Origin of the sequence: Pseudothioclava arenosa, from assembly GCF_002358085.1 — a bacterium.
In the GTDB taxonomy this organism is placed as follows: domain Bacteria; phylum Pseudomonadota; class Alphaproteobacteria; order Rhodobacterales; family Rhodobacteraceae; genus Pseudothioclava; species Pseudothioclava arenosa.
On the sequence record NZ_NTJD01000005.1, the window covers coordinates 1 to 110,251 of the forward strand.

Below are 110,251 nucleotides of genomic sequence, written 5' to 3' on the forward strand. Positions count from 1 at the left end.
CACCTCGCGGGGATGAAGGACTCGAAAATCATCGTCGCGATCAACAAGGACGAAGAGGCCCCGATCTTCCAGGTCGCCGACTTCGGCCTCGTCGCAGACCTCTTCGACGCCGTCCCCGAATTGACCGCGAAAGTGTGACGGCGGAGCGGGGGCCAGCCCCCGCACCCCCGGAGTATTTTCGGCTCAATGAAAGCCGGGCGCGAATGAAAGCAACGAAAAGCCCCGCAAACGCGGGGCTTTTTGCTGTCTTCAGATCAGCGCCCGCAGATGCGGCAGCAGGGCTTCCGCGACCTCCTCATGCACGAGGGGGCCCGGCATCTGCACCGCCGTCGGCTCTTCGAGCGGGCCGAAACACATGCCCACTGTCCCCGTCGAGCGTGCCATGATCGTCGGCTGCACCTGCACCACCTCATCGACAAGGGGACGCAACTGATCAACCATGCGGCTCGAAATATAGAGCGGATCTGGGCCGAGCGGATCGCGTGCGACCGGGGAATGGTAGTCCCCGATCCAGAGCAAGGCCTTGCGCCCCGGAAGCTTCGCGAGAAGGGCTTTCATGCGCACCAGCCAGGTCTGGCGCAGATCCTGCACGACGCCGTCATATTTCACCAGGGACCGCGCCTTGAGCGCCCCCAACATGTGCCGCGTAAAGTTAAACTGAGCGAAATCGACATCGGGGAACATCTCGCGCATGCGGCTCGAGGCCCGCACGAAACGATCATTGCGGCGCGGATGCACGGCGTAGAACCCGTTGGTCATGTTTTGTGCGCCCATCAGCTGAATCACCGTGACCCGCGCGCGCTGAGCGGCCTCGATCACCTCTGATTCGGCGGCGAAAACATCGACGCCCGCGTTCATATGGCCGAAATTCGCCACGGGCAGGCCAAGCCGCTCTTGCACGAGGTCGGGCCAGGGCCGCGCCACGAATTTACCATAGGTTTCCGTTCCGCCGATGGCGGCAACGAAATCCCCGTTCAGCGATTTGGCCGGGCCACGAAACAGCAGTTTCGACTGCCCATACCGGCATGGATAGTAATTGAGGGCGTCCCCGCCCTGATATTCGAAAGCCATTTTCCCACCTCAGTCCTTCGACTCACCCGAAATCAAGGCTGCGCCAGAACCCTTTCAAAACAGCTAACGTCATCCCGGGCACGCCACCGTGCATTCGCAGCGAAACTTCTTGCACTTGCAGCATTGACGGGTCATGGTCGCCTCGGAACATGAAAGGGCCATATCATGACGATCCAGAAAGTGGGCATCGTGGGCGCCGGACAGATGGGCAACGGGATTGCCCATGTCTTTGCACTCTCCGGCTACGACGTCCTCATCAATGACATCTCCGCTGACAGCCTCGCGCGCGCGGTGGCGACGATCACCAAAAATCTCGACCGGCAGGTTTCGAAGAACCTGATCAGCGCCGAACAGAAGGCCGAGGCGCTGGGGCGCATTTCGACCACGATGGAGCTGACCGAGTTGGGGCCGTGCGACCTCGTGATCGAGGCCGCGACCGAGAAAGAAGCGGTGAAGCAGGCGATTTTCGACACGCTGATCCCGCATCTGGGCAAGGACACGATCCTCGCCACCAACACCTCGTCGATCTCGATCACGCGGCTTGCCTCGCGCACCGACCGCCCCGAGCGGTTCATCGGCGTGCACTTCATGAACCCGGTGCCGGTGATGCAGCTGGTCGAGATCATTCGTGGCATCGCCACCGATGACGCGACCTATCAGGCGACGATGGCGGTGGTGAAATCGCTGGGCAAGACGGCGGCTTCGGCCGAGGATTTCCCGGCTTTCATCGTGAACCGCATCCTCGTGCCGATGATCAACGAAGCGGTCTACACGCTTTACGAAGGCGTTGGTTCGGTCGATTCCATCGACCTGTCGATGAAGCTGGGCGCGAACCACCCGATGGGGCCGCTGGAACTGGCCGATTTCATCGGTCTCGATACCTGCCTCGCGATCATGAACGTGCTGCACGACGGCCTGGCGGATACGAAATACCGTCCCTGTCCGCTCCTGACGAAATATGTCGAGGCTGGCTGGCTGGGCCGCAAGACCGGCCGCGGGTTCTATGATTACCGGGGCGAAACGCCGGTTCCGACCCGCTAAGTCACCGATTAACGAAAAAGCCCCGCTTCTGCGGGGCTTTTTGTTACGCGGCGCGAAAGGTCAATTGCCTTCGCCAAATTTGTCCGCGATCAGCGCCCCCAGCGCATCGGCCAGCGCATCGGCCTCGGCGCCGCTGGTGGTCACCTTGATCGAGGTCCCGCAGGACGCCGCGAGCATCAGCAGCCCCATGATCGAATCGCCCGAAACCCGCATCCCGTCCTTTTCGACCTCGGCGCGGGCGTTGAAATCCTCAACCACCTCCACGAATTTCGCCGAGGCCCGGGCATGCAGCCCTTTCACGTTCACGATCTCGAATTCTCGCGTCACCATTGCGTCTCCTGCGAAGGCTTTACCGTCCGGCCGTATCGCACATTGAATAGGAATTTATGTATTTCCGGCCGGCATCGAGCGCCGCCTCGACCGCCGCATGGACATTCAACGCACGCGACTTCGCCAGCTTGATCAACAAAGGCAGGTTGGCGCCATAAATGATCTCGCGCTCGCAATTCTCGCAGGCCATCAGGCTCAGGTTCGAGGGCGATCCGCCGAAAATATCGGTCACCACGACAACGCCGTCACCCACATCCACCGAATCCGCAGCCGATCTGATCTCGGCCTGCTTCTGCGCCCGGTCATGATTATCCTCGATGGTGATCGCGCGGATGCCCTCCTGCGGGCCGACGACATGCTCTACCGCCGCGAGATATTCTCGCGCGAGCCCCCCATGTGCCACGATCACGATACCGATCACGTGCCCTGCCCCACTTCACCATCCGGCGCCTCGGCGCGCCGTTCCAATTCCCTATGACGTTTAGACACCTGCCACCCTGCCTCCGCAAGAGCTTTGGTAACCTTTTCCGTCATCGCGACCGAGCGGTGTTTGCCGCCGGTGCAGCCGAACCCCACCGAGACATGACTGCGCCCCTCCTCGACATGGGCGGGCAACTCGAACTGCAGCAGGCCGAGCACCCGCTCGAAATACTCTCCAAACCGCGGGTCCGCGGCGATATAGGCGGCGACACGCGGATCGCGGCCATCATGCGGGCGCAGCGCAGGCTCCCAATGCGGATTGGCCAGAAACCGGCAATCGAACATCAGGTCGAGCCCGCGCGGAACGCCGCGCTTGTAACTGAAAGAATGGATCGAGACGCTGAGCCTTTCCAACACGCCCGGATCAAAAAGCCGTGCGATCTCGGCGCGCAGGTCATGCGGGCTGAGCGCCGAGGTCTCGACCAGCACATCAGCGCGGGCGCGGATCGGGGCGAGAAGGTCGATCTCGGCCACGATCCCTTCGCGCGGCGCATCCGAGGGCGCCAGCGGGTGGCGGCGCCGGGTCTCGGAATAGCGCCGCTCCAGCACATCGGGGCGCGCATCAAGGTAAAGCAGTTCGAGCGAAACCGTCGGGCTCAGCGTCAGCTGGTCGATCAACTCGATCAGCGCGGCGGCCGAAAACTCGCGATTGCGCACATCGACACCCAAAGCGATCGGATGCCCGCGCGGCGCCCCGGCCAAGAGCCGCGGGATCAGCGACAAGGGCATGTTGTCGATGGTCTCGTAGCCGAAGTCCTCAAGCGCGGCGATGGCGGTCGTCCGCCCCGCCCCCGACGGCCCCGTCACCAGCACGACGCGCTGGGTGCCCTGATTTTCGCTTGCGGCCCTCTCGCTCAAGCGACCCTCCCGGCCTTCAGATACTGTAAAATCCCTGCCGCAGCATGGCCGCTTCGCAGGCGCAGCACAAGAGGGATGACCACCCCGCCGATCTCGATCTGGCGCGCGGGCGGCAATCGTTCGGTCTCTTCCTGAGAAAGGTCGACCGCGAGGACGATCTGCGCCGAAGGCAGCGCCTCGGCCGCCAGAATACCGATGCCCCGCGCCTCGATCTGCCCCGCAATCGCGGTGGGCCCCGAGGCCATCAGCCCCCCCTCCAGAACGTGCAAATCGACCCGGTCGTCGGCCACAAGACGCGCGCCAAACGCCATCAACTCAAGCGCCAGCGCCGACTTCCCCGCGCCTGAGGGGCCAAGGATCAACACCCCGCAATCGGGGTTCAGCGCAACCGCGCTTGCATGGATGTTCAGGGGGGCGGTGGCCTCAGCCCCGCTCAAACCGGCAGGCCCACCACGAAGCGCGCGCCCAGCGGCTCCGAGGTCACGTCGGCATCGGTCGGACGGATATTTTCGGCCCAGATCACCCCGCCATGCGCCTCGACGATCTGTTTCGAGATCGCGAGCCCCAAGCCCGAATGATCGCCGAACTGCCCCACAGGACGCTCGGAATAGAAGCGTTTGAACACCTTGGTCAGCGCCTCTTCGGGAATGCCGGGCCCGGTATCCTCGACCACGACCAGCACGCGATTATCGCGCTTGCGCGCCCAGACCCGCACCGCGTCACCCTCTTCACAGAAGGAAATCGCGTTGGTGATCAGGTTCACGAAGACCTGCGCCAGCCGCCCCTCGAGACCGGTGATCATGATCGGCACCTTCGGCAGGTCCGAGATGAACTCGACCCCTTTTTCCTGCGCCTGCTGGCCCAGAAACTCCGAAAGATTGCCCACCATCTTGACCAGATCGAAGCGCTCTTCCTCTTCGCGCACCAGCTCGGAATCGAGCCGCGAGGCGTTGGAAATATCGCTCACCAGTCGGTCGAGGCGGCGCACATCATGGTCGATCACATCGAGCAGCTTGGTGCGATGCTCCTCTTTCTTGACCATGTGCAACGAGGCCACCGCCGAACGCAGACTGGCCAGCGGGTTCTTGATTTCATGGGCGACATCGGCCGCGAATTGCTCGTTCGCGTCGATCCGGTCGTAAAGCGCCGCGACCATGCCGCGCAGCGCGCCCGACAGCCGCCCGATCTCGTCGGGGCGCGCGGTCAGATCGGGGATGCGCACCCGCGTCGGGTTCATCTTGCGCGCGTTCTTGTCACGCCCAAGCTCGGCCGCCTCGGCCAGATCGGAAAGTGGGTTCGCGATGGTCGAGGCGAGCACGAGGCTCAACCCGATCGACACGGCGACGGCCACGACGAACATCTGCAGCACCTGCTCGCGCTCGGCGCGCACGAGGCGCTCGATCTCGCCGGCGGCGGACGAAAGCACAAGCTGACCGACCTCGCGGCCATCCTGATAAACGCCTGTCGCGACAGAGAAAACCGGGTCTCCGGCAAGCGTTTTTTCGCTGGAGATCAGGGTCTTGCCCGCCGCAAGGCGGTCGATCAGCCGCTGCGCGATAGCCTGACGATCCTCGGCCACATCCACCATTGGCGGGCGATCCACGAGGCCCGAAACCGCCGCCCAGGCGCGGTCGAGCATGTTGGTGATGACCGTCGAACGATCATCGGCCCCAAGCCCCTCGACCGGCTGGCGCGCGGCCATTTGCACGTCTTTCGAGGACAGGATGAACCCTCCCGTCGCATCGAAGATGAACAGTTCGGCCCCCTCGGGCAGCTCAATGCCGCTCAGGGTATCGCGCAGGTCGATCCCGTCACCCGAGGCGAAATTGACCCATCCCTCTTTCGGCAGGCGGGCCTCGATCACATCGGCGACCAGCTCGGCCTCGGAGACGATGGCGGCTTCGCGCTGCAGCACGAGGCTCTGCCGGAACGGATTAAGAAACAGGACCCCCGCGACGAGGATCAGCATCGCCAGAAGGTTGAAGGTGATGATCTTGCGCGCCAGCGGCGAACGGTTGAGCGTGAGCAAGCCGCGCCGGCGGCGGCCACGCATCAGCGCGTCGTCGACCAACCCCTCGGGCGCGACCCAATCCTCGCCAAGCACCACATCAATGTCGGTGCCGCGCGTGTTCTGCGCCTTCCGCTTGGAGCCGCCCATACCTATCCGTCCGGCAAGCGTCATTCTTCGTTATAGCGATAGCCGATGCCGTAAAGCGTCTCGATCGCCGAGAAATCATCGTCCGCGGTGCGCATTTTCTTGCGCAAGCGCTTGATATGGCTGTCGATTGTGCGGTCGTCGACATAGACCTGATCGTCATAGGCCACGTCCATCAGCTGGTCGCGCGACTTCACGAAACCCGGGCGTTGCGCCAGCGCCTGAAGCAGCAGGAATTCGGTGACGGTCAGCGTCACTTCCTTGCCCTTCCAGGTCACCGAATGGCGCAGCGGGTCCATCGTCAGCGAGCCGCGCTCCATCACCTTGTTCTCGTCGGTGACGGGGATCTCGACGCCCGAAATCGCCTCCTGACGACGCAGGAGCGCGCGGATCCGCTCGACCAGAAGCCGCTGCGAAAACGGCTTTTTCACATAGTCATCGGCGCCCATGCGCAGACCCAGAACCTCGTCGATCTCGTCATCCTTCGAGGTCAGGAAAATCACCGGCATCGCGGTTTTCTGGCGCAGGCGCTGCAGCAGCTCCATCCCGTCCATCCGCGGCATCTTGATATCGAGAACCGCCATGTCGGGCAGGCGCTTGTTGAACGCGTCGAGCGCCGCCTGACCGTCATTATAGGTTTCAACCTCGTAGCCTTCCGCCTCCAACGTCATCGAGACGGAGGTCAGAATATTCCGGTCATCGTCGACCAGCGCGATCCTCGACATGCCAATACCTCGTAAACTGCCCAGATTTTTGTTTTCAGACATACTCCGCTTTCCGACTCGGCAAATCAACTGCGTTGTGCGAATCACCTTGGCATTCCGATTCATTCACGGTGAAAAAAACGAAGGTTTGACTAATTTGCCTCACCCATCGGGTCTGGTGGCGCTAAACAGTGAAATGGTTGCGCTAACTGCGTCAAAGCGTTCTGTTCCATCCCTGAAACGACATGCTATAGGGCGCCTATTCGACGGGGCCCCGGTGGGGTTGCTGCCGGATCGGTATCCCTTTTGGCCCGGGATGCCGGGAGGAACCGACGAACCGCCGCGCGACGGCATCGGGAGCTAGCAGATGAGCATTGGACGTGTGAACCCGGCGAACCGCCTGGAAGATCAAGGCATCACTGGCCTGGGCAATGTCTATTATAACCTTCTCGAACCGGCGCTGATCGAGACGGCGCTGAAACGCGGCGAAGGCACGCTGGGCAAAGGCGGCGCCTTCTATTGCTCGACGGGCGCCCATACCGGCCGCTCGCCGAAGGACAAATTCGTGGTCCGTACCCCTTCGGTCGAAGATTCGATCTGGTGGGAAAACAACAAGCCGATGGACCCGGCGAAATTCGACGTGCTCTACGCCGACATGCTCGAGCACATGAAGGGCAAGGACTACTTCGTCCAGGACCTGTTCGGCGGCGCCGACCCCGAGCATCGCCTCGACGTGCGCGTCGTGACCGAGCTGGCCTGGCACGGCCTGTTCATCCGCACCATGCTGCGCCGCCCCGAGCGTGACGAACTGGACGCTTTCGCCCCCGAATTCACCATCATCAACTGCCCGAGCTTCAAGGCCGACCCCGAGCGTCACGGCTGCCGTTCGGAAACCGTGATCGCGCTGAACTTCGAGAAGAAGCTGATCCTGATCGGCAACACCGCCTATGCCGGTGAAAACAAGAAATCGGTCTTCACGCTGCTCAACTACATCCTGCCCGGCAAGGGCGTGATGGCTATGCACTGCTCGGCCAACCACGCGATCGGCAACCCCGACGACACCGCCGTGTTCTTCGGCCTGTCGGGCACCGGCAAGACGACGCTCTCGGCCGACCCCTCGCGCACGCTGATCGGCGATGACGAACATGGCTGGTCGGAAAAGGGCACCTTCAACTTCGAAGGCGGCTGCTACGCCAAGACCATCAACCTCTCGAAAGAGGCCGAGCCGGAAATCTACGCGACCTGCTCGATGTTCGGCACCGTGGTCGAGAACATGGTCTATGACGAAGAAACCCTCGAACTGGACTTCTTCGATAACTCGATCACCGACAACATGCGCTGCGCTTACCCGCTGCACTACATCTCGAACGCCTCGGACACCGCGCTTGGCGGCCATCCGAAGAACGTGATCATGCTGACCTGCGACGCTTACGGCGTGCTGCCGCCGATCGCGCGTCTGACCCCGGCGCAGGCGATGTATCACTTCCTCTCGGGCTTCACCTCGAAGACCCCGGGCACCGAGGTGGGCGTTGTCGAACCGACCCCGACCTTCTCGACCTGCTTCGGCGCGCCCTTCATGCCGCGTCGTCCCGAGGCCTACGGCAAGCTGCTTCAGGCGAAAATCGCCGAGTACGGCTCGGATTGCTGGCTGGTCAACACCGGCTGGACCGGCGGCGCCTTCGGCACCGGCAAGCGTATGCCGATCAAGGCGACCCGCGCGCTGCTGACCGCCGCGCTCGATGGTTCGCTGAACACGGTCGAGTTCCGCAAGGACCCGAACTTCGGCTTCGAAGTGCCGGTTTCGGTGCCGGGCGTTGACGCGACGCTCCTGAACCCGCGCGACACCTGGGCCGACAAGGATGCTTTCGACGCGCAAGCCAAGAAACTGGTGGGCATGTTCGCCGAGAACTTCGCGCAATACCTGCCCTATATCGACGAAGACGTGAAAGCCGCCGCGATCGGCTGAACACGCGCAGCCCTTCGGGGACAGTGACAAGGCCGGGCCCTGCGCCCGGCCTTTCGCATTGCGGGGGTTCGGATTTTCCCGATCCTGCGGCGCATTCGGCTTGTTCCGCCCCGCGCGTGGACGGCATTATGGGCCATGAACGTCTGGATCGTGCTCCTCATCGCCGTCCTTGCCCTGATGCTTCTGGCGTCGGGGGGCGTGGTGCTGTGGGCGCGGCTGCGTCACCCCTTGCCCAAGGGGCCCTTCGCGCAGTCGGGCACCCTGCCGCCCCGCCCCGAGCTGGCCGCCCGCTTCGCCCCGGACCTTGACGATCACCCGGGCGAGAACGCGCTGAACCTTCTGGAAGACCCGGCACTCTCGCTGGCCGCGCGGCTTGAGTTGATCGAGGCCGCGCAAGACGGGATTGACCTGCAATATTACGACTGGATGCAGGACACCGCCGGCGCCCTGATGCTTTCGGCGCTGCGCCGGGCGGGGGCGCGCGGCGTGCGCATCCGGCTCTTGCTCGATGACAACAGCACCGCCGGGCGCGACCACCTGCTGGCGGCACTGCGGGCGATTCCGGGGCTGGAACTGCGCCTGTTCAACCCGTTTCCTCTGCGTCGTCTTCGGTTCCTGGCCTATCTGGCCGATTTCACCCGTCTCAATCGCCGGATGCATAACAAGGCGATGATCGTCGACGGCGCGATCGCGATTCTCGGCGGGCGCAACGTGGGCGACGACTATTTCAACACGCTCGGGCCGCGCGGGCTTTACATGGATCTCGACTTCGCCATCGCCGGGCCCCTGCTGGAGGATCTGGCGCGCGTTTTCGACAGCTACTGGAACGCGCCGCTCTCGGTCCCCGCCGAGGCCATTCTGCCCCCCGGCACACCTTGGGAGCTGGAGGCCGCGCTGGCCCATGAGGCCACGCTGCTATCGCACCCAGAGGCCGTCAATTACGGCAAGACGCTGGCCGAGCTCCACCGCGAGGGGCACCTGCTCGGCCCCGGTGCGACACCCCGGCAATTCGCCCCGGTCGAGCTGGTCTATGACCCGCCGGAGAAGCCGATCCAGACCCGCCTGCGCCGCAAGGAGATGCTCTGGACCCGGATGCGCCGCGCACTGGGGCAACCAACATCGGAACTGCTGATCCTCAGCCCCTATTTCGTGCCGATGCGCTCGGGCGTGCGACTTCTGGCCCGGATCGCGAAGGCGGGGGTAAAGCTCCGCATCTTGACCAATTCCTTTGCCGCGACCGATGTCGCGCTGGTGCATTCGGGTTATGCGCATCGGCGGCGCGCGCTCTTGCGCAACGGGGCCGAGCTTTACGAATTCGCGCCCGACGCGGTGCCGACACTCGATGTCTCGGCGCTGCTGAAAAGCCGGCTGCACGGGACCGCGCCATTCTCGCGGAACAAGCTCCATGCCAAGGTCTTCATCGTTGACCGCGACCGGCTGTTTCTGGGCTCGTTCAACTTCGACCCGCGCTCGATCCGGTTAAACACCGAGCTGGGCGTGATCGTGCGCTCGCCCGTGATTGCCGGGATGATCGCGGAGCGGCTCGACGCGCTGATCCCCGAACGGTGCTGGCACGTGACGCTGTCGCGCACGCAACGGCTGAGTTGGGAACGTCCGGGAGAAGCGCCCCGCCATGCCGAACCGGGCGCCACATGGCCCGCGCGGATCGCGCTTGGCATCGCGCGGCGCCTGCCGATCGAGTGGATGCTTTAGGGCTTGCGCGTGCGCTTGGTCTTGCGCGCGACTGCCCGAGCCTTGGCCTTCGCCGCACCCATCTTGCGCGGCATCCGCTGCCCGGGCTTGCGGCGCCCCTTCGAGGGGCGCGAGGGCATCGGGCTGCCCTCAAGCTCCAGCAGTTCCAGCATCAGCCCGCCGGTCAACGGCACCGCCTCAGCCAGACGCACCAGAACCCGCTGCCCGATGGTGATCCGCAGGCCGGTATCGGCGCCGATCAGCTCCTGCGCCTCCTTGTCGAAATGGAAGAACTCGCGCCCGATCTCGCGGATCGGGATCAGCCCGTCGGCGCCGGTTTCATCGAGCTTCACGAAGGCCCCGAATTTCTGCACGCCGCTGATCCGGCCCGCAAACTCCGCACCGACCCGCTCGCTCAGATAGGCGGCAAGATAACGGTCGGTCGTGTCGCGCTCGGCCACCATCGAGCGGCGTTCGGTCTCCGAGATATGCTGCGCGGTTTCGTCCAGAATTTCAATGTCCTGCGGGCTCAGGCCGTCCTTACCCCAGCCATGCCCGAGGATCAGCGCGCGATGCACGATCAGGTCGGAATAGCGCCGGATCGGCGAGGTGAAATGCGCGTAGGAGCGCAGCGCCAGCCCGAAATGCCCAAGGTTCTGCGGCGCGTAATAGGCCTGCGTCATCGAGCGCAGCGTCGAGATGTTCAGGAGCTCGTCGAACTCGCTGCCCTCGGCCTGTGCGAGCAGGTTGTTCAGGTGCTGCGTCTTCAGGACCTGCCCCTTGGCCAGCGTGAAGCCCGACGCCTGCGCCACCTCGCGCAGCGCCTCGATCTTTTCGACGCTCGGCTCTTCGTGAACGCGATACAGCAGAGGCCGGCGCAGGCGTTCGAGCTCTTCGGCCGCGGCCACATTGGCCAGCACCATGAACTCTTCGATCAGCTTATGCGCGTCGAGCCGCTCCTTGAATTTGACCGAGGCGACCTTGCCCTCGTCGTCGATCACGATCTGCCGTTCGGGCAGGTCAAGCTCCAGCGGCTGACGGCGCGCGCGCGCGCGTTTCAGCGCCTCGTAGCACGCGAAGATCGGGCCGATCACCTCGTCCAGAAGCGGCTCGGTCTTGGCATCGGGGGCGCCATCGCGCGCCGCCTGCACCTGCCCATATTCGAGCGAGGCGACCGAGTTGATGATGCCGCGGGTAAACCGATGCGAGACCTTGTTGCCGAAGGAATCCACCTTCATCCGCACCGCCAGCACCGCGCGCGGCACATGTTCGTGCAGGCTGCACAGGTCGCCCGAGAGCCGGTCGGGCAGCATCGGCACGACACGGTCGGGGAAATAGGTCGAGTTGCCGCGATTGCGCGCTTCGCGATCCAGCGCCGAGCCGGGCGTGACGTAATGCGCAACATCCGCGATCGCCACCCAGAGCAGGAACCCGCCCTCGTTCTTCGGATCGTCATCGGGGATGACAAGGCAGGCGTCGTCGCGGTCGCGCGCGTCCGCCGGGTCGATGGTGACGAAGGGCAGGCCGGTCAGGTCTTCGCGCCCCTCGAAACTGGCGGGTTTTGCGGCATCGGCCTCGGCGATCACCGCATCGGGAAAATCGTCGGGGATGCCGTGCTGATGGATCGCGATCAGCGAGACCGCACGCGGTGCGCTCGGGTCGCCGAGGCGCTCGATCACGCGGGCGCGCGGCAGGCCCATGCGGCCCTTGGGGCCGGATTGCTCGGCCTCGACCAGCTCGCCGTCCTTCGCCTCCAGCGTGTCGCCCGCCGGGATCGTCCATTCCTTGTCGGCGCCCTTGTCGATCGGCACGATCCGCCCGCCCTCGGCCGCCTTGCGGAAGATGCCGACGATGCGGTGGCTGGCCTGCCCGATCTTGCGGATGAGCCGGCCTTCGTAATCGTAGCCCTGCCCTTCGACCGCGCTGAGCCGCGCGAGAATGCGCTCGCCCGGCGCCAGCGCCGGATCGGTTTTCTTGAGCACGAGGAGGATCACCGGCTCGGGCCCCTCGCCCTCGAACTCGGCCGCCCGCGCCCAGAGATCGCCCGAGCTATCCACGCGCAGCACCTGCAGCACCGCGACCGGCGGCAGCCCGGCCGCATCGTGATAACCGCGCCGACGCTTGGCCAGAAGCCCCTCGGCCTCCATCTCTTTCAAGAGACGTTTCAGCTCGATCTTGGCGGGGCCCTTGAGGCCGAAAGCCTTGGAGAGGTCGCGCTTGGAACTGGCGCCCGGATGGTCCGCGAGCCAGTCGAGAATGTCCTGCCGGGACGGGATCTGGGGCATGGTGCTCATGGGGTTTCCTAACACGGGCGGAGGGGCGTCGTCACCGACGGACCGGGGCGCCGCCCCGGACCCCGGGATATTTTCAGCAAAGCGAAGTCACAGCGGCTTTTCCATATCCCGATGCGGGATGCCGGCATCATCATAGATGGGGCCGTAGGCGGTAAACCCAAGCTTTTCGTAGAAGGGAATGGCATGGCATTGCGCGCCGAGCATCGCACGGGTGCAGCCTTGTTCGGCCAGCAGCGCCTCGCCCGCGCGGATCAGGGCGGCGCCAATGCCGCGGCCGCGCGCGGCGGGCAGGACACAGACACGGCCGATCTTGCCGGTTTCACCCTTGAGCAGGAGCCGCGCGGTGCCGATCGGGGTTTCGCCGTCGCGCGCAAGCAGATGCAGCGCACCGCCGTCGCGCCCATCCCATTCCTCGGCCTCGGGAACGTTCTGTTCCTCGATGAACACCACGCGGCGCAGCGCACGACAGGTGTCGAGATCATGGGTCTGTTCGACGCGGATCATGCGAAATAGGCCTGCAGCACGCGGGTATAGATGGCTTTGAGCGGGCCGATCTGATCGACGGCGACGCGTTCATCGACCGAATGCATGGTCTGGCCGACGAGGCCGAACTCGACCACCGGGCAGTGGTTTTTCACGAAGCGCGCGTCCGAAGTGCCGCCCGAGGTGGACAGTTCGGGGCGCAACCCGGTTTCCGCCTCGACAGCGTCGGCCACCAGATCCACCAGCATCCCCGGCGGCGTCAGGAAGCTTTCGCCCGAGATGTCAGCGCGCAGCGTGAAGGTCACGCCGGTCTCGGTCTCGACCCCGGCGATGAGCCCCTTGGCCCAATCGCTCAGCGAGGCGCCGGAATGCAGGTCGTTGAAGCGAATGTTGACCGTGGCGCGCGCCTTGGCCGGGATCACGTTGGTCGCCGGGTTGCCGCAGTCGATGGTGACGATCTGCAGCGTCGAGGCGTCGAAATGCGCGGTGCCCGCGTCCAGCGGCTGCGCGGTCATCTGCCCGAGCAGAGAGACCAGCGCGTGCAGCGGGTTCTTGGCCCGATGCGGATAGGCGGCATGGCCCTGCACGCCCTGCGCCTCAAGGTAAAGCGTGATCGAGCCGCGCCGGCCGATCTTCATCATCTCGCCCATGCGCTCGGGGCAGGTGGGCTCACCAACGAGGCAATGGCTCATCGCCTCGCCATTGGCCTCCATCCAGTCGAGCAACGCCAGCGTGCCATCGCGCCCGGCCCCCTCTTCATCGCCGGTGATCGTCAGGATCACGGCGCCATCCGGCGGGGTTTCGGTGACGAAGTCGATGGCGGCGGCCGTGAAGGCGGCGACGCCCGATTTCATGTCGGTGGCGCCGCGCCCCCACAGGAAGCCATCCGAAATCTCGGCGCCGAAGGGCGGATGCGTCCAGGCCGCTTCGTCGCCCACCGGCACGACATCGGTGTGACCGTTGAAGCCAAAAGTTTTCGCCGCGCCCCTCGCTCCCCAGCGCGCGAAAAGGTTCGGCACGCCGTTCCGGTCGATGCGGTGGCATTCGAACCCCGCGCCGCGCAGCAGCCCTTCGAGGAGCACCAGCGCGCCGCCCTCTTCGGGGGTCACCGAGGGACAACGGACGAGATCGGCGGTGAGTTGGACGGGGTCGATCGGCATGGGATCCTCGTGCAGCAATTGGCCTAGGCTTAGTCCTCTCGGGGGGCAAACTCAATGGCGGCCCGCTGGGGTTGAGTGTGCTCTGGAGGATTCACTCATCCCGGCGCGCAATGCCGACTGCGAAAAACCTTTATTTTTGGCCCGGATCGCGGCAAAGTTAACGGAAAATAAAGACCCGAGGCAGGGCAACAACGAGCAGGGCACAAGCCCACAACAAGCAGAGGCCGAAATCGGCCCGATCAGGAAAAGGACGGACGGGCCCGTCCTTGCGCGCTGTTGCGCTGCCTTCGAAGGGATTTCGGAGGCGCGGATGCCATCGACGAGCATGCATTACGATACGAACGCCTCGGCCGTTGAAATGGCCGAGACGATTTTCGGTGATGGCGTGACCGTTGTCGGCGCGACCTATACCGGCGATGACCGCTCCTCGGCGATCTATGATGGCGGATCGAGCCTCGGCCTCGATATCCTCGACACGGGCGTGATCCTGTCGACCGGGCTTGTCACCAACTTCACCAACTCGGGCGGCGGCGGCACCAACCAGTATTTCAGCACCTCATCCAATACCAAGGGCATCGACAACAACCCGCTGTTCGATGCGCTGGCCGGCACCGATACCTATGACGCGTCCTGGCTCGATGTCGATTTCATCCCCGAGACCGAGATGATGACGATGAGCTTTGTCTTCACCTCGGAGGATTACATCAACCTGACCACCTCGGATTACCTCGACATGATCGGGATCTGGGTGAATGGCGAGTTGATCGAGACCACGATCGGCGACATCTCGGTGACCGGCGTCAACGGCACCACCAACGAGAACCTGTTCATCGAAAACAGCGGCACAGTCTACCCGACCGAGATGGACGGGCTCACCGTCACCCTCTCGGTCAGCTTCGTGGTCAACCCGAACGAGGTGAACTCGATCCGCATCGGGATCGCGGATGTCGGCAACTCCAGCAACGACTCGACGATCCTGATCATGGCGGATTCGGTGCAGGGCACGCTGATCGCGATGGACGATACCATCGCCATCCCCGCCGGAGACAGCGCGACGCTCGACGTTCTGGGAAACGAGATCAACCTTACCGGCGGCACGCTCTCGGTCACGCATATCAATGGCGTTCCGGTCAGTCCGGGCGATTCCGTCACCCTGCCGTCTGGCGAGGTGGTCACGCTCAATCCCGACTGGACCTTTTCCATCACCACCGATGGGGTCGTCGAGACCGACAGCTTCACCTACACGGTCGCCAGTTCGACCGGCGATACCGATGTCGGCTTTGTCACCGTCAGCACCGTGCCCTGTTTCGTCGCCGGCACCTTGATCGACACGCCGCAGGGCCCCCGTTTGATCGAGAGCCTGCGCGTCGGCGATCTGGTCACGACGCTCGATAACGGGGCGCAACCGATCCGCTGGATCGGCACCCGCCATGTCGCCGCCGAGGGCCGCTTTGCCCCGATCCGCATCCGCAAGGGTCGCTTTGGCGCGACGCGCGACCTGCTGGTCTCGCCGCAGCACCGCGTTCTGGTGCGCGACCCGCTGGCGGCGCTGTTCTTCGGCGAGGCCGAGGTGTTGGTCGCCGCCAAGGATCTGGTCGATGGACACCAGATCACGATCGAGGAAGGCGGGCAGGTCACCTATCTGCACATCCTCTTCGACAGCCATCAGGTGATCTATTCCGAAGGCCTCGCGACCGAAAGCTTCCTGCCCGGGCCGCAGGTTCTGAGCGGAATGGAGGCCGAGGTACAGGCCGAGATCTGCGCGCTTTTTCCCGAACTCGATCCGCAGACCGGCGCGGGCTACGGCCCGGCGGCGCGACACATGCTGCGCTCCTACGAAGCGCGGCTTTTGGTCACCGAAGCAGCCTAGGAGGACAGAATGAACAGCAACCCCACCTCCGATCCGGGCTGGTTCGCGGCCCACATCCCCGGCCGCACGCCGCTGGCGCTGCGCGACCACGCCCTGCCGGCGACGCTGACGCGCGGCACGTTGATGCTGGAATTCACCTTGCTGCGCGGCGAGACCGAGATCCTGCCGCTCCTGCATCTGGCGCGGCGCAGTACGGCGGCGCAGTTCTTCTCGCTCGGCTTTACCAAGGACGGCCATCTTTGCCTCTCGCAGCGCGAAGATGCGGAGTTCCACGCCGTCTCCATCGACGCCAGCGCCGAGATCGCCGAGGGCGGCCGGATGCGCCTGACCTGGCACTGGGACACGAAGGCCTGTGAAAGCCTGCTGACGCTTGAGGCGCTCGATCAGGGCACATTGCGCCAGCGCCACGGCCACGCGCCCCTGCCGATGCGCCGCGAGGACCTCGACGCGCTTGCCCTTGGCGCCGAGCCCGCGCGGATCGGCCCGCGCGTCGACTGGCTGGCCTTGGGCGATCACCGCCATCCGGTCGGGCCGGGCGCCTGTTTCGCCCCCTCGACCCCGATCGAGACCCCGCAGGGCCCGCGCCCCGCCGCCAACCTGCGCGCGGGCGATCTGGTGGAAACCGTCGATGCCGGGCCGCAACCCGTTCTGTGGTCGGGGCGGATCGCCCTGCCCGCGCTCGGCAGCCTGCGCCCGCTGCGGCTTTGTGCGCCAAGCTTTGGCGCCACGCGCGACCTCTGGCTGATGCCGAGCCACCGCATCCTTGTCGGCGGCCCGATGATCGACGACCTCTTTGGCACGCCCGAGGCGCTGGTCGAGGCGCGCTACCTGATCGACGGCTGCACGGTGCTGCAACCCGACCGGCCGAGCGTGCTGAACTGGCACGGGATCTTGCTGGAGCGTCACCACCTGCTGATCGCGGATGGCTGCCAGATCGAGAGCCTCTCGATCGGATGCCTCGCGCGGCAAACGGGGCTGGTCGCCTCGACCGCGCTGGCGGGGCTTGCGCGCCAAGGCGACTTGCCGCTGCACTACCGCAAGGCGCGCCACGTGCTGCGGCCCTACGAGGCGCTCTCGCTCAGCGCGCTCTTGCAGCAGCGCCGCGCGCCGCTCTCGGCCTAGAGCCCGATCCCGCGCCGCACGAGGTTCAAACCGGTCAGCAGCAACAACACCAGCGTCCAGCGCCGGAACCGCTGCGCATCGAGCCGGTCATGGGCGCGAAAGCCCAGCCACATCCCGATCGCGGCCGGAATAACCAGCACCGCCGAAGCCGGCGCCGTCTGCGCATTCAGCACACCCGAGCCCAGATGCGACACCGTCAGGATCACCGCGCCCAGCAAAAACACCACGCCCTGCACGCGCACGGCCTCGGTCTTGGGCGCGTGGATCGAGAGCAGGTAGATCAAGAGCGGCGGCCCCCAGATCCCGGAAATCCCGCCATAACAGCCGCCGATAATGCCAAGGATCACCTCGGCGCGGCGGCGATGATGGATCGGCAGGGCAAGACTGATCCCCATCAGCTGCACGCCCGCGAAGGCGACGATCGGCAGGCCGAGCAATACGAACATCAAGGATTGCGGGATCACCCGCACGAACCCCGCCGTGATCGGGATGAAGATCACCACCATCGCGATGAACCAGCGGTATTCGACGATCGAGCCCCAGGCCGCCGCCACGCCCTGCCGGAAGGCCTGCGCGAAATTGGTCAGGAGCGTCGGCAGGATCAATAGCGCCAGCGCCAACTCTGCGGGCAGGAACGAGCCGAAGGCCGACAGCATCAGCATCGGCATGGCAAACCCGATCGCCCCTTTCACGAACCCCGCGAACAGGGTGACGGCAAAGGCGACAGCCATCTGAACGGGCGTGAGTGAGGCGAGAAACAGCTCCATCTGTCCTCCCTAGCCCGATCTTGCCGCGCCCGCATCCCCGAACTGACAAAGGCGTCGCGCGGCGCGAATTTTCGGCAGAAGCCCCGGGCACGGCCCGAGAAAACCCCGCCGGGCGCGACAGATTAAAACAACCAAAGCGCCCTGCGCGAATTTTTATTGCGCTGCATCTGCAAAATGCCTATGCACGGGGTCACTCGAACAAGAGCAACTCCGACTCATGGCGCTGATGGGGGCGATATGCCGCAAAACACCGTTCTTTCCGATCTTCTCTCGCTGACCGAAGCCTCGCTTCCCGAAGTGGCGGCGCTGGTCGATCAGGCCACCGAAGCCCTGCGCGCCAAGACCTCGAAAGATGGCCGTATCTCGGGCGCGCTGCTGGAAGAGAACCAGTATCAGGCGCATGGCCTGTCGTGGCTGGCGACCTACAACCAGTCGCTGATGCAGCTGCATGGCTGGGCCACGCGCATCGCCGAAGAAGGCAAATTAGGCACCATGGAACAGCTGATCGTGCAGATCGGCTTTGGCGAATACCTCGCGCAGATCCAGGGCGGCATTCAGATGAACCAGGGCGAGATGGTGCGCCTGGCCGATCTGGGCGTCAGCTGGACGCCCTCGGACGCCGCCGCGACGCTGATTGCGGGCGGAAACTCGAACGCCGCGCGCATGGCGCTGGTCGCGATGATGCGCGACGTGCAGGGTCGCTCGATCTTTGGCACCTCGGGCCTCGACGAAGACCTCGAGATGATCCGCGAGCAATTCTATCGCTACGCCGAAGACCGCGTGAAACCGAACGCGCATGAATGGCACCTGAAAGACGAGCTGATCCCGATGGAAATCATCGAGGAGCTCGCCGAGCTGGGCGTCTTCGGCCTGACGATCCCGGAAGAATTCGGCGGCCTCGGCCTGTCGAAAGCCTCGATGGTCGTCGTGACCGAAGAGCTTTCGCGCGGCTATATCGGCGTGGGCTCGCTGGGCACGCGCTCGGAAATCGCGGCGGAACTGATCCTCTGCGGCGGCACCGAAGATCAGAAGGCGAAATGGCTCCCGGGCCTCGCCTCGGGCGAGATCCTCTCGACCGCCGTCTTCACCGAACCGAACACCGGCTCGGATCTCGGCTCGCTGCGCACCCGCGCCGTCAAGGATGGCGACGACTGGGTGGTGACCGGCAACAAGACCTGGATCACCCACGCCCAGCGCACCCATGTGATGACGCTGCTCGCGCGGACCAACCCCGACACCACCGATTACAAGGGCCTGTCGATGTTCCTGGCGGAAAAGACGCCCGGCACCGATGACAACCCCTTCCCGACGCCGGGCATGACCGGCGGCGAGATCGAGGTTCTGGGCTATCGCGGCATGAAGGAATACGAGCTCGGCTTCGACGGCTTCCGCGTCAAGGGCGAGAACCTGCTGGGCGGCGAAGAGGGCAAGGGCTTCAAGCAGCTGATGGAAACCTTCGAGTCCGCCCGCATCCAGACCGCTGCGCGCGCCGTGGGCGTCGCGCAATCGGCCTGCGAGATCGGCATGCAATACGCCATCGACCGCAAGCAATTCGGCAAATCTCTGATCGAGTTCCCGCGTGTGGCCTCGAAGCTCGCGCTGATGGCGGTGGAAATCATGATTGCCCGCCAGCTGACCTATTTCTCGGCCTGGGAAAAAGATCACGGCCATCGCTGCGACCTCGAGGCGGGCATGGCGAAACTGCTGGGCGCCCGCGTGGCCTGGTCGGCGGCGGATAACGCGCTGCAGATCCACGGCGGCAACGGTTTCGCGCTGGAATACCAGATCTCGCGCATCCTGTGCGACGCACGCATCCTCAACATCTTTGAAGGTGCCGCCGAGATTCAGGCGCAGGTCATCGCGCGCCGCCTGCTGGGGTGAGGGCCGTCTCGGAGCGGCGCCGGTGGAGCCTCTCAGGCCCGAACGCGCAGCTCGTAGCTGCGCCGCACCGGAAAATCGCATCGGAACGGGGCCTTCGGGCCCCGTTTTGCATTGCGCGGGGCGCGGCTTCGGGCAATCTCGGGGCAAAGGAGAGCGCCATGATCCGACCCGCCACGCCCGCCGACGCCCCCGCCATCGCCGCGATCTACAATGACGCGGTGCGCAACACGACCGCGATCTGGAACGGCACGGAGATTGATGCCGCCAATCGCATCGACTGGATGGCGGCGCGCGCGGAGGCCGGGCAGCCGGTGCTGGTGCTGGAGGAGGCCGGCGCCGTTCTGGGCTATGCCGCCTATGGCCCGTTCCGTCCGCAGGAAGGGTTCGCCGCGACGGTCGAGCATTCCGCCTACCTCGCCCCTGAGGCGCGCGGCGCGGGTCGGGGCCGGGCACTGATGGCCGCACTGATCGCCGAGGCCCGTGCGCGTGGCGTGCATGTGATGGTCGGCGCGATCGACGCCTCGAACTCGGCCTCGATCGCGCTGCATGAAAAGCTCGGGTTTCGGCAGGTCGGGCTGATGCCCGAGGTCGGGCAGAAATTCGGCCGCTGGCTTGATCTGGCGCTTTTGCAATTGCGACTGGACGACCGCGACGCGCCTTAACGCGAGAGCATGTCGATCAGCCGCGCGCGCGCGGCGGGCAAGGGGCGCTGACCCAGCTCGGGCGCGATCCGATTTTCAAGAAAATAGCCTGTCAACGCAAGGCCTTGCACCAGTTCCATGGCCGTGATCGGCCCCTGCCCCAAGAGTGCGGGCGGGAGGGGCAGAAGCCGCGGCGCCCAGTCGCCCGCGCCCTCGCGGCTAACCGCGCGGCCTGTCTTCGGGCTGACGAAGGCAAGGTCTTCGCGCGATCCGGTGACCGCGCAGCGGCTCAGATCGAGGCCAAAACCAAGCTCGTCCAGAAGCATCATTTCCCAGTGCAGATAGTCGACCTCCCAGCCCGGATGGGCGGCGCCGATCACGTCAAAGAGGGGCTCGGTCGCGGCGTAAAGCGCGGCATGGGGCTCACGCTCGGCCAGAGTAAACGAGGCCAGCGCGCAGACCGAGTTCAGCCCCAAGAGCGCGCGGCGGTCCGACAACACGCCCGCGCGGGATTTCAGCGGCTCAAGGGTGATCGCGCCGAGATGGTCTTCGAGCCGCGCGCGCCAGCTCAGCGCGACATGGCTGCCCGGCTGCAACACCGCCGCCAGCTTGCGCGAGGCACCGCCCCGCACCACGCCCAGATGCCGCCCGTGCCATGCGGTAAAAACCTCGACAATCGCCGAGGTTTCGCCATGCGGGCGGGAGGAAAGGATCGTGCCGTGGTCTTGCCAGTCCATGCGCTGCCGGATGCGGAGAGGACGGGGGGCTGTCTGCCCCCCGCGCCCCCCGAGCGTATTTGAGCCAAGAAGAAAGGGAAAGTCAGTCCTTGAAGCCTTCTTCCTCAAGGAGCGTTCGCCCCTCGCGGCTTTCCAGCTCAATCACCCAGAGATCGGGGTCGAACGAGGCTTGCTTGCGGATCGAGGCATCGACCTCGGGCTCGGGGCCCTCGGTCAGCACCATCCATTGCCGCGCGCCGGTCATCAGGTCGAAGCTGCGCTGATAGGCGCGCGCGGTGCCGTCGAGCAGCGCGCATTTCACCAGAACCGCGCCGGCATGGGCATTGCCGCGGCGCGTGACATAGGCTGGGATATGCGCCAGTTCGAGCCGCTTGAGATAGGCGCGCACCCAGAGATCGGTGACCAGCCGGGCCTCGGCCATCTCAGTCGCCGTCGCGGAAATCGAGGCCCATTTCGGTGTAACGCTCGGCTTCGTCGAGCCAGCCGGGGCGCAGTTTCACCTGCAGGAACAGGTGCACCGGGCGGCCGAGGAACTCGGTCATCTCTTCGCGCGCGGCTTTCGAGATCGCCTTGATCGTCTCGCCGCCCTTGCCGAGCACGATGCCTTTGTGGCCGTCGCGAGTGACATAGATCACCTGGTCGATCCGGGCCGAGCCGTCTTCGCGCTCTTCCCATTTCTCGGTCTCGACAGTGAGCTGATAGGGCAGTTCCTCATGAAGGCGCAGCGTCAGCTTTTCGCGGGTGATTTCCGCCGCGATTTGGCGCATCGGCAGATCGGCGATCTGGTCTTCGGGGTAGAACCACGGGCTTTCGGGCAGCTCGGAGGCGAGCCATTCGCGCAGGTCGTCGACGCCATAGCCGCGCTCGGCCGAGATCATGAAGGTGCGCACGAAAGGATAGGCTTCGTTCAGCTGTTTCGACAGTTCCAGCAGCTTCTCGGCTTTCACCTTGTCGATCTTGTTGATCGCAAGCGCCACGGGCTGCGCGCCCTCGCGCGCCTTCAGAGCCTCGATGATCGCCTGCGCGCCCTCGGTCAGGCCGCGATGCGCTTCGATCAGCAGGACGACGATATCGGCATCGGCCGCGCCCCCCCAGGCGGCGGTGACCATCGCACGATCCAGACGGCGGCGCGGGCGAAAGATGCCGGGTGTGTCGACAAAGACGATCTGGGCGTTGCCCTCCATGCAGACGCCGCGAATGCGCGCGCGCGTTGTCTGCACCTTGTGGGTGACGATCGAGACCTTTGCGCCCACCATCCGGTTCAGCAGCGTCGATTTACCGGCATTGGGTTCGCCGATGAGGGCGACGAAGCCTGCCTTGGTGCCTTCGGTCATTCCTTGCTCTCCATACGCGCCAGCAGCGCCTTGGCCGCGGCCTGTTCGGCCAGTCGTTTCGAGCCGGCGCGGGCTTCGGCGCTTTCGCCCGATTCCAGCCGCGCGGCGATGGTGAAGACGGGGGCGTGGTCGGGCCCCTCGCGTGAGATCGTATCATATCGCGGCGGCTGTTGTCCGCGCGCCTGCGCCCATTCCTGCAACGCGGTCTTGGCGTCGCGCGCGTCTTCCTCGACGCTGTCGATCCGCTTGCCCCAGAGCCGCAGCACCAGGTCACGCGCGGCCTCAAACCCGGCATCGAGATAGACCGCGGCAATCACCGCCTCCATCGCGTCGCCCAAGAGCGCCTCTTTCCGGCGCCCGCCGGTCAACATCTCCGAGCGACCCAGTTTCAGCACCGCGCCAAGGTCGATCTGGCGGGCGACATCGGCGCAGGCCTCCTTGCGCACCAGCGCGTTGAAGCGCGGGGCCAGCTGACCTTCCGAGGCCGCCTTGTCAGCGCGAAACAGCGCCTCGGCCATCGTCAGGCCCAGCACGCGGTCGCCCAGAAACTCCAGCCGCTGGTTGTCGGGCCGCGTCGGCGTCGAGATCGAGCTATGGGTAAGCGCGCGCAACAGAAGCTCGGGGCGCGCGAACTCATGCCCGAGGCGCCCCATGAACGCCTTGATATCGCTGGAAACCTTCACTCGATCGCCTTGAAGAAGCGGTCGCCGCGCCAGGTCCAGAAAAAGAACAGCGAGCGCCCGGCCGAGGAGAACATGATCCGGTCGGCGCGACCGATCAGATATTCCGCCGGCACAAAGCCCAGCCCGCCCGTCGCCGCCGAGAAGCGGCTGTCTTCGGAGTTGTCGCGGTTGTCGCCCATGAAGAAATACATCCCCTCGGGCACGGTATAGACGGGCGTGTTATCGGCCACACCCGAGTCGGTGATGTTCAGGATCGAGTGCTCGACGCCATTGGGCAGTGTCTCGACGAAACGCTCCTTGATGCAGGTGCCGCCCGCGCCAACCGGCGCATTCGCGCAACGCGGCGAGCCTCCCTGCGAGCCTTGCGGCGCGAAAGTCTCGACGAAATCCTCGACCCGGCGCAGGCCGACCGGCTCGCCATTGATCTGCAGCACGCCGTCGATAACCTGGATGCGGTCGCCCGGCAGGCCGACGAGGCGCTTGATGTAATCGACGCCGCGCGTCGGGTGGCGCATCACCACCACGTCGCCGCGCTCGGGCTCAGAACCGAACAGCCGCCCTTCGATCGGGCAGGCCGAGAACGGGCAGGAGTGGCGCGAATAGCCATAGGCCATCTTGTTCACGAACAGAAAATCGCCGATCAGCAGCGTGTCCTTCATCGAGCCCGACGGGATCCAGAACGGCTGAAAGAACAGCGTGCGGAACACGCCCGCGATGATCAGCGCCCAGATGATCGTCTTGATCGTCTCGACGAACCCGCCCTCAGTCTTGCCTGCCATGTCTGCCTGTATCCCTTGGAAATCTTCCGCCTTCCTTGGCCGAGCAGGGCGCGCGAGTCAAGGAAGTGGATCGCGAACAGGGCGCGCCTCGATCACCACGAAGGCCTGCGCCCAGGGGTGGTCGTCGGTCAGCGTGACATGGACGATCGCCTCATGGCCCGCCGGCGTCATCTGCGCCAGTCTTTCCGCCGCCCAACCGGTCAGATGCATCACCGGCTGGCCGGTGTGCAGGTTGCTCACCGCCATGTCGCGCCACGAGATCCCCATGCGCAACCCGGTGCCCAGCGCCTTGGAGCACGCCTCTTTCGCCGCCCAGCGCTTGGCATAGGTGCCCGCGACATCGGCGCGCCGCTCGGCCTTGGCTTGCTCGACCTCAGTGAAGACGCGGGTCTTGAACCGCGCGCCAAAGCGCTCGATCGTGCCTGCGATGCGCTCGATATTGGCCAGGTCCGAGCCGATGCCAAGGATCATCCGCGCGCCGCCTCCATCAGGTGGCGCATCTGTTCGATCGCCGGCCCGAGCCCCGAGAACAGCGCCTCGCCGATCAGGAAATGCCCGATGTTCAGCTCGCGGATCTGCGCAATCTCGGCGATGGGCGTGACGGTTTCATAGGTCAGCCCGTGGCCCGCATGCACCTCGAGATCAAGCGAGGCCGCATAGGCCGCACCCGCGCGCAGAGCATCCAGTTCAAGGTCGCGCTGTTCGAACAACCCTTCGTAATGCAGGTCGCAATAGCGCCCGGTGTGCAGCTCGATCACCGCAGCACCAACCCGCGCCGAGGCCTCGATCTGGCGCGGATCATGGCCGATGAACATCGAGACCCGGATCCCCGCCTCGGAAAGCCGCCCGACATAATCGGTCAGCCGCGCCTCGTCGCCCGCCACATCAAGGCCGCCCTCGGTCGTCACCTCCTCGCGCCGCTCGGGCACAAGGCAGACCGCATGCGGCGCGGTGGCCAAGGCGATCCGCGCCATCTCATCGGTCGCGGCCATCTCGAAATTCAGCGGAATCGCGATCGCGGCCTTGATCGCGGCCATATCGGCATCGCGGATATGGCGGCGGTCTTCGCGCAAATGCGCGGTGATGCCGTCAGCCCCCGCCTCCTGCGCCATCAGCGCGGCCCGCACCGGGTCCGGATAGGTCGTGCCGCGCGCATTTCGCAACGTGGCGACATGGTCGATATTGACCCCGAGTCTGAGTGGCTTGGACATGATCCCCCCGGCCTGATTTCGCGCCCGAGTATGCGCGACTTGCCCGCCGGTTTGAAGCCCCGAAGCAGCAGCAAGGGGGCGCGGCCCCCTCTGGCCTGCGGCCATTCACCCCCGGGATATTTCGGGCAAAATGAAAGCCCTTTCATCGAGCTGTAAATACTCTGGGGGAGTCCGAAGGACGGGGGCAAAGCCCCCTCAGCCGAGATCGCTATCGTCGCTGGCCGGTTTGTCCTTGTGGCGCTGCGGCAGTTTCGCGCGCAGTTTCTCGAGCCGCGCCTTGAGCTTCATGCGGCGGCGGTTCTGATAGGCGGTGATGAGCGGCAAGGAGATATAGTAGCATACGATGCCCGAGATGATGCCCGGGATCAGGCCGCCGACCAGATAGGGCAGCCAGACCTCGGCGAAGAAGCCGCGCAGCCCGTCCCAATGCGCGACCTCGTCCGTGAAGATCGCGTAGAAATTATGGCTCAGGTCATGGCCCGCGGCGGCAAAGGTCTCGGCCAGGCTGTCGGGATGATCCGGGTCGATCCGGTTGCCGAGGATCAGGTGCCCCAGCGTGGTCGAGCCGACGGCGATGATCGGGAAGGTGATCGGGTTTCCGAAGAAGGTCGCGAGGAGCGCTGCGAGGATATTGCCGCGCATCAGCCAGGCGATCAGCGCGGCCGAGGCGAAATGCAGCCCGAAGAACGGGGTGAACGACACCAGCACCCCGGCAAAGACGCCGCGTGCGATGCGGTGCGGCTGGTCGGGCAGGCGGTTGACGCGGTGCTTGACGTAGTGAAAGGCGCGGGTCCAGCCCATCTTCGGCCACACAGCTTCGCGGACATTCGCCCAGAAGCCCCGTCTGTCGCGCCGCTTGAACACGTCCTGCCCCTTCGCCCGGTCCCCCGGGCGCCCTTCAAGGTTTGCGCGAGATCTCGCGCCAGCGTTCCACCTGCGCCACGTCCGACTCGGCCTCAAGCGCGGTCAGCAACATGTGCAGATGCTCGGTATCGCGAAGCTCGACCTCTACCACCAGCGAGTAGAAGTCGGGTTTGCGGTCGGTGAAATGCAGGTCCGAGATATTGGCCTTCTGCTGACCGATCAAGGTGCAGATATGCCCGAGCACCCCGGCATCATTCGCGATCGTGATCTTGAGCGTCACCGAATAGGCGGCCGGGTGCTGGCCCGTGGACCAGTGCAGGTCGACCCAGCGGTCGGGTTGTTCCTCGAACTCCTCGAGCGCGGGGCAGTCGATCGCATGGATCACCACGCCCTGGCCGCGATAGGTGATGCCCACGATCCGCTCGCCGGGCAGCGGCTGGCAGCAATTCGCGCGGCGGAAGCTCTGGTCGGCGCCCAGCCCGATCACCGCGCGTGTGGGTTCGACCGTTTCCGGGCCCTTGATCGCCAGCTCGGGGTAAAGCGCGCCCAGCACTTCGGAGGCGGCGAGTTCCGCCGAGCCCAGCTGCGCGAGCAATTCGCTTTCATCCGGCAGGCCCAGCGTCTTAGCGGCGGTGCGCAGCGCCTTGTCGGTCACCTTGCGCCCGACATGCTCAAAGGCCACGCGCGCCAGTTCCGCGCCGAGTTTGACGAAACGCGAGCGATCCTCTTCGCGCAGCGACTTGCGGATCGAGGCGCGGGCGCGGCCGGTTTTCGCGATATCGAGCCAGGTCGCCTGCGGACGCTGCCCGGCGGCAGTGATGATCTCGACCGACTGGCCATTCTTCAGCCGCGTCCAGAGCGGCACGCGAATGCCATCGACCTTGGCGCCGACACAACTGTTCCCGATACGGGTGTGAATGGCATAGGCGTAGTCGATCGGGGTCGCTCCTTTCGGCAGCTTCACCACATCGCCCTTGGGCGAGAAGCAGAACACCTGATCGGAATACATCTCGAGTTTGACGTTTTCGAGAAACTCGTCGTGATCCCCCTCGCCGAAACGCTCGGTCAGGGTGGCGATCCATTGCGCGGGATCGACCGCGAAGGGGTTCGAGGCCCGCTCGCCATCTCGGTAAGACCAATGCGCGGCCACGCCCGCCTCGGCGACCTCATGCATCTGGCGGGTGCGGATCTGAACCTCGACGCGCTTGCCGTCGCGGCCCGACACCGTGGTGTGGATCGAGCGATAGCCGTTGGTTTTCGGCTGGCTGATGTAATCCTTGAACCGCCCCGGCACCGCGCGCCAGCGGCGATGGATCAGCCCCAGCACCCGGTAGCAATCGGTTTCCGAGCGCGTGATGACGCGGAAGCCGTAGATGTCCGAGAGCCGCGAGAAGGTCAGCTGCTTCTCTTCCATCTTGCGCCAGATCGAATAGGGGCGCTTGGCGCGGCCGAAGACATCGGCCTCGATCCCCTCTTCTTCCAGCAGATGGCGGATGTCGGCGGTGATCTTGGGGATCACATCGCCCGATTCCTTCTGCAGCGAGACGAAGCGGCGGATGATCGAGGTGCGCGCCTCGGGGTTGAGCACCTTGAAGGCAAGGTCCTCAAGCTCTTCGCGCATCCACTGCATCCCCATGCGACCGGCCAGCGGCGCATAGATCTCCATCGTCTCGCGCGCCTTCTGCGCCTGCTTCTCGGGCCGCATCGAGCGGATCGTGCGCATGTTGTGCAGCCGGTCCGCCAGCTTGACCAGGATCACCCGCAGGTCCTTGGACATCGCCATGAACAGCTTGCGGAAGTTCTCGGCCTGCTTGGTCGCGTTCGAGGACAGCTGCAGGTTGGTCAGCTTGGTCACGCCATCGACCAGCTCGGCAATGTCATGACCAAAAAGCCGCTCGACCTCGGTATAGGTCGAACGGGTATCCTCGATCGTGTCATGCAAAAGCGCGGTGACGATGGTGGCATCGTCCAGCCGCTGCTCCGTCAGGATTGCGGCAACTGCGACGGGATGAGAGAAATAGGGCTCGCCCGAATGACGAAACTGACCCTGATGCATATCCAGCCCGTAGGCATAGGCCCGACGGATCAGATCATCATTGCACTTCGGATTATAAAGGCGAACCAGCGCGATCAGGTCTTCGACGTCGATCATTCGCGCTCGTTCCGCCCCCTCGTCTTATTCGCGACCCTGAGCGTCCATCAGAGCGCGCAGCATGCGCTCTTCCGACATGTCGTCGGCGGAGGGGCGATCGGCGGTCTCGCCGCCCATCAGCAGGGCCATCGAGTCCTCTTCCATCTCGTCAACTTCGATCTGGGTCTGGTTCGACTCGATCAGACGCTCGCGGAGATCCTCGGCGGATTGGGTTTCTTCGGCGATCTCACGCAGCGCAACGACCGGGTTCTTGTCATTGTCGCGGTCAATGGTCAGCGCCGCACCAGCAGCGACTTCGCGCGCACGATGAGCGGCGAGCATCACCAGCTCGAAGCGGTTCGGAACCTTGTCCACGCAATCTTCAACCGTCACACGGGCCATGAGCTACTCCAATCGACTTGGGAGAGTTGAACCGCCTATCTAGGGCGCTCCTTCGGGAAAGACAAGCGCTCATTCCGCCGAATTGGCAGCAAACACAGGCCTGATCTGGGCTTTTTCGGCCTCCGGCAGCGCCGCCGCCATCTCGGCCACGGTTCGCCCGGTGGCCGGGTGGCGCCAGCCGGGGGCGATATCGGCAAGGGGAATCAGCACGAAGCTCCGGTCCTGCAGGCGCGGATGCGGCAAGATCAGGACCTCGGGCGCCTCGACCGCCTGACGCTCCGGCGCAAGCCCCCGCCAGCGGGACTGAACCTCCGCATCGGGCAGGATCAGATCGCCCGCCGCGAGCAGATCAAGATCGACCTTGCGCGCCTCCCAGCGATGCGTGCGCGTGCGCCCAAGCTCCGCCTCGATGCGATGCAGGAGCTCCAGCAATTCCTGCGGCGCAAGCGCCGTTTCGAGCGTTGCGCAGGCATTGACGAAATCCGGCCCGGACCCGGGCGGATAGGCTGGTGTGCGGTAAAATCGACTGACCGCCCTAATCTTCACCCCCGCCTCCGCCAACCCTGCCAGCGCCCGGACCAGGGTCTCGGCGGGCTTCCGCCCGCGGTCTGACAGGTTCGCTCCAAGGCCGATCTGGTAAACCAAACTGTCCATTTGGACAGATACCCCCATGTAGGTGACAACCCTATAGTGAGCCTGCTGCGCCAGCAGCAATTCTGAGATTGGTTCTGTCAAGTCCGTTCAGGTGACGCAACTAAGAAGAAAAACAAGAAAAGACGAAGAGGCTACCATGTTTTACAAAGACGAACGTCTGGCCCTGTTCATTGACGGTTCCAACCTTTACGCCGCCGCGAAAGCTCTTGGTTTCGACATCGACTACAAGCTGCTCCGCCAGGAATTCGAACGCCGCGGCAAGCTGGTCCGCGCCTTCTACTACACCGCGCTTCTGGAAAACGAAGAATATTCCCCGATCCGCCCGCTGGTCGACTGGCTGAACTACAACGGCTTCGCGATGCGCACGAAGCCCGCCAAGGAATATACCGACTCGATGGGCCGCCGGAAGGTCAAGGGCAACATGGACATCGAGCTGACCGTCGATGCGATGGAACTGGCCGAGCGCCTTGACCACATCGTGCTGTTCTCGGGCGATGGCGATTTCCGTCCGCTGGTCGAAGCGCTGCAACGCCGCGGCTGCCGCGTCTCGGTGGTCTCGACAATCCGCTCGCAGCCGCCGATGATCGCCGACGAACTGCGCCGCCAGGCCGACAACTTCATCGAGCTCGACGCGCTGCGTGACGTCATCGGCCGTCCCCCGCGCGAACCGCGCGACGGCGACGAAAGCTGATCCCCTTTTCGGCCGGGCACTCCGTCTTCCGGCCCGCTTCGAGCGCGCGGAATGTCCGCGCGCTCTTTTTTTGTTCGACGCCCCGGCGTATCAGGGGCCATGTTCGAAACCCTCTCGCTCTTCGGCCTGTTTGTCTCGGCGATGCTGGCCGCGACCCCGATCCCGTTCCAGTCGGAGGTCGTCTTCGTCGCGCTGCAAACTGCGGGCGAGGTGCCGATCTGGCAGATGCTTGTGGTTGCGGGCACCGGCAACACGCTGGGCGCCTTGATCACCTATGTGATCGGGCGCGGCGCCAACCATTGGCGCGACCGGCGCTGGTTTCCCGCCTCGCCCGAACAGATGGCCCGCGCCGAAAGCTGGTTTCACCGCTGGGGGGCTTGGGTGCTCCTGCTCAGCTGGGCGCCGGGCGGCGACCTTGCCTGCCTCGTCGCAGGCGTGCTGCGGATGAACCCGCTCCTGTTCACGCTCCTGGTCGCGATCGCGAAAACCGCGCGCTACGCCGTCGTGGCCTTCCTCACCGCCCAGACCCTGAGCGCGCTGGCCTGAGTTTCATCGAGCCCCAAATACTCCGGGGGAGGCCGCAGGCCGGGGGCGGAGCCCCTTCCCGTCTGGACGCGGGCGCGCCACCGCATTAGGTCTGGTCGAAACAAGGAGCGCGCGATGAAACCTGCCCTCACCCTTTATCTCGCAGCCCCGCGCGGCTTTTGCGCGGGCGTCGACCGGGCGATCAAGATCGTCGAGATGGCGATCGAGAAATGGGGCGCGCCGGTCTTTGTCCGCCACGAGATCGTGCACAACAAATTCGTCGTCGACAGCCTGCGCGAAAAAGGCGCGGTCTTCGTCGAGGAACTCAGCGACTGCCCCGACGACCGGCCGGTGATCTTCTCGGCGCATGGCGTGCCGAAATCCGTCCCCGCCGAGGCGCAGCGGCGCAACATGGTTTATGTCGACGCGACCTGCCCGCTGGTCTCCAAGGTCCATATCGAGGCCGAACGTCATCACGCGGACGGGTTGCAGATGGTGATGATCGGCCATGCCGGCCACCCCGAGGTGCTGGGCACGATGGGCCAGCTGCCCGAGGGCGAGGTGCTTTTGGTCGAGACCGCCGAGGATGTTGCGCATCTTGCCCCGCGCGACCCCGAGCGGCTCGCCTTCATCACCCAGACGACGCTCTCGGTCGATGACACGGCGGGCATCGTCGCGGCACTCAAGGCGCGGTTTCCCGGCATCGTCGGCCCCGCCAAGGAAGACATCTGCTACGCCACCACCAACCGTCAGGCCGCGGTCAAGACAATCGCGCCGCGGATCGAGGCGCTCCTGGTCATCGGCGCGCCGAACTCGTCGAACTCGCGCCGCCTCGTGGAGGTCGGCAGCGCCAATGGCTGCGCCTACAGCCAGCTCGTGCAGCGCGCGACCGATATCGACTGGCGCGCGCTCGATGGCGTACGCGCGGTCGGCGTGACGGCGGGCGCCTCGGCCCCCGAAGTGTTGATCAACGAGGTCATCGACGCTTTCCGCGCGCGCTTCGACCTGACCGTCGAACTGGTCGAGACCGCCCGCGAAGACATCGAATTCAAAGTCCCCCGCGTCTTGCGCATGTCCTGAAAGGTGCCTGATATGTTGCTCTATAACATGCCATCTTCCGGCAATAGCTACAAAGTCCGCCTGCTGATGGCGCTTTTGGGCAAGACCTACGACACCGTGGATGTCGAATATCTGACCGATGCGCTGGATCAGGCCAAGGCCACGGGCGCGATGCCCTTTGGCAAGGCGCCTGTGCTGCATCTGGATGACGGGCGGATGCTGCCCGAATCGAATGCGATCCTGTGCTATCTGGCCGAAGGCACCGATCTGATCCCCGCTGACGCCTATACCCGTGCACAGATGCTGTCATGGATGTTCTGGGAACAGAACCAACATGAAGGCGTGATCGCCGTGCGCGCCGCCTTGCGCAACTATCCCCATCGCGCCGCCCAAGCCACGCCCGAACGGATGGCGGACCTTCTGGCGTCCGGCAACGGGCTTTTGAAGATCATGGACGATCATCTGGCGGGGCGCGACTGGCTGGTGGGCGATGCGCTGTCTTTGGCCGATATCTGCCTTTACGCCTATACCCACACCGCCGAAACGAAGGGCGGCTATGATCTGGCTCCCTTCCCCGCACTGCGTGCTTGGCTTGCCCGTATCGCCGCGCTGCCCGCCTATAAGGGGCTTGATGACTGATGAGCCTTGCCTTTCTTGCCACTACATTCGTGATCTGCCTCGCCCCCGGTATCGGGGTTGTCTACACGCTCTCGGTCGCGCTGGCGCAGGGGCTGCGCGGCGGGCTTTGGGCGGCGCTGGGGTGCACGCTGGCCACGCTGGTGCATCTGGGCGTCGCGATGGCGGGGCTGGCGGCAGTGCTGCACAGCTCGGCCGTGCTGTTCCAGAGCGTGAAATTCGCGGGCGTCGCCTATCTGCTCTGGATGGCCTGGGGCACCCTGCGTTCAACCGGAGGGCTGCAGGTGCAGGCCGCCACCGAGGCGCAGCCGGTCGCGCGGCTGGTCTGGCGCGGCATCATGCTGAACCTGCTCAACCCCAAGATCCCGATGTTCTTCATGGCCTTCCTGCCGCAATTCATGGCGCCCACCGATGGCGCGCTGATGATGGCCGAACTGGGCGCGGTTTTCGCCGCGATGACCTTCGCCGTCTTCGCGGGCTATGCCGCGCTTGCGGCCTCGGGGCGTGAGGCGGTGCTGTCGCGCCCGGCCGTCACCGCCTGGATGCGGCGCCTCTTTGCGGCGTCCTTCGCCGCGCTTGGGTTGCGCCTCGCGCTGGAGCGCGCGTGATGGAGTTTCACGCCTGGACCGACGGTGCCTGCTCGGGCAACCCGGGCCCCGGCGGCTGGGGCGTTCTGATGCGCGCGATGGAGGGCGAGACCGTCCTGAAAGCGCGCGAGCTGTCGGGCGGCGAGGCGGACACCACCAACAACCGGATGGAGCTGATGGCGGCGATCAGCGCGCTTGAGGCCCTGACCCGCCCCGTCGAGATCACCATCACCACCGACTCGGCCTATGTGAAAAACGGCGTGACCACCTGGATCCACGGCTGGAAGCGCAACGGCTGGCGCACCGCCGACAAGAAGCCGGTGAAGAATGTCGACCTCTGGCAGCGGCTTGAAGAGGCGCAGGCGCGCCACAAGGTGCGCTGGGAATGGATCAAGGGCCACGCCGGCCACCCGGAAAACGAGCGCGCCGACGAACTCGCCCGCGCCGGCATGGCGCCGTTCAAGCCATGAGCGGCTGGGCGCCCCTTGCCGCCGAGCTGTCGCTGGGCACGCTCCTCGGAGATCGCCCGATTGCCACCGCGCTCGATTACGCCTCGGTGCTGGTCTTCGCGCTGACCGGCGCGCTGGTCGCCTCGCGCCAGCAACTCGATATCGTCGGTTTCATCTTTATCGCGATCCTGACCGCGCTTGGCGGCGGCACGCTGCGCGACCTGCTGCTGGGGCGCGACCCGGTGTTCTGGGTCGGCCGGCCCGAATTCATCGTGCTGGCCTCGCTTGCGGCGATCATCGTGTTCTTTACCGCGCATCTTTTGGAAAGCCGCTATCGCGCGCTGCTGTGGCTCGACGCCTGCGCATTGGCCGTCGCGGTGCCTGCGGGCGTCTCGATCACGCTGGCGCTTGGCCACGGGCCGGTGATCGTGCTGCTGATGGGGGTTGTCACCGGCACCTTCGGCGGGCTGATGCGCGACGTGGTCTGCAACGAGGTGCCGCTGGTGCTGAAACAGGGCGAGCTCTACCTCAGCTGCGCCTTTGCCGGGGCGGCGACGGCGCTGATCCTTGGCGCAGTTGGACTGCCGGGCCTGCCCGCGCTGATCGGCTGCGGGTTGGTCACGCTGTTCCTGCGCGCGGGATCGCTGCGGCTGGGCTGGAAACTGCCGGTCTACAAGGCCCGCCCGCCGCGCCAGCGCTAAAGGAACAGCCGCAGCACAAGCGGCGCCAGAAACGCCGTCAGCACCGCATTCAGCCCCATCCCGATCGAGGCAAAGGCCCCCGCCGTGTCATGCACCTGAAAGGCGCGCGCCGTTCCGATGCCATGCGCGGCCACGCCGGTCGCAAAGCCCCGCGCCCGCCAGTCGCGCAGCCGCAACAGGTTCAGCATCGGCGTCACGAAGATCGCCCCGATCATCCCGGTCAGCAGCACCAGCACGGCCGTCAGCGTCGGCTGCCCGCCCAGCGCCTCGGATATCCCGATCGCGACCGGCGCCGTGGCCGATTTCGGCGCCAGCGAGGCCAGAAGCTCGGGCCCCGCGCCCAGCGCCTTGGCAATCGCCAACGCCGAGGCCACCGCCGTGAACGACCCCGCCAGAAGCGCCGCGAGGATCGGCAAGAGTGCCCGGCGGATCGCGCGCAGGTTGGCCTGCAGCGGCACCGCGAGGCAAACCGTCGCCGGACCCAGCATGAAATGCACGAATTGCGCGCCCTCGAAATACTCCGCATAGGGCGTGGCCGTCGCCCAGAGCACCAGCGCCAGCACGATCACCGCGATCATCACCGGGTTGGCAAAGGGCGTGCGCCCGGCCTTCTGGAACAGCGTGTCGCCGATCCAGTAGGCGACCAGCGTGGCCGAGAGCCACAAGAGCGGCTCGGAGGCGAGATAGGACCAGATCAGCGCGGCATCAGTCATCGGCGCGACTCCCGACCAGACGCGCAACCAGCGTGAAGGTCACCGCCCCCACGACAATCGCCACCAGCGTCGAGCCAACCAGCGCCAGCGCCAGCGCCGTTCCATATTCCGCCAGCACCGGCATATGCGCGACAACCCCCACGCCCGCCGGCACGAACAGGAGCGACAGATGCTGCAACAGCCCCTGCGCGGTCGGGCGCACCAGCGCGTTCAGCCGCGGCGAGAGGCTCAGCGCCACCACCATCGCGACCATCCCCAGAACCGGCCCCGGCAAGGGCAGATGCGCCGCGCGCGACACCACTTCGCCCGCCAGCTGGAACAGCAAAATCACCGATAGCGCCGCGACCATCCCGGCCTCCCGTCCTTGTGTGGATATGCCCCAAGGCTACGCAGTTTCGCCCCGTCACGAAAGCAAATATCACGCATATCTTGTGGATAACCGGCGCTTCGCCGCCAGATCATGGGGGCAGGCGTTGACTCATCGCCCCCCTGCCCCAACACTCGGGGCTTGATCCGAACAGAATCACCAAGGGCATTTTCTTGCGTTTCACCCGGCTCCGACTGACTGGCTTCAAAAGCTTCGTGGACCCCACCGACCTGGTGATCCACGACGGACTGACCGGCGTCGTCGGGCCGAATGGCTGCGGCAAGTCGAACCTGCTCGAGGCGCTGCGCTGGGTGATGGGCGAGAACCGCCCGACCGCAATGCGCGGCGAGGGCATGGAAGACGTGATCTTTGCGGGTGCCGCCTCGCGGCCCGCGCGCAACTTCGCCGAGGTCTCGCTGCAAATCGACAATACCGAACGGCTCGCGCCTTCTGGCTTCAACGATTCCGACGGGCTCGAGATCGTGCGGCGGATCACCCGCGACGCGGGCTCGGCCTACAAGGTCAACACCAAGGACGTGCGCGCGCGCGACGTGCAGATGCTGTTTGCCGATGCCTCGACCGGCGCGCATAGCCCGGCGCTGGTGCGGCAAGGCCAGATTGCCGAACTCATCAACGCCAAGCCCAAGGCGCGCCGCCGCATTCTGGAAGAGGCTGCGGGGATCTCGGGGCTTTACCAGCGCCGCCACGAGGCCGAGCTGAAGCTGAAAGGCGCCGAGCAGAACCTCTTGCGCGTCGATGACGTGATCGAGCAGCTCGCGCAACAACTGGCGACGCTGGCGCGGCAGGCCCGGCAGGCGGCGCGCTATCGCACCATCGGCGAAGAGCTGCGTCGCGCCGAGGGGATGCTGCTCTATCGGCGCTGGCGCGAGGCCGAGATCGCGAAATCCGAAGCCGAGGCCGCGCATCAGACCACGATCCGCGCCGCCGGTCAGGCCGAGCTTTCCGCGCGCGAGGCCGCCAAGGCCCGCACCGCGCGCGAAGAGGCGCTGCCGCCGCTGCGCGAGGAAGAGGCCGTGGCCGCCGCGATTCTGCAGCGGCTCCTGGTGCAGCGCGATGCGCTCGGCACGCAAGAGGCCGAGGCCGCCGCCCGCATCGAGACCCTGCAAAACCGCATCGGCCAACTGTTGCGCGACATGGAGCGCGAGGCCGGGCTGAACCGCGACGCGGGCGAGACGATCCAGCGCCTCGAATGGGAGCAGGCGCAGATCACCAAGGCCGCCGAGGGCCACGAAGACCGCCTCGCCGCCGCGGCCAGCGACGCGCAGGAGGCGGGCGATGTGCTGTCCGCCCGCGAGGCGCAACTGTCGCAGCTGACCGAGGATGTCGCGCGCCTCGCCGCGCGCCACCAATCGGCGCAGCGGCTCTTGTCCGACAGCCGCTCGACCGCCGAGAAATCGACCGCCGCCGCCTCTGCCGCCAAGCTCGCGGCCGAAACCGCGACCGCCGCGCTCGACAAGGCCAAGGGCGATTTCACCCGCGCCGAAGCCGCGCAGGCCGAGGCGCAGGCCGCCTCGGAAGCCGCCGAAACGGCGCTGGCCAAGGCCGACGACCTGCGCGCCGAAACCCAGGCCCGCGAAACCGCCGCCCGCGCCGCGCGCTCGGAGGCCGAGGGCGAATCGGGCGCGCTGCGCGCCGAAGTCTCGGCTCTGGCACGGCTGGTCGAACGCGAGGCCGCGACCGGCAAGCAACTGCTGGACCGCGTGCGCGTCGACAAGGGTTTTGAGGCCGCGCTCGGGGCCGCGCTGGCCGACGATCTGCGCGCGCCCGAGGTGTCGGGCGAGGCCGCGACCGGCTGGGCAGCGCTGCCCGATTACGACCGCGCGCAATCCCTGCCCGATGGCGTCGCACCGCTCTCTGATCAGGTCGATGTGCCCGATGTGCTGCGCCGCCGGATCTCGCAGATCGGGCTGGTCGCGGATTACGACGAGGGTCTGCGCCTGCAATCCCTGCTGAAACCCGGCCAACGGCTGGTCTCGATGGAGGGCGACCTGTGGCGCTGGGACGGGTTCCGCGCTGGTGCCGAAGACGCCCCCACCGCCGCCGCACTGCGCCTGCAGCAGTTGAACCGGCTGGTCGAGCTGAAGCGCGACCTCGAAGAGGCCGAGGCCAAGGCGGCGGGCGCGAAACAGGCGCATGAGGCGCTCAGCGCCGAGCTGCGCGCCGCGACCGAGGCCGACCGCCTCGCCCGCGAGGCGCGCCGCAGCGCCGATCACAAGCTGGCCGATGCGGGCCGCGCGCTGAGCCGTGCCGAGGCCGATCGCTCAATCGCGGGCTCCAAGCTGGAATCGGCGCGCATGGCGGTGTCGCGCCACGAGGAAGAGGCGATGGTCGCCCGCGCCGCCCTGCTCGAAGCCGAGCGCGGCTTTGAGGCCCTGCCCGACCTGAAGGCCGCGCGCGAAGAGGTGGACGCGATCAAGATCACCGTCGAAGCCGCGCGCGTCACGATGATGACCAAGCGCGCCGGCCATGACGAGATCCGCCGCGAGGGCGAGGCCCGCACCCGGCGCCGGCAGGAAATCATCAAGGAAATCTCGGGCTGGCGGCACCGGCTTGAAACCGCCGAGAAACGCTCGGCCGAGCTGGCGCTGCGCCGCGACGAGACCGAGGCCGAGCTGACCGAAGCCTCCGCCCGACCGGGGCAGCTGGCCGAGGCACGCGCGGCGCTCTCTGAGCAGATCACCAGCGCCGAGGCGCGCAAGGCAACCGCCACCGATGCGCTCGCGGGCGCCGAAACCGCGCTGCGCGAGGCGCAACTGGCCGAGCGCGAGGCTGAACGCCTTGCCGGCGAGGCGCGCGAACGCCGCGCCCGTGCCGAGGCCCGCCTGGATGCCGCGCGCGAAGTCATCAAGGCCGCCGCCGAGCGTATTTTCGAAGAGACCGAGATGCATCCGGCCAAGCTTCTGGAAAGCCTCGACTGCGACCCCGACGCGATGCCCGATGCCGAGGCGCTGGAGACCGAGGTGAACCGCCTCAAACGCCAGCGCGAGGCCCTCGGCGCAGTCAACCTGCGCGCAGAGGAAGACGCGATCGAGGTCCAGACCGAGCACGATCAGCTGGTCAAGGAAAAGGCCGATCTCGAAGAGGCGATCCGCAAGCTGCGCGCGGGGATTTCCGGCCTCAACCGCGAAGGGCGCGAGCGCCTGCTGACCGCTTTCGAGCAGGTGAACGACAGCTTCCGCACCCTGTTCACCCATCTTTTCGGCGGCGGCACGGCGGACCTGCAACTGGTCGAAAGCGACGATCCGCTGGAGGCCGGGCTTGAGATCATGTGCCAGCCGCCCGGCAAGAAGCTGAGCACGCTGAGCCTCCTGTCGGGTGGCGAGCAGACACTTACCGCGATGGCGCTGATCTTCGCGGTGTTCCTCGCGAACCCGGCGCCGATCTGCGTGCTCGACGAGGTGGACGCGCCGCTCGACGACGCGAACGTGACGCGCTTCTGCGACCTGCTCGACGAGATGACGCGCCGCACCGACACGCGTTTTCTGATCATCACCCACCACGCGGTGACGATGTCGCGGATGGATCGGCTGTTCGGCGTGACGATGCAGGAACAGGGCGTGAGCCAGCTGGTTTCCGTCGACCTCAAGCGCGCCGAACAGCTTGTCGCCTGAGACGCTGCGCCGCGACCTGCGAACTGGCCATCTCCGCCTCGCGGCTTTATAGCTGTTCGAGACGAAGTGGAGGATAATGCATGAAATTTCTTGCCCTGGCCCTTGGATTCGCACTGGCCGCCCCTGCCGCAAATGCGCAAGTGATGGCTGATGTCGACGTGATCGCGGTGTTCTTGCAGGAGTTCGGCCTGCCGACCGAAAAGACCGTCGATCCCGATGGCGACCCCAAGATCGAAAGCCGCATCGAGGGCACCCGCTTTGCGGTCTATTTCTACGGCTGCGACAACGGCAAGGAGTGCGACTCGATCCAGTTCTCGACCGGCTTCGACCTGAAAGAGCCGATGACCCTAGAGGCCGCCAACGCCTGGAACCGCGACAAGCGTTTCGGCAAGGTCTATCTCGACGAAGACGGCGACCCTTACATCGAATATGACGTGAACACGGATTTCGACGGCATCGGGTCGGAAAACTTCGACGATTCGATTGACCTTTGGCGCGCGCTGCTGGCGGAATTCCGCGACTATATCGACTGGTAACGGCCAGAAAGGACCCATCATGACCGGAAAGATCGAAGCGCGCCTCGCAGAGCTGGGCATCACCCTGCCCGCCGCCCCGGCGCCTGCCGCCAATTACGTGCCCTTCGTGCAAAGCGGCCAGCAGCTTTTCGTCTCGGGCCAGATCTCGAACAGCGCCGAGGGGCTGATCAAAGGCAAGCTCGGCGCCGACATGGATGTCGAGGAAGGCGCGCTGGCGGCGCGGTTCTGCGGGCTCGCACTGATCGCGCAGGCGCGCGCGGCGCTAGGGGATCTGGACCGCGTGAAACGGGTGGTGAAGCTTGTGGGCTTCGTCAACTCGACCGCCGAATTCATCGACCAGCCCAAGGTCGTCAACGGTTGCTCGGACCTGATGGTTGAGGTCTTTGGCGAGGCCGGCCGACACGCGCGCTCGGCTGTTTCGGCGGCCAGCCTGCCGCTGGGCGTTGCCGTCGAAATCGAGGCGATTTTCGAAATCGAATGATCCCGCTCGACCCGGAGTTCCTGCGTCGGCCGCTCGCGCATCGCGCGCTGCACGATCTGGCGCAGGGCCGCCCCGAGAACAGCCGCGCGGCGATTCGCGCAGCGATTTCGGCGGGTTACGGCATCGAGATCGACGTGCAGCCTTCTGTCGATGGCGTGCCGATGGTGTTTCACGACTATCGCCTCGGGCGCCTGACCGGGCAGGAGGGCGCCATTCGCCAGTTGACCGCCTCCGCGTTGGGGGCGATCCATCTGACCGGCAGCAACGAGGGCATCCCGACCCTATCCGAAGTGCTGGATCTCGTCGCGGGCAAGGTGCCGCTGCTGATTGAAATCAAGGATCAGGACGGCGCGATGGGCCCCGATGTCGGCCCGCTCGAACGCGCGGTGGTCGCGGCGCTCGCGGGCTATGCCGGGCCAGTCGCGCTGATGTCCTTCAACCCGCATTCGGTGACTGCGCTGCGCGAGGCCGGGGCGCGTTGCCCGGTCGGGCTGGTGACCTCATCCTACCGGCCCGAACATTGGCCGCTCTTGCCGGAACCGCGGCGGGCCGAGTTGCGCGCGCTGGAGGGGATTGAAACGCTGGCGCCCGATTTCATTTCGCACGAGGCCGCAGACCTTGGCAGCCCGTTGGTGGCCGCACTCAAGGCGCGCGGCCTGCCGATATTGTGTTGGACGATCCGCTCGCCCGAGGCCGAGGCCGAGGCGCGGCGCGTGGCCGACAACGTGACCTTCGAAGGCTACGCCGCGCCCTTCCCCGCCTGAGGTCAGAGCTTTTCGAGCAGCCGCTCGCCCGTGGTCAGGTCGCAGGCCCCCGCAACCTCTTCGAGGCTGACATGGGTGATCACGCCATCCTCCGCCACCAGCGCATAGCGGGTCGAGCGGTTGATCAGCCCCAGATGCGGTGCCGAGAAATCCATGCCCAAGGCTTTGGTAAAGACGGTTTCCGCATCCCCCAGCAGCGTGATCCCCGCCTCGGCCGCACCCGTCGCCTCGCCCCAGGCCTTCAGCACGAAGGGGTCGTTCACGGCCACGCAGATAACCTCGTCGACGCCCTTCTCGGCAAAGCCCGCGCGCGTGCGCATGAAGCTCGGCAGGTGCGAGGTCGTGCAGGGGCCGGTGAAGGCGCCAGGCAGACCAAAGATCACCACCTTGCGCCCCTTGACCTTCGAGGCCAGTTCGACCGGCTCGGGGCCATTCGCGCCCATCACCAGAAAGGTTGCGTCGGGAAGAGTGGCGCCGACCGTTATAGACATGTTGAACTCCCTGTTCGCGTTGCAGATTCCCTGCCTCACGATATAGGGTCACGCAAGCGAACGACCAGAGGAAAGAAGATGTCCGGGATCGTGATTGTAGGGGCGGGTCAGGCCGCGGCATCCATGGCCGCGAAGCTGCGCGCGAAAGGGTATGACGGCGAGATCACGATCTTCGGCGATGAACCCGTCGCGCCCTATCAGCGTCCGCCGCTGTCCAAGGCCTATCTGCTGGGCGAGATGCCGCTGGAGCGGCTGACGCTGCGCGGCGCGGACTGGTATGCCGAGAACAAGGTGACGTTGCGCCTGAACGAACGGGTCACCGCGATCGACCCCGAGGCCCGAACCCTGCAAACGACCACGGGCACGATGGGCTATGACGAGCTGGCGCTTTGCACCGGCGCCACGCCCCGCCGCCTGCCCGCCGCAATCGGCGGCGACCTGCCCGGCGTGTTCACCGTGCGCAACCTCGCCGATGTCGAGGCGATGAAACCCGAGTTCCGTCCGGGCCGCAGGCTCTTGGTGATCGGCGGTGGCTATATCGGCCTTGAGGCTGCTGCCGTCGCCCGCAAGCTTGGCCTCGAGGTCACCCTGATCGAGGCTGCCCCGCGCATTCTCGGCCGCGTCGCCTGCGCGGAAACCGCCGATGCGATCCGCACGCTGCATTCGGGCCATGGCGTCACGATCATCGAAGGCAAAGGCATTGCTGAACTCTATGGTTCAGATACCTTTGAGAGCACATTACTTGACGACAAATCAAAGGTTTACGCTGATTTCTGCATCGTTGGCATCGGCGTCACCCCAAATACGGAACTGGCCGAATCTGCCGGCATCACTTGCGCAAACGGCATTGTCACCGACGCTCAGGGCAAATGCAGCACGCCTCATGTCTGGGCCGCAGGCGATTGTGCCGAAATCGATCTCGCGGGCACTCGAACCCGTCTCGAAAGCGTCGGCAACGCCATCGACATGGGCGAACTGATCGCGGAAAACATGCTGGGAGCAGGGCGCTCCTATCAACCGAAACCCTGGTTCTGGTCCGATCAGTACGACGCAAAACTGCAGATCGCCGGCTGGAACGCGGGTTACGACCGCGTCATCGCCCGCCAGACCGAGGGCCAATCCTTCTGGTATTACAAGGGCGACCAGCTGATCGCCGTTGACGCGCTGAACGCACCCCGCGCCTACATGATCGGCAAGCGCCTGATCGAGGCGGGCAAATCGCCCGACCCGGCGCTCTTGGCCGATCCCGGGACGGACCTGAAAGGACTTCTGGCATGAGGATCGTCGGCGGAGAACGGCGCGGGCTGAAACTGGCCGATGTCGGCGAGGGCGACGCCAAGGCCCACCTGCGCCCCACCACCGACCGCGTGCGCGAAAGCATCTTCAACCTGCTGATCAACGGCACCCACGGCAACCCGGTGCCCGGCGCGCGCGTGCTCGACCTCTTTGCCGGCACCGGTGCACTTGGCCTTGAGGCCCTCTCGCGCGGCGCGGCCCGCGTGGCCTTTGTCGATGATGGCGCCGCCTCACGCGCGCTTCTGCGCCGCAATATCGAATTGATGCGTGCCATGGGTGTAACCGATGTCTGGCGCCGCGATGCCACCCGCATGGGCCCCTGCCGCGGCGCAGGCTACAACCTGATCTTCCTTGATCCGCCCTACGGAAAAGCCCTTGGCGAACAAGCTCTTGCCTCCTGCCTCGAAGGCGGCTGGATCGCGCCCGGCGCAATGATCGTCTGGGAAGACAACGCCGCGCCCGTCCCGCCCGCGCCGCTCGAACAGATCGACCAACGCAAATACGGCGACACGCTGGTCACGCTCTGCAGAATGCCCGCCTGATCTTCATCGAGCCGAAAATACTCCGCGGGGGTCTGGGGGCGCGAAGCCCCCAGCGGCCGCTCAGCCCCAGGTCGGGTGGAACCGGTCCGCGGGCGAAAGCGTAAAGATTTCGCAGCCATCGGCGGTCACGCCGATCGAATGCTCGAACTGCGCGCTCAGCGACTTGTCGCGGGTCACTGCCGTCCAGTCATCGGCCAGCACCTTGGTTTCGGGGCGGCCCAGATTCACCATCGGCTCGATGGTGAAGAACATCCCCTCTTCCAGCACCGCGCCCGACCCCGCGCGCCCGTAATGCAGCACATTCGGCGGCGCGTGGAACACCCGGCCCAGCCCGTGACCGCAGAAATCGCGCACCACCGACATCCGGTGGCCCTCGACGTATTTCTGAATCGCGTGGCCGATATCGCCAAAGGTATTGCCGGGGCGGACCTGCTCGATCCCGACCATCAGCGCGTCATGGGTCACCTGGATCAGGCGCTCTGCCTTGCGGCTGAGATTTCCGGCCACATACATGCGCGACGTATCGCCATACCAGCCATCGAGGATCACCGTCACATCGATGTTCAGGATATCGCCATCCTTCACGACCTTGTCGCTCGGGATGCCGTGGCAAACCACATGGTTCACCGAGATGCAGGACGCGTGCTGATAACCGCGATAGCCGATGGTCGCCGATTTCGCGCCCAGCTCGGTCACCCGGTTGCGGATGAAATCGTCGAGCGCCCCGGTGGTCACGCCCGGCGCCACCAGCTCGGCCACCTCGTCCAGAATCCGCGCCGCGCAATGGCCCGCCGCCTGCATCCCTTCGAAATCCGCCGCTTCGTAGATGCGGATCCCATCCTTCGTCACGCGTCCGCCGCTCTCGTTCAAGGCACTTCTCCTGATCTTTGGCCCCTCCATAAGCCCAAAAGCGCCGCATGGCCAGAGCGGGCTTTCCCGTCGCTTCGGCGCGGCTTATACCAAGGACGGAAGGAGACCCTCATGCCCAATCCGACTGCCGCAATCCTGATCATCGGCGATGAAATCCTGACCGGGCGCACCCGCGAGGGGAACGCGCATTACCTTGCGGGCGAGTTGGTCAAGGTGGGGATCGACCTGCGCCAGATCCGGGTGATCTCGGACGATCACGCGACGATCGTGGCCGCCGTGCGCGAGCTGTCGGCCAGCCACGATCAGCTGTTCACCTCGGGCGGCATCGGGCCCACGCATGACGACATCACCGCCGACGCGGTGGCCGAGGCCTTCGACGCCCGGCTCGATGTGCGCGACGACGCCCGCGCGATACTGGCCGCGCATTACGCCGCGCGCGGGGTCGACTTCACCCCTGCCCGCCTGCGCATGGCGCGCATCCCCGAGGGCGCCACGCTGATCGACAACCCGGTCTCGGGCGCGCCGGGCTTTTCCATCGGCAATTGCCACGTGATGGCCGGGGTTCCGAACATCTTTCAGGCGATGGTCACCGGGCTTTTGCCGCGCCTCACCGGCGGCCAGCCGCTGATGTCGCGCGACTGGATGGTGATGGTCCCCGAGGCCAGCATCGCCGACCAGCTCCGCGCCTTGGCCGAAACCCACCCCGAGGTCTCCTTCGGCTCCTACCCCTTCGTGCAAGAAGGGCATTACGGCACCAACCTCGTCGCCCGCTCGACCGATGCGGCAGCCCTCGAGGCGGGTTTCGCCGCACTGCAAACCGCATTCCCGGAGGGCAAATGACCCTGTTCGACCTGATCGACGCCACCTGGCCTGCCGAAACCTGCACGGAAACCGGCGGCTTCCTGCTGCGCTTTACCAAAGGCGCGGGCAGCCGCGTCAGCGCCGCGACCCTGACCGGACCGTTTGATGCCGCCGATCTTGATGCCGCGATCGCCGCGATGCGCGCGGCGGGCCAGCGCCCGCTCTTCATGATCCGCCCCGGCGACGAGGCGCTTGACGCGGCGCTCGCCGCGCGCGGTTACGTCATCGAAGACCCGACCGTCGAATTCGCCGCGCCGCTGGCCGAGCTTGCCGGCGAAGTGCCTCCGGTCACCGCCTTCGCGCATTGGCCGCCCTTGCGGATCGCGCGTGAGGTCTGGGACGAAACCGGCATCGGCGCCGCGCGTCAGGCGATCATGGAGCGTGTCGTGGGGCCCAAGACCTGCGTGCTCGGTCGCATCGATGACCGCGCGGCGGGCGCCGCCTTCGTGGCGATCTCGGGTGAAACGGCAATGCTGCACGCGCTGTCGATCCTGACCGAGAAACGCCGCAAGGGGCTGGCGCGCGCGATGATGCGCGAAACCGTCCGCTGGGCCACCGGCGAAGGCGCGACCCGGCTTTCGTTGGTCGTGCGCGAAGACAACACCGCCGCCGTCACACTCTATGAGGGCCTCGGGATGAAGCGCGGGCTTGGCTATCACTACCGGGCGGAGGCCGCGGCATGATCCGGCACGCGCTTGCGGCGGCTCTGGCACTAGCCCTGCCGGTCGCGGCACTCGCCGCACCGCCGATCCTCTTGACCCTGCCGCAGGGCGCCAATGTCTCGGCTGCGCGCGAAGCCCCTGCCTCAAGCCTCGATTTCCTGACCGGCCCCTGGAACGACGGCGCCGCTCCGTCAAAGCGCCTCGAAGGCAACCGTGCCGATACCGCCTGGCGGCTGCGCGCAAATCAGGCGACAACCTTGCAGATCCTCGCGCCGCTGCGCTCCCAGATCGAGGCCGAGGGCTATTCGATCCTGTTCGAATGCGACAGCGAGGCCTGCGGCAGCTTTGATTTCCGCTATGCGCTCGACATCCTGCCCGAACCCGAAATGCACGTCGATCTGGCCGATTTCCGCTATCTCGCGGCGCGCAAGGGCGATGCCTATGTCGGGCTGATGGTCTCGCGCTCGTCGGAGTCGGGTTTCGTGCACCTGAGCACGATGCAGGCCGAGGAAATCACCCTCGCGCAGCCCCGCAACGAGCTGACCGCGCTGCCGCAACCCCCCGCGATCCTGACACCGGGCGGGATCGCGATGCCCGCAGCACCTGCCGCCACCGGCGCACAGCTGGGGGCCGCGCTTGAGGCACAAGGCGCGCTCGCGCTTGAGGATCTGGTGTTTGAAAGCGGCAGCGCCGAGCTGGGCGCGGGCGAGTTTGCCTCGCTCAAGGCGTTGGCGGCCTATTTGCGGGCTGAAAGCGGGGCGATGGTGGCGCTGATCGGCCATACCGACGCGACCGGCAGCCTCGAAGGCAATATCGCCCTGTCGAAACGCCGCGCTGAGGCCGTGCGTGCCCGTCTGATCGAGGGCTACGGCGCACCCGCCGAACAGCTTAGCTCGGAGGGCGCCGGCTGGCTGGCGCCGCGCGCGACCAACCTGACCCCGGAGGGGCGCGAGAAGAACAGAAGGGTCGAAGCGGTTCTCACTTCGACCCAGAGTTGGCGGCAACCGACGGAATAGTCGCCGCAGGGGAGGAACTTATCTCGCCTACCAGTTGTCAGGCCCCTTGTCGGCAAAGGTCTCGGCGAGGAAATCGATGAAGGCGCGCACCTTCGGCTGCGTGAAGCGCCCGGGCGGATAGATCGCGTAGATGCCCAGCGTCTCCATCGGCAGATCGGGCATGGCCTCTTCGACCAGCCCCTGCTTGAGCGCATCGGCATAAAGGAACGACGGCAGATAGGCGATGCCCAGCCCCGCGATCGCCGCATGCAGCAGCGACTGCCCGTCGTTCACCGTCAGCCAGCCTGCCGACCGAACCTGACGCCGCTCGCCCGAGGGCGCGGTGATCTTCCAGACATTGCCCGCCGACTGGTTCGAGTAATGCAGAAGCTTGTGCTCGTTCAGGTCGTCGATCTTGGCCGGGCGACCGTATTTCTTGAAATATTGCGGCGACGCGATCATCCGGCGCGAGGTCTCGGTCAGCTTGCGCGCCCGCAGCGAGCTGTCTTCCAGCTCGCCCACGCGGATCGCCATATCGAACCCTTCCGAGATCAGCTCGACATAGCGGTTGTTCAGCACCATGTTCACGGTGATGTCCGGGAATTCCTGCAGGAAATCGCCCAGAACCGGCGACAGCAGATTCACCCCGAAATCGGTCGCAACCGAAATCCGCAACAGCCCCGAGGGCGCGATCTGCATCGAGGTTACCAGCGCATCGGCCTCGCCCGCGTCATTCAGCACGCGGCGCGCGCGGTCGTAATAGGCCAACCCGATCTCGGTCGGGCTCACGCGGCGGGTGGTGCGATTGAGCAGTCGCGCGCCAAGACGGGCTTCGAGTGAGGAAACATGTTTCGACACGGCAGATTTGGAGATTCCCATCTTCTTTGCCGCGTCGGTAAACCCACCCTGATCCACCACGGTCGCAAAGGCTTCCATTTCAGTCAGGCGATCCATGTTGCACCTTTCCGGCTTACTTCAGGGGGTCTCGTTTCAAACAAAACTCGTGTTCAATTCGGGCGCAAATTGGGCCGTGCATGGACAATCGCGGGGAATTTCCGAGGCTGATTGCAGACCGTGAACGATTGTCGCCTGAAACGGCACAGCCAGATCCGCCCGATCTGACGCCGCGTTCGGGATGACAGGCCCGCATGCAGCGGTCAGATTGGCGCCAGCCAAGGGAGGAAACCATGAGCCATTACCCGCATATGCTTGCGCCCCTCGATCTGGGGCATGTGGTTCTGAAGAACCGCGTGCTGATGGGGTCGATGCATACGAACCTCGAGGAAACCGGCGACTGGAACCGCGTCGCCGAATTCTACGCCGAGCGCGCACGCGGCGGCGTCGGGCTGATGGTGACGGGCGGCATGGCGCCGAACCTCGAAGGCGGGGTATTCCCCGGCGCGGCGGGCCTGTTCACGCCGCAAGATATCGCCAATCATCGCATCGTCACCGATCGCGTGCACGAAGCGGGCGGGCGCATCGCGATGCAGATCCTCCATGCCGGCCGCTATGCCTATTCACCCGATTGCGTCTCAGCCTCGGCGGTGAAATCGCCAATCTCGCCCTTCCCGCCCAAGGAGCTGGACGAAGACGGCATCGAGAAACAGATCGCCGACATCGTCACCGCCGCCGCCCGCGCGCGCGAGGCGGGCTATGACGGCGTCGAGGTGATGGGCTCCGAAGGTTATTTCCTGAACCAGTTTCTCGTGCGCCACGTGAACCGCCGCGAAGACCGCTGGGGCGGCTCGTTCGAGAACCGCATGCGCCTGCCCGTTGAAGTCGTGCGCCGCGTGCGCGAGGCCGTCGGCCCGGATTTCATCGTGATCTTCCGCATCTCGCTGATCGACCTCGTGCCCGATGGCTCGACCTGGGACGAAGTCGTCACGCTGGCCAAGGCCATTGAGGCCGCCGGCGCCAGCATTCTCAACACCGGCATCGGCTGGCACGAGGCGCGCGTGCCCACGATCGCCACCTCGGTGCCGCGCGCGGCCTTCACCTGGCTGACCGCGCGACTGCGCCCCGAGGTCGGCATTCCGGTCATCACCTCGAACCGGATCAATACGCCCGAAGTGGCCGAGGACATCCTCGCGCGCGGTGACGCCGACATGGTCAGCCTCGCGCGACCCTTCCTCGCCGACCCCGATTTTGTCGCCAAGGCCGAAGCCGGACGCGCCGCCGAGATCGCGCCCTGCATCGCCTGCAACCAGGCCTGTCTCGATCACACCTTCCAGGGCAAGATCAGCTCCTGCCTCGTGAACCCGCGCGCAGGCCATGAAACCGAGCTCACCATCGCGCCGACGGGCCAGCCGAAGCGCATCGCGGTGGTGGGCGCGGGCCCGGCAGGGCTCTCGGCGGCGATCACCGCCGCCGGGCGTGGCCACCGGGTAACCCTCTTCGACCGCGCCGCTGAAATCGGCGGCCAGCTTTGCCTCGCCCGGCGTATCCCCGGCAAAGAGGAATTCCACGGCCTCACCGACTGGTTCGCCACCATGCTCAGCCGCACGGGCGTCGAGCAGCGCCTGAACACCGAGGCCACGGTCGAGACCCTCGCTGATTTCGACGAGGTGGTAATCGCCACCGGCATCGCGCCGCGCGACCCGGGCATTCCGAACGAGGGCGGCCAGGCCGCCTCCTATCTCGATATCCTCTCGGGCCGCGTCACCGCCGGCCCGCGCGTCGCCGTGGTCGGCGCGGGCGGCATAGGCTTCGACGTGGCCGAGTTCCTGACCGTAGCCGAAAGCCCGACGCTCGACCTAGAAGAATGGATGCGCGAATGGGGCGTGGGCGATCCGGCCAAAACCCCCGGCGGCCTCGCCCGCCCGCAACCCGAACCGCCCGCGCGGCAGGTCACACTGCTGCAGCGCAAACCGGAAAAACCCGGCCGCAAGCTTGGCAAGACCACGGGCTGGATCCATCGCGCGGCGCTCGCCGCCAAGGGCGTGAAGATGATCGGCGGCGTGAATTATGAACGCATCACCGCCGAAGGCCTGCACGTCTCCTTCGGCCCCGAGCGCAAGGAACCGACCCTGATCGAAGCCGATACGGTCGTGCTCTGCGCCGGCCAGCTCTCCGAGCGCGGCCTCGCCGATCAACTCAGCGCAACCGGCATCACCCCGCATATCATCGGCGGCGCCGAACTGGCCGGGGAGCTTGACGCGAAACGCGCGATTGATCAGGGCACCCGCCTCGGCGCCAGCCTCTGATCTTCATCGAGCCGGAAATACTCCACGGGGGTCTGGGGGTGTGAAACCCACAGCCGATCGGCGCCGGGGCTCTGCCCCGGACCCCGGAGTATTTCGGGCTCAGTGAAAGGGATCAGGCGCCAGTTTCGACGCAATGCCGGCGGAAGGCCTTTTTCAGCAGGTCCAGCTCGGCGCGCAGCAATTCGATCTCGGCGCGCAGGTCTTCGGCGAGCGGCTCGCCCGCCATGATCAGCACACGGCCCAGGGTTTCCTGCGTCTTGCGGTCGTGGATCAGGAGCGTCACGACCCCATCCGAAAGGATCTCGGCCGGCAGTGCCACCGAGGCATGCCAGCGCCCTTCCTCACCGCGCGAGAGCGTGGGGCCCGGCAGCGGCGATTCATTGTGCAGGAGCTCGATCTGAGGCTCTTCGGGGGCGACGATGACGCCTTCCCATTTTCCGGCCCGGATATGCGACAGTTCCAGCATGCGGCCTCCTTAAAGCTCTGCCCGGGGGTGGCGCGCGAAATAGAGGTCGCGCAGCGTGATCTGGTTCATCCGCGGCCCCTCGAAGATCAGGTCGACCCAGGCCTTCTCGATCCGCTTCTCGTTCAGGCGACTATAGGCAAGATCGAACTCAACATGGCAGGCGCCTTGCGGATGCGGCAACTCGCGCACGATCTGCTCGGTGTTGGGACCATGCTTGATGTTGAGACGACAGAAGATCTCGATCGGTTTTTCCAGCTCGGCCACCATATCGAGCCGGATCAGGTGATTGAGCCGCAGCCCGGTCACCGCAGCGTCAGGCAGGTCGAGCACCAGCGACAGGAACGAGCCGTCGAAGCGGAACACATCCGTGCGCAACCCGAAGGGTGCCAGGTGGACAGCGCCGGAATTGCGGATCTGGCGGAGCGTGATTTCACTCTCGCCGCAATCGTGAAACAGGGTGACCTCACCCATCTGGCTCCGGCTCTCCGCCGCGGCGAGTCCCGGCGGAAAGACAGGGCCGCGCCAGAGGCCCGGCCGCCATGTCCAATCGCTTCCAAGCGGCGCCCGGATCGCATTCGTACCCAGCGCGGGCGATTGCAGTCGGCCTTCCGCGGTATGAATTACCCGCTCAAGATCGCGGCGCAGCGCCCAGGCCTTGCCACGCAAACCGCGCAACTCCTCCAGATCCGCATGCTCCGCCCGCTCCGCGGCCTGCTGCCAATAGATGCGGGCGCGATCTTTTCGGAAGCGTTTGAGGAGAGAGGGCGGCTTCGGCATGGCGGCGGATCGGCACCTTTGAATCGTTCGGGAATGCGCCACAATTACTGGCAAGGCCGTGGCGAGGTAAAGCATTCAATCCGGTGATAATCCAAAAAGATTACCAGTTTTCCCCGCTGATTTTGTTGACCAAAGGGAAACTTGGGGCGGTCAGTTCACCGCCCGGATCTGCGAGATGAACTCGACCAGAAGCTCGCGCTGGCGCGCGTCCGAAACCTGGTTCTCGGCCAGCGGCATCACCGAGAGCGAGGCGATGCGCCCCTCGATTACGGTAATCATGCGCCAGAACACCTGCGCCTCGGCGACGCTGGCCGGGGCCGAGCGGTCGCGGATCTTGAGCAAGAGCCGCCCCTGACCGGACCGCGCCTCGATCAGATCGACATCTTCGGTTCGCCCCGAACGGGCCAGCGTGGCGCGGCCGATATCGGTTTCGAAAAACGCGGCGATCGTCTTGATGCGGGCACTGTCGCTCAGATTGTCTTCAGGCCCCAGCGTCACGCTCAGCAGCACCGGCGCCGAGGGCCGCGGCTGCGCCGGATCGCGCGCCATCGCGGGGCAATGCCCGAACAGCACAAAGCTTGCCCCGGGCGCGTCGCGCAGGGTTTTCGGATCGACGCAGAACCCGCGCGGGGCGGCGATCACGATCTCGCCACCGGCGATGCGCGCCTGCGTCTGCACCGGGATCGGCGCGCCGGTTTCGGGCACGACACAGCCCGCCAGCGCCAGCGCGAAAACGCCGACTCCAAGCCGTGCCCATCGGAAAATGCTGCGCAGAAACTGAGTCACCCAAGGACCTCCGGCCGGCAGTGTTAGCCGCTTGGCGCGGGCGGGGCAAGCGCGCAGCATCGGGTAGCAGTGGCGGCGTCTTCGGCGTCATGGCTGACGATCAGCGCCGGGATCGCACGCGCCACGAGATGGCCTAAAACAAAGGCGCGAAACTCGGCGCGCAGCGGCGGGTCGAGCCGCGAAAATGGCTCGTCGAGCAACAGCGCGGCGGGCTCGGCCAGAAGCGCGCGCATCAGCGAGACGCGCAAACGCTGCCCGCCCGAAAGCGTCGCCGGATCGCGCCCGGCAAATCCCGGCAACGCGGCTTGCTCCAGCGCCTCTTCGATCGCCGCTCGCCGCGCCGCCCGGCCCTTGACGCGCGGCGACAACGCAAAAGCCAGATTGTCGCCGACAGAGAGATGCGGGAAGAGCGGCGCCTCTTGCAGCAAGAGCCCGATGCGCCGCGCCTCGGGCGGCTGCCCCGCTAGGTCAACCCCATTCAGCAAGACGCGCCCCTCGGCCCGAAACCCGCACGGCAGGAAGCCGCCAATCAGCGCGATCAGGCTGGATTTTCCGATGCCCGAGGGGCCGGTGACGCACAGCACTTCGCCCGGCGCAATCGTGACATCAAGCGGCGCGAAAAGGCGCGCACCGCCCGGCGGCGCAAGGGTCACGTGATCGAGGATCAGGCTCATGCGGAACCTTTCATCGCGGCGCGGTCGCGCCAGAGCCAAAGCGGCAACCAGAGCGCCGCAGCATAACCGATCAGCGGCAGCGCGGCGAGCAACAGCCCATGAAGCGCCGAAAGCCGCCGATCCGCGCCAGAGGCCAGCGCCACGGCCTCGGTCGCCAGCACCTGCACCCGCCCTGCGCCGGGCAAGAGCACCGCCAGAAACTGCGCGGCGGACACCGCGAAACCGATCGCCGCTGCAGTCGCCAACGGCCCCGCCAAAAGCGGCAGCTTGATCCGCCAGAGCCTGCGCCACGGTCCCGCGCCAAGACTTGCGGCGGCGATGACCTGCTGCGGGTCCAGCGCGCGCCACGGCCCGGCCAGCGCCAGAAGCACGTAGGGAAAGACAAAGAGCAGTTCGGCCCAGATCACGGCGATGCGTCCGGGCGGCAGCCCCAGATGCAGGAACCCCGCGGCAAGCCCCTGCAGAAACCCGATCTGCGGCACCAGAAGCGGCAGCACGATGAACGCGCCAAGGCGCAGGCGCCGCCCCGAACGGTCTTCGGCCTCGAGCCAGATCAGTGCCAGCAGAAGCGCCACCAAGATCACCGCCGCGCCGATCAGCAAGGTCTCGGCGGCCGGCGCGACCCAGCGCGCTGCCCGCCAGGCGGCCATAGAAAGCCCTTCGGGCAAGGCAGCCGGGAAATGCCACCGCGTCGCCAGCGACCAAAGCAGCAAAACGCCCGCAGCCCCCGCGCCCAGCGCCACGCCGGACACCGCCAGAACGGGCGCGGCATCGAGCCGCCAGCCCCCGCGCACTCCACGCCGCAGCCAACGCCGGGCCAGCGCGGCCAGCACACGCTCGGCCCCGATCCAGAGCCCGATCGCCCCCGCCATCACCCCCAGCAAGAGCAGCGACAGCATCGCCGCGGGCCCCTGCAGCGCAGGATCGGGCGCGGTGAACAGCCGCAAAATCTGCACCGCCAGCGTCGGCGGGTGCGACGGCCCGAGCAACAGCGCCATGTCGACGACCGACAGGGAAAACGCCAGCACGATGAACAGGGGCAGGCGCAGGCTCGGGTAAAGCTGTGGCCAGATCAGGCGCAGCCAGACCTGGCCGGGCCGATAGCCAAGGCTCCGCCCCTCGGCCATGATCCGCGCGACCGGCAGGTTCGCCGCCGCCACAAGCGTCACCAAAATCAGAAACGGCGCCTCCTTCAGCAGCAGCCCAAGGATCAGCGTCACACCCCACGGGTCGCCTACCGTCACCAGTTGCGGCGGCAGATTCCACCCTGTCGCCCAGGGCGAGAGCAGCCGCACCAGCCAGCCCGAGGGCGCCAGCAGAAACGCCAGCCCCAGCCCGAGCGCCGCATGCGGCACCGCCAGAAACGGCGCGAGCCACCCGCGCGCCGCACCTCGCGCCCAGAGCCAGCGCGCCAGCGGGATAGACACCGCCAGCGACAAGAGCGTCGCGCCAACCCCGGTGACCAGCGTCAGCCGCAACCCCACCGCCAGCCCCGGCAGATCGGGCCATCCCTGCCCCCAGGCCTGCGCCAGCATGACCCCAAGCCCCGCCAGAACCGGCAGGCCGATCAGCACGAGCATAAGGGCGGCGACAAGGACCATCCCGGGCTCAGGGCGTCATCCGCCGCGCCCAATCCTCGGCCAGACGGGTCATCCAGCTGGGATGCGGCTCGGGCAGGGTCGGGCCCAATTCGTCAAGGCCGGGCAGGTTCGGCGCTTGCGGGATCGCGGCAAAAGCCGCCCGCGCGGGCGCATCGAGCCGCGCCGGGTCCAGCACCGAATAGGCACCCAGCACCTCGACATTCTGCATCTCGGCCTGCACCTCGGGCGCAAGCAGCAGGTTTGCGATGACCTCGGCGCCCTCGCGATGCGCGGCATTGAACGGGATCGCGACGAAGGAGATATTGCCAAGGCTCCCCGCCTCGGGCACCGAGACCCGCACGGTTTCCGGCAGGACGCCTTGCGCCACCAGTGCCGCCGGCGCGCCCGGATCGAAGAACATCGCGATGTCGATCTCGCCATCCGCCAAGAGCTGCGCCTGCACGGATTCGTTTTCGGGGAAGGCCCGGCCCGCGCGCCAAAGGTTCGGGCGCAGCGCGTCATACCAGGCCCACAAGGGCGCCACCTGCGCGGCATAGGTTTCATCGGTTGCCGGCAACGCCAGCACCGCCGGGTCCGGCGCCAGCGACACCAACGCCTGTTTCAGGAACGTCGCCCCCATGAAATTCGCGGGGTTCGGATGGGTCATCCGCCCCGGATGCTCGGCCGCCCATTCGGGGAAATCGACCATGTCGCGCGGCATCACCGGCAAGCGCCCGGCATCGTAGGCAAAGACGAATTTCGCCAGCCGCCATGGCGCCTCCAGCCCCTCGACCGGCACGGTGAAATCGCGCGTGGCAGGCGCGCCTTCGGACAGATCAAGATAGGCCGCGTTCGGCAGGTCTGCGACGAAGGGGCCGTGCAGCAATCCCTCGTCCTTCATCGCAAGGAAATTCGGCCCGTTGATCCAGATCAGGTCCACCGCGCCGCCCTCGGACTGGCCCGCGGATTTTTCGGCGCGCACCCGCGCCACGGCCTCGGCGGTGTCGGTCAACTTCACCTGCTCGATGCGCACGCCATAGGCCGCCTCGGCACGATCCGAGACCCTCTCGATGAAGGCATTGGTGCGCGGATCGCCGCCCCAGGCGTGCCAATAAACGGTCTGGCCGCGCGCTGCGGCGAGGGTTTCGCTCCAATCCGCGAGCGCAGGGCTGGCGGCGCAGATCAGGGCAGCAAGCAGAAGCCTCATGCATCCTCCGAAAGCAGGCGCCAGCCGATCAGCCAGCGCGACAAGGTGGTGACCGCGCAGGCCGCGGCGAAAAGATAGGCGAGCGGCGCAAAGGCCTGCGGCATCAGGCAGATCAGTGCGAAAAAGGCGATGGTCTCGGCGCCTTCGGTCAGCCCGCCGAGGTAATAGATGCCTTTGGTCGGGTAGGACGGCGCGGCAATGCCGCGCTTCGCCGCGATCACCGCAAAGGCCAGAAAGCTTGAACCGGTGCCGACGAAAGCCGCGATCAGCACCGCCGCCGCCAGCGCATTCGCCGAAGGGTCAGCCAGCGCGAAGCCCAAGGGCACGAGCGCGTAAAAGGCGAAGTCCAGCGCGATGTCGAGGAAGGCGCCGCGATCGGTGGGGCCCTGCCACCGCGCCAGCGCGCCATCCAGCCCGTCGGCCAGCCGGTTCAGCAAGATGCAGACCAGAGCCAGCCCGAATTGCTGCGCAGCAAGAGCGGGCAGCGACAACGCCCCCAGCGCGAATCCCGCCAGCGTCACCTGATCGGCGCGCAGCCCCCGCGCGTCGGTCCAGGCCGCAATCGGCGCCATCAGCCGTTGCTGCACCGGCAGCAAAAGCGCGTCGATCATCCGCGCCTCCAATCCATGAACCGTTGCGCCAGACGCAACAGGCGCGGGCTGACGTGGCCTTGCTTCCACCGCCCCGAGGCATTTTTCGCCGCCTCCGCCCAGGACGGGTAAACATGCGGCGTGGCCAGGATCTTGCCCAAGCCCATCCGGTGCCGCATCGCCAGCGCGAATTCGGCGATGATCTCGGCGGCATGGGGGCCGAGCACCGTCACCCCCAGAATGCGGTCCGAGCCTTTCGGCGTCACGATCTTGACGAAGCCCGCCCGGCGGCCCTCGGCAATCGCACGATCGAGGTCTGCGAGCGGATAGGTTACCACCTCATGCGGGCCGCTCACCTCGGCCTCGGTCAGCCCGACGCGGGCCAGCTCGGGCGAGGTGAAAACCGCCGCCGGGATCGGCGCGGCATCGGCCCGAAACCGCCAGAACGGTCGCGCCAGCGCATTGGCTGCGGCCACCCAGCCCTGATGCCCCGCCGCATTGGTCAGTTGTAGCGGACCCGCAGCATCGCCCGCAGCATAGATATGCGGCATCAGCGTCTGCAGCCAGGCGTTGGTCTCGATCACACGGTCGACGGGCAAGCCCAGCTCCTCCAGCCCGAACCCCGTCAGCCGCGCGCGCCGCCCCACCGCGACAAGCAGCGCGTCAAACCCGATCCGGCGCCCGTCCGAAAGCTCGATCCAGCGCCCGTCATCGGTACCGCAGCGCGTCGCCGCCTGCCCGAGCAAGACCTCGACCCCGTTACGCCGCAGCGCAGCATCAACCGCAGCGGAGGCCTCGGGTTCTTCGCGCGGCAAGAGCCGCGGCCCGGCCTCGATCAGCGTCACGCCCGCGCCCAGCTGCGCCAGCGCCTGCGCGATCTCGCAGCCGATCGGACCACCGCCCAGAATGGCCAGGCGCGCGGGCGGCGCGGGCAGCCCCGCGAGGTAATCCCACAGCGTTTCCGAGGTCAGCGGCGCGACCGTCGCAAGCCCCGGCAGGTCGGGCAGAACGGGCGCGGCGCCCGTCGCCAGAATGATGCCGCGCGCGCTCAGGCGGCGGCCCGCCACCTCGACCGTCCAGGGATCGACCAGCCGGGCGTGGCCACGCAGCACCTCGACGCCAAGGCCCTCGTATCGCTCGACCGAGTCATGCGGCGCGACCTGCGCGATCACCTCTTGCACCCGCGCCATCACCGCCGGGAAATCGACGCGCGGCGCGGCGTGAATGCCCAGATCCGCCGCCGCGCGCGCCTCGCTGGCGGCCCGCGCCGAGGCGATCAGCGCCTTTGACGGCACGCAGCCCGAGTTCAGGCAATCGCCGCCCATCCGCTCGGCCTCGATCAGCGTGACGCGAGCCTTGGCGGCCGCGCCGACATAGGCCGCGACCAGCCCCGCCGCCCCCGCGCCGATCACGATCAGGTTGCGGTCGAACCGCGCCGGGCGCGTGTAGCCGCGCAGCGCGCGCCGTCTCCGCAGCACCGCCAGCGCCGCCCGCGCGACCCAGGGCAAAAGCCCGATCGCCACGAAAGCCGCGATCAGCCCGGGCGAGAGGATCCCCGAGAGACTCTGGATCTGGCCCAGCTGCGCCCCCGCCGCGACATAAGCAGCGGTGCCCGGCAACATCCCGATTTGCGAAATGCCGTAGAACCGCGCGACCCGCATGCCAGTCAGCCCGAAGGCAAGATTGATCGCGAAAAACGGCACCACCGGAATGAGTCGCAGCGAAAACAGGAAGAACCCGCCGTCGCGCGCCACGCCGCGTTCAATCGCGGCAAGCCGCCCGCCGAGCTTCGCCCGCACCCAATCGCGCGCCAGATAACGCGCGGCCAGAAAGGCCAGCGTCGCCCCGATCGTCGAGGCAAAGGAAATCAGCACCAGCGCCTGCCAGAAACCAAACACCGCCCCACCCAAGAGCGTCATCGGCACCGCGAGCGGCAGGGACAGCGCCGTCACCCCGACATAGGCCGCAAAGAACCCACCGGCGAGCGCGACAGGCCGCGCCGCCCGCAAATCCTCCAGCGCCGCGCGCCAGTCTTGCAGCCGTGCCAGATCGGGCTCTGCCACCACGGCCAGAGCCGCCAGAGCCACCACGATCAGGACAAGAAACAAAAGCGGTTTGCGCAACTCGCGGACGGGCCTCCCATTTTCTGCAGGATAGGCCGGGGCAGCGCGGACTGTCCATCGCCGCGCGCGATCGTGATCGGGGGTTTCGCCCGCCTGCGGGCTTTGGCAATCTGGCGCGGGCGGCGTGGGCCGCCAATGGAGAGCAGATGGACAGGCAGATCCTTACCGGGGCGCGGATTTTCGACGGGCAGAGCCTGCACGTGGGGCTATCACTGCTGATCGAGGCGGGGCGCATCGGGGCGATTGGCCCGCGTACGACGCTGCCTGACGCGCCGGTTCTGGCCCTGCCCGGTGGCGTGCTGGCGCCCGGGTTGATCGACCTACAGGTGAATGGCGGCGGCGGCGTGATGCTCGATGGCGCGGCCAACCCCGAGCAGATCGCGACGATCTGCGCGGCCCATGCGCGGCTGGGCACGACGGGGCTCTTGCCGACGCTGATCACCGACACGCCGCAGGCCACCCGCGCGGTGTTGGCGGCGGGCGTGGCTTCGGTCGGGCGGGTGCCGGGGTTACTGGGTCTGCATCTGGAGGGGCCGCATCTGGACCCGCGGCGACACGGCGCCCATGATCCGGCGCTGATCCGGCCGCTCGATCAGGACGACATCGAGCTTTACTGCGAGGCGCGCGCCGGGCTGCCCGCGCTGATGATCACGCTGGCGCCGGCCTCGGCCACGCCCGAGCAGATCGCGACGCTGGTGCGCGCGGGCATCGTGGTGAGCCTCGGCCATGCCGAATGCAGTTTCGAAGAGGCCCATGTCGCGCAGCGGGCGGGAGCGGCTATGGTCACCCATCTGTTCAACGCGATGAGCCAGATGCAGTCGCGCGCGCCGGGGCTGGTGGGCGCGGCGCTGGCCCTGCCGCTGGCCGCCGGGCTAATCGCGGACGGCATCCATGTCCACCCCGAGACGCTGCGCATCGCGCTGGCCGCGAAGCCCGCGGGCGAGATGTTTCTGGTCACTGACGCGATGGCCTGCGCGGGCACCGCGATGACCGAGTTCACACTGGGCGGGCGACGGATTCTGCGCAGCGAAAACGCGCTGCGGCTGGAAAACGGGACGCTGGCGGGCGCGGATCTGGCCCTGCCTCAGGCAATCAAGCTGATGATCGAGCAGGTCGGCATTTCACCCGAGCGCGCGCTGGCGATGGCCACGCGCATCCCCGCCGATCTCATCGGAGCCGAGGCCGGGCGGTTGGCGCCCGGCGCACCCGCCGATCTGGTTCACCTGTCGGACGACTGGATGCTGCGCAGCATCTGGCGCGGCGGCGTGCCGGTTCAGGCGAAGTCCGCGACCGCGTAACCCTGAATATACAGCAGCGCCGAGAGGTCGCCGTGGTTGATGCGGATATCGCATTGCGCGGCAACCGAAGGTTTGGCGTGCAGCGCAACCCCCGCGCCCGCAAGGTTCAGCATCCCCAGATCGTTGGCGCCGTCACCCACCGCCATCACCTCGTCATGCGTGAGCCCCAGCCGCGCGGTGATTTCCTCGAGCGCCTGCACCTTGGCTTCGCGGCCAAGGATCGGGCGCGAGGGCACGCCGGTCAGCTTGCCCTCTTCGATCAGCAGGATATTGGCGCGGTTCTCATCAAACCCCAGCGTCTCGGCGACAAAGCCGGTGAAGGCCGTGAACCCGCCCGAGACCAGCGCGCAATAGGCGCCGTTCGCCTTCATCGTCGCCAGCAGGTCATGGCCGCCCGGCATGAAGGTGATGCGCTCTTCGATGACGGTCTGGATCACGCCCTCGGGCAGGCCGCGCAACAGGCCCACACGCTCGGTCAGCGCGCCCTCGAAATCCAGCTCGCCATTCATCGCGCGGGCGGTGATTTCCTTGACCCGCTCGCCGACGCCCGCCACATCGGCCAACTCGTCGATGCATTCCTGCTGGATCATCGTCGAATCCATGTCGGCCAGCAGCATCTTCTTGCGCCGCCCCTCGGCGGGCTGCACGACAAGGTCCACGCCCAGCCCCTGCAGGCCCTCCCAGGCCTCCCAGCGATTCGCGGGCACCGCCGGAATCGCGAACTCGGCGGCGACATTGGGGTTGAGCCATTTTGCCTCACCCCCACCCCAGGCATTGCGCAGCGATTCTACCGTTGTGGCGTCCAGATCGGCCTTGAGAGGCGAAACAAGCAAGGTGGCGATATACATGGGCGCTCCTTTCGGGGATGTCGCAATCGTGTCCTGAAGCGGCGGATTAGACGAATTTTCCCTCTTGTGCCAGTGGGGGCAACCCGAGTATGTGCGTCGGTGGGACACCCCTCCCCAACGAGGGGCGTTTATCTGGAAGGATACCATCAATGGCAATGAATGCTCCGGCCGCGCGTCCGGCCAATCCGCGCTTTTCTTCGGGCCCCTGCACGAAGATCCCCGGCTTCTCCCTCGACATGCTTGCTGATGCTCCGCTCGGTCGTTCGCACCGTGCTGCGGTCGGCAAGGCCAAGCTGAAAGAAGCGATCGAAACCACCCGTGAAATTCTGGGCGTGCCCGCGGATTACCGCATCGGCATCGTTCCCGCCTCGGACACCGGCGCCGTGGAAATGGCGCTGTGGTCGCTCCTGGGCGCCCGCCCGGTGACCATGTGCGCTTGGGAATCGTTCGGTTCGGGCTGGGTCACCGATGTGGTGAAACAGCTGAAACTCGACGCCACCGTGAAAACCGCCGACTACGGCGACATCGTCGATTTCGGCACCGTCGATTTCAACAGCGACGTGGTCTTTACCTGGAACGGCACCACCTCGGGCGTGCGCGTCGCCAATGGCGATGCGATCCCGGCGGACCGCGAAGGCCTGACCATCTGCGACGCGACCTCGGCCGCCTTCGCGATGGAGCTGCCCTGGGACAAGCTCGATGTCACCACCTTCTCCTGGCAGAAAGTGCTGGGCGGTGAGGGTGGCCATGGCGTGCTGATCCTGTCGCCCCGCGCTGTCGAGCGCCTCGAAAGCTACAGCCCCGCCTGGCCGCTGCCGAAGATCTTCCGCATGACCAAGGGCGGCAAGCTGATCGAAGGCATCTTTGTCGGCGAAACCATCAACACCCCCTCGATGCTCTGCGTCGAAGACTACCTCGTCGCGATGAACTGGGCGAAGTCGATCGGCGGCCTCAAGGGCCTCGTCGGTCGCGCCGAAGCCAACGCGAAAGTGGTCTGGGATTTCTGCGCCGAGAAACCGTGGATCGCGAACCTCGCCAATGACCCGGCGACGGCCTCGACCACCTCGGTCTGCCTGAAGTTCACCGATGATCGCATCAAGGACGGCGCGGCTTTTGCCAAGGCCGTCGCCAAGCGCCTGGAAAAAGAGGGCGTGGCCCTCGACGTGGGCGCCTATCGCGACGCACCGGCGGGCCTGCGCATCTGGTGTGGCTCGACGGTGGAAACCGCCGACGTTGCGGCGCTGATGCCCTGGCTCGAATTCGCCTTCGAGGCCGAAATCGCGGCGCAAGCCTGATTTGACAGACAGGCGGGCCACGCCGGCCCGCCCCTCCTGACATCCAGACATCGAAAAAGGAGCCCACCATGGCCCCCAAGGTTCTCATTTCCGACAAGCTGTCGAACGCCGCCATCCAGATCTTCAAGGACCGCGGCATCGAAGTCGATTTCCGCCCGGAACTCGGCAAAGACAAAGAAGCGCTCGCCGCCGCGATCGGTGATTACGACGGTCTCGCGATCCGCTCGGCCACCAAGGTCACCGCCGCCCTGCTCGAGCACGCGACCAACCTCAAGGTCGTCGGCCGCGCCGGCATCGGCACCGACAACGTCGACAAGGAAGCCGCCTCGAAGAAAGGCGTGATCGTGATGAACACGCCGTTTGGCAACATGATCACCACCGCCGAACACGCGATCGCGATGATGTTCGCCGTGGCGCGCCAGATCCCGGAAGCCTCGGCCTCGACCCATGCCGGCAAATGGGAAAAGTCGAAATTCATGGGCGTCGAGCTGACCGCGAAAACGCTGGGCGTGATCGGTGCGGGCAACATCGGCGGCATCGTCTGCGACCGCGCCAAGGGCCTCAAGATGAAGGTCATCGCCTACGATCCCTTCCTCTCGGAAGAAAAGGCCGAGAAGATGGGCGTCGAAAAGGTCGACCTCGAAGAGCTGCTCAAGCGCGCCGATTTCATCACGCTGCATGTGCCGCTGACCGACCAGACCCGCAACATCCTGTCGCGTGAAAACCTCGCCAAGACCAAGAAGGGCGTGCGCATCATCAACTGCGCCCGTGGCGGTCTGGTCGACGAGGCCGCGCTGGCCGAAATGCTGCAGTCGGGCCACGTGGCCGGCGCCGCTTTCGACGTGTTTTCGGTTGAACCGGCTGTCGAAAACCCGCTGTTCAACCTGCCGAACGTGGTCTGCACGCCGCACCTCGGCGCCTCGACCACCGAAGCGCAGGAAAACGTGGCGCTGCAAGTGGCCGAGCAGATGGCGAACTACCTGCTCGACGGCGCCGTGGAAAACGCGCTGAACATGCCCTCGATGACCGCCGAAGAAGCCAAGGTCATGGGCCCCTGGGTCAAGCTCGCCGAGCACCTCGGCTCGTTCATCGGCCAGATGACCGACGACGCGATCAAGGCGATCAACATCACCTATGACGGGCTCGTCGCCGGGATGAACCTCAAGGCGCTGGACGCCGCCGTGGTCGCGGGCATCATGAAGGCCTCGCAGCCCGACATGAACATGGTCTCGGCCCCGGTCGTCGCGAAAGAGCGTGGCATCCAGATCTCGACCACCTCGCAAGACAAGTCGGGCGTGTTCGACGGCTACATCAAGGTGACCGTGGTCTCGGAATCGAAAGAGCGCTCGATCGCCGGCACCTGCTTCTCGGATGGCAAGCCGCGCTTCATCCAGATCAAGGGCATCAACATCGACGCCGAAGTGGGCGAGCACATGCTCTACACCACCAACGCCGACGTCCCGGGCATCATCGGCACGCTGGGCACCCTGCTCGGCCAGCACGGCGCCAACGTCGCCAACTTCACGCTGGGCCGCTCGAAAGCCGGCGGTGAAGCGATCGCGATCGCCTATCTCGATGCTGCCGTGGACGCGGACATCATCAAAGAGCTGACTGCGACCGGCCTCTTCAAGCAGGTCAAGGCGCTCGAGTTCAATCTCTGAGCCGCCCACCAGCGCAAGAAACAGAGCCCCGGCCACCTCGGCCGGGGTTTTTTTCTTTTCGCATCCTCGATTTCAAATTACGTTCCGTCACGTCAGCGCACGCCCACTAGCGTGCTGTGCAGGCGCGGCGTTACGTTGCGCCAACTTTTAAACACGGAGACCTACCATGACCGGAATCGTCATTCTCTCGGGCGCGCGCACCGCGATCGGCACCTTTGGCGGCAGCCTCTCGGGCTTTGCCCCGATCGAGCTGGCCACCTTCGCCTCGCGTGAGGCCATTGCCCGCTCGGGCATCAGCGCCGAGCAGATCGGCCATGTGGTCTTCGGCCATATCATCAACACCGAGCCGCGCGACATGTATCTCTCGCGCGTGGCCTCGGTCGAAGCCGGCGTGCCGGTTGGCACCCCCGCGATGAACGTGAACCGCCTCTGCGGCTCGGGCCTGCAAGCGATGGTTTCGGCCGCCCAGGCGCTGCGCGAAGGCGAAGCCGATTTCGCGCTCGCCGGCGGTGCCGACTGCATGAGCCGCGCCCCCTACATCTCGCAGGTCGCCCGCTTCGGTCAGAAGATGGGTGATGCGCGCATGATCGACATGATGGTCGGCGCCCTGACCTGCCCCTTCGGCACCGGCCACATGGGCGTGACCGCCGAGAACGTCGCCTGCGAGATGTCGATCTCGCGCGAAGAACAGGACGCCTTCGCTCTGGAAAGCCAGCGCCGCGCCCAGGCCGCGATCGAAGCCGGCAACTTCAAGGACGAAATCGTCCCGGTCGAGATCAAGACCCGCAAGGGCGTGACTGTCTTCGACACCGACGAGCACCCCAAAGCCACCACGATCGAGGCGCTCTCGGGCCTGCGCACCGTGTTCAAGAAGGACGGCACCGTCACCGCCGGCAACGCCTCGGGCATCAATGACGGCGCCGCCGCACTGGTTCTGGCGCGCGAAGACGCCGCCGCCGCCGCGGGTCTCAAGCCGCGCGCGCGCATCCTCGGCTATGCCGTCGCGGGCGTGCGCCCCGAGGTGATGGGCCTCGGTCCGATCCCCGCCGTGCGCAAGCTCTGCGAGCGCACCGGGCTCGACATCAATGACTTCGACGTCATCGAGTCGAACGAAGCCTTCGCGGCGCAGGCTCTGGCCGTGTCGAAAGAGCTGGGCCTTGACCCCGCCAAGGTCAACCCGAACGGCGGCGCGATCGCGCTTGGCCACCCGATCGGCGCGACCGGCGCGATCCTCGCGGTCAAGGCGCTCTATGAACTGGAACGCACCGGCGGCAAACGCGCCCTGCTGACCATGTGCATCGGCGGCGGTCAGGGCATCGCGGTCGCGATCGAACGCATGTAATCCCAATTTTACATAATTCGAAGCCTTGGGGGCGCGTGGATTAAGGGTTAATTCACGCGCCCTCTTCTATTTTCGACCCGTAGGTTCTTTTGGCGGGTCACATGAGCATGCATTCCACGATAGCCGACAAGCTCGCACAGGAGCGTCGGGCAAGGCTCGCGGCGGAGCGGCTGCTGGAGCAGAAGAAGCACGAGTTGTTCGCCGCGAACCAGAAGCTCGCGCAGCATGCGCGCGCGCTTTCCGATCAGCTTGTCGAGCAGCGCAGCGGGCTTGAACGCGCTTTATCGGAAGCCGCCTCGCTGAAAGGCGAAAACTCGCGCGTACTCGTTGATCTGGAGCGCGCGAATTCGATGGCGCTCTTGGCACGGCGCAGGCTCTGGGATGCGATCGAAACCGTGCAGGACGGCTTCGCGGTGTTCGACCCGGACCTCAAGCTGGTCTGCGCGAACCAGGCCTATCTGTCTTTTTTCCGCGGTGAGGTCGCGATCGCGGCCGGAGTGAGCTATGACGCGGTGCTTAAGGTCGTGGGCAGCTCGGGGCTGGTCGATCTGGACGGGCGCGACCCGCAGGATTGGCATCACGAGATGATTGCGCGCATCCATAGCAAGCGGATCGAGCCGCTCGTGGTCACGACCTACAAGGGTCGGCACCTGCGGCTGACCGATCGCTGGGGCTCGGATGGCGACCTGGTTTGCCTCGTGCAAGACATCACGCCGATCATCGAACGCGAAGAGGCGCTGCGCGAGGCGCGCGACAAGGCCGAGGCCGCGAACCGCGCCAAATCCGCTTTTCTTGCCAATATGAGTCACGAGATCCGCACGCCAATGAACGGCGTCATCGGCATGGCCGAGCTGATCTGCGATACTGAGCTGAGCGAAGAGCAACGCCTTTACGCCGAGACCATTCGCTCGTCGAGCGAGGCGCTTTTGGCGATCATCAACGATGTACTCGACTATTCGAAGATCGAGGCCGAGAGGCTGCGCCTCTACCCCGAGGAATTCGACCTCGAACGCTGCCTGCACGAGATCATGATCCTGCTGCAACCGATGGCCAGCAAGAAAGACGTCCGCCTTCTGGTCGATTACGACATGTTCCTACCGACACGCTTCCTCGCCGATCCGGGGCGGATGCGGCAAGTGCTGACCAACCTGATCGGGAATGCGGTGAAATTCACCGAAACCGGCCATGTGCTCGCCCGCGTCGTCGGGTTCGAAAAGCAGGACGCGCGCTATGAGCTGCACGTCTCGGTCGAGGATACCGGGATCGGCATCGCGCCCGAGAACCTCGAACATGTGTTTGGCGAGTTCAATCAGGTTGAGGCCGAGACCAACCGGAAATTCGAAGGCACCGGGTTGGGCCTCGCGATCACGCGCCGCCTCGTCGAGCTGATGGACGGCGACGTCTGGGTCGATAGCGAGTTGGGGCGCGGCTCCTGTTTCGGCTTCCGCATCACCGTCGAACGCGCGGAACCGCCAGAACCGCGTATGGAAATGCAGGCCCCGATCACGCTACGCGCCGCGCTTGTGGTCGACGACCTTCTGGTGAACCGCGTCATCCTCGAACGCCAGCTGCAGACCTACGGGCTCGACGTCACACTTTGCCGATCCGGCGCCGAGGCGTTGCAGGCCATCGAGGACGGCACGCAATTCGATGTCGTGCTGACGGACTACCGGATGCCCGAAATGAACGGACTCGAACTGGCGCAGAACCTGCAACATCTGGGCCTGACGACCCCGATCCTGATGCTGACCTCCGACCCGCAGGCTATCTCGGAGGCCGCCGCGTTTTCCGATCAGATCAGATGCCTCGAAAAGCCCGTTCTGCGCTCCGATCTCTATCGGGTGCTGCTGCGGCTCTCCGAACCTGTTGCCGAGAACACGCCAACGCCCCCTCCGGCGTCAGCGCCCAAGATCGCCTCGCGCCTGATGCGTGTCCTGGCCGCGGAAGACAATCGGACGAACCAATTGGTTCTGCGCAAGATGCTCAAACATCTCGATATCGACCTGCGCTTTGCCAATAACGGGCGCGAGGCGGTCGATCTGTGGCAGAGCTTCGCGCCCGATCTGATCCTGATGGATATCTCGATGCCCGAAATGGACGGGCGCACGGCGACCCGTGAAATCCGCGACCGCGAGGCAGCGCAGGGAGGGCATGTGCCGATCTGTGCGCTGACCGCCCATGCGATGGACGGCGACGCCGATGAGATCCTTGCCGCCGGGGTGGATTTCTACCTGACCAAGCCGCTGAAAAAGACGCTGATCGAAACCCGCATTCTGGCGCATGTCCCGGATGATGCGCGCGATCCGGGCGGAAGCAATCAAGCGCCGGAGTAATCACCGAAACTGTGCGATGATTTCCAGAAAGGCATCGCCAAAGCGCTCGATCTTGGGTGCCGTCATGCCGCCGATCCGCGACAACTCGGCGGTCGTGCGCGGGCGCGCCTCGGCGATCCGGCGCAATTCCGAGGCGCTCAGGCTCAGTTGCCGCGCAAGCCCGTCTTCGCCACGCGCAAGCCGTTGCTGCGCCTCGGCGAGCTGATCGAAAATCTCGCCTGCCGCGCTGCCAGCCAGGCGCCGCCGCTGCGGATGCTGCTCGGGTACTTCACCCGCAATCACCTCAAGGAACGCGCGTCCGTAGCTTTCCAGCTTCTTCGCGCCGACCCCGTTCACGCGCGCCATCGCATCAAGGCTCGCGGGCCGCGTTTCTGCCATCTCGATCAGGGTGCGATCGTTGAAAATCATATAGGCCGGCAGGCCCGCCGTCTCGGCCAGCGCGCGGCGCTTGGCCTTCAGCGCCGACAAAAGCGGCGCGTCCTCGTCCGACACCAACGCCTTGACCACCGGCCCCGATTTCGCGCGCTTCACCAGATCGCTGCGCAGCGTAATCCGTTCTTCGCCGCGCAGAATCGGATGTGCGCGCCGCGTCATCACCAACGCCCCATGCCGCGCAGCATCGGGCCGCAGCAGGTCATGCCCCATCATCTGCCGGAACAACGCCTGCCATTGCGCGCGCGTCATGTCGCACCCGACGCCGAAGGTTGGCAGCCGGTCGTGCCCGCGCGCGCGGATCTTGTCGGTGTCCTGCCCAAGCAGGATCTCGATCAGATGGCCGGCGCCATAGCTTTCCTCGGTGCGCAACGCGGCCGAAAGCGCCTTGCGCACGGCCTCGGTCGCGTCGAACGTCTCGGGCGGGCGATCGCAGAGATCACAATTGCCGCAGGGCTCGGCCAAGGTTTCGCCGAAATAGGCCAGGAGCTGCTGACGCCGACAGCCAATCGCCTCGGCCAGACCCAAAAGTGCATTCAGCCGCCCGTGGTCGGCCGCCTTGCGCTCGGGCGGTGCAAGGCCCTCGTCGATCTGAACGCGGCGCAGGCGAATGTCATCAGGTCCGAAGAGTGCGAAGGTCTCGGCCGGGGCGCCATCGCGACCGGCACGACCGATTTCCTGATAATAGGCCTCGATCGACTTGGGCAGATCGGCATGGGCGACCCAGCGGATGTCGGGCTTGTCGATGCCCATCCCGAAGGCCACCGTCGCCACCACGATCAGCCCGTCCTCGCGCTGAAACCGGGCCTCGACCAGACGACGATCCTCGGCCTCCATGCCGCCGTGGTAGTGGCAGGCGGCGTGACCGGCCTCGCGCAGCGCCGCCGCCAGCGCCTCGGTCTTGGCGCGCGAGGCGCAATAGACGATGCCCGACTGGCCTTTTCGCTGCGCAGCGAAATCGAGGATCTGCCGCCGCGGCTGATCCTTGGGCGCGAAGGCGAGATGGATGTTCGGGCGGTCAAAGCCGCGCAGAAACTCGGCGGGCTGGCGGCCCTCGAAGAGCCGCGCGACAATCTCGGCGCGGGTCTCTTCGTCGGCGGTCGCGGTGAAGGCGGCCAGCGGCACGCCCAGCGCGCGCTTGAGTTCCCCGATGCGCAGGTAATCGGGGCGGAAATCATGGCCCCACTGGCTGACGCAATGGGCCTCGTCGACCGCGATCAGCGCAACCTTGCTGCGCCGCAGCAAGGCCAATGCTGCACCCGAGGCCAGTCGCTCGGGCGCCATGTAGAGGAGTTTCAGCCGCCCTGCATCAAGCGCGGCAAACACCTCTTCGGTTTCCTCTTCGGTATTACCCGAAGTCAGGGCGCCCGCCTCGACCCCCGCTTCGCGCAGTGCCCGGACCTGATCGCGCATCAGCGCGATCAGCGGCGAGATCACCACGGTCAGGCCGGGCAGGCACAGCGCGGGCAGTTGGAAACACAGGGACTTTCCGCCGCCCGTCGGCATGATCGCCAGCGTGTCGCGCCCCGCGATCACCGCGCGCACGATTTCCTCCTGCCCGGGGCGGAAGGCCTGAAAGCCGAAGACGCTGGCCAGAAGGCCCTCGGGGGTCTGCCCCGCCGAAGCCACCCCGTCGGCCGCCACCGATCAGAACCCGGCGGCGCTGTAGAAGAAGCCGGCGTTGTTGCGCAGCGCCTGACGCAGGATGATGATCAGGATGAAGGCCACCAGCGGCGCGAGGTCCAGCATGCCGGTATTGGGCAGGAAGCGCCGGATGCGCGAATAGATCGGCTCGAGCACGCTATTGAGCCCGTACCAGATCTGCGCGACCAGCGGCTGGCGCAGGTTGAGCACCTGAAAGTTAATCAGCCAGCTCATCACGATATGCGCGATCATGACGAAATAGACGACCCCGAGGATCATATCGAGTGCCTGATAAAGCGTGACCATGCCTGCCTCCGTTGGACTTGACACACAGGTAAGGCCTCGGGCGCGCGCGTGCAACCGCCAGATCACGCGCATGTGCCGTAACGTCCACGTTGACGGCCTTGCCGCAGCGCGGCACCGATGGATCAGGAGGCCCGCGATGTATCCCTATGCCCGTTTCTTCAAGGCCGCCCTTTCGGCGCGGCGCGCCCCGCGTCTTGGCATTCTCGACACCCATGTCAGCCAGCACATCTGCTGGCCCTGGGATATCGACCCCTGGATGGAGCTGAACAACGGCCGCACGCTGACGTTGTACGACCTTGGCCGCGTCGGGATCTCGATCCGCACCGGGCTCTGGGCGATGCTGCAACGCCAGAAATGGGGCATCGTCGTCGCCGGCGCCACGGTGCGCTATCGCCGCCGCATCACCGCGTTCAAGTGCTTCGAGATGCGCACCCGCTGCATCGGCTGGGACGATCGGTTCCTCTACATGGAGCAAAGCATGTGGCGCGACGGCGAGTGTTCGTCCGCCGTGCTGATCCGCGGCGCGATCACCTCGCGCAAGGGCATGGTGCCGCCCGCGCAGGCGCTTGAAGCGATGGGCGAAAGCCCGCAGAGCCCGCCCCTGCCCGACTGGGTCTGGAGCTGGATCGACGCCGATGCAACCCGGACATGGCCGCCCGAAGGTTAGAGCCGGCCCATTCACCTTGCGTCACCTGCCGAATTCGGGCTTGATCGCGCGGCGCGGTACAGGACGCGGAGCAGACAGGGGGCCGGAATGGTCAGCGCGAAGAAACGCATCTGGGGCTGGTTCTTTTTCGACTGGGCCAGCCAGCCGTATCACACCGTCCTGTTAACCTTCATCTACGGCCCGTTCTTTGCCTCGGTCGCCTCGGCCTGGCTGGTTTCGAGCGGCCTCGACGAAAGCGCCGCCGATGCGCAGGCGCAATCGCTCTGGTCGATGATGCTGACGATCTCGGGGCTGCTGATCGGCTTCGGCGCGCCACTGATGGGGGCACTGGCGGATTCCTCGGGGCGGCGTCGGCCGTGGATTTTGGGGTTCTCGGTGCTCTACGTGCTGGGCGCGGCGGCGCTCTGGTTCACCGATCCGGCGGGCGGCAATGCCTTCGCGATGCTGCTGGCCTTCGGGCTCGGCTTCATCGGCGCCGAATTCGCCCTGATCTTCATCAATGCGCAGCTGCCCAGCCTGATTTCGCGCGACGAGATCGGCAAGGTCTCGGGATCGGGCTTTGCCTTTGGATATGTCGGAGGGCTTGTCGCGCTGGCCATCGTGCTGCTGTTTCTGGCCGAGCAACCCGACGGGCGCACGCTGATCGGACTCACGCCCGGGCTGGGCCTGTTTGAAAGCGGAAGCTTCGCTGGCACCCGGGCGGTCGGGCCGTTCACCGCGCTCTGGTATCTGGTGTTCATGATCCCCTACGTGATGTGGGTGCATGAGCCCAAGGCCACGCGGCGCACCTCGTTTCGCGCGGCGCTTGGCATCCTTGGGCGCTCGCTGCGCGGGCTTCGCCACAAGCGCAGCCTGACCTCTTATCTCCTGTCCTCGATGTTCTACCGCGACGCGCTGAACGGGCTGTATGGTTTTGGCGGGGTCTATGCCAATCTGGTGCTCGACTGGTCGATCGTGACGATCGGCATCTTCGGCATCGTCTCGGGCGTGGCCGCGGCCTTCTTCAGCTGGCTGGGCGGCAAGCTCGATGCACGACTGGGGCCGAAGCCGGTGATTACCGGCGCGATCTGGGTGCTGATCGGGGTGGTGGTGCTGATCGTCGGCATGACCCGCGAAAGCCTTTTCGGCATGCCGCTGGCCGAGGGATCGCGCCTGCCCGACATCCTGTTCTTTATCTGCGGCATCCTGATCGGCGGCATGGGCGGCACGCTGCAGGCGGCCTCGCGCACGCTGATGGTGCGCCATTGCGACCCCGCCGCGCCCACCGAGAGCTTCGGGCTTTACGGGCTGTCGGGGCGGGCGACCTCGTTCATGGCGCCCGCGCTGATCTACGTGGTCACCACCGCGACCGGATCGGCGCGTTTCGGCGTATCGCCCCTGATCGGCCTTTTCCTCCTGGGCCTCGTGCTGCTAGCATTCGTCAAGCCCGAAGGCGAAGCCCACGATCCGTGATCCGAGCAGGACAGCCTATGTTTCGAACCCTCCTTGCCGCCCTTTGCCTGATCGCAACCCTTGGCGGCGCGGCCGAGGCCGAGCAGCTCGCGCGCAATCTCTTCGGTGCGAAAGCCACCCCCTCGCGACAAGACCCGGAGCCGATCGGCTTCTATTCCAAGGGCTGCGCGGCGGGGCTGGTGGCGATGCCCGAAACCGGGCCGACCTGGCAGGCGATGCGACTGTCGCGCAACCGCAACTGGGGCCACCCCGAAATGATCACCTTCCTGCAGGACCTTTCGCGCTATGCCGCGAGCTTGCCCGGCTGGAAGGGGCTTTACGTCGGCGATATCTCGCAGCCGCGCGGCGGCCCGATGACCGGCGGCCATGCCAGCCACCAGATCGGGCTTGATGCCGATATCTGGATGCTGCCGCCCAAATCGTTGAAGCTCTCGCGCAGCGAACGCGAAAAGATCAGCTCGATCTCGGTGCGCACCAACGACCAGCGCGCGGTGAACGGCAACTGGTCGGGTCAGCACATGGCGCTGCTGAAGGCGGCCGCCTCGGACCCGCGCGTCGATCGCGTCTTTGTCGCCGCCGCCGTCAAGATCGAGATGTGCCGTACCGCCGGTTCCGACCGCGCCTGGCTGCAAAAGGTGCGCCCGATCTATGGCCATAACACCCATTTCCACGTGCGGCTGAAATGCCCCAAGGGCGCGCGCAATTGCGAGACCCAGAAACCGACCGTGCGCAGCCTCTCGAAGGGCGGCGACGGGTGCGATGAAACGCTGACCTGGTGGGTGACCGACTATCTGAACCCGCCGAAAACCGCGCCAGCAAAGCCCAAGGGCCCGCCGAAGAAGGGCGCGAAAACCTACACTCTGTCGGACCTGCCTCGGGAATGCAGAAACGTTCTGGCCGCACGTTGAGCCAAGCCGCTGTCGCGCTGGCAGCCTGCCTGTTGCTGACGGCCTCAAGCGGCGCCGAAGAGCCTGCGCGCGCGGAGTTTCTGCAAAGCATCCGCTGGCGCGGCGACGATCCGGCCTTCGGCGGGTTCTCGGGGCTGGAGCTTTCAGAGGATGGCGTCGGGTTCACGACGATCTCGGATCGTGGGACGATCTGGCGCGGCCAGATCGAGCGCGATGCCGAGGGCACGATCCGCAGCGTTTCGGCCAGCCCTCCGGCGGTCTTGCAGAACCAGAGCGGGCGGCCCCTGCGGCGCAGCGAAGGCGATTCCGAGGGGCTGGCGCTGGCCCCGGACGGATCGGCCTTCATCAGCTTCGAAGGCCTGCACCGCGTCGCGCATTACCCGCGCGATGATGGCCCCTCCGCGCCCTTGCCGCGCCCCGATGCATTCCGCGATCTGCAACCGAACTCGGGGCTTGAGGCGCTTGCGATCGACGCCGAGGGCGCGCTTTACGCGCTGCCCGAGCGCTCGGGCAAGCTGACCCGCCCCTTCCCGGTGTTCCGCTATCGAAACGGCGCCTGGGACCAGCCCTTCGCGATCCCGCGCGATGGCGACTGGCTGCCGGTCGGCGCGGATTTCGGCCCGGACGGCCGGTTCTACCTGCTGGAGCGGGATTTCTGGGGCCTGCTTGGCTTTCTCAGCCGCGTCCGCGTCTTCACCATCGAGGGCGACCGGATCACGGGCGGCGAGGTGCTACTGCAAACCCGCGCGGGCCGGCATGACAACCTTGAAGGACTCGCCGTCTGGCGCGACGCGCAGGGCGCGATCCGGCTGACGATGATCTCGGATGACAATTTCCGCCTGCTGCAACGCACCGAGATCGTCGAATACCGTCTGGCGCCGCGCGATTTTCATTGACTCGCCGCCCCCCGCGCGCGTATTCGCCCGCCTGCCCGTGCGTCGTGCGGGCCATGTCACCGCGACCATGTAAAAACGGTTCAGAAAAATGAAACGCACCCTTCCTGGCATTCTTGCCATGGCCACCATCGTCGTGGCCTCGAACATCCTTGTTCAGTTCCTCGTGGGCGACTGGCTCACCTGGGGCGCCTTTACCTATCCTTTCGCCTTCCTCGTCACCGACGTGATGAACCGGGTCTATGGCCCGGCCTCCGCGCGCCGCGTGATCTTTGCCGGCTTCGTCGTCGGTGTCGCCTGTTCGCTGATCGGCTCGCAGATCATGCTGCAGGGCGACGGCTTCGAATACCCGGCCGTGACCCTGCGCATCGCCGTGGGTTCGGGCACCGCCTTCCTGATCGCGCAGCTGATGGACGTCGCCGTCTTTGACCGGATGCGCGGTGGCCAGTGGTGGAAAGCGCCGCTGGTCTCGACCATCGTCGGCTCGTCGCTCGACACGGCGATCTTCTTCTCGATCGCCTTCGCCGGGCAACTGGCCTTCCTCGAACCGGGCAATGACGTGTCTTGGGCGAACGAGGCCGTACCGCTCCTGGGCTTCGGCGCAATGGCGCCGCTCTGGGTTTCGTTAGCGGTAGCAGACTGGGTTGTGAAAATCGCCCTTTCCTTGATCGCGCTGCTTCCTTTTAAGGCAATTGTCACGAAACTTTCGCCACAGGTTGCGTGAAAGTTTTTGACAAACACAAAATCTGTGTCAGCCTGTGGATAACGGCAGCGCAATGAAAGGAGGTGGTCCAGTGTCGAGAGTGATATTGGAGAGAGGTATCGGGACAGTCAGGGGGGCCGTGGCCTGAGGGCAGACCCTAGGGCAAAGAACCTTGACTGGGCCGGCTGGTCGCCAAGACCCTAACCGGACCATCTCCGTAGATCTCGAAGGGCCGTCTCTCAGAGACGGCCCTTTTTGCTGGGCCGCCATAGCACGGATCGCCCGATCTGTCGTTGACGCAGATCACGGCTGACCCAGCGGCAAGGGCGCAGGCTTTTCTCTTCACGTTTAATCTGGGAGGAGAAAATGCGTGTTGCACCTTGGATGATCGCTGCGGCGCTTTGCGTGGCGGCAAGTCCGACATGGGCGGAAGGCCCGATGGTCGGCGAGAAGCTCTTTACCCAGTATTGTGCGAGTTGCCACGGCACGGACGCCAAGGGGGGCGGGCCGATGGCCGAGTATCTCACGGTCGCGCCCGCCGACCTGACCACGCTGAGCGCGCACAATGATGGCGCGTTCCCGATGCTGCGGGTCATCCACACCATCGACGGGCGCACGGGCGTTCGCGCCCATGGCGGTCCGATGCCGGTCTTCGGCGACCTGTTCATGGCCGAGACCGACGACGGGGTGGAGAGATCCTATAACGAGGCACTGGAAACCCGCGGCCGGGTGCTCTCACTCGCGACCTATCTCGAGGCACTGCAGCAATAGCCCCGCCCTGAAACGCGGCCCACCCGCCCCGAACCCCGCCCGCGATCTCGACAGGGCGGGCCGGATGTGGTTTGGAAGGGCAATCGGTTTTTTCAGGGATCAGGGCGGATGAGCGATATTGACGCGATGAGTTTCGAGCAGGCGATGAAGGAACTCGAAGGGGTCGTCGGCCAGCTCGAACGCGGCGATGTGGCGCTCGATCAGTCGATCGCGCTGTATGAACGCGGCGCGGCGCTGAAAGCGCATTGCGCCAAACTTCTGAAGGCCGCCGAGGAGCGGGTCGAGAAGATCACGCTCGATCAGTCGGGCCAGCCCACGGGCACCACGCCGGCTGAAGGGCTCTGATGTTCGAAGCGCGCCTGCAAGAGGTTCAGACCGCCGTTCAGGCCGAGCTGGACGCTGCGATCGCACGGCTGCCTGAGGGTGGCCTGCGCGATGCGATGGCCTATGCCGCGCAGGGCGGAAAACGCCTGCGTGCTTTCCTCGTGCTGGAAAGCGCGGCACTTTTCGGCATCTCCGAGGCGCAGGCCCTGCCCGCCGCCGCCGCCGTCGAGGCGCTGCACGCCTATTCGCTGGTGCATGACGACATGCCCTGCATGGATGACGACGACCTGCGCCGCGGGCTGCCCACCGTTCACGTGAAATGGGATGAGGCGATGGCGGTGCTGGTCGGTGACGCGCTGCAGACGCTGGCGTTCGATCTGTGCTGCACGCCCTCGCTCGGGCCCGCCGAGCGGCGCATCGAACTGGTCGCGGCGCTGGCGCGCGCCTCGGGCGCCGAAGGCATGGTGCTGGGACAGGCGCTCGACATCGCCGCCGAAAGCGCCCCCACCCCCCTGACCCTGCCCGAGATCACCCGGCTTCAGGCGGGCAAAACCGGCGCGCTCATTCGCTTTTCCGCCGAGGCGGGCGCGATCCTCGCAGGTACCGATCGCGCGCCGCTGGCGACCTATGCCGATGCGCTCGGGCTGGCCTTCCAGATCGCGGATGACATCCTCGATGTCGAGGGCGACGAGGCCGCCACCGGCAAGCGTGTCGGCAAGGATGCGGACGCCGGCAAGGCGACCTTTGTTTCGCTTCTGGGGCTCGATGCGGCGAAATCGCGCGCCGCCGAACTGGTCGAAGCGGCCGAATCCGCCCTTGCCCCCTATGGTGCGGCCGCGCAAAACTTGCGGGATGCGGCGCGCTTCGTTATTGCCCGCAGGAATTGACCTGAACCCGGGACGCATGATGAGCGAGACCCCGAAGACCCCGATCCTGGATCGCGTGCGCCTGCCCTCTGACATGAAGGGGCTGAGCGACCGCGAGCTCAAGCAACTGGCCCAGGAATTGCGCAGCGAGACGATCTCGGCTGTCTCCGTCACCGGCGGCCATCTGGGCGCGGGTCTGGGCGTGGTCGAGCTGACCGTGGCGCTGCATGCCGTTTTTGACACGCCGCGCGACAAGGTCATCTGGGACGTCGGCCATCAGTGCTATCCGCATAAAATCCTGACCGGGCGGCGCGACCGCATCCGCACGCTGCGCATGGGCGGCGGGCTGTCGGGCTTCACCAAGCGCTCGGAAAGCCCCTATGACCCGTTCGGCGCGGGCCACAGCTCGACCTCGATCTCGGCGGCAGTGGGCTTTGCCATGGCACGCGAGCTGGGCGCGGAAACGGGCGATGCGATCGCGGTGATCGGCGACGGGGCGATGTCGGGCGGCATGGCCTTCGAGGCGCTCAATCACGCGGGGCACCTTGGCAAGCGCGTTTTCGTCATCCTGAACGACAACGAAATGTCGATCGCGCCGCCGGTGGGCGCACTGTCGAGCTACCTGACCCGGCTTTACGCCGAGAGCCCGGTGCAAGACCTCAAGGCCGCCGCCAAAGGCGCGATGAGCCTCTTGCCCGAGCCGCTGCAGGAAGGCGCGCGCCGTGCCAAGGAGATGCTCAAGGGCATGGCCGTGGGCGGCACGCTCTTCGAAGAGCTGGGCTTTTCCTATGTCGGCCCGGTCGACGGGCATGACCTCGACCAGCTGCTGCCGCTCTTGCGGATGCTGAAGGCGCGGGCGACCGGCCCGGTTCTGATCCATGCGCTGACCAAGAAGGGCAAGGGCTATGCCCCCGCCGAAAACAGCGCCGACCGCGGCCACGCCACCGCGAAATTCGACGTTGTGACCGGCGCGCAGGTCAAGGCGCCCTCGAACGCGCCGAGCTACACCAAGGTCTTTGCGCAAAGCCTGCTGGCGGAGGCCGAACGCGACGAGAGGATCGTCGCGATTACCGCCGCGATGCCCGATGGCACCGGCCTGAACCTGTTCGCCGAGCGTTTCCCGCGCCGCTGTTTCGACGTGGGCATCGCCGAGCAGCACGCCGTGACCTTCTCGGCAGGGCTGGCGGCGGGCGGGATGAAGCCCTTCTGCGCGATCTATTCGACCTTCCTGCAACGCGGCTACGACCAGATCGTGCATGACGTGGCGATTCAGCGCCTGCCGGTGCGTTTCGCCATCGACCGCGCCGGGCTGGTGGGCGCCGATGGCGCGACGCACGCGGGCAGCTACGATATCGGGTTCCTCTCGAACCTGCCGGGCATGGTGGTGATGGCCGCCGCCGACGAGGCCGAACTGGTCCACATGGTCGCCACCGCCGCCGCCCATGACGAAGGCCCGATCGCCTTCCGTTATCCGCGCGGCGAGGGCATGGGCGTCGAGATGCCCGAGCAAGGTAAGCCGCTGGACATCGGCAAGGGCCGGATCGTCGCCGAGGGCGCGCGGGTCGCAATCCTGAGCTTCGGCACGCGTCTGGCCGAGGTTCTGAAGGCACGCGAGGCGCTGGCCGCGCGCGGGCTTGCGCCGACCGTGGCCGATGCGCGTTTCGCCAAGCCACTCGATACCGACCTGATTCTGCGGCTCGTCGCCGAACACGAGGCGCTGATCTGCATCGAAGAGGGCGCCGTGGGCGGCTTCGGCAGCCATGTCGCGCAGTTCCTGTCCGAGCAGGGCGTGTTCGACCGGGGCTACAAGTTCCGCTCGATGGTGCTGCCCGACACGTTCATCGACCACGCCAGTCCCGAAGCGATGTATCGCAGCGCCGGCATGAGCGCCCCCGAGATCGAGGCGAAGGTGCTGGAGCTTATGGGCGTCGCGGTCGCGAAACGGGCCTGAGCGCCGCGCGGGCGGTGCCCGCGGGATTTTGCGTATTTTCGCCAAGAAGAAGGGGGCGGGGGCGTTTCAGTGCCGTGAGAGCCGCCACATTTGCAGGATATATTGCGCCGTGATCAGGTCGAGATGCGCGCCGCCACCATTCTTGCACAGGGTGATCTCATCCGGACTTTGGCGGCGGAAATGGCCCGCCGCGATATCGTAATAATCCGCGACGATATCGCTTTCCGACATCACGCCGCGCGCGATCGGATCGCGGAATTCGCCGATATGGGCCACGGTCGTGGCGCGACTGTCGCAGAAGATCCGCGCGCGGGCGAGCGCGGCGTCATCGACCTCGCGCATGTCGGGGCGGTAAGCGCCGATCAGGTCCAGATGCGTGCCGGGGCTCAGCCAGTCGCCTTGCAGGTAGGGGATGGTCGCCATCGTCGTGCAGGCGATGATCTCGGCGCCGCGCACGGCTTGTTCGAGATCGGGCGCGGCTTGCACGCCCATTCGCGCGGCCAGTGCGGCGGCGGCCTCGGGGCGGCGTGCCCAGATCGCGATCTGAGCCTGCGGGAAACCGGCGCGGTAGGCCTCGACCATCGAGGCAGCCACGTTGCCCGCGCCGCAGATCAGGATGCGCCGCGCTTCGGGGCGGGCCAGAAGCCGCGCCGCCAGCAGGCTATCGGCCGCCGTTTTCCATTTCGTCACAAGGCCGAAATCGACCACGGCCTCAAGCATCCCGGTCTGATCGCTCAGCAGGTTCACCGCGCCATTCACCGCCGCGCGACCCTCGGCCGGGTTGCCGGGCAGGATCGACGCCGCCTTGACGGCAATGCCCAGCCCGTCGATCCAGGCCGAGCGGGTCAGGAGCGTGTCGGCGCCGCGATACAGAAACGTGTCGGCGACCTCGGCGCGCGGCAGGCGGTGCCCCGCGGCCATCGCCTCGGCCAGCGTCACCCAATCCAGCAGAGCTTCGGCCTCAGGACCAATCAGATCGACCATCAGGCGGCCTCCTCTTCACTCAGGAGCCCCTCGGCGACGAGCCGCGCGGCCCAGCCTTCGGGGCCTTCGAACAGATGGGTTTTCCAGCCGCGCAGATGGGCGGCGGCGATATTGTCAGCGCGGTCGTCGGTGAACAGGAGGTCGTGCCCGGCGAAGCCCGAGGCCTCCTCGACCATCTCGTAGATCCGCGCCTCGGGCTTGATAACGCCCATGTGGCCCGACACGAAAGCGCGGTCGAATTCTTCGAGGAACGGATAGAAATCGCGCGCGTAATCGAAGGTGCCGATGCCGAAATTCGTCAGCGAGAACACCGGCAGGCCGCGCGCCTGCAGCGCCTTCATCAGCCGCACCGAGCGCGGGATCACGGGGCTTGCCATCTCGATCCAGTCGTCGTGCCAGCGCCGGATCGCATCGCGCCAGCGCGGGTATTTCTCGGCCCAGTCAAAGACCGTCTCGCGCCAATGCCCGCCGCGGTCGATCACGTCGTTCATGCCGTGCAGGTCGACCTCGGAGAACATCGCGCGGCGGTCCTCTTCGGGCATGATGCGGTCGTAATGCCGCTCGGGCTGCCACTCGATCAGCACGTTGCCGATGTCGAAAACGACCGCCTTAACCATTCGCTTCCCTCATTGCCTTGCGTGCCACCCGGTCGAGCGCGTCCAGAAACCGCGAGCGGTCGGCCTTGGAAAAGGCGCGCCCGCCGCCCTGGCGAAACGGATCGGCCGAGCGCAGGTCGGCCATCAGGTCGCGCGTCGCCAGCACGTTGCCGATATTGGCCGGCGTCAGCGCCTCGCCATCCGGGCGCAGCACGGCCGCGCCCGCCTCGATGCATTTCGCCGCCAGCGGAATGTCATTGGTGACCACGACATCGCCGCGACCCGCATGTTCGGCGATATGCTTGTCGGCCTCGTCGGGGCCTTCGGACACATAGACCATGCGCACCAGCGGATTGGCCGAGGGCCGCAGCCCGCCATTCGAGACCAGCACCAAACCCACCCCGAGCCGCGTCGCGACGCGCTCGGCCTCGGCTTTCACCGGGCAGGCATCCGCATCGATCCAGATCACCGCCAGAGCGCCTCTGCATGGAAGGCAAGATGCTCGGGGATGAAGCTTTGCACGAACCAGTAGCTGTGGTCGTAGCCCGCCTGCATGCGGAAGGCACCCGGCTGGCGGCGGCGCATCATTGCATTGGCCAAAGCCTCGGGGCGGAGCAGGTCGAGGAACTGGTCGGTCGCGCCCTGATCGATCAAAACCTCTCCATCGCACCCGTATTCGTTCATCAGATGGGTCGCATCGTGATCGCGCCAGCTCAACTCATCCTCGCCCAGATAGGCGGTGAACTGCTTGCGGCCCCAGTCGCTTTGCGTCGGCTGCGCGATCGGCGCGAAGGCCGAAACCGAGCGGAACCGACCCGGCAGCCGCATCGCCAGCGTCAGCGCACCGTGCCCGCCCATCGAGTGACCGGTGATGGCCTGACGCTCTTCATCGAGGGCGAAATTCGCGGTAACGATGCGCGGAAGCTCCTCGGAGATGTAATCCCACATCCGGTAATGCGGCGCCCAGGGCGCCTGCGTGGCGTTCAGGTAAAACCCCGCGCCCTGCCCGAGATCATAGGCCTCATCATCGGCGACATCAGCACCGCGCGGCGAGGTGTCGGGGAAGATCAGCGCGACGCCATGCTCGGCCGCCCATCGCTGCGCGCCCGCCTTGGTCATCGCATTCTCATGCGTGCAGGTCAGCCCCGAGAGATACCACAACATCGGCACCGGTTGCGTTTCGGCCTCGGCGGGCAGGAACAGCCCGAAGGTCATATCGCAGCCCGTCACCTGCGAGGCGTGGCTATAGACGCCCTGCACCCCGCCAAAACACCGGCTTTCGGAAATCGCGCGCATGATACCCTCCTATCGCGTAACCCAGGCGATCACCGCCGGGATGGTCAGAATGCTGATCGCGGTCGAGATCAGGATGGCTGCGGAAACGCGCTGCGGCGCGACGCCGTAATGGCTGGCGAGGATATAGACATTCCCCGCGACGGGCAAAGCGGCGGCGGCGATCATCACGCCCGCCGCATAGGGCTCGACCCCGAAGAAATAGGCGGCGATGGCAATCGCGGCCGGATGCAGCACCAGCTTGCCGAACGAGAGCCAGACCGCCGGCCCCAGTTTCTCGGCATTCTTGTCGGCGAGCGAGGCGCCGATTGCAAACAGCGCGCCGGGCGTCGCCGCAGCCCCCAAGATCGCCACGAACTCGGCCAACGGGCCCGGCATCGGCAGGTGCAGCCGCGCCCAGATCAGCCCCGCCGCCATCGAGACGATCATCGGGTTCTTGCCCAGCCCCTTGAGTAGCGGCCAGAGGCTGATCCGCCCGTGCCGCGCCGCGGTGATGATCAGCGTAATCAGCGACGAAAACACGATCAGGTCGATCGCCAGCACCATCAGCACCGGCCCGACCGCCTGATCGCCGAGCAGAACCACCAGCATCGGCACGCCGAGAAAGCCGGTGTTTCCGGTCATCGCGGTATGGGCCTCCATCGCGGCCATGGTCAGCGGCTGGCCGCGCAGCTTCGCCGCGCCAAACCCGAGGAGCCACACGACGCCCGAGCCCAGCAGATAGGCGAGGAAGAAGGCCGGATCGAAGAGCTCTTCGATCGGCAGCGTCGCGGTAAAGCGGAACAGCATCGCCGAGAGTGCGAAGTAAAACACGAATTTCGTCAGCCAGGCCGTCGCTTCGGGCGGGAAAAACCGCACCCGGCCGGCAAACCAGCCCAGCCCGATCAGGCCAAAGAACGGAAGCGTTTTCAGAAAAATCGCCAGCATGTCGACAGGGCTAGCACGGGCCGCGCGCCCACGCCAGAGCGCGCGTTGGCAGCAAGCCGCGGCGCCTCCGGCGGGAGTATTTCAGGCTCGATGAAAAGGGGCGTCAGCCGCCCCCGATCAAGGCGCCCGCGGCAAAGACCAAGGCGCCGCCCAAGACCACCTGAAGGACAGCGCGGAAGAAGGGCGTCTCCATGTAGCGGTTCTGAATCCAGGCGATGGCCCAAAGCTCGACGAAAACGACGATCATGGCGATCGTGGTGGCTGTCCAGAAATCGGGGATCAGGTAGGGCAGTGCGTGGCCAAGCCCGCCGACGGCCGTCATGATGCCCGAGGCGAAACCGCGCTTGATCGGACTGCCGCGCCCCGAGATCACCCCGTCATCATGGGCGGCCTCGGTGAAGCCCATCGAGATGCCCGCACCGACCGAAGCGGCAAGGCCCACGAGGAAGGTCGTCCAGGTATCTTGCGTGGCAAAGGCGGTGGCGAAGATCGGCGCCAGCGTCGAGACCGAGCCGTCCATCAGCCCCGCAAGACCCGGCTGCACCCAGGTCAGGATGAACTGACGATGCGCGGCGCGGTCCTCTTCGGATTTGGTGTCTTCGTCGAGATTCTCGGCCACCAGTTTTTCGGCCTTCTTCTCGTGGCCCAGCTCGGCGGCGGCAAGATCACCCAGCAGCTTGCGCGTCGCGGCGTCGCTCGTGCGTTGCGCAGCGGTGGTATAGAACTTGCCCGCCTCGCGCTCCATCGCCTCGGCCTCGCCGCGGATGGTGTCGAGCGGTAGGTTCTTGGCCAGCCAGACCGGCTTGCGCGCGTAGAACCCGGCGACATGTTCACGCCGGATCAGCGGGATCACCTCGCCGAAGCGCTCTCGGAACCGTTCGATCAGCATCCGGCGGTGGCCATCCTCTTCGGTGGCCATGCCTTCGAAAATCTGGGCCGAACCGGGGTACTGCTCACGCAGAAGCTCTGCGTATTGACGATAGATGCGCGCGTCGTCCTCTTCCGACGAGATCGCCAGCGCGAGGATTTCCTTTTCATCAAGCTCGGAAAAACGGCGGCGCGAAGCAAATCCGGGGATCATGGCGGCTCCTTTTCTAGAACCATTCTAAACTAATCGGCCATGCAAAAGATGCAAGGCGGCATTTCGAACCGATTGGTTCACTTTTGACTTGCGAATCTAAACCGATGAGTTCATATAGCGACTGAACAGACCAGTTCAGTTACGGAGAACATCATGAAACGCATCGTCTATGGCATTGTGCTCGCAACGGCTTTGGCTGGCAATGCGCTGGCCGGTGGGATCGCCTTCGATCTGCCCCGGATCGACTTCGGAACGGCATCTGGCGACGTTGTGACGCAGGGGTGCAACCCCTTCGTTCAGCCCTGCGCCGACTGATCCGGGCCCAAGTGGCGCGCGCCGCGCGCCTCGGCGAGGTGGATTTGACGCTCGCGTTCGCGAAAACGCGCCCGGTCCGCCTCACCATATTCCGCGATACAGTGATGGCAGGACACGCCCGGCTCATACTCGGGCCGGAGTTTATCCTCGGCTGAAACCGGACGGCGGCAGGCGTGGCAACTGTCGTACTCGCCCTGCCGGAGTCCGTGCCGCAGGCTCACCCGCCCGTCGAACACGAAACAATCGCCGTGCCAGAGGCTGTCGCCCTCGGGAACCTCTTCGAGGTATTTCAGGATCCCGCCCTTGAGGTGAAAGACATCCTCGATCCCCTCGGCGAGCAGAAAATTCGTTGATTTCTCACAGCGAATCCCGCCGGTGCAGAACATCGCTAGGCGCTTGTTATGAAAGCGATGCGCGTTTTCGCGCCACCAGGCGGGAAACTCGCGGAAGGATTTCGTCTGCGGGTCGATCGCGCCTTCGAAGGTGCCGATCTCGACCTCGTAATCGTTGCGCGTGTCGATCACCACGACATCGGGCGCCGAGATCAGCGCATTCCATTCAGCCGGCTCGACGTAATGGCCGACGCGGGCGCGCGGATCGACATCGGGCTCGCCCATGGTCACGATCTCGCGCTTGAGCCGCACCTTCATCCGGCCAAAGGGCATCTCGCGCGCGCGGCTTTCCTTCCACTCCAGATCGGCGCAACCGGGCAGCGCACGCACATGCGCCAGCACCGCGTCGATGCCGTCGCGCGGGCCGGCGATCGTGCCGTTGATACCTTCGCGCGCCAAAAGGAGCGAGCCTTTCACACCCCCGGCCTCGGCCAACGCCAAGAGCGGGCCGCGCAGGGCAGCCGGATCGTCAAAACGGGTGAAATGATAGAGTGCAGCAACGGTGACCATGGCGCGGCCTTAGCGCAGCACGCGGGCCCGGGCAAGCGTGGCCACGCCGCACCCCTTGCAGAAATCGCCTGCATCGCCATTCTAGGCGCGACCCAGCACCGCCCAAGGAGCGCCTGATGACCAGCCCCTGCGAAGCCCTGATCGTGATCGACGTGCAAAATGACTTCTGCCCCGGCGGCGCGCTGGCCGTGCCCGGCGGCGATGAGATCATCCCGCGGATCAACGCGCTGATGCAGGAGCTGCCGGTGACGGTGCTGACGCAAGACTGGCACCCCGGCGACCATTCCTCCTTCGCCTCGAACCATCCGGGCGCGGAGCCGTTCGGACAGATCGAGATGCCCTATGGCCCGCAGACGCTCTGGCCCGACCATTGCATCTGGGGCAGCGAGGGCGCGGCCTTTCATCCGGCGCTGCATATCGACCCGGCGGACCTGATCCTGCGCAAGGGTTTTCGCGCGGGGGTCGACAGCTATTCGGCCTTTTTCGAGAACGACAAGGTCACACGCACCGGGCTTGACGGCTACCTGCGCGAGCGCGGCATCACGGATCTGACCTTTACAGGCCTCGCGCTCGATTTTTGCGTCGGCTGGTCGGCGATCGACGCGGCAAAGCTTGGCTACAAGGTGCGGGTGCTGGAAGGCGCCTGCCGGGCGATCGACCTGAACGGCTCGCTCGCGGCCGCGCGCGAGGCGATGCGCGCCGCCGGTGTCACGCTGGAGGCCTGAGATGCTCGATATCGCGACCCGCGTCTATAACCACAAATGGCAGATCGACTCGATCATCCGTTCGCTGATCGACACCGATTTCTACAAGCTCCTGATGTGCCAGTCGGTGTTTCGCAACAAGCCCGACACGGTGGTGAAATTCAGCCTCATCAACCGCTCGAAGGACATCCGGCTGGCCGAGCTGATCGACGAGGACGAGCTGCGCGAGCAGCTGGATTACGCGCGCGGGCTGAAACTTGCGCGCGGCGAAAGCACCTGGATGCGCGGCAACACCTTCTACGGCAAGCGCCAGATGTTCCGCCCCGATTTCATGGAGTGGTTCGAGAATTTTCAGCTGCCGCCCTACCAGCTGGAGGTGAAAGACGGCCAGTATGAGCTGACCTTCGAAGGCCGCTGGCACGAGGTGATGCTGTGGGAGATCCCGGCACTCGCGATCCTGATGGAGCTGCGCTCGCGCGCGGTGACACAGGCGATGGGGCGGTTCGAATTGCAGGTGCTCTACGCCCGCGCGATGACCCGCGTCTGGGAAAAGATCGAGGCACTGCGTGGCATCGAAGGCCTGCGCATCGCCGATTTCGGCACCCGCCGCCGCCACGGGTTTCTCTGGCAGGATTGGTGCGTGCAGGCGATGCTGGAGGGGCTGGGCGACGTGGCGCAGGGCGGGGCCTTTACTGGCACCTCGAACTGCCTGATCGCGATGCGCCGCGACATCGAGGCGGTTGGCACCAATGCGCATGAGCTGCCGATGGTCTATGCCGCGCTCGCGCAAAGCGACGCGGATCTGCGCGCCGCGCCCTACCGCGTTCTGGCCGACTGGCAGGACGAGCATTCGGGCAACCTGCGCATCATCCTGCCCGACACCTACGGCACCGAGGGCTTCCTGCAACGCGCGCCCGATTGGCTGGCAGGCTGGACGGGCATCCGCATCGACTCGGGCGACCCTGCGCGCGGCGCCGAAATCGCCATCGACTGGTGGAAATCGCGCGGCGAAGACCCGCGCGACAAGCTGGTGATTTTCTCGGACGGGCTCGATGTTGACAAAATCCGCGAGCTGCACGCGCAATTCGCGGGGCGTGTGAAGGTCAGCTTCGGCTGGGGCACGCTGTTGACGAACGACTTCCGCGGGCTGGTGCCCGACGATGCGCTGGCGCCCTTCAGCCTGGTCTGCAAGGCGGTCTCTGCCGATGGGCGCCCGACGGTCAAACTCTCGGACAACCCGCGCAAGGCGATGGGGCCGGCCGAAGAGATCGCGCGCTACAAGCGCGTCTTCGACATCGGCACGCAGGACGCCTTCGAGGTGATCGTCTGAGCCCGGATCAACCCGCGAAGGCGTTCAGGATCAGGTAGAGCACCGCCGCAAGCCCGGCCGAGGCCGGCACGGTGACGACCCAGGCCGCAGCCACCGTCAGCATATGCGAGCGGCGCACCAGCAGGCGGCGCGAACGTTCTTCGGGCGGCACGACCTTACCCTTGCTCAGCCCAAGCTGGCGCGCGCGGCGCTCGGCGTGCCATTCGCGGAAGAAGCCCACGCCAAAGATGCCGCCCACCGCGATATGCGTCGAGGACACCGGCAGCCCGAGCCAGGACGCGATGATCACCGTGATCGCCGCCGAAAGCGCCACGCAATAGGCGCGCATCGGGTTGAGCTTGGTGATCTCGGAGCCGACCAGTTTGATCAGCTTCGGCCCGAACAGCAAAAGCCCGACCGAAATGCCCAACGCGCCGGTCAGCATGACCCAGAGCGGGATCTGCACCTTGGCCGCGATATCGCCCATCTCGATCGTGTGCACGATCGCGGCGAGCGGACCGACGGCGTTCGCCACGTCATTGGCGCCATGGGCAAAGGACAGGAGCGCCGCCGACACCACCAAGGGTAGCGCGAACAGCGTCTTGAGTGATTTCTTGCGGTTCTCGAGGCCGCGCGACTGCCGCTCAATCAGCGGTTTTGAGGCGAGCCAGGACAGGATGCCAAAGCCGACACCGATCAGGATCGCCTGCAGAAGCGAAATCTTGATGAGCTGCTTGAGCCCCTTGAGCGCGAGATAGGCGGCGAAGGCACCGGCCATGATCCCGATCAGGATCGGCACCCATTTGCGTGCGGCACCGATTTTGTCATCGACATAGATGATCTTGACCTTGATCAGCCAGAGGAACCCGGCCGCGATAATCCCGCCCAGCAGCGGCGAAATCACCCAGCTCGCCGCGATCGCGCCAAGCCCGACCCAGTCGACCGCGCCAAAGCCCGCCGCAACGATCCCCGCACCGACCACACCGCCGACGATCGAATGCGTCGTCGAAACCGGGGCGCCCAGCCAGGTCGCGAGGTTCAGCCACAGCGCCGCGGCCAGCAGCGCCGACATCATCGCCCAGACGAAATGCGCGCTGTCAGCGACCTGGCCCGGATCGATGATCCCCTTGGCCACGGTCTTGACCACGTCACCCCCTGCAATCAGGGCGCCCGCGGTCTCGAACACCGCCGCGATCACCAGCGCACCGCCCAGCGTCAGCGCATTCGCGCCCACCGCAGGGCCCATGTTGTTGGCAACGTCATTGGCGCCGATATTCAGCGCCATATAGGCCCCGATCGCCGCAGCAGCGACCACCACGAAGTTCCACGGGCTGCCCATCAGCATCGCCGAGATCACCCCGGCCAGCACGATGAACGCCAGCGCCAGCCCCGGCGCGATCAGCGGCCGCGAGACGAACATCGTCGCCTCTTCCAGATGACCGATCCGCTTGAGATCCTTGTCGAGCGTCTTCCACTGGTTCACGGGTTTCTTGGTCGGGTCGGCCACTGTCACGATCCTGTCATCGGAGCTTTACATTGCCCGCGACCTACCCCGATTCCGCCCTTAAAACAACCGCTCTTGGGTTAAAGCGCACGCAAGATTTCCTGCAGCCCCGGCTCGTCGACCAGACCGGCCGCAATCCCGGCATCAAACCAGGCTCGCTCGCGCTGGCCTTCCTCGGGAAAGCGCTTCTCGACTCGATCGACCTTGAGGAGGAATGCAAGAACCTCGACATCCTCGCCGAAGGAGTCGCTGCGCAGCTTGGCGTAGACATAGCTGCCGATCGGTTTCGAGCCGATCTTGCCCTTCACCCCGGCCTCTTCCCAGGCCTCCTGTTCGGCTGCAGAGGCAAGGCTGCGTCCTTTCATCGGCCAGCCCTTGGGCACGATCCAGCGGCCAGTCCCGCGCGAGGTCACCAGCAGCACCTCGGCCACACCCTCGCGTTTGCGCGTGCAGATCGCCGCCACCTGCAGATGCGGCGGCCTCTGGCCCATCAGGCCCGAGACGATTTCCTTGACCTTTTTCACGCGCGCGATGCCTCCCAAGGCGCGGTTCCCTCCAGCACGTGACGCGCCAGCGCCACGGCCCGTTCGGCATAGGCCGCGTTGCGCGGATCATCAAGCGCGCAACGCGACATCACCCAACCCGCCGAGGCAAAAGCCCGCAGCGCCATGAAAACCGGCAGCAATGCCCGTTGATCGGGCGGAAGCGGACGCAGCGCAGAATATCCGGCCAGCAGACCCTCCACCAAAGCGGGCAATTGCGGGTCCCGCCAGGCCGAAACCAGCGCCGTTCCGAGGTCATAAAGCCGCCAGCCCGGCCCGCTGTCGTCAAAGTCGATCAGCGCCAGACCCTCGGGCCCGCGCAACACGTTTTCGCGCAAGAGATCGGCATGGATCGGCCCGAAGTCGCGCGCCTGCGTGACCCGGTTACGCGCTTCGTCCCGCGCGGCCAGCAACAGCGCCCGGCCCTTTTCATCAAGCGCGGGATTATCCCAAAACGCACCCCAGCGCGGGCGCTCCCCCAGAAGCGCCTTGGCATCCCAGGGCTTGCGCGGGAAATCATCCGGCACCGCCCCGGCATCGCAGGCGCCATGAAACCGCGCGATCAGCGCGCCCAGCTCCGCCGCCTCGGCGCGCACCTGCCCGGCATCGCCCACCAGCGGCAGATGCCCTGCCCCGATCGGCTCGCCCGCGAGCCACTCGACGCAAGAAGCCCGGCGATTGGCGACATGGCCCGTCCAGCCACCATTGATCGCCCGCACCGGGCGCGGCACGGGCACGCCCGCATCGGCCAGCGCTGCACACCATTCGAGCTCGGCCTCGATCGCGGCAAGGCTCTGATAGCCCGGACGATGGAGCCGCAGCGCAACATGGCGGCCATCGCGCAGATGCGCCTCGAAGACGACGTTCTCGCCGATCCGCACCAGCCGGGGCGGCGCGCTCGCGTTGCCCCAGAACGCCAGCGCCGTCTGCGCCATCGCGTGTGCCTTTGCCTCAGAAATCACGGCTTGCCTCGTCAATCGCCTCGCCCAATGCCTGCGCCAAAATCCCGGCATGCGCCCGTGCGAATGGCATGGGCGGCCGGATTTTCAGAATATGCTGCGCGCGTCCAACGCGCCCGATCAGGATGCCACGGCTTTTTGACAGCTCCACGACACGGGCCGCGAAATCGGGCTCGGGGCGCCCGTCGCGCGCGCATTCAAGCCCCAGAAACAGCCCGAAGCCTCGCACATCGGCGATCATCGGATGCGAAATGCTGCGCAGCATTTCCAGCAGATGCCCGCCCACATCACGCGCGTTTTCGACCAGGTCTTCGTCCTCGATCACATCCAGCACCGCATTCGCCGCCGCGCAGGACACCGGGTTGCCGCCGAAGGTGTTGAAATAGCCAAACGCGTTGCGAAAAGCCGCCATCACATCAGGCCGCGCCACCACCGCCGCCACCGGATGGCCATTGCCCATCGGCTTGCCCAGCGTCACCACATCGGGCGCAATGCCCAGGAATTCATGCCCCCACCAATGGCTGCCGATGCGACCAAACCCCGGCTGCACCTCGTCGCACAGGATCAGCCCGCCCGCGCGGCGCACCACCTCGACGGTCGGATCAAGGAACCCCGGCGCAATGCCGGGCGTGCCTTCGTTAGCGAAAATCGGGCAGAGCATCAGCCCCGCAAACCCGTGCCCCGTGGCCTCCAGCTCGGCAATCGCGCACGCCACCCCTTCGGCAAAAGCCTGCGGCTGCGCGCTCATGCTCCCGCCCAGCGGTGCGAGGCTGTCGGGCGCAGGCACGCGGCGGATATGGTCGGGCCAGCCCCCGATCGGCGGGCGCCGCGTCGACAGCTGCGCCACCGCCGTGGTGTTGCCGTGATAGGTGTTGTCGGTCGCGATGAAGCCGCGCTTGCCGGTGACCGCCTGCGCCATGCGCAACGCCACGTCATTCGCCTCGGAGCCGGTGCAGACCATCAGGATCTGGCGCAGGTCGTGACCAAACTTCGCCACCAGCCGCTCGCCATAATCCAGGATCCCCTCGTGCAGATAGCGCGTGTGGGTGTTCAACTGCGCCGCCTGCCGCGCGATCGCCTCGACGACATGCGGATGGCAATGCCCGACATGGGCCACGTTGTTGTAGCAATCGAGATAGCGCCGCCCCTCGGCATCCCACAGCCACACACCCTCGCCACGCACGATATGCAAGGGTTCGTCGTAGAAGGTCGGCACGTTGGGGCCCAGAAGGGCGGCCCGCCGCGCGATCAGATCACTCGTCATCGCCCACCTTCCCCCGCATCGCCTTGACCTCGCCGCGGATCGTCTTGGCCTTGAGCCGCCGCTTCTGACTGCCCAGCGTGGGCTTCGTCTTGACCCGCCGCTTCGGCGCCACCAGCGCGGCGCGGATCATCTCGGCCAGCCTCTCACGCGCGATCTCGCGGTTGCGGGCCTGACTGCGGGTTTCCTCGGCGCGGATCACGATCGCCCCGTCCGAGGTCCATTTCCGCCCCGCCAGCCGCTTCAGCCGCGCCTTCACCGGCGGCGCCAGATGCGGGCTGCGCTCGGCCTCAAAGCGCAACTCCACCGCCGTCGAGACCTTGTTGACGTTCTGCCCCCCCGGCCCCTGCGCGCGGGTGAAGCTTTCGGTCAGTTCCCAGTCGGCAATCGAGAGTGTTTCATTGATCCAGAGCATGCGCGCGAGCCTAGCCACACCGCCACAAAAGAAAAGCCCCCGCTTCTTCTTGGCGCAAATACGCCTCGGGGGTCCGGGGGTGGGAACCCCCCGGCCTCAGGCCCGCAGCCGCGCCCCGTCATGGCCGAGGATCTCGACCTCGATCAGGCTGCCTTCGGGCATGTCGCGGTCAAACGAGACCTCGGTAAAGAATTCCGTGCGCGCGAGACGCGGGCCTTCCGTCAGCACGAGGCGCTTTTGCCCGACCTCCGCTTGCAGATGACGGGCCAAGGCCGCCTCGCCCGCCGCACGCAGCCGCGCCGCACGTTCCTTGATTGCCGGGCCCTGCACGCGCGGCATTCGCGCCGCCGGCGTGCCCTTGCGCGCCGAGAAGGGGAAGACATGCAAGAACGTCAGCCCGCAGTCCTCGATCAGCCGCAGCGAGTTCTCGAACATCTCTTCGGTCTCGGTCGGGAAACCGGCGATGATATCGGCGCCAAAGACGATCCCGGGCCGCAACCGCCGCGCCTCTTCGCAGAAGCGGATCGCATCGTCGCGCAGATGGCGCCGCTTCATCCGCTTGAGGATCATGTCGTCGCCATGCTGCAGCGACAGATGCAGATGCGGCATCAGCCGTGGCTCGGTGGCAATGGCCAGCATCAGGTTTTCGTCGGCCTCGATGCTGTCGATCGAGGAAATCCGCAGCCGCGCCAGATCGGGCACCAGCCGCAAAATCCGCATCACCAGATCACCCAGACGCGGCGCGCCGGGCAGATCGGCGCCCCAGCTCGTCAGATCGACGCCGGTCAGTACCACCTCGTGGAAACCGCGCTCCACCAACCGCTGGATCTGTTCGACCACCACCCCCGCCGGGACCGAGCGCGAATTGCCCCGCCCGAAGGGAATGATGCAGAAGGTGCAGCGATGATCGCAGCCGTTCTGCACCTGAACATAAGCTCGGTGGCGGCCAAAACCGTCGATCAGATGGCCGGCGGTTTCCTTGACCGACATGATGTCATCGACCATCACCCGCTCGGTCTGGCCGATGAAGTCGGGGCCCTGCGGCGCGAGCTGCGCCCAGGTCTCGGGCTGCATCTTTTCGTGGTTTCCGACGACACGGGTCACCTCGGCCATAGCGGCGAAGGTCTCGGGTTCGGTCTGGGCGGCGCAACCCGTCACGATCACCGGCGCGCCGGGGTTTTCGCGCGCAAGGCGGCGAATCTCCTGCTTGGCCTTGCGCACGGCCTCGGCGGTCACCGCGCAGGTATTCACCACCACCGCGCCTTCCAGCCCGGCCTCGGTGGCCAGCTCTTTCATCGCTTCGGTTTCATAGGCATTCAGCCGGCAGCCCAGCGTCGAGAAGACGGGCGGTTTCATTCCGTGCCCCGCCAGATCCCGTCGAAGACATGGGCCCAGGGGCCCTCCATCAGCACGCCGTCCTCGGTCCAGTCGATGAACAGCGAGCCGCCATCCAGCACCACCTCGATCCGGCCTGTGGCCAGCCCGCGCCGGATTGCCGCCACCGCGGAGGCGCAAGAGGACGAGCCCGAGGCCTCGGTCACGCCGACGCCACGCTCCCACACCCGCACGCGCAGCCGGTTCGACCCGATCATCTGCGCCAGCTGCACATTGGTGCGCTGCGGGAACAGCGGGTGATGCTCGGTCGCGGCGCCGATGGCGCAGAGGTCGGCCGCCTCGATATCGTCGACGAAATAGGTGCAATGCGGATTGCCCATGCCGGTCGCGGTGGGCGCGCCATCAATCGGCAGTTCAAGCGTGTCCATCGCATGCGCGAGCGGAACATCGGCCCAGTCCAGGAGGGGCGCGCCCATGTTGACGCGAATCAGCCCACCCCCGGCATTCCACGCCTGCAACTGCCCCCGCTCGGTCACGATCGAGAGCGTCTCCTTGCCCGGGTTGCACGCGAATTCATGGCCCGCCACGCAGCGCGTCGCATTCCCGCAAGCCGCCGACATCGAGCCATCCGAATTCCAGAACAAAAGCTCGATATCCGCCTCGGGATGGCTGCGGATCACCGCCAGCTGATCGAATCCCACGCCGCGATGGCGGTCGCCCATGGCGCGCGCAAGCGACTCGGTAACGACCGGGCCGGTTTCCCGCTCGTCGATGATGACAAAATCATTGCCCAAGCCATGCATCTTCATGAAAGGCAGGCCGGCACTCTGGCGCGCGTTCGTGTTCATGGCGCGCATATACGCCCGGCCAATGTTTTTTTCCAGAGGGACGATTTTTCTGGCGTTTTGCCCTTGACCCGTCCGACCCGGGTTTGTAGAGACCCGCCACGTGATGTGGGCCGTTAGCTCAGTTGGTAGAGCAACTGACTTTTAATCAGTGGGTCGCAGGTTCGAATCCTGCACGGCTCACCACTTCACCCCCAAAATGACACTGCACCCAGGCTGTTCGCAGCGTGATCTCGCGCGGCTGTCATCCGCTATCCCCCGACGCACGCGACAGAATTTCGAACAGGCGGGCAAAGCTCGCCTCGGTGTTTTCCGGCTCGTCCATGGCGATGAACGCATCCAGATCCGCCCAGACGCGGATCGCGGCATCGACCTGCGGGTCGGACCCGGCGCTGTAAAGCCCCGCCTGAATCATCATCTCGGCCCGATCATAGGCGCCCAGATGCGCGCGCGCCTGACGGATCATCTGGTTCTCGGGCAGGCTGGCGGCATGCGGCAACGAGCGGGACACCGAGCGCAGCAGGTTCACCGCCGGATAACGCCCCCGTTCGGCGATCGCGCGGTCGAGCACGACATGCCCGTCAAGCACCCCGCGCAGGATATCGGCCACCGGCTCCTCCATGTCGGAGCCCGGCACCAGTACCGAAAAGATGCCCGTAATATCGCCCTGACCCTCCAGCCCCGGCCCCGCGCGTTCCGCCAAGGCCATGATCTGCTGCGAGACCGAGGGCGGATAGCCCTTGAGGCTCGCGCTTTCGCCCGCGGCCAGCGCAACCTCGCGATGGGCCTCGGCAAAGCGGGTCACGCTATCGGCCAGAAACAGGACGTGCTGACCCTGCTCGCGGAAATGCTCGGCCACGGCCATCGCAGCCCAGGCGCAGCGCCGCCGCACGAGGGGCGACTGATCGGAGGTCGCCGCCACCACGACCGAGCGCGCCATGCCCTCTGGGCCAAGCACCGTTTCGACGAATTCGCGCAGCTCGCGCCCGCGTTCGCCGACCAGCGCGATCACCACGACATCGGCGCTGAGCGCGCGCGCGAACTTGGCCAGCAGCGAGGATTTGCCCACGCCCGAGCCCGCAAACAGCCCGATCCGCTGGCCGCGCACGATCGGCAAAAGCGTGTTGAACGCGGCAAGCCCGGTTTCAAGCCGCTCGCCCAGCCGCTTGCGCAGCGCCGCCGGTGGCGGAGCCGCACGTAGGCTGCGTTCGACCGCGCCGCGCATCAATGGGCGCCCGTCCAGCGGCGCACCAAAAGCATCGACGATCCGCCCCTTCCAGCTGTCATCGGGTGCGATTCCCACCGGCCCCAGCAACTCAACCCGCGCGCCGATCGTCACACCCTCAGCCGCGCCATCGGCCAAAATCGTCACCCCGCCCGCGCGCAGGGCAAGCACCTCGCCCCCGATCCTGCGCCCGTCGGGGAGCAAAAGACGCACACGATCGCCCAGAGCGGCCCGCGACGACAACCCGACCACCTCAAGCGTCCCTGCCCCGGTCTGCACGACCCGCCCCAAACTGCGTGCCGAGCCGAGCGCCGCAATCTCCGCCTGCAAATGTTCGAAAGCTGTCTGCGCCATTCTGGCCCTCCGATGTTCTCGAAAGGTTTTCTAAACGATTCTCTCTTAAGCCTTGGTTGATAGCTCGGAGGAGAAACCCCGATGTTCGAGAAACTCGAGATCTTTCAAATGGCCCAGGCGATGGCCTCGCATGCCTCACTCAGGCAGAACGCGATCAACCAGAATATCGCCAATGCCGATACGCCCGGGTTCCGCGCCCGCGATGTCGAGCCTTTCGCCGCGCGCTATCAGGCCGAAACGGCAACGCCCCTCAAATCCACGCGCGCCACGCATCTGAACCTTGACCGCAGCCTGCGCGCCGAGCTGCGCGAGCGCGCCGATCCCGATGAGATGAGCCCCGATGGCAACACCGTTTCGCTCGAAGATGAAATGGTGCGCGCCGTCGAGGTGAAACGGCAGCATGACCTCGCGCTTGGCATCTACAAAAGCGCCCTCAACGTGATGCGCACGAGCCTTGGCAGGAGCTGACGATGAACGATTTCACCCAGGCCCTTTCCGTTTCCGCTTCGGGCATGAAGGCGCAGTCGATGCGCCTGCGTCATGTCTCCGAGAATATCGCGAACGCCGATACCCCCGGCTACCACCGCAAGAGCGTGAGCTTCGAAGCCGCCATGTCCGACCCCGACAGCGCCGGCACGGTGCAACTGGGCGATGTGCAGCTCGATACCCGCGACCTCGCGCGGATCTACGACCCCGGCCACCCGCTGGCGGATGCAACCGGCTACTACGACGGCTCGAATGTCGATCTGGTGGTCGAAATCGCTGACGCGCGCGAAGCGCAGCGCAGCTACGAGGCGAACCTCAGGATGTTCGATCAGACGCGGCAAATGTCGTCGGCTCTGCTCGAACTGCTTCGCCGTTAACCAAGAGGAAATCCAGAATGGATGTCAGAACCTCTTTCGCAACCCAGGGCTACGCTCAGGCCAGATCGGCGGCGGCGGCAAAGCCGCAAGCCGCCGGGGCCGGGCAAACCGGCTTCGCCAAGGCCGCCGATGGCTTCGCGCAGATGCTGCGCGAGGGCGAGGAAACCGCGAAATCCGCGATGATCGGTGGCGCCGATCCGCATGCGCTGGTGCAGGCGCTCGCCCAGACCGAACTGGCCGTCGAAACTGCGGTGACCGTGCGCAACAAGGTCGTCGAGGCCTATCAGGAAATTCTGAGGATGCAGATCTGATGTTCGAGGAAATCGTCTTTTTCGACACGCTGCGCCAAGGCCTCTGGATCGCCGTGATGATCGCCGCGCCGATGCTGGCTGTAGCCCTTGTCGCCGGGGTGAGCATCGGCCTCTTTCAGGCCCTGACCTCGGTGCAGGAAATGACCCTGACGTTTGTCCCGAAAGTCGGCGCCATGCTCATCGTCTTCTGGGTCTCGATGTCCTTCATGTCGAAGTCCCTCGTCGATTTCTTTCAGGGGCAGATCTTGCCCCTTATCGCGGGGAGCTAGTCCATGGACAACGCAATCTACAGCACGCTCAGCCGCCAGTCCGGCCTGATGCAGGAAATGCGCGCGGTGGCGAATAACATCGCCAATATCTCGACGGCGGGGTTCCGCCGCGAAGGCGTCGTGTTCTCGGAATATGTCGCGAGCCTCGACGGGGCCGAGCCCTCGCTTTCGATGGCTTTCGCCCATGGCCGCGAGGTCGACCTGCAGCAAGGCGCCCTCGCGCAAACCGGCGGCACCCTGGATTTCGCGATCGAAGGGGAGGGGTTCTTCAAGATCGAGACCCCCTCGGGCGAACAACTGACCCGAGCGGGTAATTTCTCGCTTTCGGCGCAGGGGGAATTGTTGACGGCCGACGGCCTGCGCGTGCTCGACATGGGCGGCAGCCCGATCCTTGTACCACCGGGCGCGGGCCCGATGTCGCTGGCGGCCGATGGCACCCTGTCAACGGATGGCCAGCCACTCGCGCAGATCGGTGTCTTCCTGCCCGCCGATCCGCAGGACCTGCACCACACTGGCGGCACGCGTTTCGAAACCCGAGGCGGCACCATCGAAGCCGAAGGCCACGTGCTTTTGCAAGGCTTCGTGGAGGAATCCAACGTCAACCCCGTCTCTGAAATCGCCCGCATGATCGAGGTGCAGCGGGCCTATGAAATGGGCCAGACCTTTCTGGAACGCGAAGACCAGCGCGTTCGTAACGTGATCTCGACCCTCAGCCGATAAGGAGCCCTGAAGATGCGCGCATTACAGATCGCAGCCACCGGGATGAGCGCCCAGCAAACGCGGGTCGAGGTGATCTCGAACAACCTCGCGAACATGTCGACCACGGGCTACAACGCCCGCCGCGCCGAATTCGCGGACCTTCATTATCAACAACTTACCCGCCCCGGCACGGTTTCCGCGAACGACGGCACCACCATTCCCGCCGGCGTCCAGCTAGGCCTCGGTGTGCGCCCCACCGCCGTCAGCGTGACCCTCGCGCAGGGGTCGCTGACGGCCACCAATGGCGATCTTGACCTGGCGATTGACGGCAATGGCTATCTGGAAGTCACCCTGCCCTCGGGCATCTCGGCTTATACGCGCGACGGCGGGCTGAAACGTTCGGCCGATGGGCAAATCGTGACCTCGGATGGATACCCTGTCGTGCCCGACATCACGATCCCCACGGATGCGCGTTCGATCGCAATCAATGCCTCGGGCGAGGTTTATGCCTATTTCAGCGATCAGGTCGAAGCACAGCTGCTTGGCCAGTTCACGCTGGCCTCTTTCACCAATGAAAAGGGTCTTGAGGCGATGGGATCGAACCTGTTCCTTGAGACCGGCGCCTCGGGCCCGCCGATGGTGGCCACGCCTGGCGAAGATGGTCTTGGTACCGTTCGACAAGGTTATCTTGAAGAAAGCTCGGTCGATGCCGTGCGCGAAATCACCGAACTGATCAAGGCCCAGCGCGGCTATGAACTGAACTCCAAGGTGATCTCGGCCGCCGACCAGATGCTGGGCGCAACGACGCAGGTGCGCTGATGAACCGATTTCTACTTGTTTTGGCCTCTCTGGCCCTCGCGCCTCAATCCGGAAGCGCCGACGCATTGGTCGCCCGGCATACCATTCGCGCGCAGACCATTCTGCAACCGCAGGACATTCAGCTCGTCGAACAGGATTTCGCCAGCGCGATCACCGATCCGCAGCAAGCCGTCGGCCTCGAAACCCGGATCGCGATCTATGCCGGCACCCCCTTGCAACCCTCTTTCCTGCAACCGCCAGCGATCATCTCGCGTAACCAGATCGTGCCGCTCGTCTTCTCCAAAGGCGGGCTCACCATTCGCACCGAGGGGCGCGCGCTTGATCGCGCCGCCGCCGGCGACTCCATCCGTTTCATGAACCTCAGCTCGAAAGCCGTTCTGCGCGCCCAGGTGCAGCAAAGCGGCGAAGCGATCGTCATTTCTGATTGAAGGTGCCCCTTATGCGTCTCAAGTCACTTCTTCTCTGCGTCGCCCTGCTCCCCGCCTGCCAGCGCCTGGAAAATGTCGGGAAGGCCCCGGATTTCACCCCAGTCGAGAACGGCAACGAGTTCTTTGCAATGGCGGCAACGCCGCTTGCACGCGAGGTTCCGCGCAATCAACCGTCGGATCGTGCGTCGCTCTGGTCTGGCTCGCGCGCTTCCCTGCTGGGCGACCGCCGCGCTGCCGAGCGCGGTGACATCCTGACCGTCGTGATCGAAATCGACGACGAGGCGAAAATCTCAAACTCGACGGGCCGGTCGCGGAGCGGGTCGGATGCGATGGGCCTTCCGGCGCTGCTTGGAATTCCTCAACGCCTTAACGAGCAACTCCCCGATGGGGCCTCGATGGCCGAAGCATATGCGAGCAACTCAAAAAGCTCCTATCAAGGTGACGGTTCGGTCGCCCGCAAGGAAAAGCTAACGCTCCGTGTCGCTGCGACGATCATCGAGAGACTCCCGAACGGCGTAGCGCGCATTCAGGGGAGCCAAGAGGTCCGCGTGAATTTTGAGGTGCGCGAGTTGATCGTAACCGGCTTCGTACGCCCGGAAGATATCAGCCGCCAGAACGAGATTACCTACGACAAGATCGCTGGCGCGCGGATTTCTTACGGCGGTCGCGGCCAGATCACGGATGTCCAGCAGCCACGTTACGGGCAGCAGGTCGCGGACATCCTGCTTCCGTTCTGAGGATCACGATGAACAAGATTCTTCCCCTTTTGCTCGCCCTTGTCGGCCTTGGAGCAGGTGGCGCTGCAGGCTACTTTCTGCGGCCTGCACCGGAATTCATCCCTGAACACGGTGAAGCCACTAGTTCTGAACCGGCACATAGCGACGCGCATTCCGATCCGGACGCGGTGACGGCCGAATATGTTAAGCTTAACAATCAGTTTGTTATTCCGGTTGTCACTGAGGCGAAAGTCACGTCGCTCGTGATCATGTCGGTGAGCCTGGAAGTCACTCCGGGCGAGACAGAAAAAGTATATACGCTGGAACCGAAACTGCGGGACAGTTTTTTGCAGGTGCTGTTTGATCACGCCAACGCAGGCGGCTTCAACGGGGCTTTTACCCTGAATGGGAACATGGACGTGCTGCGCCAATCGCTTCTTGAAGCCGCGCGCCACGCCCTTGGGCCCTCTGTCCAAGCCATTCTTATCTCGGATATCGTGCGCCAGGACACGTAGAACAGAAACACCGTACAGAAGTCGTTCCCATCGACCGCGACACCCTGCTCCCTAACCTGTGCGAGCGCATGATCCGTTAAAGACGGAGCGTAAGACCCGCCGGAGTCGCGCCCACCTTCAGCAACTGAAGCGCAATAGAGCCCGAACTCTGCGCCTGCGCGTCGCTGAGCTGCCTGTTCAGCAGCATCCGCTGAACGAGACTCTGGAGCTGTTCTGCGTCTTCAAGAAGACCCGGGTCCGATGAGCCAAATACGTCCCGCGTCTTTTCCTGATAAATCGTTACCTGCTGATCCACGTCTAAAGCGCTGACCGCTTCTGGCAGTCCGAGCGCCGATCGAAAGACAGATGCCAGCGGATCCGAGCCGATGATGGAGAACCATTTTGTCTTCTCAGATGCGGTTCCCGAAATCACTTCAGGCAATTCCCGGTTCGCATTCAAGGCCAGTCTGAGGCCCTGATCTATCTCCCCCACAGCTCGCTCGAATTGTCGGGCTTCGAAGGAGGCGATGATCCGATCCGCAAAATCCGACAGGATGGTTCTGGGAGTGTTGTAGTCGCCGAACCCAAATTCGACCGTCAAGGCCAGATAGCGCTTGTCAGACAGCTTGTGCGCGAGAGCATCGTTCGTCAGAGAGCCTTCCTCGAGGACGCGCTGTATGAAGTACTTGTTATCGATATCATCATCGAGACCGAAGGCGCCCAAAGCGACTTCAAGTAGCCTTCGATCGGATACGAGTTCCGCAGCAGAAGAAACTGTAGAGATCCACTCGCGGAAATAGTCCTCCTTGCGCTGGACATCGGAAGCTGCGGTAAAGTTCGCGAGTTGCTTGTCGTAGGTCCGCTGCAGGAAGGCCCAGCCGGCATATCCGCCGACGGGGACCGAAGGTACATAGCTCATTGTCGAGACGCAGCCAGAAGCCGCTCCTCCCGTGGCAACAATGCCCGGAGTGCTTTGAGCGCGTGATAGTGCTGATCCTCGAGGATCGCCGACGTCGCCTGGGTCAGCTTCGCGCGACTATCCGCATCGGTGAAGACCTGCGAGAGCTGTTCGAGCCCGCGCAAAATCTGAAGTCTGGCCTCATCCGGATCGATGTCCCCGGAAAGAACCAGCTGCGCGATATAGCAGACACGTCGCACGGGTGTATTGACCTGCTCGGGATGAATCGCATCGCGAAGCCTGAGAATATTCGCATTCGGCGTCATGATGGCAAGACGCGAGCGGCGATCGCCATTCTCGATGACAGCACCGTTGATGAGGATCCGCTCTTTTGGAGCCAGCTTGAGAACAAGGCCTGTCATTGGGTGCCTCCATCCGCTCGCAATCCGCGCATGATCGAGGTGTTGATCTCGACCAGAACCGCAGCGGACGCCCTGCCAGCGAGCACTTTACGGCTATGAAGTTGCGTGAATTCATTGAGATAGAAAATCCGGGCGCGGAGCATTTCGGGCAGCGCGTTTTCGGGCAGCGCCACATCGCTCGCAAGCGCAGTCCAGAGGCGGCGGTTTTCATAAACTGCCTGCGCCAACTGGACGAAGTTTGTCGCGCCACCATCCACAGCATCTTTCAGGCGGTGGGTAATCCGGGCGAAGAGCTCATACTCCATACCGCGTGGCGTTCGCGTTGGTTGAGCAGGGTTTGCATAGGCCTTTCGGGCCATCGTAGACGCGTTCACGGAAAATCCTTCCTGTGCAGCATTCATCAACACGCGGCTTTGCCGCGGTGGAAAGGAGCGCCGTTTCCGGCGCCCCTCAGGTTATCAGCGGAACAGCGAAAGGATGTTCTGCGGTTGCTGGTTCGCGATCGACAGCGCCTGGATGCCAAGCTGCTGTTGCGTCTGCAGCGCCTGCAGACGCGCCGAGGCCTCTTCCATATCGGCGTCGACAAGCGCGCCAATCCCGGCCTTCATCGAATCCGAGAGGTTCGAGATGAAATCCGCCTGGATCTGGATGCGGCTTTCCGCCGAACCGAATGCCGCCGCCGCGTTGGTCGCGGTCTGGATCAGCGTTTCGATATTCGACAGGGCCAGCGCCGAGTCACCGCCGTTGTTGTCGTCCACGTTGAGCGAGCTCAGCAGCCCAAGACCACCGGCGCCGGCATTTTCGTATTGACCGGTGATGGTGATCGAGTTGGTGCCGTCGTTCGTGATCGAGAGAGTCCCCGCGGTGCCGCTGTTATAGTCGACCGTTACGTTCGCGCCCGAGGCCTCGATCGCCGATTTGAGTCCCACAGCAACCACATCCGCAGTGGTCGTCGAGGCGACATCCTCAGCCGTCACGGTGTAGGAGATGTTGAAATCACCGATCCGCATGTTGATCTTGTCGCCCGCGGCAAGGTTGGCATCGACGACGACAACGCTGCCGACATCATCCGTGCCGCCGCTCGCGTCCAGCGAGAAGGAGAAAGCGTCAGCCGTATCGGTGGTCACACCATCGGTCCCGGTGAACACGGTCGCCGCCGTGTAGCCGCCAATTGCGAGGTTCTGCGCCGAGACGCCGATGTGATCCGCCGTCACCGTGCCATCCGAGGCGCGGTTCAGCGACGAAAGCACATTCACCGTCGAGCCCGAGGACCCATCGACGAGGTTCATGCCGTTGAATTGCGCGGCGCTGACCACGGCTTCGATCTGCTCGCGCAGGGCCGCAACATCGGTCTGAATCTTGGCCTTGTCGACGTTCGATTCCTGTGCGGCGACGATCTTGCCTTTCATCTCGGTCAGGAGATCGGTCACGGTTTCCGCGGCTTGGCGGGCCACAGCAACGGTCGACTCGCCCAGCGCGAGGCTGTCCGAGATCCCCTGGAAGCCCTTCACGTCCGATTCCATCACCTTCGAAATTGCCCAGACGGCGGCGTTATCCTTGGCCGAAGCCACCGATTTGCCCGTCGAGATTTCGGCCTGGGTCTGCGCGAGCCCCGAGTTGATGCCTTTGAGGGTTTGCAGCGCGACCATGGCGCTGGTGTTCGTCAGAATGCTGGACATAGCATATCCTTTCATGCGTCGACGCTTTGCGTCGTGTTTTCCAAACCGCCTTAAGCGGCACTCATGGCTTTCTGACCGTTGCGCCCGATACCCGAAGCGCGCCATCGCAACCGATGCCCGTCCATACTCCCGACAGTTCCCTAAAGAATGGCTAAGGCCGGCACAGTGGCCGGCCCCTTTTCCATTCAAATTTGAATCCGGTTTTAGGCACGCTTCTCGATCGACCGGCACTCCGCCGAGATCGCCTGCGATTTCCCGCGCGTATCGTAACTCGTGAAGCCCTGCGCCGCTGTTCCAATGGCCCGCAATCGCCGCTGCGCCGCGCGAACCCCCTCCAGGCTTGCCTTCAAGGCGCGCTGATTGCGAAGCGCCAACTCCTTGAGCTTGGCTGTGTTCTGCGGCGCAAGCGGGCTCATCGCGGCCAGCAGTTTCTCCTTTTGCGCGACGAGGGCAGGCAGATCGGCGAATGCACCGGCGCGGAGCAGACGCAGCTCCTCCTCAAGAAGCAGCAGCAAGGCGTCCGGCGTTGTTCCCTGCGTCATTTTTGCTCCTCCCGGCACATCGACTGGAAAATCGTCTCGGCCAGCCCGATCCCCCCGCGCGCCGCCATGAGATTCGCGTGCTCATCCCGAAGGAACGACGCGAATTGTTCTTCACCGATCCCGCCGGAAAAGGCGCCGGACCCATCGCCAAGCCCCGTGTGTTTCAGCATCTCTGCCAGAAAACTCGCCTCAAGTTTCTGCGCGGTGAGGCGCGCCGCGCGCGCATCACAGCTTTGTCGCACCGCGTGAGGCGGCGACGATGCTACAGGAGCCAGGGGCATATCAGACATCGGATCTCTCCAATTCGAACGATTTCAGCCAAGTTTCCCACCAAACGGTAAAGAAGCGGTAACCTCCTTTCGGCAATCTGGCGGCCTCAGACAGAAAGTCTTCGACCCATGACAATCGCCTTGTTGCCCGAGATTCCCGTTCCAAAGCGAGGCACCGGCCTGCAGCCGGAAGCGCAGGCCGTGCTGCCGTCATCCATTGCGGGTCAGTTCCATGCTCTCGTCTGGCCAGTTCCGGTTCAGGCGGCTTCGTCTGAGATATCAAGCGAGCGCGTCTTGCCAGTGGGTTCACATAAGCCCGCATCCAAAGAACCTGAGGTGAGATCGGGGCCCGAACCCGAAACCTTTGTCATGGGGCCCGAGATCCCGGCCCCGCAGCCGGTGTTTGTGCCTGCTCCGGCGCACACTCCCATCAGGCCGCAGGCGCCCGCGCCAGAGAGCGCGCAGCCTGAACCCGAACAACCCACCGGCCCCGACGCGGGAAACTCCGCGCATTTCCCTGGTCATGTCTCTGGTGTCATGCCAATGGAACCTTCGCGGCCCATGCCCCTCGACAGGGCGCCTGAAGACACCTCGCGACCCTGGCTCAGCCCAACGGATACACCCGCCCCCGCGCTGGCCCAACCAATGGCGCCCCGCCCTACGGTGTCTTCGCCTAATTCTGCGCCGATGCCCCATCCGGTGCCCTCCGCAGAGACCGCAGTGGACCAGCCCGAACACGGTATCGCTCCTCAAAACCCGAAAGCATCGGTCGGATTGGCCCCGGCCGCTTCCCCGACGCATTCGCCCGCCCCCATTCCTCTCACCGAGGCGATTGACCCGCTTGAAGCCCCCCCCGTCGCACAAGCCGCCGACAAGGCTGAAGGTCAAGCTGACGACTTCACCAGGACGCCATCCGCCGGAAGGAGAAGCAATGATGAACTAACAAGTTCAATTTTTGTGGCCCGACCCATGCATGGCTCTCAGGAGCGCCCTAAGGAAGACAGATCCACCAATAGAATGCCTGCTCAGGCCATACCGAGGGAGGCGGCGACACCTCGCGCTGCACTGCAACCGATAACCCCCGCGACCTTCGAATCGCCGGGTTCTTTCGTGCCGGATATGCGTCAGCGCACGGCGGACACGGCAGTGCCCCCCGACGCTGCTGCCAAGCCTGCCGACGTGGCGACAGAGCACAACGCGCGGGGGCCCACCCCGCAACCTATGGGTGCGGGCGCGTCGAACGGGGACAACAAGACGGAAGCCGTGGTCGCGGCGCCGACGATGCGAGCGGCAAACGAGGCAGAGCCAGCCGCGACGCAAGCCGTCACCCCCGCATCGCGCCCAAATCCGAAGCCGAATCCGGATGTCGACGCGGCGCCCCCCCTCAAACCCTCAGCCGAATCCGCCGGTCTGACGAGCAAGCCTTCGCCAGAGGCATCTGGCGAAACCGAACTGGCACCCCCCATCACACCGCATCAAACCAGTCCCGCCAGCCCCTCGAGTGGACCGGCCGCGCATGCAAATGACGTGGCCCGCCCGACAACAGCACATGCGATTTCCGAACAGCTTTCGGTGGCGGTGGCGCAGGCAACCGACGGGCAGATCGAAGTATCTCTTGCGCCGGAAGAGTTGGGCCGCGTGAAGCTGAGCCTACAGCACGGCGACAACGGGCTGACCGTTCTGCTGCAGGCCGAGCGTCCGGAAACGCTGGAACTCATGCGCCGCAACATCGAGTTGCTGCACCGCGATTTCCGCGCGCTCGGCTACGAGCAGATCACCTTCGACTTCACCCAGAACGGGGCGGGCCAAGGTTCGGGCTTTCACGAGCGGGCGCGGCCACCCAATACCGAAGGCAACGCCGCCCCGCCCATCACCCCAAACCCACCCGGCCAGGAACTGCGCCCGGTTTACCACCCGGCGCTGCAGGCAGGCGGGCTCGACATCCGGATATAAGGAAGGACGATGACAACTGTAACTTCGGCCACTGGCGCCAGCAGCGCCTCGACCAGCTCGGCGCAAAGCGGTTCGGCGCTGAGTGGCGATTACCAGACCTTTTTGCGCATGCTGACGGTGCAAATGCAGAATCAGGACCCGCTGAACCCGATCGAAAGCACGGATTACGCGGTGCAGCTGGCAACGTTTTCCGGGGTCGAGCAACAGGTGGTGACGAACCAGTTGCTGGAAAGCCTCGCGACCCAGATGGGGGTCATGGGCATGGCGCAGCTGGCGGGATGGGTCGGGATGGAGGCGCGCTCGGAGGCCCCGGCCTATTTTGACGGCACGCCGATCACCGTTTCGCCCAACCCGATTCTGGGGGCGGATCAGGCGGTTCTGGTGATCACCGATGAGGCAGGAAAAGAAGTCTCACGACAGATGATCGAGGTCAGTTCAGACCCGATCACCTGGGACGGACGGACCGATTCGGGCGATCTGGTACCCGAAGGGATCTATAACTTCACGCTCGAAAACTACGAGAACGGCGAGCTGCTGGAGACGACGACGGTGGAAACCTACAGCCGTATCGTCGAGGCGCAGGGCACCTCGGCAGGCACGGTTCTGGTGCTTGCAGGCGGCGTGACGATCGGGACGGCGGATGTGACCGCGCTCAGGGACCCGGACGCGTCATAGCGCCAGTCCAAGCCCGAAACCGATCGCCAACACACCCAACCCCGCCAGCGTCGCCCAAATCGGCATCCGGCTTTTTGTTGCGGGCTCTGGCGCCTCTTTAACGGCCTGTGCTTCCAACAGATCGTTCAGCAGCACCGGCAGCCGCGGCCCGAAATGCGTCAGCACCGCCAGCGTCCGGCCCATATCGCGCAGCGCCGCGCGCGGACCAAGGTTTTCGCGGATGTATTTTTCGACGATCGGATGGGCGACTTCCCACATGTTGATCGCCGGGTTGAGCGAGCGTGCAACCCCTTCGACCACAACCATCGTGCGCTGCAGCAAGATCAGCTCGGTCCGGGTCTGCATGCCGAACCGCTCGGTCACCTCGAACAGATAGGCCAGAAGCCGCGCCATCGAGATTTGCGTCGCGTTCATCCCAAAGATCGGCTCGCCCACAGCGCGCAGGGCCAGAGCGAATTCGGTCACGTCGCGGTCCGCCGGCACATAGCCCGCCTCGAAATGCACCTCGGCCACGCGGCGATAATCACGACGGATAAAGCCCATCAGGATCTCGGCATAGACGCGGCGCGTGTATTCGTCGATTTGCCCCATGATGCCGAAATCATAGGCGATGATGTCGCCGTTTTTGGCCACCTTCAGGTTGCCCTGATGCATGTCGGCGTGGAAATAGCCGTCGCGCAGCGCGTGGCTGAGGAACAGCTGCAGCACCCGCTCCGAGAGCGCGACCACATCATGACCGGCGGCCTTGATCGCCTCGACATCGCCCAAGGGCAGACCCTCGGCCCAGCCCAGCGTCATCACCCGGCGCGCCGACATGTGCCAGACCGGATGCGGCACGGTAAAGCCCGCGTCATCCTTGGTATTCGCGTCGAATTGCGAGGCGGCGGCGGCTTCGAGGCGCAGGTCCAGTTCGCCCATCACCACGCCTTCGAAATGCTTGACCACGTCGCTCGGACGCAGCCGCCGCGAAGCGGGCGAGAGCGCCTCGATCATCGAGGCGGCGAAATGGAAGGCGTCGAGATCCTTGCGGAAGGCGCGCTCGATCCCCGGGCGCAGCACCTTCACCGCGACCCGCTCGCCGGTATCGGCGCGATGCGCGGAATGCACCTGCGCGATCGAGGCGGCGGCCACCGGCTCGGAAAACTCCGAATACAGCTCTTCGACCGGGCGGCCCAGTTCTTCGGCGACCGATTTCTTGGCCAGCTCGATCGAGAAGGGCGGCAGCCGGTCTTGCAGCACGCGCAGCTGGTCGGCCAGCTCCGGCCCCACCACGTCGGGCCGCGTCGAGAGCACCTGGCCGAACTTGATATAGGCCGGGCCCAGCGCCGTGATCGCGCGCGTGACCGGCGGCAGGTTCGGGTCGCCCTTGTAGCCCAGCCACTTGAACGGCCAGCCCATAACCCGCGCCACCAGCCGCAGCCGCGGCGGCACGTCCATCGCCTCCAGCGCCACACTCATCGCGCCGGTGCGTTCGAAGGTCGCGCCGGTGCGGATCAGCCGCCAGATGTTGTGAGGCCCCCGCATCAGACCTTCCAGCCCGAATGCAGCGCCGCGATCCCCATCGAGAGGTTACGGTATTTCACGTTCTCGAATCCCGCGGTGCGGATCATCCGCGCGAAACTCTCCTGATCGGGGAATTTGCGGATCGATTCGACGAGGTATTGATAGCTGTCACGGTCATTCGCCACGACCTGCCCCATCACCGGGATCACGTTGAACGAGTAAAGGTCATAGGCCTTTTGCATCATCTCGTTGGGGATCTGGCTGAATTCGAGCACCATCAGCCGCCCGCCCGGACGCAGCACGCGGTAGGCTTCGCTGAGCGCATCGGGGATGCGGGTCACGTTCCGAATGCCGAACGAGATCGTATAGACGTCAAAGGTATTGTCGGCGAAGGGCAGCGCCATCGCATCGCCCACCACCCAGTCGAGTCGGTCGGCCATATCATCGGCCTCGGCGCGCTGACGGCCCGCGATCAGCATCGACTCGGTCATGTCGCAGACGGTTGCGCTGGCACCCGGCGCGCGCATGAGGAAGCGGAACGACACATCGCCCGTCCCCCCCGCCACATCCAGCAGCTTCTGCCCCGGCCGCGGCGCGAGCCAATCCATCATCGCATCCTTCCAGACGCGGTGTATGCCCAGGCTCATCAGGTCGTTCATCACATCGTATTTCGAGGCGACACGCGAAAACACGCCATGCACCATCCCGGCCTTCGCGTCCTCATCGACGGTCTTGAAGCCGAAATGGGTGGTCTTGCTTTGCTCGGAAGTCATCTGTTTCTGGGCCTTGCCGATCCGGGAAGTTTCTCCTTCTTATAGGGGGCTGCGCGGCCGTGACAATGCGACAGGAGCAAGAGATGCCCGAATTACCCGAAGTCGAGACGGTTCGCCGCGGCCTGCTGCCAGCGATGGAGGGCAAGCGCATCCTGCGCGCCGAGATCAACCGCCCCGACCTGCGCTGGCCCCTGCCCGAGCGCATGGCCGAACGGCTGACCGGCGCGCGGGTCGAGCGGCTGCGGCGGCGCTCGAAATACATCCTCGCCGATCTCGATACCGGCGAGAGCCTGCTGATTCATCTGGGCATGTCGGGGCGGATGCTGGTGTCCGGCGTGATGCTGGGCGATTTCCACCTCGATCATCCCGCGCCGCAAAAACACGATCACGTGGTGCTGCACATGGAGGGCGACGCGCGCGTGACCTTCAATGACGCGCGCCGCTTTGGCGCGATGGACCTGGTGCGCACCGACCGCGAAGAGGCGCATTGGCTCCTGTCCGGGATCGGCCCCGAGCCCTTGGGCAATGCTTTCGACGAATCCTACCTGACCGCCGCGCTCAAGAAACGGTCGAGCCCGATCAAGACGGCGCTGCTGGACCAGCATGTCGTGGCGGGGCTGGGTAATATCTATGTCTCCGAAGTGCTGTTCCGGGCGGGAATCGACCCGCGCCGCGCCGCCAACCGCATTTCCGCCACCCGCCTTGCGCAACTCGTGCCGCTGATCCGCGAGGTGCTGACCGAGGCGATCGAGGCGGGCGGCTCAAGCCTGCGCGACCACCGCCAAGCCGATGGCGAGCTTGGATATTTTCAGCACAGTTTCCGCGTTTACGACCGCGAGGACGAGCCCTGCCCGACCTGCACCACCCCGATCCGGCGCATCGTCCAGTCCAGCCGCTCCAGCTATTTCTGCCCCAGATGCCAGCGCTAGACGCCACGGCAGCCGGGAAACCGCCCTTGATAATCGTGTCTGGCCTGCTACGACTCCCGTTCGAAAAAACAGGAAAGGCAGTACCCGCATGGCCTACCAGAATATTCTTGTTGAGATCGAGGATTACGTTGCGCTGATCCGTCTCAACCGGCCCGAAGCCCTGAACGCCCTCAATTCTGCCCTGCTCGGTGAACTGGCCGATGCGCTCAAGGCGGCAGATGCCAATGACAAGGTGCGTTGCATCGTCATCACCGGCTCCGACAAGGCCTTTGCCGCCGGCGCCGATATCAAGGAAATGTCCGAGCAAAGCTTCGTCGACATGTTCCTGTCGGACTTCTTCGCCGGTGAAGGCGAAGCGATCACCTCGACCCGCAAGCCGATCATCGCAGCCGTCGCCGGCTACGCGCTGGGCGGTGGCTGTGAACTGGCGATGATGTGTGACTTCATCATCTGCGCCGACAATGCCAAGTTCGGCCAGCCCGAGATCAACCTCGGCGTGGTCGCGGGCATCGGCGGCACGCAGCGCCTCACCCGCTTCGTCGGCAAGTCGAAGTCGATGGACATGCACCTGACCGGCCGCTTCATGGAGGCCGAAGAGGCCGAGCGTTCGGGTCTGGTGAGCCGCGTCGTCCCGGTTGCCAAGCTGGTGCCCGAGGCCCTCGCTGCCGCCAAGAAGATCTCCGAGAAATCGACGATCGCGACGCTGGTGGTGAAAGAGGCCGTGAACCGCGCCTATGAAACCACGCTGCGCGAAGGCATCCTGTTCGAGCGCCGCGTGTTCCACGCACTGTTCTCGACCGAGGACCAGAAGGAAGGCATGTCGGCCTTCCTCGAAAAGCGCCAGCCGCAGTTCCGCGACAAGTGACGCAATAAATACCTTTCCTTCGCGGCGCTTTTCCCGTATGAGCGCCGCGTACATGCGTGTGGAGCCCGCTCAGGCTAGAATCATCCGGTTCGCTGGAACGACCGGGCTTTGTTGCGCAATCGAAATTGAAACAGACCCGGAAGTTAGGGAAACAGACCCATGGCCAATACGCCCCAGTCCAAGAAACGCGCCCGTCAGAACGAGCGTCGCTACGACATCAACAAAGCTCGCCGTTCGCGCATCCGCACCTACCTGCGCAAAGTCGAAGAAGCGATCGCCTCGGGCGACGCCGAAGCCGCGAAAAACGCCTTCCTCGCCGCTCAGCCCGAGCTGGCCCGTGGCGTGACCAAAGGCGTCCTGCACAAGAACACCGTGGCCCGCAAGATGTCGCGTCTGGCCGCGCGCGTGAAGGCTCTCTCGGCCTGATCCGACGCAGAAAATTTAACATCCCCCGCGGATGTTTTAAGGGCGCCCTTCCCGGCGCCCTTTTTCTATTAATTACATTAATTCAATAACTTAAAATGGCCCTGTTGCATCTCTGCCAAGGCCCTGCAGATTCGCTCCGACAAAACTCACGTCAAGAGAGAAGTTCGGTTGATCAAGCGAGGTTCCGCTTGCTAGCGTCACCTTGCGATTCAGTCGCCTTGGGGGGACATGACGCTACTTTTCACGGTCGGAACGGGCGTAAAAGTCTGCCACGACAAGCAAAACAAGCCGGCACTCTGCCGTGGGAAGTGCGAATCCGATTCTAGAGGCCAGTGCCTCTTTCGGCCCTTAGGCCACCCCGGACTCCGGGGCGGTCTTACATGTTCGTTCGACCGTTTTGCTGGGTGGGGGCCCGGCGCAAACGGGGTGAAGGTCGCAGAATATTATTTGTGTGTATGGGCTGCAAAATGACGCAAGAAACCTGGGGGCGGGTACAAGATGAAATTCTCAAATCGGTTGGAAAGAACAATTTCGCCACCTGGATCGAGCCGCTTCGAATCATCGACCTGAGCGAGGGCATCGCCGCCTTCGAGGCGCCGACGAAATTCATGCGCGACTGGGTCTCCCGCAACTTCGCGGACCCGATCCTGCGCGAGCTGCGCAAAGCTGGCGCCGCCGTTGAGCGGATCGAGATTCGCGTGGCCGAGATTCGCCCCGCGCCGGTGAGCGCTCCGGTCAGCAAGCCGAGCGCGGCCAAGGCCCGCAAGCCGGTGCGCCTTGCCGATGAGACCGACCTGCCGGGCGCGCCCCTCGACCCGCGCTTCACCTTCGACAGCTTCGTCGTCGGCAAGCCGAACGAGCTGGCCCATGCCGCCGCGCGCCGCGTGGCCGAAGGCGGC

General features: G+C 65.4%; 117 protein-coding genes, 1 tRNA gene and 1 pseudogene (1 of these 119 cut by a window edge). 58 read left to right on the forward strand and 61 right to left on the reverse strand.

Features of this window, described 5'->3' with window-relative positions; translation table 11 throughout:
* Positions 1-138 (forward strand): annotated as a pseudogene (locus CLN94_RS07670) (electron transfer flavoprotein subunit alpha/FixB family protein); the annotation flags it as partial.
* A gap of 111 nt (positions 139-249) precedes the next feature.
* On the opposite strand, the gene CLN94_RS07675 reads toward CLN94_RS07670, so the two are convergent.
* The gene (locus CLN94_RS07675) at positions 250-1,071 is read right to left on the reverse strand and encodes a DUF6473 family protein (protein ID WP_096432863.1); all 822 of its coding nucleotides are present in this window, start codon (positions 1,069-1,071) and stop codon (positions 250-252) included.
* 165 nt (positions 1,072-1,236) lie between these two features.
* On the opposite strand from CLN94_RS07675, the gene CLN94_RS07680 reads away from it, so the two are divergent.
* The gene (locus CLN94_RS07680) at positions 1,237-2,112 is read left to right on the forward strand and encodes a 3-hydroxybutyryl-CoA dehydrogenase (RefSeq protein ID WP_096432865.1); all 876 of its coding nucleotides are present in this window, start codon (positions 1,237-1,239) and stop codon (positions 2,110-2,112) included.
* 60 nt (positions 2,113-2,172) lie between these two features.
* Here the strand turns inward: CLN94_RS07680 and CLN94_RS07685 are convergent, their stop codons facing one another.
* The 6 genes from CLN94_RS07685 to CLN94_RS07710 are packed head-to-tail and all read right to left on the reverse strand — an operon-like array spanning position 2,173 to position 6,660.
* Positions 2,173-2,442: an HPr family phosphocarrier protein gene (locus CLN94_RS07685; protein ID WP_096432867.1), complete on the reverse strand. Its 270-nt coding sequence runs from the start codon at positions 2,440-2,442 to the stop codon at positions 2,173-2,175.
* A gap of 19 nt (positions 2,443-2,461) precedes the next feature.
* Positions 2,462-2,863: a PTS sugar transporter subunit IIA gene (locus CLN94_RS07690; RefSeq protein ID WP_096432869.1), complete on the reverse strand. Its 402-nt coding sequence runs from the start codon at positions 2,861-2,863 to the stop codon at positions 2,462-2,464.
* Positions 2,860-3,780: an RNase adapter RapZ gene (gene rapZ / locus CLN94_RS07695; protein WP_096432871.1), complete on the reverse strand. Its 921-nt coding sequence runs from the start codon at positions 3,778-3,780 to the stop codon at positions 2,860-2,862. The genes CLN94_RS07690 and rapZ overlap by 4 nt, the downstream gene beginning before the upstream one ends.
* Positions 3,777-4,217, reverse strand: coding sequence for an HPr kinase/phosphorylase (locus CLN94_RS07700; RefSeq protein WP_096432873.1), 441 nt, complete (start codon positions 4,215-4,217; stop codon positions 3,777-3,779). Before CLN94_RS07700 ends, rapZ begins: the two co-directional genes overlap by 4 nt.
* Positions 4,214-5,938, reverse strand: a complete 1,725-nt coding sequence (locus CLN94_RS07705) for a sensor histidine kinase (RefSeq protein ID WP_425439453.1) — start codon at positions 5,936-5,938, stop codon at positions 4,214-4,216. Before CLN94_RS07705 ends, CLN94_RS07700 begins: the two co-directional genes overlap by 4 nt.
* Before the next feature lie 20 nt (positions 5,939-5,958).
* Complete coding sequence (locus tag CLN94_RS07710; protein ID WP_096432877.1) at positions 5,959-6,660, reverse strand: response regulator transcription factor; 702 nt, start codon at positions 6,658-6,660, stop codon at positions 5,959-5,961.
* Between the two features lie 346 nt (positions 6,661-7,006).
* On the opposite strand from CLN94_RS07710, the gene CLN94_RS07715 reads away from it, so the two are divergent.
* Complete coding sequence (locus CLN94_RS07715) at positions 7,007-8,605, forward strand: phosphoenolpyruvate carboxykinase (protein WP_096432879.1); 1,599 nt, start codon at positions 7,007-7,009, stop codon at positions 8,603-8,605.
* A 135-nt stretch (positions 8,606-8,740) separates the two neighbouring features.
* On the forward strand, positions 8,741-10,318 hold the full coding sequence (locus CLN94_RS07720; RefSeq protein ID WP_096432881.1) for a phospholipase D-like domain-containing protein: 1,578 nt from the start codon (positions 8,741-8,743) through the stop codon (positions 10,316-10,318).
* Here CLN94_RS07720 and rnr read toward each other — a convergent pair.
* The 3 genes from rnr to dapE all read right to left on the reverse strand — a co-directional run bounded on the left by rnr (position 10,315) and on the right by dapE (position 14,234).
* On the reverse strand, positions 10,315-12,582 hold the full coding sequence (rnr, locus tag CLN94_RS07725) for a ribonuclease R (RefSeq protein WP_096433277.1): 2,268 nt from the start codon (positions 12,580-12,582) through the stop codon (positions 10,315-10,317). The two genes, CLN94_RS07720 and rnr, sit on opposite strands and share 4 nt — an antisense overlap.
* A gap of 96 nt (positions 12,583-12,678) precedes the next feature.
* Positions 12,679-13,092, reverse strand: coding sequence for a GNAT family N-acetyltransferase (locus CLN94_RS07730; protein WP_425439454.1), 414 nt, complete (start codon positions 13,090-13,092; stop codon positions 12,679-12,681).
* A complete protein-coding gene (gene dapE / locus CLN94_RS07735) occupies positions 13,092-14,234 on the reverse strand; it encodes a succinyl-diaminopimelate desuccinylase (RefSeq protein ID WP_096432885.1) in 1,143 nt (380 codons plus the stop codon). The genes CLN94_RS07730 and dapE overlap by 1 nt, the downstream gene beginning before the upstream one ends.
* A gap of 310 nt (positions 14,235-14,544) precedes the next feature.
* Between dapE and CLN94_RS07740 the strand changes: the two genes are divergently transcribed.
* Both CLN94_RS07740 and CLN94_RS07745 read left to right on the forward strand, forming a co-directional pair.
* On the forward strand, positions 14,545-16,104 hold the full coding sequence (locus CLN94_RS07740) for a Hint domain-containing protein (RefSeq protein ID WP_245845155.1): 1,560 nt from the start codon (positions 14,545-14,547) through the stop codon (positions 16,102-16,104).
* A 9-nt stretch (positions 16,105-16,113) separates the two neighbouring features.
* The gene (locus CLN94_RS07745) at positions 16,114-17,226 is read left to right on the forward strand and encodes a Hint domain-containing protein (protein WP_096432887.1); all 1,113 of its coding nucleotides are present in this window, start codon (positions 16,114-16,116) and stop codon (positions 17,224-17,226) included.
* Here CLN94_RS07745 and CLN94_RS07750 read toward each other — a convergent pair.
* Positions 17,223-17,993 (reverse strand): sulfite exporter TauE/SafE family protein, encoded by a 771-nt coding sequence (locus tag CLN94_RS07750; RefSeq protein ID WP_096432889.1) that lies wholly within the window; start codon positions 17,991-17,993, stop codon positions 17,223-17,225. The genes CLN94_RS07745 and CLN94_RS07750 overlap by 4 nt on opposite strands.
* Before the next feature lie 237 nt (positions 17,994-18,230).
* On the opposite strand from CLN94_RS07750, the gene CLN94_RS07755 reads away from it, so the two are divergent.
* Positions 18,231-19,874, forward strand: coding sequence for an acyl-CoA dehydrogenase family protein (locus CLN94_RS07755; RefSeq protein ID WP_096432891.1), 1,644 nt, complete (start codon positions 18,231-18,233; stop codon positions 19,872-19,874).
* A gap of 158 nt (positions 19,875-20,032) precedes the next feature.
* On the forward strand, positions 20,033-20,536 hold the full coding sequence (locus tag CLN94_RS07760; protein WP_096432893.1) for a GNAT family N-acetyltransferase: 504 nt from the start codon (positions 20,033-20,035) through the stop codon (positions 20,534-20,536).
* Here the strand turns inward: CLN94_RS07760 and recO are convergent.
* The 11 genes from recO to folK all read right to left on the reverse strand — a co-directional run bounded on the left by recO (position 20,533) and on the right by folK (position 29,310).
* Entirely contained in the window at positions 20,533-21,252 is a 720-nt protein-coding gene (recO, locus tag CLN94_RS07765; RefSeq protein WP_096432895.1) for a DNA repair protein RecO, read from the reverse strand. The two genes, CLN94_RS07760 and recO, sit on opposite strands and share 4 nt — an antisense overlap.
* A gap of 82 nt (positions 21,253-21,334) precedes the next feature.
* The gene (locus CLN94_RS07770; protein ID WP_096432897.1) at positions 21,335-21,673 is read right to left on the reverse strand and encodes a DUF1491 family protein; all 339 of its coding nucleotides are present in this window, start codon (positions 21,671-21,673) and stop codon (positions 21,335-21,337) included.
* Position 21,674: 1 nt separating this feature from the next.
* Positions 21,675-22,586, reverse strand: a complete 912-nt coding sequence (gene era, locus CLN94_RS07775) for a GTPase Era (protein ID WP_096432899.1) — start codon at positions 22,584-22,586, stop codon at positions 21,675-21,677.
* The gene (gene rnc, locus CLN94_RS07780) at positions 22,583-23,269 is read right to left on the reverse strand and encodes a ribonuclease III (protein ID WP_096432901.1); all 687 of its coding nucleotides are present in this window, start codon (positions 23,267-23,269) and stop codon (positions 22,583-22,585) included. Before rnc ends, era begins: the two co-directional genes overlap by 4 nt.
* On the reverse strand, positions 23,266-24,048 hold the full coding sequence (gene lepB / locus CLN94_RS07785; protein ID WP_096432903.1) for a signal peptidase I: 783 nt from the start codon (positions 24,046-24,048) through the stop codon (positions 23,266-23,268). Before lepB ends, rnc begins: the two co-directional genes overlap by 4 nt.
* Before the next feature lie 57 nt (positions 24,049-24,105).
* Complete coding sequence (acpS, locus tag CLN94_RS07790; protein WP_096432905.1) at positions 24,106-24,519, reverse strand: holo-ACP synthase; 414 nt, start codon at positions 24,517-24,519, stop codon at positions 24,106-24,108.
* Entirely contained in the window at positions 24,516-25,259 is a 744-nt protein-coding gene (locus CLN94_RS07795; RefSeq protein WP_096432907.1) for a pyridoxine 5'-phosphate synthase, read from the reverse strand. The genes acpS and CLN94_RS07795 overlap by 4 nt, the downstream gene beginning before the upstream one ends.
* 195 nt (positions 25,260-25,454) lie before the next feature.
* Positions 25,455-26,060, reverse strand: coding sequence for a DUF2062 domain-containing protein (locus CLN94_RS07800; protein ID WP_096432909.1), 606 nt, complete (start codon positions 26,058-26,060; stop codon positions 25,455-25,457).
* 97 nt (positions 26,061-26,157) lie between these two features.
* On the reverse strand, positions 26,158-28,275 hold the full coding sequence (locus tag CLN94_RS07805; RefSeq protein WP_096432911.1) for a RelA/SpoT family protein: 2,118 nt from the start codon (positions 28,273-28,275) through the stop codon (positions 26,158-26,160).
* Positions 28,276-28,299: 24 nt separating this feature from the next.
* On the reverse strand, positions 28,300-28,656 hold the full coding sequence (rpoZ, locus tag CLN94_RS07810) for a DNA-directed RNA polymerase subunit omega (RefSeq protein WP_096432913.1): 357 nt from the start codon (positions 28,654-28,656) through the stop codon (positions 28,300-28,302).
* A gap of 69 nt (positions 28,657-28,725) precedes the next feature.
* Positions 28,726-29,310 carry a 2-amino-4-hydroxy-6-hydroxymethyldihydropteridine diphosphokinase gene (folK, locus tag CLN94_RS07815; RefSeq protein WP_096432915.1) on the reverse strand — a complete coding sequence of 195 codons (585 nt, stop codon included), beginning with the start codon at positions 29,308-29,310 and terminating at the stop codon, positions 28,726-28,728.
* A 136-nt stretch (positions 29,311-29,446) separates the two neighbouring features.
* On the opposite strand from folK, the gene CLN94_RS07820 reads away from it, so the two are divergent.
* The 7 genes from CLN94_RS07820 (at position 29,447) to CLN94_RS07850 (ending at position 33,958) form a co-directional block, all read left to right on the forward strand.
* A complete protein-coding gene (locus tag CLN94_RS07820) occupies positions 29,447-30,001 on the forward strand; it encodes a LabA-like NYN domain-containing protein (protein WP_096432917.1) in 555 nt (184 codons plus the stop codon).
* A 99-nt stretch (positions 30,002-30,100) separates the two neighbouring features.
* Entirely contained in the window at positions 30,101-30,547 is a 447-nt protein-coding gene (locus CLN94_RS07825) for a YqaA family protein (protein WP_096432919.1), read from the forward strand.
* A 114-nt stretch (positions 30,548-30,661) separates the two neighbouring features.
* Positions 30,662-31,606 (forward strand): 4-hydroxy-3-methylbut-2-enyl diphosphate reductase, encoded by a 945-nt coding sequence (ispH, locus tag CLN94_RS07830; RefSeq protein ID WP_096432921.1) that lies wholly within the window; start codon positions 30,662-30,664, stop codon positions 31,604-31,606.
* A gap of 12 nt (positions 31,607-31,618) precedes the next feature.
* Positions 31,619-32,224 (forward strand): glutathione S-transferase family protein, encoded by a 606-nt coding sequence (locus CLN94_RS07835; RefSeq protein ID WP_096432923.1) that lies wholly within the window; start codon positions 31,619-31,621, stop codon positions 32,222-32,224.
* Positions 32,224-32,829, forward strand: coding sequence for a LysE family translocator (locus tag CLN94_RS07840; RefSeq protein ID WP_096432925.1), 606 nt, complete (start codon positions 32,224-32,226; stop codon positions 32,827-32,829). Before CLN94_RS07835 ends, CLN94_RS07840 begins: the two co-directional genes overlap by 1 nt.
* Positions 32,829-33,278: a ribonuclease HI gene (rnhA, locus tag CLN94_RS07845; protein ID WP_425439455.1), complete on the forward strand. Its 450-nt coding sequence runs from the start codon at positions 32,829-32,831 to the stop codon at positions 33,276-33,278. The genes CLN94_RS07840 and rnhA overlap by 1 nt, the downstream gene beginning before the upstream one ends.
* Entirely contained in the window at positions 33,275-33,958 is a 684-nt protein-coding gene (locus tag CLN94_RS07850) for a trimeric intracellular cation channel family protein (protein ID WP_096432929.1), read from the forward strand. The genes rnhA and CLN94_RS07850 overlap by 4 nt, the downstream gene beginning before the upstream one ends.
* Here the strand turns inward: CLN94_RS07850 and CLN94_RS07855 are convergent.
* Positions 33,955-34,671: an LrgB family protein gene (locus tag CLN94_RS07855; RefSeq protein WP_096432931.1), complete on the reverse strand. Its 717-nt coding sequence runs from the start codon at positions 34,669-34,671 to the stop codon at positions 33,955-33,957. The genes CLN94_RS07850 and CLN94_RS07855 overlap by 4 nt on opposite strands.
* Positions 34,664-35,020, reverse strand: coding sequence for a CidA/LrgA family protein (locus CLN94_RS07860; RefSeq protein WP_096432933.1), 357 nt, complete (start codon positions 35,018-35,020; stop codon positions 34,664-34,666). The genes CLN94_RS07855 and CLN94_RS07860 overlap by 8 nt, the downstream gene beginning before the upstream one ends.
* A 191-nt stretch (positions 35,021-35,211) precedes the next feature.
* On the opposite strand from CLN94_RS07860, the gene smc reads away from it, so the two are divergent.
* From smc to CLN94_RS07880, 4 genes are all read left to right on the forward strand, one after another.
* Complete coding sequence (smc, locus tag CLN94_RS07865; RefSeq protein WP_096432935.1) at positions 35,212-38,670, forward strand: chromosome segregation protein SMC; 3,459 nt, start codon at positions 35,212-35,214, stop codon at positions 38,668-38,670.
* 80 nt (positions 38,671-38,750) lie between these two features.
* Positions 38,751-39,206, forward strand: a complete 456-nt coding sequence (locus CLN94_RS07870; protein ID WP_096432937.1) for a YbjN domain-containing protein — start codon at positions 38,751-38,753, stop codon at positions 39,204-39,206.
* 19 nt (positions 39,207-39,225) lie between these two features.
* Positions 39,226-39,687, forward strand: coding sequence for a RidA family protein (locus CLN94_RS07875; protein WP_096432939.1), 462 nt, complete (start codon positions 39,226-39,228; stop codon positions 39,685-39,687).
* Complete coding sequence (locus tag CLN94_RS07880) at positions 39,684-40,451, forward strand: glycerophosphodiester phosphodiesterase family protein (RefSeq protein WP_096432941.1); 768 nt, start codon at positions 39,684-39,686, stop codon at positions 40,449-40,451. Before CLN94_RS07875 ends, CLN94_RS07880 begins: the two co-directional genes overlap by 4 nt.
* Before the next feature lie 2 nt (positions 40,452-40,453).
* Here CLN94_RS07880 and CLN94_RS07885 read toward each other — a convergent pair whose 3' ends face one another.
* On the reverse strand, positions 40,454-40,942 hold the full coding sequence (locus tag CLN94_RS07885; protein ID WP_096432943.1) for a peroxiredoxin: 489 nt from the start codon (positions 40,940-40,942) through the stop codon (positions 40,454-40,456).
* A 78-nt stretch (positions 40,943-41,020) separates the two neighbouring features.
* Here CLN94_RS07885 and CLN94_RS07890 point away from each other — a divergent pair, with 78 nt between their 5' ends.
* Both CLN94_RS07890 and rsmD read left to right on the forward strand, forming a co-directional pair.
* On the forward strand, positions 41,021-42,220 hold the full coding sequence (locus CLN94_RS07890) for an NAD(P)/FAD-dependent oxidoreductase (protein ID WP_096432945.1): 1,200 nt from the start codon (positions 41,021-41,023) through the stop codon (positions 42,218-42,220).
* Positions 42,217-42,780 (forward strand): 16S rRNA (guanine(966)-N(2))-methyltransferase RsmD, encoded by a 564-nt coding sequence (gene rsmD, locus CLN94_RS07895; protein ID WP_096432947.1) that lies wholly within the window; start codon positions 42,217-42,219, stop codon positions 42,778-42,780. The genes CLN94_RS07890 and rsmD overlap by 4 nt, the downstream gene beginning before the upstream one ends.
* A gap of 60 nt (positions 42,781-42,840) precedes the next feature.
* On the opposite strand, the gene map is transcribed toward rsmD, so the two are convergent.
* The gene (gene map, locus CLN94_RS07900; protein ID WP_096432949.1) at positions 42,841-43,650 is read right to left on the reverse strand and encodes a type I methionyl aminopeptidase; all 810 of its coding nucleotides are present in this window, start codon (positions 43,648-43,650) and stop codon (positions 42,841-42,843) included.
* A gap of 111 nt (positions 43,651-43,761) precedes the next feature.
* Between map and CLN94_RS07905 the strand changes: the two genes are divergently transcribed.
* Genes CLN94_RS07905 through CLN94_RS07915 form a run of 3 tightly spaced genes read left to right on the forward strand, consistent with a single transcriptional unit; the run spans position 43,762 to position 46,189 of the window.
* Positions 43,762-44,490: a competence/damage-inducible protein A gene (locus tag CLN94_RS07905; RefSeq protein WP_096432951.1), complete on the forward strand. Its 729-nt coding sequence runs from the start codon at positions 43,762-43,764 to the stop codon at positions 44,488-44,490.
* A complete protein-coding gene (locus tag CLN94_RS07910) occupies positions 44,487-45,194 on the forward strand; it encodes a GNAT family N-acetyltransferase (RefSeq protein ID WP_096432953.1) in 708 nt (235 codons plus the stop codon). Before CLN94_RS07905 ends, CLN94_RS07910 begins: the two co-directional genes overlap by 4 nt.
* Entirely contained in the window at positions 45,191-46,189 is a 999-nt protein-coding gene (locus CLN94_RS07915; RefSeq protein ID WP_096432955.1) for an OmpA family protein, read from the forward strand. Before CLN94_RS07910 ends, CLN94_RS07915 begins: the two co-directional genes overlap by 4 nt.
* A gap of 27 nt (positions 46,190-46,216) precedes the next feature.
* Here the strand turns inward: CLN94_RS07915 and CLN94_RS07920 are convergent, their stop codons facing one another.
* Complete coding sequence (locus tag CLN94_RS07920) at positions 46,217-47,122, reverse strand: LysR family transcriptional regulator (protein ID WP_096432957.1); 906 nt, start codon at positions 47,120-47,122, stop codon at positions 46,217-46,219.
* Between the two features lie 233 nt (positions 47,123-47,355).
* On the opposite strand from CLN94_RS07920, the gene CLN94_RS07925 reads away from it, so the two are divergent.
* On the forward strand, positions 47,356-49,371 hold the full coding sequence (locus tag CLN94_RS07925; protein ID WP_096432959.1) for an NADPH-dependent 2,4-dienoyl-CoA reductase: 2,016 nt from the start codon (positions 47,356-47,358) through the stop codon (positions 49,369-49,371).
* A gap of 112 nt (positions 49,372-49,483) precedes the next feature.
* On the opposite strand, the gene CLN94_RS07930 is transcribed toward CLN94_RS07925, so the two are convergent.
* The 8 genes from CLN94_RS07930 to CLN94_RS07965 form a co-directional block, all read right to left on the reverse strand.
* Complete coding sequence (locus tag CLN94_RS07930; protein WP_096432961.1) at positions 49,484-49,837, reverse strand: hypothetical protein; 354 nt, start codon at positions 49,835-49,837, stop codon at positions 49,484-49,486.
* A gap of 9 nt (positions 49,838-49,846) precedes the next feature.
* Entirely contained in the window at positions 49,847-50,689 is an 843-nt protein-coding gene (locus CLN94_RS07935) for a DUF6478 family protein (RefSeq protein ID WP_342744537.1), read from the reverse strand.
* A 75-nt stretch (positions 50,690-50,764) separates the two neighbouring features.
* Positions 50,765-51,400: a hypothetical protein gene (locus CLN94_RS07940; protein WP_143598891.1), complete on the reverse strand. Its 636-nt coding sequence runs from the start codon at positions 51,398-51,400 to the stop codon at positions 50,765-50,767.
* 23 nt (positions 51,401-51,423) lie between these two features.
* Positions 51,424-52,074, reverse strand: coding sequence for an ATP-binding cassette domain-containing protein (locus CLN94_RS07945; RefSeq protein ID WP_096432967.1), 651 nt, complete (start codon positions 52,072-52,074; stop codon positions 51,424-51,426).
* The gene (locus CLN94_RS07950) at positions 52,071-53,675 is read right to left on the reverse strand and encodes an ABC transporter permease (protein ID WP_096432969.1); all 1,605 of its coding nucleotides are present in this window, start codon (positions 53,673-53,675) and stop codon (positions 52,071-52,073) included. The genes CLN94_RS07945 and CLN94_RS07950 overlap by 4 nt, the downstream gene beginning before the upstream one ends.
* A 7-nt stretch (positions 53,676-53,682) precedes the next feature.
* Positions 53,683-54,861 carry an ABC transporter substrate-binding protein gene (locus CLN94_RS07955; RefSeq protein WP_096432971.1) on the reverse strand — a complete coding sequence of 393 codons (1,179 nt, stop codon included), beginning with the start codon at positions 54,859-54,861 and terminating at the stop codon, positions 53,683-53,685.
* Positions 54,858-55,472: a CDP-alcohol phosphatidyltransferase family protein gene (locus tag CLN94_RS07960; RefSeq protein WP_096432973.1), complete on the reverse strand. Its 615-nt coding sequence runs from the start codon at positions 55,470-55,472 to the stop codon at positions 54,858-54,860. Before CLN94_RS07960 ends, CLN94_RS07955 begins: the two co-directional genes overlap by 4 nt.
* Entirely contained in the window at positions 55,469-57,574 is a 2,106-nt protein-coding gene (locus CLN94_RS07965) for an FAD-dependent oxidoreductase (protein WP_096432975.1), read from the reverse strand. Before CLN94_RS07965 ends, CLN94_RS07960 begins: the two co-directional genes overlap by 4 nt.
* Positions 57,575-57,720: 146 nt before the next feature.
* On the opposite strand from CLN94_RS07965, the gene nagA reads away from it, so the two are divergent.
* The gene (nagA, locus tag CLN94_RS07970; protein ID WP_096432977.1) at positions 57,721-58,872 is read left to right on the forward strand and encodes an N-acetylglucosamine-6-phosphate deacetylase; all 1,152 of its coding nucleotides are present in this window, start codon (positions 57,721-57,723) and stop codon (positions 58,870-58,872) included.
* Here the strand turns inward: nagA and serB are convergent.
* Positions 58,848-59,720: a phosphoserine phosphatase SerB gene (gene serB, locus CLN94_RS07975; protein ID WP_096432979.1), complete on the reverse strand. Its 873-nt coding sequence runs from the start codon at positions 59,718-59,720 to the stop codon at positions 58,848-58,850. The two genes, nagA and serB, sit on opposite strands and share 25 nt — an antisense overlap.
* Positions 59,721-59,869: 149 nt before the next feature.
* On the opposite strand from serB, the gene CLN94_RS07980 reads away from it, so the two are divergent.
* The 4 genes from CLN94_RS07980 to CLN94_RS07995 all read left to right on the forward strand — a co-directional run bounded on the left by CLN94_RS07980 (position 59,870) and on the right by CLN94_RS07995 (position 66,351).
* Positions 59,870-61,015, forward strand: a complete 1,146-nt coding sequence (locus CLN94_RS07980) for a phosphoserine transaminase (RefSeq protein WP_096432981.1) — start codon at positions 59,870-59,872, stop codon at positions 61,013-61,015.
* Positions 61,016-61,083: 68 nt separating this feature from the next.
* On the forward strand, positions 61,084-62,676 hold the full coding sequence (gene serA, locus CLN94_RS07985) for a phosphoglycerate dehydrogenase (RefSeq protein ID WP_096432983.1): 1,593 nt from the start codon (positions 61,084-61,086) through the stop codon (positions 62,674-62,676).
* A 166-nt stretch (positions 62,677-62,842) separates the two neighbouring features.
* Entirely contained in the window at positions 62,843-64,018 is a 1,176-nt protein-coding gene (locus tag CLN94_RS07990; protein WP_096432985.1) for an acetyl-CoA C-acyltransferase family protein, read from the forward strand.
* 101 nt (positions 64,019-64,119) lie between these two features.
* A complete protein-coding gene (locus CLN94_RS07995; protein WP_342744538.1) occupies positions 64,120-66,351 on the forward strand; it encodes a response regulator in 2,232 nt (743 codons plus the stop codon).
* Here the strand turns inward: CLN94_RS07995 and recQ are convergent, their stop codons facing one another.
* The gene (gene recQ, locus CLN94_RS08000) at positions 66,352-68,427 is read right to left on the reverse strand and encodes a DNA helicase RecQ (RefSeq protein ID WP_245845156.1); all 2,076 of its coding nucleotides are present in this window, start codon (positions 68,425-68,427) and stop codon (positions 66,352-66,354) included.
* A gap of 3 nt (positions 68,428-68,430) precedes the next feature.
* Entirely contained in the window at positions 68,431-68,733 is a 303-nt protein-coding gene (locus CLN94_RS08005; protein ID WP_096432987.1) for a YggT family protein, read from the reverse strand.
* Between the two features lie 136 nt (positions 68,734-68,869).
* Here CLN94_RS08005 and CLN94_RS08010 point away from each other — a divergent pair, with 136 nt between their 5' ends.
* The 9 genes from CLN94_RS08010 to dxs all read left to right on the forward strand — a co-directional run bounded on the left by CLN94_RS08010 (position 68,870) and on the right by dxs (position 77,268).
* Positions 68,870-69,400 (forward strand): acyl-CoA thioesterase, encoded by a 531-nt coding sequence (locus CLN94_RS08010; RefSeq protein ID WP_096432989.1) that lies wholly within the window; start codon positions 68,870-68,872, stop codon positions 69,398-69,400.
* An 87-nt stretch (positions 69,401-69,487) separates the two neighbouring features.
* Positions 69,488-70,852 (forward strand): MFS transporter, encoded by a 1,365-nt coding sequence (locus tag CLN94_RS08015; RefSeq protein WP_096432991.1) that lies wholly within the window; start codon positions 69,488-69,490, stop codon positions 70,850-70,852.
* 17 nt (positions 70,853-70,869) lie between these two features.
* A complete protein-coding gene (gene mepA / locus CLN94_RS08020; RefSeq protein WP_096432993.1) occupies positions 70,870-71,760 on the forward strand; it encodes a penicillin-insensitive murein endopeptidase in 891 nt (296 codons plus the stop codon).
* A complete protein-coding gene (locus tag CLN94_RS08025) occupies positions 71,733-72,656 on the forward strand; it encodes an esterase-like activity of phytase family protein (RefSeq protein WP_096432995.1) in 924 nt (307 codons plus the stop codon). Before mepA ends, CLN94_RS08025 begins: the two co-directional genes overlap by 28 nt.
* Positions 72,657-72,744: 88 nt before the next feature.
* Positions 72,745-73,377, forward strand: coding sequence for a queuosine precursor transporter (locus CLN94_RS08030; protein ID WP_096432997.1), 633 nt, complete (start codon positions 72,745-72,747; stop codon positions 73,375-73,377).
* Between the two features lie 345 nt (positions 73,378-73,722).
* Positions 73,723-74,127: a c-type cytochrome gene (locus tag CLN94_RS08035; protein ID WP_096432999.1), complete on the forward strand. Its 405-nt coding sequence runs from the start codon at positions 73,723-73,725 to the stop codon at positions 74,125-74,127.
* 108 nt (positions 74,128-74,235) lie between these two features.
* Positions 74,236-74,472: an exodeoxyribonuclease VII small subunit gene (locus tag CLN94_RS08040; protein ID WP_096433001.1), complete on the forward strand. Its 237-nt coding sequence runs from the start codon at positions 74,236-74,238 to the stop codon at positions 74,470-74,472.
* Positions 74,472-75,338 (forward strand): polyprenyl synthetase family protein, encoded by an 867-nt coding sequence (locus tag CLN94_RS08045; protein ID WP_096433003.1) that lies wholly within the window; start codon positions 74,472-74,474, stop codon positions 75,336-75,338. Before CLN94_RS08040 ends, CLN94_RS08045 begins: the two co-directional genes overlap by 1 nt.
* A 19-nt stretch (positions 75,339-75,357) precedes the next feature.
* Positions 75,358-77,268 carry a 1-deoxy-D-xylulose-5-phosphate synthase gene (gene dxs, locus CLN94_RS08050; protein WP_096433285.1) on the forward strand — a complete coding sequence of 637 codons (1,911 nt, stop codon included), beginning with the start codon at positions 75,358-75,360 and terminating at the stop codon, positions 77,266-77,268.
* A 66-nt stretch (positions 77,269-77,334) separates the two neighbouring features.
* Here the strand turns inward: dxs and CLN94_RS08055 are convergent, their stop codons facing one another.
* From CLN94_RS08055 to mbfA, 6 genes are all read right to left on the reverse strand, one after another.
* Complete coding sequence (locus CLN94_RS08055; RefSeq protein ID WP_096433005.1) at positions 77,335-78,255, reverse strand: ornithine cyclodeaminase family protein; 921 nt, start codon at positions 78,253-78,255, stop codon at positions 77,335-77,337.
* Positions 78,252-78,869, reverse strand: coding sequence for an HAD family hydrolase (locus CLN94_RS08060; RefSeq protein WP_096433007.1), 618 nt, complete (start codon positions 78,867-78,869; stop codon positions 78,252-78,254). Before CLN94_RS08060 ends, CLN94_RS08055 begins: the two co-directional genes overlap by 4 nt.
* On the reverse strand, positions 78,862-79,323 hold the full coding sequence (locus CLN94_RS08065) for a YaiI/YqxD family protein (RefSeq protein WP_096433287.1): 462 nt from the start codon (positions 79,321-79,323) through the stop codon (positions 78,862-78,864). The genes CLN94_RS08060 and CLN94_RS08065 overlap by 8 nt, the downstream gene beginning before the upstream one ends.
* The gene (gene fghA, locus CLN94_RS08070) at positions 79,314-80,144 is read right to left on the reverse strand and encodes an S-formylglutathione hydrolase (RefSeq protein WP_096433009.1); all 831 of its coding nucleotides are present in this window, start codon (positions 80,142-80,144) and stop codon (positions 79,314-79,316) included. Before fghA ends, CLN94_RS08065 begins: the two co-directional genes overlap by 10 nt.
* A gap of 9 nt (positions 80,145-80,153) precedes the next feature.
* The gene (locus tag CLN94_RS08075; protein ID WP_096433011.1) at positions 80,154-81,068 is read right to left on the reverse strand and encodes an AEC family transporter; all 915 of its coding nucleotides are present in this window, start codon (positions 81,066-81,068) and stop codon (positions 80,154-80,156) included.
* A 103-nt stretch (positions 81,069-81,171) separates the two neighbouring features.
* On the reverse strand, positions 81,172-82,149 hold the full coding sequence (gene mbfA, locus CLN94_RS08080; RefSeq protein ID WP_096433013.1) for an iron exporter MbfA: 978 nt from the start codon (positions 82,147-82,149) through the stop codon (positions 81,172-81,174).
* A 153-nt stretch (positions 82,150-82,302) separates the two neighbouring features.
* On the opposite strand from mbfA, the gene CLN94_RS13990 reads away from it, so the two are divergent.
* On the forward strand, positions 82,303-82,464 hold the full coding sequence (locus tag CLN94_RS13990; RefSeq protein WP_179300269.1) for a hypothetical protein: 162 nt from the start codon (positions 82,303-82,305) through the stop codon (positions 82,462-82,464).
* Here CLN94_RS13990 and trhO read toward each other — a convergent pair.
* Positions 82,446-83,366, reverse strand: a complete 921-nt coding sequence (gene trhO, locus CLN94_RS08085) for an oxygen-dependent tRNA uridine(34) hydroxylase TrhO (protein ID WP_096433015.1) — start codon at positions 83,364-83,366, stop codon at positions 82,446-82,448. The two genes, CLN94_RS13990 and trhO, sit on opposite strands and share 19 nt — an antisense overlap.
* Before the next feature lie 116 nt (positions 83,367-83,482).
* On the opposite strand from trhO, the gene pncA reads away from it, so the two are divergent.
* Together pncA and pncB are read left to right on the forward strand one after the other, a co-directional pair.
* Positions 83,483-84,091, forward strand: coding sequence for a bifunctional nicotinamidase/pyrazinamidase (gene pncA, locus CLN94_RS08090; RefSeq protein ID WP_096433017.1), 609 nt, complete (start codon positions 83,483-83,485; stop codon positions 84,089-84,091).
* A gap of 1 nt (position 84,092) precedes the next feature.
* Positions 84,093-85,400, forward strand: a complete 1,308-nt coding sequence (pncB, locus tag CLN94_RS08095) for a nicotinate phosphoribosyltransferase (protein ID WP_096433019.1) — start codon at positions 84,093-84,095, stop codon at positions 85,398-85,400.
* Between the two features lie 7 nt (positions 85,401-85,407).
* On the opposite strand, the gene CLN94_RS08100 is transcribed toward pncB, so the two are convergent.
* The 7 genes from CLN94_RS08100 to dapF form a co-directional block, all read right to left on the reverse strand.
* Positions 85,408-86,886, reverse strand: coding sequence for an inorganic phosphate transporter (locus tag CLN94_RS08100; RefSeq protein ID WP_245845160.1), 1,479 nt, complete (start codon positions 86,884-86,886; stop codon positions 85,408-85,410).
* A 77-nt stretch (positions 86,887-86,963) separates the two neighbouring features.
* Positions 86,964-87,407, reverse strand: coding sequence for an NUDIX hydrolase (locus CLN94_RS08105; RefSeq protein WP_245845157.1), 444 nt, complete (start codon positions 87,405-87,407; stop codon positions 86,964-86,966).
* On the reverse strand, positions 87,404-88,387 hold the full coding sequence (locus tag CLN94_RS08110; RefSeq protein ID WP_179300270.1) for a phosphotransferase enzyme family protein: 984 nt from the start codon (positions 88,385-88,387) through the stop codon (positions 87,404-87,406). The genes CLN94_RS08105 and CLN94_RS08110 overlap by 4 nt, the downstream gene beginning before the upstream one ends.
* Positions 88,377-89,648, reverse strand: a complete 1,272-nt coding sequence (locus CLN94_RS08115) for an aspartate aminotransferase family protein (RefSeq protein WP_096433023.1) — start codon at positions 89,646-89,648, stop codon at positions 88,377-88,379. The genes CLN94_RS08110 and CLN94_RS08115 overlap by 11 nt, the downstream gene beginning before the upstream one ends.
* Positions 89,638-90,060 (reverse strand): alternative ribosome rescue aminoacyl-tRNA hydrolase ArfB, encoded by a 423-nt coding sequence (arfB, locus tag CLN94_RS08120; protein ID WP_096433025.1) that lies wholly within the window; start codon positions 90,058-90,060, stop codon positions 89,638-89,640. The genes CLN94_RS08115 and arfB overlap by 11 nt, the downstream gene beginning before the upstream one ends.
* Positions 90,061-90,156: 96 nt before the next feature.
* Entirely contained in the window at positions 90,157-91,416 is a 1,260-nt protein-coding gene (gene mtaB / locus CLN94_RS08125) for a tRNA (N(6)-L-threonylcarbamoyladenosine(37)-C(2))-methylthiotransferase MtaB (RefSeq protein ID WP_096433027.1), read from the reverse strand.
* Positions 91,413-92,252, reverse strand: a complete 840-nt coding sequence (gene dapF, locus CLN94_RS08130; protein WP_096433029.1) for a diaminopimelate epimerase — start codon at positions 92,250-92,252, stop codon at positions 91,413-91,415. Before dapF ends, mtaB begins: the two co-directional genes overlap by 4 nt.
* Positions 92,253-92,350: 98 nt before the next feature.
* Here dapF and CLN94_RS08135 point away from each other — a divergent pair.
* Positions 92,351-92,426, forward strand: a tRNA-Lys gene (locus CLN94_RS08135).
* A 58-nt stretch (positions 92,427-92,484) separates the two neighbouring features.
* Here the strand turns inward: CLN94_RS08135 and CLN94_RS08140 are convergent.
* Positions 92,485-93,819, reverse strand: coding sequence for a FliI/YscN family ATPase (locus CLN94_RS08140; RefSeq protein WP_096433031.1), 1,335 nt, complete (start codon positions 93,817-93,819; stop codon positions 92,485-92,487).
* Between the two features lie 81 nt (positions 93,820-93,900).
* Between CLN94_RS08140 and CLN94_RS08145 the strand changes: the two genes are divergently transcribed.
* The 9 genes from CLN94_RS08145 to CLN94_RS08185 are packed head-to-tail and all read left to right on the forward strand — an operon-like array spanning position 93,901 to position 98,439.
* Positions 93,901-94,287: a FlgB family protein gene (locus tag CLN94_RS08145; RefSeq protein ID WP_096433033.1), complete on the forward strand. Its 387-nt coding sequence runs from the start codon at positions 93,901-93,903 to the stop codon at positions 94,285-94,287.
* 2 nt (positions 94,288-94,289) lie between these two features.
* Entirely contained in the window at positions 94,290-94,682 is a 393-nt protein-coding gene (gene flgC, locus CLN94_RS08150) for a flagellar basal body rod protein FlgC (RefSeq protein WP_096433035.1), read from the forward strand.
* Between the two features lie 17 nt (positions 94,683-94,699).
* A complete protein-coding gene (fliE, locus tag CLN94_RS08155; RefSeq protein WP_096433037.1) occupies positions 94,700-94,993 on the forward strand; it encodes a flagellar hook-basal body complex protein FliE in 294 nt (97 codons plus the stop codon).
* On the forward strand, positions 94,993-95,262 hold the full coding sequence (locus CLN94_RS08160) for a flagellar biosynthetic protein FliQ (RefSeq protein WP_096433039.1): 270 nt from the start codon (positions 94,993-94,995) through the stop codon (positions 95,260-95,262). The genes fliE and CLN94_RS08160 overlap by 1 nt, the downstream gene beginning before the upstream one ends.
* Positions 95,263-95,265: 3 nt before the next feature.
* A complete protein-coding gene (locus tag CLN94_RS08165) occupies positions 95,266-95,982 on the forward strand; it encodes a flagellar hook-basal body complex protein (RefSeq protein ID WP_096433041.1) in 717 nt (238 codons plus the stop codon).
* A gap of 12 nt (positions 95,983-95,994) precedes the next feature.
* The gene (gene flgG, locus CLN94_RS08170; RefSeq protein WP_096433043.1) at positions 95,995-96,780 is read left to right on the forward strand and encodes a flagellar basal-body rod protein FlgG; all 786 of its coding nucleotides are present in this window, start codon (positions 95,995-95,997) and stop codon (positions 96,778-96,780) included.
* Positions 96,780-97,208, forward strand: a complete 429-nt coding sequence (gene flgA / locus CLN94_RS08175; RefSeq protein WP_096433045.1) for a flagellar basal body P-ring formation chaperone FlgA — start codon at positions 96,780-96,782, stop codon at positions 97,206-97,208. Before flgG ends, flgA begins: the two co-directional genes overlap by 1 nt.
* A gap of 11 nt (positions 97,209-97,219) precedes the next feature.
* A complete protein-coding gene (flgH, locus tag CLN94_RS08180; protein ID WP_096433047.1) occupies positions 97,220-97,945 on the forward strand; it encodes a flagellar basal body L-ring protein FlgH in 726 nt (241 codons plus the stop codon).
* 8 nt (positions 97,946-97,953) lie between these two features.
* The gene (locus tag CLN94_RS08185) at positions 97,954-98,439 is read left to right on the forward strand and encodes a flagellar basal body-associated FliL family protein (RefSeq protein ID WP_096433049.1); all 486 of its coding nucleotides are present in this window, start codon (positions 97,954-97,956) and stop codon (positions 98,437-98,439) included.
* Between the two features lie 76 nt (positions 98,440-98,515).
* Here CLN94_RS08185 and CLN94_RS08190 read toward each other — a convergent pair whose 3' ends face one another.
* The 6 genes from CLN94_RS08190 to CLN94_RS08215 all read right to left on the reverse strand — a co-directional run bounded on the left by CLN94_RS08190 (position 98,516) and on the right by CLN94_RS08215 (position 102,240).
* A complete protein-coding gene (locus tag CLN94_RS08190; protein ID WP_096433051.1) occupies positions 98,516-99,337 on the reverse strand; it encodes a DUF1217 domain-containing protein in 822 nt (273 codons plus the stop codon).
* Positions 99,334-99,738: a flagellar biosynthesis repressor FlbT gene (gene flbT, locus CLN94_RS08195; RefSeq protein WP_096433054.1), complete on the reverse strand. Its 405-nt coding sequence runs from the start codon at positions 99,736-99,738 to the stop codon at positions 99,334-99,336. Before flbT ends, CLN94_RS08190 begins: the two co-directional genes overlap by 4 nt.
* The gene (gene flaF, locus CLN94_RS08200) at positions 99,735-100,139 is read right to left on the reverse strand and encodes a flagellar biosynthesis regulator FlaF (protein WP_342744541.1); all 405 of its coding nucleotides are present in this window, start codon (positions 100,137-100,139) and stop codon (positions 99,735-99,737) included. Before flaF ends, flbT begins: the two co-directional genes overlap by 4 nt.
* A 57-nt stretch (positions 100,140-100,196) precedes the next feature.
* The gene (locus tag CLN94_RS08205) at positions 100,197-101,417 is read right to left on the reverse strand and encodes a flagellin (protein WP_096433056.1); all 1,221 of its coding nucleotides are present in this window, start codon (positions 101,415-101,417) and stop codon (positions 100,197-100,199) included.
* A 203-nt stretch (positions 101,418-101,620) separates the two neighbouring features.
* Positions 101,621-101,959 carry a hypothetical protein gene (locus tag CLN94_RS08210; protein ID WP_096433058.1) on the reverse strand — a complete coding sequence of 113 codons (339 nt, stop codon included), beginning with the start codon at positions 101,957-101,959 and terminating at the stop codon, positions 101,621-101,623.
* Positions 101,956-102,240, reverse strand: coding sequence for a rod-binding protein (locus CLN94_RS08215; protein WP_096433295.1), 285 nt, complete (start codon positions 102,238-102,240; stop codon positions 101,956-101,958). Before CLN94_RS08215 ends, CLN94_RS08210 begins: the two co-directional genes overlap by 4 nt.
* 708 nt (positions 102,241-102,948) lie before the next feature.
* On the opposite strand from CLN94_RS08215, the gene CLN94_RS08220 reads away from it, so the two are divergent.
* On the forward strand, positions 102,949-104,181 hold the full coding sequence (locus tag CLN94_RS08220; RefSeq protein ID WP_179300272.1) for a flagellar hook-length control protein FliK: 1,233 nt from the start codon (positions 102,949-102,951) through the stop codon (positions 104,179-104,181).
* Positions 104,182-104,190: 9 nt separating this feature from the next.
* Positions 104,191-104,856, forward strand: coding sequence for a flagellar hook capping FlgD N-terminal domain-containing protein (locus CLN94_RS08225; RefSeq protein WP_096433062.1), 666 nt, complete (start codon positions 104,191-104,193; stop codon positions 104,854-104,856).
* Here the strand turns inward: CLN94_RS08225 and ubiB are convergent.
* On the reverse strand, positions 104,851-106,380 hold the full coding sequence (gene ubiB / locus CLN94_RS08230; protein ID WP_096433064.1) for a 2-polyprenylphenol 6-hydroxylase: 1,530 nt from the start codon (positions 106,378-106,380) through the stop codon (positions 104,851-104,853). The two genes, CLN94_RS08225 and ubiB, sit on opposite strands and share 6 nt — an antisense overlap.
* Complete coding sequence (gene ubiE / locus CLN94_RS08235; RefSeq protein ID WP_096433066.1) at positions 106,380-107,132, reverse strand: bifunctional demethylmenaquinone methyltransferase/2-methoxy-6-polyprenyl-1,4-benzoquinol methylase UbiE; 753 nt, start codon at positions 107,130-107,132, stop codon at positions 106,380-106,382. Before ubiE ends, ubiB begins: the two co-directional genes overlap by 1 nt.
* An 83-nt stretch (positions 107,133-107,215) precedes the next feature.
* Between ubiE and mutM the strand changes: the two genes are divergently transcribed.
* The 4 genes from mutM to dnaA all read left to right on the forward strand — a co-directional run.
* Positions 107,216-108,061: a bifunctional DNA-formamidopyrimidine glycosylase/DNA-(apurinic or apyrimidinic site) lyase gene (gene mutM, locus CLN94_RS08240; RefSeq protein WP_096433068.1), complete on the forward strand. Its 846-nt coding sequence runs from the start codon at positions 107,216-107,218 to the stop codon at positions 108,059-108,061.
* Between the two features lie 88 nt (positions 108,062-108,149).
* Complete coding sequence (locus CLN94_RS08245) at positions 108,150-108,926, forward strand: enoyl-CoA hydratase (protein ID WP_096433070.1); 777 nt, start codon at positions 108,150-108,152, stop codon at positions 108,924-108,926.
* 159 nt (positions 108,927-109,085) lie between these two features.
* Positions 109,086-109,352 (forward strand): 30S ribosomal protein S20, encoded by a 267-nt coding sequence (gene rpsT / locus CLN94_RS08250; RefSeq protein ID WP_096433072.1) that lies wholly within the window; start codon positions 109,086-109,088, stop codon positions 109,350-109,352.
* Positions 109,353-109,819: 467 nt separating this feature from the next.
* On the forward strand, positions 109,820-110,251 hold the beginning of the coding sequence (dnaA, locus tag CLN94_RS08255; protein WP_096433297.1) for a chromosomal replication initiator protein DnaA. It continues 936 nt past the right edge of the window; the window shows 432 of its 1,368 coding nt (coding positions 1-432); its start codon is at positions 109,820-109,822; its stop codon lies beyond the right edge, outside the window.

What these genes read in the sequence shown, in the direction of transcription:
- CLN94_RS07675 (WP_096432863.1), bottom strand. Translation starts at nt 1,071, where the DNA reads ATGGCTTTCGAATATCAGGGCGGGGACGCCCTCAATTACTATCCATGC.
- CLN94_RS07680 (WP_096432865.1), top strand. Translation starts at nt 1,237, where the DNA reads ATGACGATCCAGAAAGTGGGCATCGTGGGCGCCGGACAGATGGGCAAC.
- CLN94_RS07685 (WP_096432867.1), bottom strand. Translation starts at nt 2,442, where the DNA reads ATGGTGACGCGAGAATTCGAGATCGTGAACGTGAAAGGGCTGCATGCC.
- CLN94_RS07705 (WP_425439453.1), bottom strand. Translation starts at nt 5,938, where the DNA reads ATGGGCGGCTCCAAGCGGAAGGCGCAGAACACGCGCGGCACCGACATT.
- CLN94_RS07710 (WP_096432877.1), bottom strand. Translation starts at nt 6,660, where the DNA reads ATGTCGAGGATCGCGCTGGTCGACGATGACCGGAATATTCTGACCTCC.
- CLN94_RS07715 (WP_096432879.1), top strand. Translation starts at nt 7,007, where the DNA reads ATGAGCATTGGACGTGTGAACCCGGCGAACCGCCTGGAAGATCAAGGC.
- CLN94_RS07720 (WP_096432881.1), top strand. Translation starts at nt 8,741, where the DNA reads ATGAACGTCTGGATCGTGCTCCTCATCGCCGTCCTTGCCCTGATGCTT.
- rnr (WP_096433277.1), bottom strand. Translation starts at nt 12,582, where the DNA reads ATGCCCCAGATCCCGTCCCGGCAGGACATTCTCGACTGGCTCGCGGAC.
- dapE (WP_096432885.1), bottom strand. Translation starts at nt 14,234, where the DNA reads ATGCCGATCGACCCCGTCCAACTCACCGCCGATCTCGTCCGTTGTCCC.
- CLN94_RS07740 (WP_245845155.1), top strand. Translation starts at nt 14,545, where the DNA reads ATGCCATCGACGAGCATGCATTACGATACGAACGCCTCGGCCGTTGAA.
- CLN94_RS07745 (WP_096432887.1), top strand. Translation starts at nt 16,114, where the DNA reads ATGAACAGCAACCCCACCTCCGATCCGGGCTGGTTCGCGGCCCACATC.
- CLN94_RS07750 (WP_096432889.1), bottom strand. Translation starts at nt 17,993, where the DNA reads ATGGAGCTGTTTCTCGCCTCACTCACGCCCGTTCAGATGGCTGTCGCC.
- CLN94_RS07755 (WP_096432891.1), top strand. Translation starts at nt 18,231, where the DNA reads ATGCCGCAAAACACCGTTCTTTCCGATCTTCTCTCGCTGACCGAAGCC.
- CLN94_RS07760 (WP_096432893.1), top strand. Translation starts at nt 20,033, where the DNA reads ATGATCCGACCCGCCACGCCCGCCGACGCCCCCGCCATCGCCGCGATC.
- recO (WP_096432895.1), bottom strand. Translation starts at nt 21,252, where the DNA reads ATGGACTGGCAAGACCACGGCACGATCCTTTCCTCCCGCCCGCATGGC.
- CLN94_RS07770 (WP_096432897.1), bottom strand. Translation starts at nt 21,673, where the DNA reads ATGGCCGAGGCCCGGCTGGTCACCGATCTCTGGGTGCGCGCCTATCTC.
- era (WP_096432899.1), bottom strand. Translation starts at nt 22,586, where the DNA reads ATGACCGAAGGCACCAAGGCAGGCTTCGTCGCCCTCATCGGCGAACCC.
- lepB (WP_096432903.1), bottom strand. Translation starts at nt 24,048, where the DNA reads ATGGCAGGCAAGACTGAGGGCGGGTTCGTCGAGACGATCAAGACGATC.
- acpS (WP_096432905.1), bottom strand. Translation starts at nt 24,519, where the DNA reads ATGATCCTTGGCATCGGCTCGGACCTGGCCAATATCGAGCGCATCGCA.
- CLN94_RS07795 (WP_096432907.1), bottom strand. Translation starts at nt 25,259, where the DNA reads ATGTCCAAGCCACTCAGACTCGGGGTCAATATCGACCATGTCGCCACG.
- CLN94_RS07800 (WP_096432909.1), bottom strand. Translation starts at nt 26,060, where the DNA reads ATGGGCTGGACCCGCGCCTTTCACTACGTCAAGCACCGCGTCAACCGC.
- CLN94_RS07805 (WP_096432911.1), bottom strand. Translation starts at nt 28,275, where the DNA reads ATGATCGACGTCGAAGACCTGATCGCGCTGGTTCGCCTTTATAATCCG.
- rpoZ (WP_096432913.1), bottom strand. Translation starts at nt 28,656, where the DNA reads ATGGCCCGTGTGACGGTTGAAGATTGCGTGGACAAGGTTCCGAACCGC.
- folK (WP_096432915.1), bottom strand. Translation starts at nt 29,310, where the DNA reads ATGGACAGTTTGGTTTACCAGATCGGCCTTGGAGCGAACCTGTCAGAC.
- CLN94_RS07820 (WP_096432917.1), top strand. Translation starts at nt 29,447, where the DNA reads ATGTTTTACAAAGACGAACGTCTGGCCCTGTTCATTGACGGTTCCAAC.
- CLN94_RS07825 (WP_096432919.1), top strand. Translation starts at nt 30,101, where the DNA reads ATGTTCGAAACCCTCTCGCTCTTCGGCCTGTTTGTCTCGGCGATGCTG.
- ispH (WP_096432921.1), top strand. Translation starts at nt 30,662, where the DNA reads ATGAAACCTGCCCTCACCCTTTATCTCGCAGCCCCGCGCGGCTTTTGC.
- CLN94_RS07835 (WP_096432923.1), top strand. Translation starts at nt 31,619, where the DNA reads ATGTTGCTCTATAACATGCCATCTTCCGGCAATAGCTACAAAGTCCGC.
- CLN94_RS07840 (WP_096432925.1), top strand. Translation starts at nt 32,224, where the DNA reads ATGAGCCTTGCCTTTCTTGCCACTACATTCGTGATCTGCCTCGCCCCC.
- rnhA (WP_425439455.1), top strand. Translation starts at nt 32,829, where the DNA reads ATGGAGTTTCACGCCTGGACCGACGGTGCCTGCTCGGGCAACCCGGGC.
- CLN94_RS07850 (WP_096432929.1), top strand. Translation starts at nt 33,275, where the DNA reads ATGAGCGGCTGGGCGCCCCTTGCCGCCGAGCTGTCGCTGGGCACGCTC.
- CLN94_RS07855 (WP_096432931.1), bottom strand. Translation starts at nt 34,671, where the DNA reads ATGACTGATGCCGCGCTGATCTGGTCCTATCTCGCCTCCGAGCCGCTC.
- CLN94_RS07860 (WP_096432933.1), bottom strand. Translation starts at nt 35,020, where the DNA reads ATGGTCGCGGCGCTATCGGTGATTTTGCTGTTCCAGCTGGCGGGCGAA.
- CLN94_RS07870 (WP_096432937.1), top strand. Translation starts at nt 38,751, where the DNA reads ATGAAATTTCTTGCCCTGGCCCTTGGATTCGCACTGGCCGCCCCTGCC.
- CLN94_RS07875 (WP_096432939.1), top strand. Translation starts at nt 39,226, where the DNA reads ATGACCGGAAAGATCGAAGCGCGCCTCGCAGAGCTGGGCATCACCCTG.
- CLN94_RS07880 (WP_096432941.1), top strand. Translation starts at nt 39,684, where the DNA reads ATGATCCCGCTCGACCCGGAGTTCCTGCGTCGGCCGCTCGCGCATCGC.
- CLN94_RS07885 (WP_096432943.1), bottom strand. Translation starts at nt 40,942, where the DNA reads ATGTCTATAACGGTCGGCGCCACTCTTCCCGACGCAACCTTTCTGGTG.
- CLN94_RS07890 (WP_096432945.1), top strand. Translation starts at nt 41,021, where the DNA reads ATGTCCGGGATCGTGATTGTAGGGGCGGGTCAGGCCGCGGCATCCATG.
- rsmD (WP_096432947.1), top strand. Translation starts at nt 42,217, where the DNA reads ATGAGGATCGTCGGCGGAGAACGGCGCGGGCTGAAACTGGCCGATGTC.
- CLN94_RS07905 (WP_096432951.1), top strand. Translation starts at nt 43,762, where the DNA reads ATGCCCAATCCGACTGCCGCAATCCTGATCATCGGCGATGAAATCCTG.
- CLN94_RS07910 (WP_096432953.1), top strand. Translation starts at nt 44,487, where the DNA reads ATGACCCTGTTCGACCTGATCGACGCCACCTGGCCTGCCGAAACCTGC.
- CLN94_RS07915 (WP_096432955.1), top strand. Translation starts at nt 45,191, where the DNA reads ATGATCCGGCACGCGCTTGCGGCGGCTCTGGCACTAGCCCTGCCGGTC.
- CLN94_RS07920 (WP_096432957.1), bottom strand. Translation starts at nt 47,122, where the DNA reads ATGGATCGCCTGACTGAAATGGAAGCCTTTGCGACCGTGGTGGATCAG.
- CLN94_RS07925 (WP_096432959.1), top strand. Translation starts at nt 47,356, where the DNA reads ATGAGCCATTACCCGCATATGCTTGCGCCCCTCGATCTGGGGCATGTG.
- CLN94_RS07930 (WP_096432961.1), bottom strand. Translation starts at nt 49,837, where the DNA reads ATGCTGGAACTGTCGCATATCCGGGCCGGAAAATGGGAAGGCGTCATC.
- CLN94_RS07935 (WP_342744537.1), bottom strand. Translation starts at nt 50,689, where the DNA reads ATGCTTTACCTCGCCACGGCCTTGCCAGTAATTGTGGCGCATTCCCGA.
- CLN94_RS07945 (WP_096432967.1), bottom strand. Translation starts at nt 52,074, where the DNA reads ATGAGCCTGATCCTCGATCACGTGACCCTTGCGCCGCCGGGCGGTGCG.
- CLN94_RS07950 (WP_096432969.1), bottom strand. Translation starts at nt 53,675, where the DNA reads ATGGTCCTTGTCGCCGCCCTTATGCTCGTGCTGATCGGCCTGCCGGTT.
- CLN94_RS07955 (WP_096432971.1), bottom strand. Translation starts at nt 54,861, where the DNA reads ATGAGGCTTCTGCTTGCTGCCCTGATCTGCGCCGCCAGCCCTGCGCTC.
- CLN94_RS07960 (WP_096432973.1), bottom strand. Translation starts at nt 55,472, where the DNA reads ATGATCGACGCGCTTTTGCTGCCGGTGCAGCAACGGCTGATGGCGCCG.
- nagA (WP_096432977.1), top strand. Translation starts at nt 57,721, where the DNA reads ATGGACAGGCAGATCCTTACCGGGGCGCGGATTTTCGACGGGCAGAGC.
- serB (WP_096432979.1), bottom strand. Translation starts at nt 59,720, where the DNA reads ATGTATATCGCCACCTTGCTTGTTTCGCCTCTCAAGGCCGATCTGGAC.
- CLN94_RS07980 (WP_096432981.1), top strand. Translation starts at nt 59,870, where the DNA reads ATGGCAATGAATGCTCCGGCCGCGCGTCCGGCCAATCCGCGCTTTTCT.
- serA (WP_096432983.1), top strand. Translation starts at nt 61,084, where the DNA reads ATGGCCCCCAAGGTTCTCATTTCCGACAAGCTGTCGAACGCCGCCATC.
- CLN94_RS07990 (WP_096432985.1), top strand. Translation starts at nt 62,843, where the DNA reads ATGACCGGAATCGTCATTCTCTCGGGCGCGCGCACCGCGATCGGCACC.
- CLN94_RS07995 (WP_342744538.1), top strand. Translation starts at nt 64,120, where the DNA reads ATGAGCATGCATTCCACGATAGCCGACAAGCTCGCACAGGAGCGTCGG.
- CLN94_RS08005 (WP_096432987.1), bottom strand. Translation starts at nt 68,733, where the DNA reads ATGGTCACGCTTTATCAGGCACTCGATATGATCCTCGGGGTCGTCTAT.
- CLN94_RS08010 (WP_096432989.1), top strand. Translation starts at nt 68,870, where the DNA reads ATGTATCCCTATGCCCGTTTCTTCAAGGCCGCCCTTTCGGCGCGGCGC.
- CLN94_RS08015 (WP_096432991.1), top strand. Translation starts at nt 69,488, where the DNA reads ATGGTCAGCGCGAAGAAACGCATCTGGGGCTGGTTCTTTTTCGACTGG.
- mepA (WP_096432993.1), top strand. Translation starts at nt 70,870, where the DNA reads ATGTTTCGAACCCTCCTTGCCGCCCTTTGCCTGATCGCAACCCTTGGC.
- CLN94_RS08025 (WP_096432995.1), top strand. Translation starts at nt 71,733, where the DNA reads ATGCAGAAACGTTCTGGCCGCACGTTGAGCCAAGCCGCTGTCGCGCTG.
- CLN94_RS08030 (WP_096432997.1), top strand. Translation starts at nt 72,745, where the DNA reads ATGAAACGCACCCTTCCTGGCATTCTTGCCATGGCCACCATCGTCGTG.
- CLN94_RS08035 (WP_096432999.1), top strand. Translation starts at nt 73,723, where the DNA reads ATGCGTGTTGCACCTTGGATGATCGCTGCGGCGCTTTGCGTGGCGGCA.
- CLN94_RS08040 (WP_096433001.1), top strand. Translation starts at nt 74,236, where the DNA reads ATGAGCGATATTGACGCGATGAGTTTCGAGCAGGCGATGAAGGAACTC.
- CLN94_RS08045 (WP_096433003.1), top strand. Translation starts at nt 74,472, where the DNA reads ATGTTCGAAGCGCGCCTGCAAGAGGTTCAGACCGCCGTTCAGGCCGAG.
- dxs (WP_096433285.1), top strand. Translation starts at nt 75,358, where the DNA reads ATGAGCGAGACCCCGAAGACCCCGATCCTGGATCGCGTGCGCCTGCCC.
- CLN94_RS08060 (WP_096433007.1), bottom strand. Translation starts at nt 78,869, where the DNA reads ATGGTTAAGGCGGTCGTTTTCGACATCGGCAACGTGCTGATCGAGTGG.
- fghA (WP_096433009.1), bottom strand. Translation starts at nt 80,144, where the DNA reads ATGCGCGCGATTTCCGAAAGCCGGTGTTTTGGCGGGGTGCAGGGCGTC.
- CLN94_RS08075 (WP_096433011.1), bottom strand. Translation starts at nt 81,068, where the DNA reads ATGCTGGCGATTTTTCTGAAAACGCTTCCGTTCTTTGGCCTGATCGGG.
- mbfA (WP_096433013.1), bottom strand. Translation starts at nt 82,149, where the DNA reads ATGATCCCCGGATTTGCTTCGCGCCGCCGTTTTTCCGAGCTTGATGAA.
- CLN94_RS13990 (WP_179300269.1), top strand. Translation starts at nt 82,303, where the DNA reads ATGAAACGCATCGTCTATGGCATTGTGCTCGCAACGGCTTTGGCTGGC.
- trhO (WP_096433015.1), bottom strand. Translation starts at nt 83,366, where the DNA reads ATGGTCACCGTTGCTGCACTCTATCATTTCACCCGTTTTGACGATCCG.
- pncA (WP_096433017.1), top strand. Translation starts at nt 83,483, where the DNA reads ATGACCAGCCCCTGCGAAGCCCTGATCGTGATCGACGTGCAAAATGAC.
- pncB (WP_096433019.1), top strand. Translation starts at nt 84,093, where the DNA reads ATGCTCGATATCGCGACCCGCGTCTATAACCACAAATGGCAGATCGAC.
- CLN94_RS08115 (WP_096433023.1), bottom strand. Translation starts at nt 89,648, where the DNA reads ATGACGAGTGATCTGATCGCGCGGCGGGCCGCCCTTCTGGGCCCCAAC.
- arfB (WP_096433025.1), bottom strand. Translation starts at nt 90,060, where the DNA reads ATGCTCTGGATCAATGAAACACTCTCGATTGCCGACTGGGAACTGACC.
- mtaB (WP_096433027.1), bottom strand. Translation starts at nt 91,416, where the DNA reads ATGAAACCGCCCGTCTTCTCGACGCTGGGCTGCCGGCTGAATGCCTAT.
- dapF (WP_096433029.1), bottom strand. Translation starts at nt 92,252, where the DNA reads ATGCGCGCCATGAACACGAACGCGCGCCAGAGTGCCGGCCTGCCTTTC.
- CLN94_RS08140 (WP_096433031.1), bottom strand. Translation starts at nt 93,819, where the DNA reads ATGGCGCAGACAGCTTTCGAACATTTGCAGGCGGAGATTGCGGCGCTC.
- CLN94_RS08145 (WP_096433033.1), top strand. Translation starts at nt 93,901, where the DNA reads ATGTTCGAGAAACTCGAGATCTTTCAAATGGCCCAGGCGATGGCCTCG.
- flgC (WP_096433035.1), top strand. Translation starts at nt 94,290, where the DNA reads ATGAACGATTTCACCCAGGCCCTTTCCGTTTCCGCTTCGGGCATGAAG.
- fliE (WP_096433037.1), top strand. Translation starts at nt 94,700, where the DNA reads ATGGATGTCAGAACCTCTTTCGCAACCCAGGGCTACGCTCAGGCCAGA.
- CLN94_RS08160 (WP_096433039.1), top strand. Translation starts at nt 94,993, where the DNA reads ATGTTCGAGGAAATCGTCTTTTTCGACACGCTGCGCCAAGGCCTCTGG.
- CLN94_RS08165 (WP_096433041.1), top strand. Translation starts at nt 95,266, where the DNA reads ATGGACAACGCAATCTACAGCACGCTCAGCCGCCAGTCCGGCCTGATG.
- flgG (WP_096433043.1), top strand. Translation starts at nt 95,995, where the DNA reads ATGCGCGCATTACAGATCGCAGCCACCGGGATGAGCGCCCAGCAAACG.
- flgA (WP_096433045.1), top strand. Translation starts at nt 96,780, where the DNA reads ATGAACCGATTTCTACTTGTTTTGGCCTCTCTGGCCCTCGCGCCTCAA.
- flgH (WP_096433047.1), top strand. Translation starts at nt 97,220, where the DNA reads ATGCGTCTCAAGTCACTTCTTCTCTGCGTCGCCCTGCTCCCCGCCTGC.
- CLN94_RS08185 (WP_096433049.1), top strand. Translation starts at nt 97,954, where the DNA reads ATGAACAAGATTCTTCCCCTTTTGCTCGCCCTTGTCGGCCTTGGAGCA.
- CLN94_RS08190 (WP_096433051.1), bottom strand. Translation starts at nt 99,337, where the DNA reads ATGAGCTATGTACCTTCGGTCCCCGTCGGCGGATATGCCGGCTGGGCC.
- flbT (WP_096433054.1), bottom strand. Translation starts at nt 99,738, where the DNA reads ATGACAGGCCTTGTTCTCAAGCTGGCTCCAAAAGAGCGGATCCTCATC.
- flaF (WP_342744541.1), bottom strand. Translation starts at nt 100,139, where the DNA reads ATGAATGCTGCACAGGAAGGATTTTCCGTGAACGCGTCTACGATGGCC.
- CLN94_RS08205 (WP_096433056.1), bottom strand. Translation starts at nt 101,417, where the DNA reads ATGTCCAGCATTCTGACGAACACCAGCGCCATGGTCGCGCTGCAAACC.
- CLN94_RS08210 (WP_096433058.1), bottom strand. Translation starts at nt 101,959, where the DNA reads ATGACGCAGGGAACAACGCCGGACGCCTTGCTGCTGCTTCTTGAGGAG.
- CLN94_RS08215 (WP_096433295.1), bottom strand. Translation starts at nt 102,240, where the DNA reads ATGCCCCTGGCTCCTGTAGCATCGTCGCCGCCTCACGCGGTGCGACAA.
- CLN94_RS08225 (WP_096433062.1), top strand. Translation starts at nt 104,191, where the DNA reads ATGACAACTGTAACTTCGGCCACTGGCGCCAGCAGCGCCTCGACCAGC.
- ubiB (WP_096433064.1), bottom strand. Translation starts at nt 106,380, where the DNA reads ATGCGGGGGCCTCACAACATCTGGCGGCTGATCCGCACCGGCGCGACC.
- ubiE (WP_096433066.1), bottom strand. Translation starts at nt 107,132, where the DNA reads ATGACTTCCGAGCAAAGCAAGACCACCCATTTCGGCTTCAAGACCGTC.
- mutM (WP_096433068.1), top strand. Translation starts at nt 107,216, where the DNA reads ATGCCCGAATTACCCGAAGTCGAGACGGTTCGCCGCGGCCTGCTGCCA.
- CLN94_RS08245 (WP_096433070.1), top strand. Translation starts at nt 108,150, where the DNA reads ATGGCCTACCAGAATATTCTTGTTGAGATCGAGGATTACGTTGCGCTG.
- rpsT (WP_096433072.1), top strand. Translation starts at nt 109,086, where the DNA reads ATGGCCAATACGCCCCAGTCCAAGAAACGCGCCCGTCAGAACGAGCGT.